This window comes from Streptomyces sp. NPDC016459 (assembly GCF_040632845.1).
GTDB lineage: Bacteria > Actinomycetota > Actinomycetes > Streptomycetales > Streptomycetaceae > Streptomyces.
Genome location: NZ_JBEYCR010000003.1, coordinates 110,751 through 224,176, shown reverse-complemented (window position 1 = coordinate 224,176; position 113,426 = coordinate 110,751). Strand labels below are relative to the sequence as shown.

The following is a 113,426-nucleotide window of genomic DNA, read 5'->3' as shown; positions in this document are numbered from 1 at the left end:
TCGCGGTCGCGTGCCGTGATGTCCAACGGCAGTGCGAGCAGAAGGAGTCGGTACGGTGAGTGGTTCTCCGGGGCCCGTCGAGGAGGGGCTGTACCGGGTGCGGAACGTCGGCAGCGGGCTGCTCCTCGAGGTGTACGAGGGGTCGGGCCGCAGCGGGGCGAACGTGCAGCAGGGCACGGGGAACGGAACTCCGGGGCAGCACTGGCACATCACGCCCGTGCCGAACGGCGGCGGGCTCTACCACCTGGTCAACGCGGCCAGCGGGAAGCGGCTCGACGTCGCCAACGCGTCCACGGAGAACGGCGCCAACGTCCAGCAGTGGAAGGCGAACAACTTCGGGGCGCAGGAGTGGATCGTCGAGCAGGACCTCCAGTCGCCCGGGACGGTCGCGCTCGTGAGCTTCATCAGCGGGCTGTGCCTGGAGGTCGCGGACGGCTCGACGGCCGACGGGGGGAACGTACGGCAGTGGGAGGACACCGACTCCCCGTTCCAGTGGTGGCGGCTGGAGCCGGTGTCCTGACCCGGGCGGCCCTCCGCGCCGTCAGCCCTTGCGGGCGGTGTGGACCGTACGGGCCGTGAGGTGGAACAGGTCCGGGCGGTGGTGCAGGGACAGTTCGTCGGACGGGTCGAGGAGCCGGTCGAGCGTCGTCCGGTCGTCCGCGTCGAGCCGGGCGCCGAAGCCGTCCCTGAGCCGTGTGTAGTGGGCGAGCGCCAACTCCCGCACGACCGGGGAGACCGGCGCGGGCACGTCGGTGAGGAACGTGCGGGTGCCGGCGGGGGTGAGGCCGGCAGCCGCGAGGAGCGCCCGCCAGTCCTCCGGCTCGTCCTCGGCCCCGGGGAGTTCGGCGCGCATCTCGCTGAACCCGTCCGCGTGGGCGGCGTCGAGACGCTCCTCGAGGCCCGGCCGGCCGATCCCGATGTGCCGGGGCAGGTGCCGGGTGGGCAGGCCGCCCTCGACGAGGACCATCAGGCCGCCGGGGTTGAGCAGCCCGGCGAACTCCACCAGCGCGGCCCGCTGGTCCCCGATGTGGTGCAGGGAGTTGCCGGCCCAGATCAGGTCCGCCTGCCCGAGGCCGGCGATGCCGTCGGGGAGTTCGGCGTGGATGGTGGAGACCCGGGCGCCGAGGCCGCGCGCTTCGGCGCGGGCGAGGGCGCGGGCGAGGAGTTCGGGAGTGCCGTCGACGGCGACCGCCTCGGCGGCCGGGAAGGCGTCGGCCAGCACGGCGGTGACGACGCCGGGGCCACTGCCCACGTCGAGGATCCGGCGGACGCCCTGCGCCGGGGCGAGCGTGCCGAGCCACGCGGCGGCGTCCGCGTAGGCGGGGCTCGCGATCTCGGCCTGCCGCTCCAGGAGGGGGGCGATCTCGTTCCAGTCCGGGTGGCCGCCGTCGTGACGGTGGCCCTGCGCGGGACCATGGGCGTGGGTCGGCCCGTGACCCTGCCCGTGATCGTGATCGTGATCGTTTTTGTGTCCCTGACCGCCGTGCGTGTGCGGGGATTCGCTGTGCTGACTCATGGGCCCAGCCTCCGCGAAGTCGGCGCGAGGCGCGAGAAATATTGCCGGTCCGGCAAAGAGCCCGGGGGGGGTGATGGAGGCGCCGCCCGGCCAGGCACCGACCGGGTCAGGCACCCGCCCGGCCAGGCACCGACCCGGTCAGGCACCCGCCCGGCCGGGCACCGGCCCCGTCAAGCACCGGCCCGGTGTTCCTGCGGGCTCACCCCTCGGACCCGTTTGAACGCGGCGCTCAGTGCGAACGCTCCGCTGTAGCCCACCTGCCGGGCCACCGTCTCGACCGTGGCGTCCGTCTCGCGCAGCAGGTCGGCCGCGTGCGCGAGCCGCCAGCCCGCGAGGTACGCCATGGGGGGCTCACCGACGAGTGCGGTGAAACGGCGGGCGAGGGCGGCTCGGGACACGCCCGTCTTCGCCGCGAGTGAGGCGACGGTCCAGGGGTGGGCGGGGTCGTTCTGGAGCAGCCGCAGCGCCCTGCCGACCACGGGGTCGCCCATGGCCCGGTACCAGGCGGGCGCCTCGGCGCCGGGCCGGGCGAACCAGGCACGGACGCCGGCGATCAGCATCAGGTCGAGGACCCGGTCGAGGACGACGGACTGGCCGGGTTCGTCGCGGGCGATCTCCTCGCCGAGGAAGGGCATGAGGGGGCAGTTCCACGCGTCGGCGGGCAGGTGGAGCAGCCTGGGGAGGGCGTCGAGCAGTCGCCGGCCGACCTCGCCGTCCATCCGGTAGGTGCCGACGAGGAGCGTGGTGCCGCCGTCGGGCGCGTTGCCCCAGGTACGGACGCCGAGCCGCATGGCCTCGGCGAGCGGCTCCCCACTGAGGGTGGTGCAGACGCCGCCGGGGCCGACGAGAGCGCGCGGCGGGGCGTCGGGGGCGTCGCCGACGGTGTACGGCTCGGGACCGCGGGCGATGGCGATGTCCCCGGGCCGCAGGAGGACGGGCTCGCCGGTGTCGGGGACGAGCCAGGCCTCGCCCTCGGTGACGCACATCAGGCAGATCGGCGCCCCGTCCTCGATGCGCACGGACCATGGCGGGTCCATGATCATGCGGAGGAGGAAGGCGCCCCGGGCGCGGGGCCCGTCGAGCAGTCCGGCGAGTGCGTCCATGGAGGGAGAGCCTAGGGCCTTTCGTTTGGATCAGGCCGGGCCTGGACCGGACGGAAGACCCTGGGGAGTGAGACGCAGGCGTAGGGGCTTGAGACTGCGGAGCATGGGCAACGGCGTCCGTGGGCGGGAGTCTTGAGCCATGACGACGCACACGAACCAGACGAGCACGACGAACGACACGACCGACGCGAACGACACCCCGCGGACGTTCCTCGTCACGAGCGCCACCGGCAAGACCGGGCGGCGCGTGGCCGAGCGGCTCGCGGCCCGCGGGGCGACGGTCCGCGCCGGTTCCCGTACCGGGTCGACCCCCTTCGACTGGGAGGACTCCGCGACCTGGGCGCCGGCGCTGTGGGGCGCGGACGCCGCGTACGTGGCCTACTACCCGGACCTCGCCGCGCCCGGCGCGGTGGAGGCGATGAGCACCTTCGGCCGCCTCGCCGCCGAGAGCGGTGTGCGCCGACTGACGGTGCTGTCCGGGCGCGGGGAGCCCGAGGCGCTGGTGGCGGAGGAGGCGCTGAGGGTGGCCGCCGACGGCGTCGAACTAGCCGTCGTCCGGGCCTCGTTCTTCGCGCAGAACTTCACCGAGGGGATGCTCGCGGAGGGCGTCACGGAGGGGGAGCTGGTCTTCCCGGCGGGTGACACGGCCGAGCCGTTCATCGACGTGGACGATCTGGCGGACGTCATCGTGGAGACCCTGACGGCGGACGGGCACGCGGGGCGGGTGCACGAGGTGACGGGGCCGCGACCGATGGGCTTCGCGGAGGTGGCGGCGGAGATCTCGCGTGCCTCGGGGCGCCCGGTGGTCTATCGGGCGATGTCGGAGGCCGAGTACGCGGGGCTCCTGGCCGGGTTCGGACTGCCGGAGGCCGAGGCGGGATGGCTCGCGGCCCTGTTCGCGACGCTCCTCGACGGCCACAACGCCTCGGCGACGGACGGGGTGAAGCGGGTCCTGGGCCGCGAGCCTCGCTCGTTCGCCGCGTTCGCCGCGGAGGCCTGGGGCGGTCAGGGCGCCTGAGACCGGTTCAGGCGTAGCGCCGGGCCAGGGTCCGTACGGTCGCGGCGACGCGGGTGCGGAGCTCCTCGGGGGCCAGTACCTCCACCTCCGTGCCGAGGGCGAGGAAGGTGTCGTGGGCGTGGTCGGCCGATTCGACGGGGAGGGTGGCGCGGGTCCAGCCGTCGGGTTCCGGGGTGCCGGTCGCGGCGAGCGCCCGGGCCGCGGCGCCGGTCAGCCGGGCCGCGCCGGACGCGGAGACGCGCACGACGGCCTCGTCCGCGTGGAGCCGGGCGTGGAAGTCGGCCTGGCTCTCGCGCCAGTGGCCGGCGAGGTCGAAGCCCTCCGGGATGGTGACCTCGTCGTCGGTGACGGTGAGGTCGAGGATCTGGTCGACGCGGTAGGTGCGCGGTCCGGGTCCTGCGATCAGGTACCAGCGGCCGGCCTTGAGCACGAGTCCGTACGGTTCGAGGCGGCGGTCGACGTCGGTCGGTGTCCGCCAGCGCCGGTAGCGGAGTTCGAGGGCGCGGCCGGTGCGGACGGCGTCGGCGACCTGGGGCAGGAACGGGGCTTCGGTGCCCTCGTCGTACCAGCCGGGGGCGTCGATGTGGAAGCGGGCCCGCAGCCGGTCGACGTGCTCGCGCAGCGGTACGGGGAGGCCGGCGCGCAGTTTCAGCTGCGCTTCGGCGAAGTGCGGCCCGAGGCCGAGTTCTTCGGCGGCGCCGGGCAGGCCGGCGAGGACCAGTGCCTCGGCCTCGCGGGCGTACAGGTCGGTGAGGCGGTTGCGGTGTCCGGCGAGGAGCCGGTAGCCGCCGCGGTGTCCGGCGTCGCCGTAGAGCGGTACCCCCGCGGCGTGCAGGGAGTCGACGTCGCGGTAGACGGTGCGGACGGAGACCTCCAGCTCCTCCGCGAGCTCGGCGGCCGTCATCCGGCCCCGGGTCTGGAGCAGCAGGAGGATCGAGATGAGCCGGCTGGACTTCACTGACACAAGGTGTCAGTGAAGCGGTCCTACAGTCCAGCCATGGCTTTCGCAGAGAAGTTCCTCCTCGCGCTGCCGCCGGTCGAGATCGGCGGGCGGCAGCTCAAGCGCTATCACGTCACCGCCGATCGCGCGGGCATCGAACCGGAGGTGGAGAAGGCGGCGTACGCGCTGCTGCCGGAGTTGCTGCCGCCGGCGGACGGCACGCCGGCGGCGGGTTTCGTGGTGCTGCACCGGGGCGGCGACACCGGCGCGTACCTCAACGCGTACAGCTGGGTGTGGGACAACGTGCTCCACTTCGGCGGCGGGGCGGCGGGACAGCCCGTCCTCGGCTGTCCCGACACCGATCCGACGCGCTTCGTGCGGGTGGACCGCTCGTGGATTGGCTGTGTGTGGGAGCTGGCGCCGCTGGGGCACGAGCGGAGCGCCTGGGTCCGTCACGTCCTGGCGCCCGACGCGCCGGATCTGGCCGGCTATCTCGGGGACGCGCTGCCCTCGGGCACGACGGAGGTGACGGGGTGAGGCTCCCGGCCCCCTCGACGGCAGGCGAGGCGGCCGTCGCCCGGGCGAACCGGCTCAGCGGCGCCTGACGAAGCGGGCCAGCCGGTAGCGAGGATCGTCACGGGGGCGGTCCTGGTCCGGGAGGGCCGTGAGGGCGGCGGCGATCGTGGTGGAGGCCGCGGTGTCGCCGTCGAACCAGGAGGCGAAGTGGCCGGCGCGCAGCTTGCGTACGGTGTCGCGCGGGGTGGCGCCCTGGCCGTGGCCCGTGAACCGGGTGCCGGAGGCGGGTTCGAGACCGTGGGCGACGGCGTGACGAGCGATCAGCTCGGCCCGGTCGGACGCCGCCGCAGCGGACCGGTGCGGGCGGAGGATCTCGTCGATGTCGCTGCCGACGTCGTGGGCCGCGTCCTTGTCGACGGTGGCGATCAGGACTCCGCCGGGGCGCAGGACGCGGGCCGCCTCGGCGACGATCTCCGCGGTGAACGGCACGAGGTGCAGCAGCCAGACGGCGCAGACCGCGTCGAGGGAGGCGTCGGGCAGCGGCAGCCGCCGGGCGTCGGCGCGTACGACGCGGTCGGGTACGCGTGCGGCGGCGACCCGCAGCATGGCGTGGGCGGCGTCGGCGCCGTGGACGCGCAGTCCTGGCCGGGTGAGCCGTTCGGTGACGAGGCCGGTGCCGCAGGCGAGGTCGAGCAGTGTCCGGGCGCCGGGCGGCACGAGCCGCAGGACGGCTTCGGCCGCCGCCGCGGCCCGGGGCACTCCGCCCCGGGTCCGGTCGTAGTGCGCCGCCTCGGCCTCGTAGTCGAGCAGGGTCTCCGTCATGCCGGGGATCCTACGAGCGGTGGCCGGCACCCGACGGGAACGGTCAGTCGGCCCCGTGGCCGGGGGCGATCCCCTGGACGCGCTCGGCGAGTTCGAAGTCCTTCTCGGTGACGGCGCCACCGGCGGAGTGGGTGTGCACGGACACGGAGACGGTGTCGTAGCCGAGGGTCAGGTCCGAGTGGTGGTCCAGCTCCTGCTGGATCCGCGCCACGTGGACGACGAGCGCGGTCGCCGCGAAGTGGTCACCGAGCCGGTAGCGGCGGGTGAGGCGGTCGTCCTCGACGGACCACCCGGGGAGCTCCCGCAGACGGTCCTCGATCTCCTTCTGCGACAGCGGCTGTGTGGGCACGGCGGTGCTCCCTCCGGTCGGGTGGCGCGGGTGACGGACAGGGGTCCCGGAAGGAACGTACCCGGGTCCACCTCTGGGATACCGTCTGGCCATGACAACTGTCGTGAGCGACACGGGCGTGGGACCGCTGCTGCGCGGCTGGCGTGAGCAACGGCGGTTGAGCCAACTGGAGCTCGCGCTGCGCGCCGACTCCTCGGCGCGGCACATCTCGTTCGTGGAGACGGGCCGGTCCCGGCCGAGCGAGGAGATGATCCTGAAGCTGGCCGAGCACCTGGAGGTGCCGGTACGCGAGCGGAACGTGCTGCTGCTCGCCGCCGGATACGCACCCCGGTACACGGAGTCGCCGCTCGACGCCCCGCGCCTGGAGACGCTCCGGGACGGCATCGAGCGCCTGTTGCAGGGGTACGAGCCGTATCCGGCGCTGGTGGTGGACGGTTCGTACACGGTGGTGGCGGCCAACCGGGGCATCGGGCTGCTGCTCGACGGGCTGCCGGAGCATCTGCTGACCCCGCCGCTGAACGCGATGCGGATCACCCTGCACCCGGAGGGACTCGCGCCCCGGATCCGGAACCTGTCGGAGTGGCGGGGGCATCTGCTGCACCAGATGGAACGTCAGATCGCCCTGGCCCGCTCGGAGTCGCTGCGGGCTCTCTACGCGGAGGTGGCGGCGTATCCGCTGCCGCCGGGCACGGACGAGGAGCGTGCCCCGGACGCGCCGGACGCCCCGGACCCGGAGGCGTACCCGTACTTCGCGCTGCCGCTCCGTGTCGAGCACGACGGGCGGGTGCTGTCGTTCGTGTCGTCGATCTCGACGTTCAACACGCCGCTGGACGTGACGGTCGCCGAGCTGGCCATCGAGACGTTCCTCCCGGCCGACCCGGCGACGGTCACGTACCTGCGGTCGCTGCCGCCGTTCAGCGATCAGGGCTGATCCGAGAAGCGGGCCTCATGTCGTGGAGGCCCGGAGGGCGGTCCACTGGAGCGCGCCGAAGCCGGCGACGGTGGCCGCCTGGAGCGGCGTCCAGACGAGACCCGCGGTGGTCGGCTCCAGCCAGGCGACGAGGGCGACGACGCTGAGGACGGCCCAGAGCGCGTTGACGTCGACGACCAGCTTCACGGCGGTCGCCGGGGGCTGCGGGCGGGAGGCGAGCCAGGCGACGCCGGCGGCGTACACGGTGAGGAGGACGCCGAGTTCGAGCAGGAGGCCCGCGTCGATCCCGAGGAACTCCCCCAGCGGCCCGGAGGCGACGGCGTAGGCGATGCCGTTGGCCCCGGTGACGACGGCGTCGAGGGCGAGGAACCGGCGGAGCGCGGCCTGGGGCCGGGTGGTGCGGGCGAGACCGGTGAGCAGGGCCTGGGACATGGCGGATCACCCTCCAGAGGGACGTTGGCGCAGGTGGGAGCCCGGAGCCCGAGCGGAGTGCGCCGCCCGGGTCCCGGTGTCCACGAGCATGCCGCTCGACCGGCGGGGGGTCGATTACCCGGGAGGTAATGCGCGGGCCCGGCGACGGGGAGGCGCGCCGCGCATACCGGCCGCCGGTCGCAGCGGGCCACCCGGGGGGTGCCTCGGGACACCACGGTTCACCTCGGGCCCGGCGTCAGCGGACGCGGTCCTCCCGGCGTGCGGGCGTCTCGGGCGCGGGGAGCGGATCGGAGGCCGGGGCGGCGGCCCGGGTCTCGGGCGCCCGACGCGGGGAGCCGTAGGGCTCCGTACGCGGGGAGCGCGAAGCCCCGGTACGCGGGGAGCCGGAACCCTCCGTACTCACGGAGCGCGAGGCCTCCGTACGCCGGAAGCCGGAGGTCTCCATACTCACGGAGCGCGAAGCCCCGGTACGCGGGGAGCCGGAGACCTCCGTACTCACGGAACGCGAAGCCTCCGTGCGCGGGGAGCCCGAGGCATCCGTGCGCAGGGAGCGGGAGGCCTCGGCGCGCAGCAGGGCCTGGAGGACGGCGAAGGGGTCGACGGGCATGACGGAACTCCTCGTTGGTGCGGGGGGATGTCGGGGGCTGCGGGGAGGCGGGCCTCCTCAGCAGCGCATCACCACGCACCGGAGCACGTCGCCGCGCGGGGCGGGTACGGGGGCGGGAACCGGAATCCGACGGTGCCTGCGGGCGCCGAAGGCCGGGTGTCGGGGCCGGACGGGCCGGAGGCCGGTCCGGTGGCGTCGGGAGCGGCCGGCGAGCCCGGCCTCGGTGGAGGCAGGATCGTGGGTCTCCCCGCTCGGGTCGGGGGCCGGGGCGGCGGAGGCGGGCCGGAGTTCGGCGCCGCCGGTGAGCGTGGCCCCGGCCCCGGCGCCGAGCAGGGCGGCGAGGATCAGGAGCAGCGTGACCCAGGGGCGGCGGCGCCGGTCCGGGCGTGCCGGGCGGCCCGCCGGGGCGGCGGGCTCGACGGTCGGCTCGGGCGCGGGGCTCATGGAGATCCGTACTGCCCCGCCGGGGTCCCGGCGCGGCGCCCCGGGCCCGAGATCCGCCCGAGCGGCCTACGGGTGGGGCCCCTGTTTCACCGCCACGGCGGTCACCTCCGGGGGTCGCCAGGCCTGGCGACCGCGCGTCGCCGGCGGGCCGGGCGCGTGAGCGTCAAGTCGGCGTCAGGGGGGCGGCTACTCGCCGTGCCAGAAGCCCTGGGACGCGGTCCGTCGTATGCGTCCGGACCATCGACCGCTCGCGACGAACAGGCGCCCGCATCAGTGGTTCTCGTCCTGCGCGACCGGGTCGTCCACCGGAAGGAGCGGTCCCGATCCGCCGTCGGACGAGTCCAGGGACGCGAGCGGGGACACCGGCACCTGCGGGCCCGAGCACTCGCGCAGCCACCGCCGCAGCACCCGGTGCACCTGCTCCGCGCCGACCAGCTCCTCCCCTTCGGCCACCGGCGGCGACAGCTCCGGCGGCGAGAGGAGGAAGGGACACGACTGCTCGCCGCCCATACCGCCGTGCGAACCGATCTGCTCCTCGAAGGCGTGCACGGTGCCGGTCACCGGGTCGTACATGGAGTTGACCATGATGTCCGCGACGTGCGGGAAACCGTCCGTACGTCGCACCGCCCGTGCCGCGCCCCGCCCGAAGACGGCCAGCGGCCCCCCGTCGTCGAGCTGGGCGACCGGCACCTCCGCCCCGTCACGGGCGAGCACCACCGAGCCGTGCTCGGCGCTCGCCACGAGCACGAAGCCGACGCCCGGATGGTTCGCGAGCGTGCGGAGCAGGGCGGGGTGGCGCCGGTCGATCTCCTCCCGGGTCATCCGGTGCGGCACGTCGGGGAAGGAGACGAGGCCGAGGTTGCCCGAGGCGAGGACGACCGGTTCGGAGGGCCGGGCGGGCAGCTCACGCGCCGTCTCGTCGGTCTCGTCCACCGGCCGGTGGAGCGCGAGGCGCAGCGCGTCCCTGGCCGCGTCCCGCGCCTCCGAACCGCTGCGGGTCCTGCCCACCCGACGTGGCACGGGAAGCCCGCACCCCGCCCTGACGAGGTCCTTCAGCGTCAGTCCGTACGCCCCCTCGAAGGTCTCGCCGGGGCTCTGCCCGTGGTCGGAGAGCAGCACGATCCGGTACGGGCGCGGGGCGTGCTCGGAGACGGTGGCGATGAGCGCGACGGAGCGGTCGAGGCGCCGCAGGACCCGGTCGGTGTCCCGGCCGTGCGGACCCGAGTGGTGGGCGACCTCGTCGTAGGCGACGAGGTCGGCGTAGACGGCGGTCCGCCCCGCCAGCATGTCGCCCATCACGGCGGAGACCACGACGTCCCGTTCCAGGACCGTCGCGAAGGCGCGGACGAAGGGGTACGTGCCGCCGCGCGAGACCCTCGGCGTCTCGCGGCGCAACAGCGCCCGGACCGACTCCCCCACCTCGCGGACGCATTCGGCGACGAACGATCCGGCGGTACGGACGGCGTTGGCCGGGTCGGAGAAGTACGCGAAGTAACCGGCCCGTGAGCGGTTGCGACGGCCACGGCGGGCGGCCACCGACAGGACGAGGGCGACCTGGTCGGCGCCGCCGCTGAAGAGGTTGCCCCGGGAGGCCCCGTCGAAGGTGAGCAGCCCGCCGTCCCCGGTACGGCGCACGGCCCGGCGCTGGAGCTCGACGGCACTGGCCGGACGGTTCGCCACCATGATCCGGCCGGTGTCCTTCTCGTACCAGCGGAAGGCGGGCACGTCCTCGTTGGAGCCGTGCAGGATGCCGAGCTGGCTCGCGCCGGTCTGGCTGGACCAGTCGGTACGCCAGGGAACGAGCCGGTGGCCGGCGTCGATCAGGCCCGCGACGGTCGGCATGAGCCCGGCGGCGACGGCGCCGCGCAGCACGTGGTGGCCGACGCCGTCGAGCTGGAGGAAGACCGTGCCGGGGACCTGCTCGGGGGCATCGCCCGGCGCGCGGGGCCGGGTGCGGCCGGTGAGCCGGTAGAGGCGGCGCCGGTAGGCGTCGTCGTCGCGGACGGCGAGGGCGGTGGAGGTGGCTGAGGCGACGGCGGATATGACGGCGGCGACCACGACGGCCGTCTCGGGGTCGGCGGCCCCTCGCCCGTCGGGCACCAGCCAGAGCGCGACGAGCAGCAGCGAGCCGTTGAGGAAGAAGCCGAGCAGGCCGAGGACGAGGGCCGGGACGAGCAGCAGCGCCCGCACGAGCAGCGGCCACACGAGCGCGCCGAGCAGACCGAAGGCGCCGGCCGCCGCAGCGGCGGTGAGCGCCGTCCTCGTGAAGGTGTCGCCGTCGGGGGACTGGAGGTGGAAGTCGGGGAGCAGCCCGGCGAGGATCAGCAGGGTGAGCGTGGACACCGCCCAGACCACCGCGACCTGCCCCAGCGCACGGCCCGCGGACCGCCAGCGGTCGGCGCCACCCCATCGCCCGTCACCCACGCCCGCCTCACCTTTCGCCCGTTTCCTGGTGCAAGCGTGGCACAACGCCCTCGGCCGACGGGGACAAGGGGCGACGGCGATCGGCCCTGGTGTGTCAGGTCATGTGTCAGGTCATGTGTCAGGTCCGTGTCAGGTCACCGGAGGGTCATGCGTCGGTGAGGCGTCAGTCACCTGACAGATCCTGCGTCCGTAAGGCGACAGGTCACCTGACAGATCCTGCGTCCGTGAGGCGACAGGTCACCTGACAGATCCTGCGTCCGTGAGGCGACAGGTCACGTGTCAGGCCACGTGTCGGGCCGTGAGCCCGGCCGCGTGCGGAGCACCGTGGGCGGGAGGACCGCCGTTCAGCAGCCGTCGTACCCGGCCGTCGGCATGGAGAGCCGGCGGTGGACCCCCGCCTTGGCCGCCGCGTCGTACGCCGGTTCGTCGGGACAGACGGTCTCCACGCGCACCCCGCGCCGCGCGCACTCGGCGCGGAAGCCGGGCACGGAGGTCAACGCGCGGGCGAGGACCCGCTCGTTGGCTGCGACGAACAGGTCGACCGCCCCCGCCTCCACGTCCGCCCACAGGGCCGCGTGGTCGGGCCTGATGCCGTAGAACAGCAACTGGCGGGCGACCACGTACCCCTTGCCGTCGGCCCAGCGGGCACACACCGCGTGCTGGCGGCGCGTGTCGACAAGGAAGGGCTCGCTGTCCAGCTCTTCGAGCGGGGTGAGGCTGGCGATCGCCGCCACCCGAACGTCGTCCATGGGCCGACCCTACTGCGGTCCGGCACGGCCGAACATCCTCCGGCGCCCGCCCCGGGCATTTACCCTCGTTACGGAGGTACGGGACGGCCGTGGACATCGTGAACGGCGGCCGGAGCCCACGAGAGCGGAAGGCGGCATGCCGGTGGAGGTCACCTGGTGGGGTCATGCGACCTGCACGGTCGAGGACTCCGGGGTCCGCTTCCTCACCGATCCGCTGTTCGCCCGGCGGCTCGCCCATCTGCGGCGACGGCGAGGGGCCCTGCCCCCGCCCGAGGCGGCGGTCGCCGAGGCCGTCCTCGTCTCGCACCTGCACTCCGACCACCTGCATCTGCCCTCGCTCGCCCGGCTCGCGCCCGGGACCCTGCTCGTCGTGCCGCGCGGCGCCCCCGCCGCCGTACCGGGACTGCGCAGGCTCGACGGGAACGGGGTGCGGCTGACCGAGGTCGAGCCGGGTGACACCGTGACGGTGGAGGGAGTGACGGTACGGGCCGTGCCGGCGCTCCACGACGGGCGACGGCTGCCGGTCGGACCGCACCGCGCGCCCGCCCTCGGGTACGTCGTCGAGGGCGAGGCGCGGACGTACTTCGCCGGGGACACGGGCCTGTTCGACGGGATGGCGGAGGCGGTGGGGCCGGTGGACGTGGCACTGCTGCCGGTCGGCGGCTGGGGCCCGTACCTCGGACACGGCCACCTGGACGCGGGCCGGGCCGCCGAGGCGCTCGCCGCGCTGTCACCCGCGGCGGCGGTCCCGGTGCACTACGGCACGTACTGGCCGATCGGTCTCGACGGGGTCCGGCCGCACGAGTTCCACGCGCCGGGCGACGAGTTCGTACGGCACGCGGCCCGGCTCGCCCCGAAGGTCGCGGTCCATCGGCTCGACCACGGCGAACGGGTGCGGCCGGAGGTCGCGCGGTGAGGCCGGGGGCGACGGGGCGGGTTAGTACGGCGCGGCGGGCAGGGGCGCTCGGGCGGTCGGGGTCGACGCGTCGGCCGGGGGCGCCCGGGCGGTCGGAGGTCGCGCGGTGAGCGACGGGTTCACCCGGATCGTCGACGTGGTGCGGGAGCTCCCGCCGGAGTCGACCCAGCAGGCGGTCGGCTATCCCTCGCTGTTCCTGCTCGTGGCGCTCGGCGCGCTCGTGCCGATCGTGCCGACGGGCGCGATCGTCAGCTCCGCGGCGGTGGTCGCCTTCCACCAAACCTCGCCGCTCGCGCTGCTCTTCGTCTTCCTGGTGGCGGCGTCCGCCGCGTGTCTCGGCGACACCGCCCTCTACTGGCTCGGGCAGCGCGGGAGCCGCTCCCGCAACGGCTCGCGGTGGCTCGCCGCGCTGCGGCGGCGGGCGACCCCGGACCGGCTCGCCCACGCGCAGGAGCAACTCGACACCCATCAGGTGTCGGTGCTCGTGCTGTCCCGGCTCGTGCCGGCGGGGCGGATCCCGGTGATGCTGGCGTGTCTGCTCTCCGAGATGCCGCTGCGGCGCTTCGTCCGGGGGGACGTCGCGGCCTGCCTGGCGTGGGCGGCCACGTACCAGCTGATCGGGATCCTGGGCGGCTTCCTCTTCCCGGAACCGTGGCAGGGGGTCCTCGCGGCGGTGCTCCTGACGGTGCTGGTCAGCGCGGTCCCCGGCCTGTGGCGGCGGGTCCGGGGGGCGCCCCGCGCGGCCGCTCCGTCAGGGAGCGAGCACCCGTGAGCCGCCGACCGGCAGGTCCCAGAGGTCCTCGCGGGGCAGCCCGGCCTTCTCCCAGGCGGTCCTGACCCGGACGAGGGGTTCGAGGACCGGCTCGGAGGAGAGGACGAAGGTGGCCCAGTGCATGGGCGCCATCCGCCGTGCCCCCAGGTCCTGGTGGGCGCGGACCGCCTCCTCCGGGTCGGTGTGGACGTCACTGAGCCACCAGCGGGGGTCGTAGGCGCCGATCGGGAGCAGCGCCAGGTCGATGCCGGGGTACCGGCGGCCGATCTCGGCGAACCAGTGGCCGTACCCGGTGTCCCCCGCGAAGTAGACCCGTTGCCCGGCCCGGTCGGTCATCACCCAGCCTCCCCACAGGGAGCGGCAGGTGTCCAGGAGGGTGCGCTTGGACCAGTGGTGGGCGGGGACGAAGTCGAAGCGCACGCCGTCGACTTCGGCCGCCTCCCACCAGTCGAGTTCGGTGACCCGGCTGAACCCGCGGCGGGTGAACCAGCGGCCCAGGCCCGCCGGGACGAAGACGGGGGTGTGCCGGGGCAGCCGTTTCAGGGTGGGGGCGTCGAGGTGATCGAAGTGGTTGTGGCTGATGACGACGGCGTCGACGGGCGGGAGGTCCGCCCAGGGGACGCCGACCGGGGTGAGACGGGCCGGGGTGCCGAAGATGCGGCGGGACCAGACCGGGTCGGTGAGCACGGTGAGCCCGCCGAGCCGCAGCACCCAACTGGCGTGCCCCGCCCAGGTGACGGCGAAGGTGTCCGGCCCGGCGGGCGGGAGCGGGCTCGGCTCGAAGGGCAGCAGGGGGACGTCACGGAGGCCCTCGGGACGGGGGCGTACGGATCCCTCGCGGGCGAACCTGGCCAGGGCTCGGATGCCGGGAAGGGGCGCCGTGAGCCGGTCGGCGAAGGTGCGCGGCCAGTCCGACCGCAGTCGCCCGACGGGCTGGAGGACGGACGCGGGGGCGGGCTCGGCGCCGGGCACGGTGACGGGAACCGTGGCCGGGGGCTGTACGGCGTGCGCGGGCGGTGCCGTCCGTTCGGTCATCTGCGGACTCCGATCTGCGCGGGTCGTGCGGCTCGTAGGGGCTCTGCGGGCTCTGTCATCGGAGTTCCTCCAGGGCTCCCCCGAACTCCGTGAGGCCGCGGGTCACATGGGGGAGGTCCAGGGGGTTCCGGAACCGCAGCGTCTCGGCCCTCTCCTCCCCCGTGGTCCCCAGGAACATGCCCGTGTCGATCCGGACGCGCAGCGCGCCGAGTTCGTCACCGAAGCGGTGACCACCGCTCACCGGGACTCCGAGCCGCTCGGTGAGGTGGCTCTCCAACTCCAGGGAGTCGGTGACGCCCCGCGCGGCGAGGCCGGCCCGGAGCGGCCCGAGGTCGGCGTAGAGGTGGCGGCCGGCCGCAGGTGGCCGGGCGAGGGCGCCGGCGGCGAGGACGGCGTGGTGCGCGGCCCCGGCGAGGCGGCCGTGGACGGTGGCGGCGAGGCGGGCCCGTACGGTCACGTCCTCGGGTTCGTCGAGGGCGTGGGCGGCGGCGGGGGCGACGGGTCCGGGGACGACGGCGCCGAGGGCGGTGAGGACGTCGAGGACGCGGGCCCTGCGGTCGGTCCAGCGGTCGGCGCGGGACGGGTCGGTGGGCGGGAAGCGGGCGACGGCGCAGGGCCAGGCGGCCGGGGTGAGCGCGCCGCCGAGGTCGCTGACGACGGTCACGTCGTCCGGGCACATCTCGGCCGGGCTGAGGAAGACGGTGTCGTGGGGCTGGTGGAGGGTGTCGCGCCAGGTCTCGTCGCTGATGACGTGGAGGTCCTCGGCGACGGCGGCCTCGCAGGCCTCGCGGACGAGTTCGGGCGGGGCGACGGTGCCGGTGGGATCGTCGGCGACGGAGAGCAGCAGGAGGCGGGGGGTGCCGCCCTCGGCGCGGACCCGCCGGACCGTCTCCAGGAGGGCGTACGGGTCGGGGACGCCGCCGCACTCGGCGGGGGTCGGCACGTGGTAGGCCGGGTGGCCGAGGAGCCGGGCCTGCGGGGTCCAGCGGGCGGGGCAGGGCCGGGGCATCAGGAGGTCGCCGCCGTGGGCGGCGATCAGGGCGAGGAGGAGGGCGGGGGCGCCGGGGCCCGCCACGACGTCCTCGGGATGGGTGCGCAGCCCCCGGCGCCACCAGTAGCCGGAGGCCGCCTCCCGCAGGACGGGGCCGCCCCCTGGCGGCTCGGGGGCGGTTCGCTCTGCGGCCGCGGCGAGGAGTGCGGCGAGTCCCGGCAGGACGGGCAGGCCGGTGTCGGGGACGGAGGGGCCGTAGCGCACCGGGCCACGGCCGTCCGGAGCGGTCTGCCGCATGTCCCGTACCTCCTGAGCGGACGGGGGCGCCGATACGGCACCCCGTGCCCTTTATACGAAGTTTCGGGCGTTCCCGCCGCCCCAGACGTCACTTCATGCGACGGCGTGGGGGGTGCCGGTGCGGCGACGGCGAGGGACGGGGCCGAGCGGACCGGATGGGGTCGGGCGGGGCGGGGCGGGGTCGGGCGGGCTCAGACGACGGTCACGGGGTGCCGTACGACCGCGTCGAAGAGATAGCCCTGGGTGTTGTGGACGGCCCGTTCGGGCTGGGTGTTTCCGGCGGTGTCGGTGGTGCGGGAGAGGAGGGTGACCGGCCCGGTGCGGTGCGGGTTCCACGGCGCGGTCCAGCGGACCCAGCCGTTGCGCCGGGGGGCGTCGAGGAGCCGGGCGGGGCGCCAGCGGGCGCCGCCGTCGGTGGACACCTCCACCGTGCGGACGGGCGCGAGGGCGGACCAGGCGCGGCCGGTGAGCCGATGGACGCGGCCCGCCTCCAGGGTGGCGCCGAAGGGCAGTTGGTAGCCGGACTTGAGGGTCTGGCTGCTGATCGGGGTGCTGCCTCCTTCCGGGTGGGCGGTGCCGAAGAGCCGGTACCAGTCGGTGGACCAGGGCGATGCCAGCGGGCGGGTGGACACCTCGATGTCACCGAGCCACTTGATCGAGGCGATGCCGACCCAGGACGGGACGACGAGCCGGACGGGGAAGCCGTGGTCGTACGGGAGGGGCTCGCCGTTCATCTCGTACGCGAGGATCACGTCGTCGAAGGCCTTCGCGACCGGCAGCGGGCGGCGGACCCGGCCGTGGTCGACGCCGCCGGAGACGTACGGGTCGTCGAGGCCGCGCGGCAGGAGGTCGACGGCGTCGCGGGCGATCCCGGCGCGCCGGAGCACGTCGGAGAGGCGGGCGCCGCGCCAGCGGGCGGCTCCGACGGCGCCGAGGGTCCAGGCGGTGCCGGTGACCGGCTCACCCTGCTGGCTCGTGTAGAGGCTCCGGCCGTTTCCGGCGCACTCGATCAGGGCCGTACGGGTGACGCAGGGCAGGTCACGGAGCTGCCCGTAGGTGAGGTGGACCGGGGTGCGGCCGTGGAGTCCGTCGCCCCAGAGCGTCAGGTGCCAGTCGGCGGCGTCGAGGACGGGGGTGGACGTGTGGTTGCGGACGAAGAAGCGGTCGGCGGGCGTGAGGAGCCCGGTGTCGGCGAAGCCGTCGAACCGCGCCTCCGCGTTGGTGCCCCGGACGGTGAAGTGCTCGGGCGGCAGGGCCTTGACGATCCCGGGCACGGCGAGGGCGCCGGTGGCGGCGTACGCGGGGGCGGCGGTGGCGAGCCCGGCGACGGCGGAGGCGGCGGGCCCCGCCGCGAGCAGCTTCAGGAGGGAGCGGCGGGCGGGCGCGGGTGAGTTCGGCACGGGACTCCTCGGCACGTGGCAGCGGCGAACCACCGGGCGGCGGCGCGCCGATAGTAGGTGCGCGGGGGCGGTTCGGGCGGTCTGTTCACGGTGCTGTCACAGAGGGTTCGTCAGGTCTGGCCTGAGGACCGGACGACGGTCGCGGTACGGGCTGCCCCGCAGCAGAGTCGTACGGTCGCGGTACGGGTCGCCCGAGGAGGAGAAGTCCACATCACAAGACGCGGGTCTCATCATTCGGCACGCGTGCGTACGGTGGGAGCACGCACCCGCCACCGAGGGAGTCGCTTCCATGACGCACGCCTCCGCACCGTCCACCCCCGACGGGGCCCACGAGACCGCCGTCTACACCCACGGTCACCACGAGTCGGTCCTGCGCTCGCACAGCTGGCGGACCGCCGCCAACTCGGCGGCCTATCTGCTGCCGGAGCTGCGCGCCGGCCTGGACATCCTGGACGTGGGCTGCGGGCCCGGCACCATCACCGCCGACCTGGCCGCCCTGGTCGCACCCGGCCGGGTGACCGGGGTCGACTCGGCCGAGGACGTCCTGGCGAAGGCCCGCGCCGTGGCCGCCGAACGCGCTCTGGACAATCTCGAGTTCGCCGTCGCCGACGTGCACGCCCTGGACTTCCCCGACGACTCCTTCGACGTCGTCCACGCCCATCAGGTGCTCCAGCACGTCGGCGACCCCGTACGGGCGCTGCGCGAGATGCGCCGGGTGTGCCGCCCCGGCGGTGTCGTCGCGGCCCGCGACAGCGACTACGGGGCCTTCGCCTGGTTCCCCGAACGGCCCGCGCTCGACGGCTGGCTGGATCTGTACCACCGCGTCGCCCGCGCCAACGGGGGCGAACCCGACGCGGGACGGCGCCTGTTCTCCTGGGCCCGGGAAGCCGGCTTCACCGAGATCGCCACGACGGCCGCCACCTGGTGCTTCGCCACCCCCGACGAGCGGGCCTGGTGGAGCGGCCTGTGGGCGGACCGTACGACCGACTCCGGTTACGCGGACCTGGCCGTGTCCGGCGGCCACGCGACCACCGCCGAGCTGGCGTCGATCGCGGAGGCCTGGCGGGAGTGGGGCACGCGGGACGACGCCTGGTTCATGGTCCCGCACGGCGAGATCCTGTGCCGGGTGTCGTGACGGTTGCCCCGCGTGGAGCGGCCGGAGTGTCCTGACGGGTGCCCCGCGTGGGGCGGGGTGTCCTGAGTCCCTGCCAGGGGCTCAGCCGCCGTCGCGGGCCTGCTCAGTAGAAGTGGTGTACGCCCAGGCAGTCCGGGTTCTGATCGGGGCAGCTCGGGTGGGGCGTCGGATCCGGGTCGGGTGTCGAGGGCGGCTCGTGGACGACCGGCGCGGGCGGCATCGCGAAGGCGCCGCAGAGGCAGGCTCCGCAGACGCCCGAGAACCGGGGCTCGCCATGACGGAAGCGCGGATGTCCGCACCGGCACTCCTGTGTCGCCCACGCCGCCATCTCCGGACCCCCCGTCCCGTCGCCGTCTCCCCGCCAAAGTAGCGACCGGTCCCCCGCCCCGCCCCTCCCCCAGCTCGGTCGCGTCCGGAACTCGTAGGCGTACGGCAGGGGTTCGTCGGCCAGGCGGCCAGACCTCGCCCAGGATCTCGGCGCGGGGCCCGCAGCGCGGGGAGAGGGTTGTCCGGGCCCAACGGGGACGCGGGCAGCGTCAGTACGGCACGCCGTACGGTCGTCATCGCCGCATGGAACACGCGCCGGGGCGCCCTGACGTTCCCCGGGGCGGGCTCCGCCCGCACCGCCGGATATTCCCGGCGGCGCCGCGGCCCCCGCCGTAGGGTGGACGGTCGGCGGGCTGATCGGCGGCCGGGGGACCACGGTGCGGGGAGTACGAGGAATGGGCACGCAGCACACCTACCGGGTGATCGTGCGCGGCACGTTCGACGGCCTGTCGGAGGAGAGCCGGTCCCGGCTGCTCGCCGAGGTGGACGCGCACGGGCTGACGGCGATGCAGTTCACGGAGCAGGGCTCGCTGTCCTACGACCGGACGCTGAAGCACTTCTCGTACCGCCTTGCCGTCGTCTCCGACGCCGAGGACGGCGACGAGATGGCGGGCGCGCTCGCCGAGGACCGGGTGGAGACGGCGCTCAGGGAACTCGGCCACGGGCACGGGGCGCTGCGCTCGACGGTGACCGACGTCGACACGATGAAGATCAACTACAAGCGCCGAGCCTGACGTCTGCCTCGTACGTCGGTGTGGGGACGTCCCGCTCCGTTCACGGTACTCAGCGGCGGGCCGTCCGAACCCGGAGCGGGCAGGTCTCACCCTTCCGTACGACTCCGATCATGACGATGGCCCGGCGGTCGTCGAGGCCCGCGCCCGCGGCCGGGTACTGCGCGCAGACCTGCCACCTCGGCGGCCGGAGGACGCGCCGGTCGCGGCCGCTCACGTCGTGGACGTCGAGCCGCGCTCGACGGTCCAGCCGGGTGAGGACACGTCGGAGCCCCTGACCGAGGAAGTCCGGCATCGGACGGCCCCGGGGGTCGGCGTCCGCCCTCGCCGTCGCCGTCTCCTGGGTCGAGGTCACCGCGAGTGCGGCGAACGCGAGGACCGCCCCCGCGCCCACGACGGCGGCCGCCTCACGTCCGTCTCCGGGCCGCGAAGGAGAAGCCGCAGGCGACGCCGATGAGGGTGGTCGCGAGGAGCGCCAGGTAGAACGGCATGGTCACCACGGGGGTCAGGAGCCTGATCCTGACCTGGCCGGTGTTCCGGAAGATGAGGACCAGGGTGATGACCGCGAGCGCGAGCATCGCGATCCGGCCCGGCGTGAGGGCTTCGTTGAGTCGGGACCCGCCCCCGCCCCGTGCTCCCGTGACGTCTTCTTCGGACTCATGCCCGGCCCTCTCCTCCGTCGTGTGCCGTCGGTCGTACGCGGCCACCGCCGTGGGACCAGAATGGGGTGAGCGCGGCGTCACCGTGGCGGTGTGGAGCGCCGTACGGATGACTTGTCAGACAACGCGGGCCGACTACGGTGGTGCCGGACACCGGCGGGAACGAGACGAGGAGCGGCCGTGGCGGTCAGCGGACAGCGACGGCGACCGGTCGTCGCGCTCTACGAGCGGATCGCGGACGCCGTGCACGACGGCACCTATCCGCCGGGGTCGACGCTCCCCTCCGAACCCAAGCTCGCCACCGAGCTGGGAGTGAGCCGGCCCGCCCTGCGCGAGGCCCTGCTGCTGCTCCAGGAGGACGGTCTGCTGACCGTGCGTCGCGGGGTGGGGCGTACGGTCAACGACCGCCCGCCCCGGCGCGGCTTCGAGCACGTCCAGCCGCTGGAGGAGCTGATCGGTGCGGGAACGCCGCTGCGGGTGCGGGCGCTGCTGCGGACGGTCGAGGAGCCGACCGACTTCACGACCCAGCACCTGCTGGCTCCTGCCCGCGCCGAACTGCGGTTCTGGGAGTCCGTGCTGACCGGAGAGGGTACGGCGGCGGCGCTGAGCCACGAGTGGGCGACGGCCGACGGCCTGCTCGACCGGGTGCACCCGGAGTTCGCGCGGGCGCTGCGGGCGACGGACCCGCGAGGCGCCGGGCGCGGACCGGCCGTCTCCATGCTGTCGGTGCTCATCGGGGCCTCGCGCGACACGGCCCTGAGCGCGCACAGCGGGATCACGGCGACGCTGCTCGGGCGGCGGCGGGGGGAGCAGCTGGGCCGCCCCGCGGACACCCCCGCCGTCCTTGTCACCCAGGTGGTCCGGGTGGGCGAGGTCCCGGTCCTCGCGGCCAAGCACATGCTGCCGACGGGCGTTCCGGCCCTGCCGGTACTCCAGTCCCACTAGGGCGCCTCGTCAGGCCCGTCGGCACCGTTGGTCAGGCCACGACGGCACCCCGCGCCGGGCCGTCACAGCGCCACCGGCCGGGCCCCGGCGGCACCCCTGCCCCGGGCCGTCACAGCACCGCCGGCCGCGTCGGCTGGGCCCCCGTCAGGCCCGTCACTGCGCGCGCCTCCCCCGTCGCGTACACTTCCCCGCCATGCACTTGTCTGACAACCTCGCCACGCCTGCCGCCGCCACCGTCTCCGAGTGGATCCGCCGGGCCCCCAAGGCCGTCCTCCACGACCATCTCGACGGTGGGCTGCGCCCCGCGACCATCGTCGAGCTGGCGCGGGAGTGCGGCTACACCGCGCTGCCGACCGAGGACCCGGCCGCGCTCGCGGTCTGGTTCCGGGACGCCGCCGACTCCGGTTCGCTGGAGCGCTACCTGGAGACCTTCGCCCACACCTGCGCGGTGATGCAGACCCGTGAGGCGCTCACGCGCATCGCGGCCGAGTGCGCCGAGGACCTTGCGGCGGACGGTGTCGTCTACGCGGAGGTCCGCTACGCCCCCGAGCAGCACCTGGAGGGCGGGCTGACCCTCGACGAGGTCGTCGAGGCGGTCAACGACGGCTTCCGCGAGGGCGAGCGCAGGACCGGCGGCCGGATCACCGTCCGTACGCTGCTCACCGGCATGCGCCACACCGACCGTTCGCTGGAGATCGCGCGTCTCACCGTCGCGCACCGGGACAACGGCGTCGCCGGCTTCGACATCGCCGGCGGCGAGATCGGCAACCCGCCGGCCCGCCACCTCCCCGCCTTCCAGCACCTGAAGCGGGAGAACTGCCACTTCACGATCCACGCGGGCGAGGCCGTCGGCGCCGAGTCGATCCACGAGGCCGTGCAGGTCTGCGGCAGTGAGCGGATCGGCCACGGCGTGCGGATCACGGACGACATCGCGGAGGACGGCACCCTGGGCCGGCTGGCCTCGTACGTCCGGGACAACCGCATCGCCCTGGAGGTCTGCCCGACCTCCAACCTCCAGACGGGCGCGGCGAAGGACTACGCCTCGCACCCGATCGACGAGCTGCGTCGCCTCGGCTTCCGGATCACGCTCAACACGGACAACCGGCTGGTCTCCGGCACCACCATGAGCGAGGAGTTCCAGCACATGGTGGACGCCTTCGGGTACGGCCCCGAGGTCTTCGAGGAGTTCACGGTCGCCGCCCTGGAGGCCGCGTTCCTGCCGCTGCCGGAACGGCAGCGGCTGATCGACGAGGTGGTCCGCCCGGGGTACGCGACGCTCTGACCGTCGCCCGTGGGGGGGGTGGGGCCCGGCTTCCCCCACCTCCGGACCAGGCGCCGTACGAGCGTCCCGGGCGCGATCCGGTACGGCGCCGCGCGGCTCAGCGCAGCGCCGGTACGTCGAGGGTGAGCGTGCCCCGCTCCGCGTCGAGCGTCCCGGGCACCCCCAGCGGCATGGTCAGCGCCGTCGCGCTGTGCCCGAACCCCATCTCCTCCACGACCGGCACCCCCAGCACGCCGAGCCGGTCGGCGAGCACCGCCCGCACCTCCTCGTAGGGGCCGCACTCGACCCAGGAGCCGAGGCAGACGCCCGCGACCCCGTCGAGCCATCCGGAGCGCAGCAGCTGGGTGAGGACACGGTCGAGCCGGTACGACTCCTCCCCCACGTCCTCCAGGAGCAGCAGCCCGCCACGTGCCGAGGGCCGGTGGTGCGGAGTGCCCAGATCGGCGGCGATGAGGCTGACGCAGCCGCCGAGCGTCACCCCCCGGGCCCGGCCCGGCACCAGGGCCTTCGCCGTCCCGAGGCCCAGCGTCCGCACCGATTCGGGCTCGAACAGGGTCGCCCGCAGCGACTCCTGGGTACGCGGGTCCGAGAGGAAGGTGCCGGCGGCGACCATCGGGCCGTGCAGGGTGGCGTACCCGGCCCGGACGGCGAAGGCCTCGTGCAGGGCGGTGACGTCGCTGTAGCCGACGAACACCTTGGGCCCGGCCTCCCTGATCGCCCCCCAGTCGACGAGGTCCACCATCCGCTGCACCCCGTATCCACCGCGCGCGCAGATGACGGCGGAGACCGACGGGTCGCACCAGGCCTCCGTCAGGTCCCGGGCCCGCGCCCGGTCGGCGCCCGCGAGGTACCCGAGCTCGGGATGGGTGTCCAGGACGTGCGGGGCGACCACGGGGTCCAGGCCCCATCCGCGCAGGATGTCGAGCCCCGCCCCGAGCCGGTCCTCGGGGACGGGACCACTGGTCGCGACGACGGCGACCCGCGCCCCGGGCCGGAGCCGGTCGGGCCGGGTGAGCGGGCTGACACGCGGTCGGCCCGCGGCCGCAGCACCGGCCGCAACCCCGGCCGCGCGCCCGGTGACGGGCCCCGCGGTGGCCTCGGCGGCGGGTTCGGTCATGTGCGGTACTCCAGACCCGGGACGTCCGGCCGATCAAAGCCGAACACTCGCGCGTACAGCGAGAGTTCGGCCTCCAGCGCGCGCACCAGCGTGTCGGCCCCGCGGAAGCCGTGGCCCTCGCCCTCGAAGGCGAGGTAGGCGTGCGGGACGCCCCGGCCGGCCATGGCCGCGAGGAAGCGTTCGGCCTGCGCGGGCGGGCAGATGACGTCGTCGAGGCCCTGGAGGAGCAGGAAGGGGGCCGTGACGCGGTCGACGTGCTCGATCGGCGAGCGCTCCTTGTACCGGCCGGGCACCTCGTCGAGGGCGCCGATGAGGCCGTACAGGTACTGCGACTCGAAGTCGTGGGTCTCGTCGGTCGCCCAGCCCCGCAGATCGAGGATGGGGAAGAGGATCGTGCCGCAGGCGTACACCTCGGTGGCGACGAGGGAGGCGGCCGTCGTCCACCCGCCCGCGCTGCCGCCGCGCACGGCGAGGCGGGCAGGGTCGGCGGTCCCCTCGGCCGCGAGGGCCTCGGCGACGGCGGCGCAGTCCTCGACGTCGACGACGCCCCACTGCTCGCGCAGCCGCTCGCGGTACTCCCGGCCGTAGCCGGTCGAGCCGCCGTAGTTGACCTCGGCGACCCCGATGCCCCGCGAGGTGAAGTAGGTGATCTCCAGGTCGAGGACGAGCGGTGCGTGTCCGGTGGGCCCGCCGTGCGCCCAGATGACATAGGGCGGCCGCTCGCCCTCCGGTCCGGTGAGGCCCGGGTGGTGGGGCGGATGGATCTGCGCGTGGATCTCCCGGCCGCCGGGGCCGGTGAAGGTGCGGACGCGCGGCTCGGGATGGTACGCCGGATCGACCACGTCCGTGTGGGCGGCGCCGACGACGCGGGTGCGCCCGGTGCGGGTGTCGAGTTCGACGAGCTCGTACGAGGTGCGCGGTCCGGCGGCGACGCCGACCACCCGGGTGCCGTGCGCGGTGAGCGTCGAGGCCCACTCGGTCCAGGGTCCCGCCGCGTCGACGAGGGTGCCGCGCCCGGGGTCGAGGATGCCGAGGGCGGTGCTCCCCCTGCCGTGGACGACGGCGATCAGCCCGTCCTCCAGGGGGGTGAACCAGTTCAGTCCGATCTTCCAGAGCGGTCCGCCGAACTCCTCGGCTCGGGGGCAGAGCGCGACGGGGTCGGTCAGGTCGCCGACGGGGTCGAGGTCGGCCCGGTAGAGGTTCCACCAGCCGGTGCGGTCACTGACGAGGAGCAGGCGTCCCTCCGTGTCCCAGTCGACCTGCGGGATGGACTCCGCGGGGCCGCCGACGACGGTCCTGGCGCCCCGGAAGGTGCCGTCGGGGGCGACGTCGGCGAGCTGGACCTCGGTGCCGTCCCAGGGCATCCGGGGGTGGTCCCAGGCGATCCAGGCCACCCGTCGCCCGTCCGGGGAGAGCCGGGGCCCGGTCACGAACCGGTGCCGTCCGTCGGAGAGTTCGCGGACCGCAGCGCGGTCGTCGGCGGCCGATCCGTCCAGGGGGACGGCGGCGAGCACCCGGCGTACGTCGGTCGGCGCGGGCCCGGTGAACTCCTCAAGGACGCACCACACCTCACTCCGGTCCAGATGGATCACCGGGTCCACCCAGCGCAGTCCGCCGCCGGTCCCGGAGACGGGGGTGAGGGGCCGGGGCGCGGCGTCGGCGTCGGGCTCGTACGCGTACAGCCGCTGGTCCGGGAAGTGGCAGAACACGGTGAGCGGGCCGTCCTCCGGGCGTACGGCCGCCGCCCAGGGACGGCCGCCGTACTCGATGACCCGGCTTCGGACGTTCCACGGAGCGGGCAGCACGCTCTCCTCGGCGCCGTCGGCGCGCCGCCGGACGAGGGCGCGCCTGCCGCCCTCGGCGGGGCGCGGCGCGGTCCACCACAGTTCGTCGCCGACGGCTCCCAGATACTCGGGCCGCCCGTCGTGGGCGGCGGCGAGCGCCGCGTCGACGGGTGACGGCCAGCTGCCGTAGGCCGCCGTGGTCGTGGTCATCGGAACTCCCCCGGTCGCGGTGTCACGCGGACCCGTCACGGTCCTACGCCGACTTCAGATAGTGGTCGAGCACCCGGACACCGAAGTGCAGGGCGTCCACGGGGACCCGCTCGTCGACGCCGTGGAAGAGGGCACCGTAGTCGAGGTCCGGAGGCAGCCGGAGCGGCGAGAAGCCGTAGCCGGTGATGCCGAGCCGGGAGAACTGTTTGGCGTCGGTGCCGCCCGACATGGTGAACGGCACGACGTGCCCGGTCGGGTCGAAGCGCTCCACGGCGGCCCGCAGCTTCGCGAAGGTCGGCGAGTCCACCGGTGCCTCCAGGGCGACCTCGCGGTGGTGGTACTCCCACGCGACGTCCGGGCCGGTGAGCCGGTCCATGGTCGCGGCGAACTCCTCCTCGGTGCCCGGCAGCGTCCGCCCGTCGATGTACGCGACGGCCTGGCCCGGGATGACGTTGACCTTGTAGCCGGCGTCGAGCATCGTCGGGTTGGTGCTGTTGCGGACGGTCGGCTGGACGAGGGCGGCGGCCGGTCCGAGCTTGTCGAGGAGCAGGTCCACGTCGACGTCGGGCGCACGGGTGTCGATGTCGATGGCGTACAGCGCGGCGAGTTCGGTGAGGGCGGCGCGGACGGTCGAGGTGAGGCGGACCGGCCAGGTGTGCGAGCCGATCCGGGCGACGGCGTCCGCGAGGCGGGTCACGGCGTTCGCCGTGTTCACCTTGGAGCCGTGGCCCGCGCGGCCGTGGGCGGTCAGCTTGAGCCAGGCGGTGCCCCGCTCCCCCGCGGCGATCGGGTAGAGGGTGGTGCCGGGCTGCGGGTGGAAGCTGAACGCCCCGGACTCGCTGATCCCCTCCGTACAGCCGTCGAAGAGCGCGGCGTGCCGGTCGGCGAGGAAGCCGGAGCCGTCGTCGGCGCTGGCCTCCTCGTCCGCGGTGTAGGCGAGGACGATGTCGCGGCGGGGCCGGACGCCCCGGCGGGCCCAGGAGCGGACGACGGCCAGGACCATCGCGTCCATGTTCTTCATGTCGACGGCGCCGCGCCCCCACACGATCCCGTCGCGGACCTCCCCCGAGAAGGGGTGGACGCTCCACTCGGCGGGGTCGGCGGGCACCACGTCCAGATGGCCGTGGACGAGGAGGGCATCGGCGGAGGGGTCGGTGCCGGGGATGCGGGCCACCACGTTGGTCCGGCCGGGGGTCCGCTCCAGGAGGGTGGGCTCGATCCCGGCGGCGGCGAGCCGCTCGGCGACGTACTCGGCGGCGGGCCGCTCACGGCAGTCGCCGCCGCCCCGGTTGGTGGTGTCGATGCGGATGAGCTCGGAGGTGAAGGTGACCACCTCGTCGAGCGCCGTCGCGTCCGGGCCCCGGGCCTCGTCAGCCATACTGCTCCTCCACCGCGGCCGAGACGATGGTCGTGACCGCCTTGAACGTACGAATCGCCTCGTACATCGTCTCGCTGGTGTACACGACGCGCCGCTCGCCGCTCCGCGCCACGCCGGGAACCACCGTGGCGGCGGCGCCGAGGTGGTCGGCGTCGAACTCCAGCTCCACGGTGTGAGGGCCGCCCCGGACGGGTTCGTGGCGGACGGCGAGCGCGGCACCGGCCTTCGCCGCCGACCGGATGTCGGCGGCGGTCCTGGCCGGGGTCCGGCACACCGCCGCGTACCGCGAGACGTGGTCCTTGACGGCGACCTTCGGGGCCTCCGGCGCATAGCCGAGGGCGTCCTCGCAGGTGAGGTCGTCGCCGGTGACGAGGACGACGGGGACTCCGTACTCCGCGACCACCCGGGCGTTGAGCAGGCCCTCGCTCGCCCGCTCGCCGTCGAGCCAGACGCCCGTGATGGAGTTCGCGAGATAGGTGTGGGCGAGGACGCCCTCGGCGCCGGCGCCCGTGTGGTAGCCGACGAACGCGATGCCGTCGACGTCGCCGTGCTGCACGCCCTCGACCATCGAGAGCGACTTGTGCCGGCCGGTCAGCATCTCGGCCCGCTCGTCGAGCCGCTCCAGGAGCAGGTTCCGCATGGACCAGTGCGCCTCGTTGATGAGCACCTCGTCCGCGCCTCCGTCGAGGAAGCCGAGCACCGCGGCGTTCACGTCGGAGGTGAACATCGCCCGGCACCTCTCCCACTGGGGCGTGCCGGGGAGCACGTCGGCGGGCCAGGTCACACCGGTCGCGCCCTCCATGTCGGCGCTGATGAGGATCTTCATGTCTGGCACCGTACGCGCCGCCCGGCGACCCCACCACCCCTGTGGATAACCGCCGTTGGAGTGGACCACTGGAGTCACCGGGACGGCGGTACGGGACGCCCGCACGGTTCCGGACGCCCCCGGGGAGCCGACCCCTGGAAACGGGCGAAACACGTCAAGGGGTGCGTATAGGCTGTCGGCCGCAGTTCTCCTACCCGACCTTCCGGAGTGCACTCGGTGAGCATCGTCCTCGACCCGTCCGACACCTCCTCGACCGTCCCCGCCCCCGCCGGTCCCGAGCCCTCCGCGGCGGCGCGGCCGGACGCCTCGGAGGAGTTCTGGGTACAGCAGCCGGAGCCCCCGGCTGAGCCCGCGCCCGCGCCGGAGGAGCCCTCCGGCGCGGAGGACGGGCCCCGGCCCGAGGAGCCCTCCGCCGTCGACCTCGACCCCGTCGTCGTCCGTGACGCCCAGGACTTCGGGGTGTACGCGCGCACGGGTGGCTGGGCCTTCGCGCTCAAGGTGGCCCGCAGCGTCCGGCCCGGCGGCCAGCCCGCCGAGGGGACGGCCCGGAGGAAGGTTTCCGCGAAGGCCTTCGCGGAGCTCGCGGGGTGCTCGCCCGACCGGGTCATGCGCCACTACAAGGCCTGGGACATGGCGGCCGACGACGGTCTGGTCCCGCAGTTCGAGGTGCTCGTCCCGGGGGAGGACATCGAACTGCCCGACGCGGACGTCTGGCACGCGTACTACGCCTCCCGCAACGGCGCCTCCTCCGTGCGCGGGCAGGCGATCAGCGCGGCGGCCGAGGCGGAGGGCATCCGGCCGACGAAGGCCCTGGAGGTCGCCGAGAACCCGACGGCGCTGCGGGCCGCGATCCTCGCCGACCCGGGGACGGCCCAGGCCGCGCGCGGCGCGCTGCTCGACCGGATGAAGGAGGACCCGGCCCTGCAGACCGAGCTGGCCCGCGCCATCGCGCGCACCGACGATCTGAAGAAGGCGGTGGCGAGCGAGGCGAAGGCGGCCGACCGCATCGGATACGTGCGGCAGATCGTGGAGAACGGCCGGATCAAGACCCCCGCCGGGCAGCTGGTGGAGGCGCCGGCCGGGCTGCGGGCCGAGGCGGAGCGGCACCTGTCCCTCCTCGACGAGCTCGACGACTCGGAGGAGGCGGGCGAGTGGGCCGGCGAGGCCTACGACACGGTCAAGGGCCTGGTCGCCAAGGCGGTCGAGGAGGACCCGGCACTGCGTGTGCAGGAGCGGCGGACGAAGTTCTACAACAGCCTGCAGAAGGCGACGAAGGTCTTCGAGGAGCTGACCCTGGACGAGGTGATGGAGGAGGACATCTACGAGGCCGACATGCTCCAGCGCCTGGAAGCCCTCCAGGAGGCGATCGGCACCTGCATCAGCGCGCTGCGCAAGGCGACGACCGCCTCCTGACCGGCCCCGGAGGGGGTCAGTCCTGGTGGCCGAGCTGGAGGTCGCGCTCGGTGCGGCCTCCGCCGGCCATCTGGAGGACGGTCGCGACGGGCGGGTAGCCGGCGGCGATGACCGTGTACTCGCCCGAGGACAGGTCCACGAAGCGGAAGGTGCCGTCGGCGCCGGTGGTGAGGGTGTCGACGACGTTGCCCGCCGCGTCGAGCAGGGTGACCCGGGCGTCCTCGACGGGTCGCCCGCCGCCGCCCCGTACCGTGCCGCGCAGTACGGCGCCGCCGGCCAGTTCGATGTCCTGGCGGGTCTCGCGGGAGGCCTGGACGCTCACCGGGAGCGCGGCGGGCCGGAAGGCGGGGGCGCTGGCGGCGAGCGTGTACTCGCCCGCGACCAGTTCGGTGATGACGTATCCGCCCTCCCGTCCGCTGCGGGTGGAGGCGACGACCTCGCCGCGTACGTCGGTGAGGGTGACGGCCGCGTCCCGTACGGGTGTCCCGTCGGCGGTGACGACGCTGCCCGCGAGCCGCCCGGCGCCGCCGAGGACGACATCGAGCTCGATCGGCCGGTCGCCGACGGTGACGGCCACGGCCTGCGGCTGGTGTCCGCCGGCCGCCGCGATGAGGACGTACGCGCCGCTGCCGGGGACACTCAGCGCGTACCGGCCGTCCTCGCCACTGGCACCGCGGCCGACCTGCCGGCCCTGGACGTCGATGAGGGTGAGGGCGGCCCGGGGGACCCGGCTGCCGTCGTGGTGCTGGACGGCGCCGCAGACGGGGAGCCCGGAGTGCGGCGGGGCGACGGGGGCGGGTGCGGGGGTGACGTGCCGGGCGTGCGGGACGGCCTGGACGCTGAGGTGATCGGCCCCGGCGGCCTCGGTGGTGGGGCTGTGGTGGGACACCAGCGGTTTCTCCTTGAGGAAGAAGGCGAGGACGAGGCCGAGCAGGAGGACCGGCACGAGGTAGAGGAAGATCCGCGGCATCGCGTCCGCGTACGCCTGGATGTAGGCGTCGCGGACGGCGGGCGGCAGGGAGTGCACCGTCTGCGGCGTGATCGACTCGGCCGAGGGCAGGGACGTCGGGCCGCCGGAGAGGACGCCGGCGAGCCGGTCGCCGAGGGCGTCGTCGAGCCGGGAGGCGAAGAGGGTGCCGAAGACGGCGGCGCCGACGCTGCCGCCGATCTGGCGGAAGTAGTTGTGGGCGCTGGTGGCGGTGCCGAGGTCGGCGGGGCGCACGGAGTTCTGCACGGCGAGGATGAGGACCGGCATGACGAGGCCGATCCCGATGCCGAGCACGGCCTGCCAGAGGCTGTGCTGGAGACGGGGGGTGTCGGCGTCCATCCCGGAGAGCAGCCACATGCCGAGGACGGAGACGGCGCCGCCTGCCACCGGGTAGATCTTGTAGTGGCCGGTGCGGCTGATGAGCTGGCCGGAGGCGATGGAGGCGATGACGATGCCGCCCATGAGGGGCAGCATCAGGAGCCCGGACTCGGTGGCGCTGGCGCCCTCGACCATCTGCAGGAAACTGGGGAGGTAGCTGGCGGCGCCGAAGAGCGCGACGCCGACGACGGCGCCGATGAGGGCGGTGACGGTGAAGACGGAGTCGCGGAAGAGCCGGAGCGGGATGAGGGGTTCGGGCGCGAGGTGCTCGACGACCAGGAAGAGCAGGGTGGTTCCGGCGGCGCCGCAGGCGAGGGCGAGGACGACCCGGGAGTCCCAGGCGTACTCGGTGCCGCCCCAACTGGTCAGCAGCACCAGACAGGTGGAGGCGGCGGCGAGGAGCAGGGCGCCGAGGACGTCGAAGCGCCCGCGCGGTGTGGGTTTGGGGAGCTTGAGGACGACGGCGACGACGGCGAGGGTGAGGAGCCCGAACGGCACGTTGAAGTAGAAGCACCAGCGCCAGGAGACGTGGTCGGTGAAGAAGCCGCCGAGGAGGGGCCCGGCGACGGAGGCGAGGCCGAAGGCGGCGCCGATCATGCCCATGTACCGGCCGCGTTCCCGGGCGGGGACGATGTCGGCGATGATCGCCTGGACACCGATCATGAGGCCGCCGGCGCCGATGCCCTGGATCGCGCGGAAGGCGATGAGCTCGTCCATGCTGCGGGACCATCCCGCGAGGCCGGAGCCGACGACGAAGACGACGATGGCGAAGAGGAAGACACTCTTGCGGCCGAGGAGGTCGCCGAGCTTTCCGTAGATCGGCAGGCCGATGGTGGAGGTCAGCAGGTACGCGGTGATCGCCCAGGACATCCGGTCGAGACCCTGGAGCTCGCCGACGATCTTCGGCAGGGCGGTGGCCACGATCATCTGCTCGAGGGCGGCGAGAAGCAGCGCGAGCATCAGGCCGCAGAAGACGAGCCGGACGCGGCGGGGGTCGAGGGGGGCGGGCGCGGGTTCGGGCGGCGGCGCGAGGCCCCCGGGCGGACCGCTCGCGGGGAGGTGGTCGGCGCTCTCCGCGGTTACCGTGCCCGCCGCACCCTCGGTGGTCTCGGCCATCGTGATCGCACCCACGTACCTGCTCCCCTCGTCACGGCGTCTGCGCCGCGCCATTCTTCGCATTGGGCGCGAAGGGGGAGCAAGTCGGGCGGTACGGGCCGCCCGTGGCGTCCGGGGCGGTGAACGTCCCGGCGCTACGGCGCACTTGGGGCGCTCATCAGCACGTTTGACAGGAAGGCCCGCGCCCCCGTCGCGCGCGGACGCGGGTGACGGGGGCGCGGGCGATCCACTCGAACCGGTGAACGCTCCGGGCGTTACTTCTCGGCGTCGTCGGACTTCTTGGCGAGAGACTCGACCTCGTCCGCCAGCTTGGCGAGAAGGGCGTCGTAGATGCGGCCGAGGCCCTTGGGCGCGAAGGTCCGCTCGAAGAACCCGCCGACGCCGCCGGCGCCGTCCCAGACGCTGGTGACGACGGCGCGGGACCTGCCCTCGCCGGCGGGGGTCACGGTCCAGGTGGTGACCATGGAGGAGTTGCGGTCCTTCTCGACGAGCTGTCCGTCGGTGGGCTCGGTGACCTCCAGGAGGCAGTCGCGGACGCGCTTGCTGGTGGCCTGGAGCTTCCAGTGGACGAGGGTGCCCTCGCCGTCGCCGCCCTCGCGCACCTCGTACTCGCTGAAGTGCTCCGGGAGCACCTTCGCGCGCGTGCCGCTGTAGTCGGCCAGCGCGTCGAACACCGTCTCCGCGTCCGCGGCGATGATCCGTTCCGTCGTGGCCTCGACCTGCGCCATTGACTTCCTCCAGCTCGTGGTTCCTCGGGGGTGTGGGCCTAGGGAACCACGTGGGCTCCGGGGCGCGAAATCGGGGTTGCGACGATCAAGGGAACAGTTGTTCTATTCTGGTCGAACGGCCGACGCGGAGTCGAAGCGGGGCCGAGCCAGAGCCATCGAGGAGGCGTCCATGCGCTGGGACAATCTGGGCGACACCCCCGCCGCTCCCGCCGACATCGCCCTGTTCGGCACGGACGCGGTCACCACCCGCACCTTCGACGCCCCCAAGTTGTCCCCATAAGCATGTCTGCGCCACCATGGGCGCAGGACAGGAGGGGAGAACGATGCTACGTAACCGCGCGTCGCTGTATGTCCGGCTATCGCAAAGGGCAGATGAGACGAACGCCAGCCTGGAAGGAATGATCGCCGAACTCCGAGAGCTCTGCGTGAGGCTCGGACTCCGCGAGGTGGCGCTTCACGTCGATGACGGCTTGTCCGGCGGCTACCGCGACCGGGCAGAGTTCCAAGCGTGGATCTCCGACGCCCGTCAGGAACGGACGGACGTTCTGCTCACGCCCCACGTGGACCGCCTCACCCGCGAGGGTCTCAACGTGGCAGCGTCACTCCTGGACGTCGTGGAGGGAAAGGACCCTCTGACAGGCCGCGTGGTCCATCGCCCGGTACGCCTTGTGGACGCCCGGGGAATCGATAGCAATGACGGGGATGGTTTCCGGTTCCGGTTCGTGCTTCAAGCAGAGGTGGCTAGGAGCGAGCGGGAACGGATGCGTGACCGGACACGCTCTTCGGTTCGTCGCCTGCGACGCAAGGGGCGGTGGCCTGGCGGCGCTCCACCCTTCGGGTACCGGGTCGTCGACAACCCCGAAGGCGCCGGTAAGACGCTCGACGTGGAACCCGAGGAGGCGAAGGCCATTCAGGAAGCGGCAAACCGTGTACTGAGCGGGGACCCCCTCACCCTTGTGTGTCGCGTGTTGAACCACGAAGGCACGAAGCCGCGACGCGCTCGTGAATGGAGCCGGGTCACGCTGGCTAAGGTGCTCTGCGGAGACGCCGCGCTAGGACGCATCACGGTTAACGGTGACCTCCTGCGGACCGACGAAGGCGAGATCGCTACGCCGTACCCGGCGATCCTCACGCCCGAGCAGTCGCAAGCACTTCGCTTGGCACTGAAGCCGGACCCCACCCGCCCCAAGACAACTGGCCGGCATCCGGCTCGGCTGCTCTCGACGTTCCTGAGTTGCCCGGGGTGTCCCAGCTTCCTCACGGTGGCACGCAGGCAGGCGAATCCGGTCTACCGGTGCCAGACCCGGGCGCAAGGGGGAGTCTGCACGCAGCCGGTGAGCATCTCCGCGCCGCAGATCGAGGACTATGTGTCGGGGGTGTACCTGCGGGCGGCTGGTCCACTGCCCTACTTCCGGGAAGAGGTACGCGTGTCCAACGCGGGGGAGCTCGCTCTCGTGGAGTCGGACATCGCAGAGGCAGCCAGGGAGCTGGCGTCGACGGCTACCGCGGAAGGGTTCGCTCGACTCCAAGAGCTCCAGGCACGTCGTGACGAGCTTATGGCGGAGGTCCCGGAACAACTTGTGACGCTCGTCGACACTGGGCTGACGTGCGGAGAGGTCTTTCAGGCGGCCATCGTCGACGATCAACGGTCCATGCTTCAGGCGGCATTCGACGAGATCGTCATCCTTCCCGGCAAGCGCGGGTCCAAGAAGCTTGACCCGGGCCGAGTGCTCCTGAGGTGGATGCCAGACGATCCCGCCGATCAGGTGGATTAGCAGGCAGCAAAGCGGCCCCCGTCAGTAACGACGGGGGCCGCTTTGCTGTACGCGCTCACTCCGGTGGGACGCTCCACGGCCCCGCCGGCGGTCGCTCCGGCAACTTGGCGCCGGGACGCCGCATGTACCAGCGGACGAACTCGCGCAGCACCTTCCCGCGAGGGCTCCGGCCGTCGGGGTTCATGGCCTTCGTAGCCGCGAGGAAGGGTTCCCACTCGTCGTCAGGCATGCGGACGCGACGAGGGGTGTCGTACTCGGTGTCAGGCTGCTCAGTCATAGCGCCACCGTAGCCAACTCGTGGCCACAGGGCGACTGTGCACAGCTCCTCAGCCTGTAGCTACAAAACTTCTTCACACGGAGCTTGCTTTGTGGCTACAAACGGGTCTAGCTTTGTGGCTACAAGGAACGGCACGGCGAAGGGCCCGCAGGTCTTGGCGGAACGACGGGCCCTTTGACTCCGAAGGAGCTGCAACATGTTCGCACACACCCTTTCCCCTCGCATCGACGTCGCCACCCTCACCCCCGCGCAGCGTGACGGCGTGGCCTGCGCCGTGTGTGCTGGCGAGCGGGGCTACATGGTCCCGGTCGACATGCTTGACGGCATCCAGTTGTTCGCGCATGCCTCGTGCGTCTCCGACGCCGTCCGCCAGGACGCGGCGGGTGTGGTCCTCGTCGTAGGGGACGCCTCCACCCCGGACGCGCTCGACGACCTGACGATGGCCGCCAGCGACGTCGCGGACCGCATGGGGATGTTCGCCCGGGTGGCCGTGGGACGTCAGTACAACGTCGCGGACTACGAGTCCGTCGTCCTCGTCGACGGATGGATGAACACGGTCGACAGCGTCGTCCTGGGCTTTGAGGCCATGAACACCGACATGCAGTGCCTCACCCTGAACGACGTGATGGAGGAGCCCATCACCGACACCTGTGGGCACTGCGGCGAGAAAGGTGCGGGACCGCTCCTTGGGCCCGGCCTGACGTGGACCCCCAGCGTCTGCCAGGGATGCGCGGACGCGGCTTCCGGCCGCCCCGTGCGTCTCATGTCGCTCGCCGCGTAACTCTCCGTAACCCCTCACCTGTCAACCGACCGGCTTCCGCGCTCCGTGGAGGCCGGTCGTTGGCGTTTCCGGGGACGTCGAGCCGCGTCCTCGTCCGCCGACGAGGTCGGACCGGGTCGAACCGCGTGGAGTTTGGCACCGACCCCGCCACGCTGTCCGTGATCGCCTGCGAGCGCCTGACCTGGCCTTTTGGCGTCGAGTGGCGTCCTCGTCGTCCGCGCGCGGGGTCGAAAGTGTCGTTTCTTGCCCTTACTTCACCTTTCTCTCTAACGCGTTAAGGAGAAAGTGAGAAAGGTAGTTAGTTTGCCTTTTTGGACCCTGCTCTGACCCGGACGCCCATCCGACGCAGCGGGACGCGGAAGGGCGAGGCGCAAGAGGCGTGAGACGGCCCGTAAAGCGGTCTCAGAGGCCCGAACCGGCGGTCAAGCTATCCGGGGATGCGTGAACAGGGTTAAGGGCCCCAGGGGTGCACACGAGCCCGCCGCCGCCAACTGGCCTGCGCTCGACGTTTTGCAGGCCTCGTTACGGAGAGTGGCCTTTGGGATGCGGCGGACAGGATGACCGACCTCACACCAAACATTTCCAAGCTACCCCTACATAACTCATGTAGCGGGGCCCGCGTCACAAACTCGCGCCACCGCCCCATAACTACCCCATGAGCGGCGCACCGCGCGCCGCTCCGCGACGAAGCGAGGATCACTGTGCACGACGACTCCGGAGCTCCTTCACTCCGCAGGGCACGCCGTGGGCACGAGGCTGAAGAGCTGGCTCACCTGGCGCTGGAGATGGAGACGGACGGCGCCTATGTGTCTCCCGGACGCATGCCGTGGAGAGGTCTCAGCGGGCGAGACCCGCTCGACGACCTGCCCGACGAGGAGTTCGGCGCCCGGCACTTCGAGGAGTGGGAGGACGCGGGGCTCGACGAGGAGGACCGCCCGAAGCGGCACCGGCCGTCGGGTCGCAGAAACGACATCGTCCCTCCCGTCGTGGGTGAGGTGGTGGTTCGCGTAGATCCGTCGATCGCGGAGGCGTTCGCAGCACGTCAGGTACAGGCGCCCGAAGGAGCCTCCTGGGGCACGGACGGCGGGCACGTCACAGTGGAAGGGTCCTTCAAGGTCTGGCGGGGTGAATGCCTGCGGTGCTCTGAGGAGTTCGTGCAGCGTCGCCCGGCGAGTCAGCGCCGGCGATGGCGACGGCTGTGTGGGGACGAGTGCGCTACTGAGTGGCGCAGGGCGGCCGCTCGGGAGCGGATGCGGACGCTTAGGGACGCCGCCTGACGTTCGCGTTACATAGAGAAGGGGAGGGCGCCGCACAGTCGCCCTCCCTGTTGCGCTGCGTCGCCGGCCGCCTTTCCCGGCTGACGCTCCGTCCCTGCGGCGTTGAGCCGCCATTCGCGCCACGCTCTCTCCTCCGTGAGCGGTGGTGCGCTCCGTCGCAGGGGCGATGACTTCAGGCGTCATCCGTAGTCGGGTGGCGCCTGTCCTTTTGGCCCATAAAACGGCAGGAAGCCTATAAGCCAGGACAGGAGTTCATATGCAGTACCGCGACGTGGAGGGCCCGCCTCCCTGCACCGGGCCGTGCGGTCGCCGACTGCCCCGCACTGACGAGTTTTACGCGCACGACTCGATGAGTCCTCAGGGACTCCGTCGACGCTGCAAGGCTTGTCGCGCCGCAGAGGAGCGAGTGCGGTACGCAGAGAACGCCCCGACCATCCTGGAGCGCAAGAGAGAGCAGCGCGTAGAGCGCGCTTCCTACTTCGCCACTACAGACCACTGGACGCCTGCCTGAGGCGAACAGCCCCGCCAGCCCCTTGCCGACGATCGGCAGGGGGCTTTGTCGTACCCCGAATCAACCGAGAGGCCATCACATGCGAGACCACAACAACCCCGAGTATCGGGCGGCATGGAGCGCCGTCCCGGACGTCGTCCACGCAGAGACGCAGCTCCGCAAGCTGGAGGAGCGCCGCAGTGCGTTGGGCGACGTCCTGAGCCCCGATCTTGCCCGTCGCAAGGTGTTCGACGACGCAGTGACGGCGATGCGCGCCGGCGCGGAGTTCCCTGACGACATCGGGAAGCGCGCAGCCGACGCCTACAGAGGCGCGCTGGAGGCCGAGTCGGAGGTTCTGGGGCTCAATGAGGGCGTCTGGAGTCTTCGGGCTCACCTGGACTACCTGCGGAGCACTGACGGCGCGGAGACGGCCCTCGAAGCACTCGGCAAGCGCCTGGCGGAGCTCCTGGCAGAGGTGAAGAAGCCAGCCGCCGACCTGAACGGCGCCCGGTCCGCGGAAGAGGCTATCCAGCGCGGTGGTAAGGCTCCTGCGGCGTGGAAGACGCTCACGGACATGCTGGGAGCGCTGCGCAACATCCGTCAGGCCCAGTTCGACATCCTGAGGCCCCTGGGCGACGGCCACCGCCTCCAGGAGCTCCGCGAGAAGGGCTACTTCGAAGCGGCGGGCATCGCACCCGACGGCGTCCCCGACGACGTCATGCGCGCCATGACGTCGGGCTACTACGACGTCAACTATCTCGTGTACATCTCCACCCTCCCCAACGTGTGGGTGCCGACGAGCTTTGACGCGTTGGAGGCCGAGGACATCACCGACTGCGGCGTCCCCGACGACTCCGTCATCGACTACACCCCGCGCGAGCGGATCACCCCTGCGCATCCGGAGCCGGTACGCCACGGCCACGAGCGCAACCCCGACCTCACCCTGAAGTAGAGAGGCAGCACCCATGAACGACCCCACTCCCGAACAGCTCGCGGCCGGCGAAGCGCACGGGCTGACTCCGCCCATGTGCGCGTTCCTGCGCGGCGAGACTCCTGAGGAACTGAGCGCGGACGCTGTGGCGTTCCTCGAAGCCTTCGGTACCCCTGAGCCGCCCGCACCGGTCTACCGTTCCGGCGGTCCCCGTGGAGTCGACGTTGGCAGCGGAGGACGAGGCGTCAGCGCTGGCGCCGCGCTCTACCGAGATCGGCACGGGCTCGACGAGGACGGCAAGCGGCCAGAGAAGAAGAGGCATCTGCCGACGCCCACCCGCAACCCCTTCACGGAGAGCCGCACAACGTGGGAGAACCGGTGAACGCCAACAGCTAGCCGCCTAGCGTCGACGCCAGAACCGCAGGGCGTCTGCCCATGCACGTACGACGTGAGCTCCTGCCCGCAGGATGGGTGGACGCTCGGCAGGGGCCGATCCGCGGAGGATGACGAGTGTTAGGGCGATGGCCGTCAGACATACGACCGTCAGGCAGTAGGCGAGTGTGGCGAGAGGGGTGAGCGTGGCCCACATGGGCTGGCCTCCACGAGGCGTCAACCGTCGCGGGGACTTCCACACGAGGCGTGATCCCTTTGACGGACATCCAATGTCTGTCAGGCGGCGTCTCCGTGGTGGCTGACGCGTCCCAGTGGGATCACCCTGGGTGGTGTCTCGAATTACGCTCCGAGTGGCTCTGAGAGCAGCCTAGCAGAGGCAGTTGACGCCTGCCGCGAGCCGGCTTCGCAGCCAAGATCGACTAGCCCGGACCAGGGGGGGGTGACCCCCTGCCGGAAAACCTCAAGACCGTACAGGTGCTGGTCCTCTCTGTCTGTACGGGTCTGGGGGATGCCGCCATGGCGCCCGCAGGAGCCTCGTAAAGGCCGAATACGGGCCCGTCAGGGGGCCAGCGAGGCATGGACGTGATGGATCACGCTCGCTCGACGATCAAGGATCCTGCGTCGACGGTCTGAGGAGATTTGCTCGACCAGCACATAAGCCCAGGTCGCAGGCCTAAAAACGTGACACGACTGCCAACTCCCCGGAGGGCCCACAGCCACTGTGCTGCGGGCCCTCCGGCATTTCCGAGAGGTATCAGCATGACCGACCCAGACGACCCGACTGTCTGCCTGCGGCCGAACTGCGCGTTCGCACCGATGCCGACGATGACGACCACGGGTGACATCGTCATCGACCCGTACTGCTCCGCTCTCTGCCGGATGTGGGCGGAGTACGCCCTCGCGCTCGCACAGGCCCCGTGGTCGCCCCGGGTTGAGTGGGAGGCGAAGCAGATGTTCACCCTGGACGCCGTGCTGAACGGGCGCGCACAGCCAACGGAGATCGTCTGATGGCCGTCGACCACGACATCGTGGGCAGTGTCGGTGTCGACGTCGTACCCATCGCGCCAACCTTCCACCGTCACATGGAGCGGGTCGTCATCCCCGCTGCGGAACGGGTCGGCCAACAGGCTGGCCGCATCCTCGGTGACCGTATGGCCGACGCGATCGTCCGGCAGGTTGGTCCAGCACTTCCGCAAGCAGTTCAGGCAGGCGGCCAGGCTGCGCAGCGTCAGGCGAGCCGGCAGGGCTCAGATACAGGTGGTGCATTCGCGCGGAGCCTGCGGACGAAGCTGGAAGCGGCCTTCCGCGCTATGCCCCGTCTCGATGTCCGTGTCTCCGACACGGGCGTAGATGCCGAACTTGCACGCCTCCGGGCGCGCATGGAACAGCTCTCCAATAAGCGCATTGGTATCGACATCGACGTGTCGGCCGCAGAGGCGCAGGTCCGGGCGATCGACGCCGAACTCCAGCGGCTCGGAGCGTCGCACCCGAACATCGCAGTACGCGCCGACACCGCCACGGCACGCGCAGCCCTGGCGGAGCTACGAGCCGAGATCGCAGCCGTGGATGCCGCTGACATCGACCTTGACGTCGACGTCGACACGAGCGGCGCTCGCTCGTCTTTGATCGCCCTCGGCATCCAAATGGCTGTCCTCCTCGCCATCCCCCTCGGTCCCGTGATTGCTGCGGGTCTCGGATCCGTGGTCACTATGGCGACGGCTGCCGGCGCCGGTTTCGGTGCATTCGCCCTCGCGGCTATCCCTGCCGTCAAGGGTGTGGGGGAGGCGCTCAAGGCGCAGACAGCCGCGCAGGACGACGCCGCTAACGCGGCTCTCCGTGGCTCCGCTGCGACGGCCCGAGCCGCGCAGCAGGCAGCGTCGCAGGCGCTTCAACTGGCGGGCGCACAGGCCTCCCTGGCGACTGCTCATCGTAATGCGGAGCGCACGATCGTCCAGTCCAATCGGGCGATCGAAGATGCGGAACGAGCCCTCGCGCAGGTCGGCATTCGGGCCGCAGACCAGCGACGCCAGGCGGCTGAATCCGTCGAACGCGCTGAGCGATCCCTCACTGACGCCAAGCGCGACGCGCTGAAAGCGGAGGAGGATCTCGCCAAGGCTCACCGTGAGGTGTCGGAGGAACTGGCCAAGCAGCGCGAGGAGCTGGAGAAGCAGCGCCGCGAGCTGTCCGTCCGCCTGGAGGATGCCTCTCTCGATGAGCGGGATTCGGTCCTGCGCGTCAAGGAAGCTCAGGAGGAACTGGCCCGGGTAATGCGGGACCCGAAGGCTTCGGCCCTCCAGCGTGAGCGTGCGCAGCTCGCGGCCGACGAGGCGGAGCACACTCTCAAGCGGCAGCGCGAGGAGATCAAGGAACTCCGCGCCGAGAGCTTGAAGCAGTCAAGGGCGTCTGTCAAAGGTTCCGACGAGGTCGTCCGTGCACAGGAGCGCGTCACTACCGCTACGGAGCGGGTCGCCGAAGCCAACCGGAAGGTTGCGGACGAGGCGAAGGACGTAGCCGACGCGCAGCAAGCAGCGGCGCGCGTGCAGCTCCAGATACAGGCTGACCTGGCCGACGCACAGCGCAAGGTAGCGGACTCCGTGGAGAACGCCGCCAACGCTCAGGTAGCTGCGTCGGAGGCCATCGCATCCGCGGAACGCGGCGTAGCGTCCGCCCGCATGTCGGGTGCCTCCGCGACGGCGACGGCGATCACCAAGCAGCAGGAATACGAACGAGCCCTCGCGAAGCTGACGCCGGCACAGCGGGATCTGTACGACTCCATCGCAGGCCCGAAGGGCATCAAGACGGCCTTCAAGGAGTGGTCGACGGCGCTTCAGCCGCACGTCCTACCCATCTTCACACGGGGCGTCGACGGAGCGAAGAACTCCCTGCCAGGCCTGACGCCGCTGGTTCTTGGTGCGTCGAGTGCGATTCAGACGCTCATGGACAAGGCGTCTGCGCAGTTGAAGGCGCCGTTCTGGCAGGAGTTCAAGAAGGATCTTGCCGACAACGTGGAGCCTGCGATCGTCGGCTTCGGTGTGGCGTTCGGGAACGTGATCAAGGGCATTGCCGGAGTCATCGACGCATTCCTTCCGAGAATGGATGGGATTGCGGCACGTTCTGACTCGATCACGGAGAGATTTGCCAAGTGGGGCACGAGCTTGAAGGGCAGCCCGGCGTTTGAGAAGTTCCTAGACTACGTCAAGGAAAATGCACCAAGCGTTGGGGCGCTCGTCGGGAGTGTTCTGACGGCACTTATCTCGGTGTCGCAAACAATGGCACCCGTTTCAGCCGCGTTGATCGCCGTTGTTAAGCCCCTGTTCGACGCCGTTTCGTGGTTGGCAACGAACATGCCGGGATTCGTCCAGACGTTGTGGGGGCTGTGGGCGGCCAGTAAGGCAATCAGCGTCGGAATGGCTGCATTCGGCCTAGCCATGGGCATCTACAACACAGCCGTGGCGCTCGCAGCGATGGAAACATGGAGCTGGTCAGCGGCCCTCGCGGCGACGGGGATCGTCCCGCTAATCATGGCAATCGCTGTGGCCGTGGCCGCGCTTGTTGCAGGCGTGATCTACGCGTACAAGAACTGGACGTGGTTCAGGGAAACCGTTGACTTCGTCGTTGAGGCCGTAAGCGTCGCCGTTTCATGGCTGTGGACGACCGTCCTGAAGCCTGTCTTCGACGGCATTTGGTGGGTGATGAAGCGAGTCGGCGACATCGCCGTCTGGCTGTGGGACGTCGTACTCCAGCCCGTCTTCAGGTTCATCTGGGAAGCGGCGAAGCTCCTCTTCACGATCGTAGTCGTAGCCGTCCTGACCCCGATCTACCTGGCCTTCAAGGCCGTGGGCGTCATCGCGGGGTGGCTGTGGAAGACCGTTCTTCAGCCTGTCTTCCGCTGGATCGGAGAAGCAGCGATCTGGCTGTGGGAGCATGGGATCAAGCCCGCCTTCAGGCAGTTCACGCAGGTTCTCAAGGATGTCGCCACCGTCGCAACGTGGGCGTGGGAGAAGATCCTCCGTCCGGTGTTCACATGGATTGCAGATAAGGCGGAGTGGCTTTACGACGTCGGCATCAAGCCCGCTTTCGACAAGGTTAAGTCGGCTATGAAGTCCGTGGCGGACTCCTTCGGATTCGGCAAGGATTCCATCAAGAAGGCATGGGATCAGGTCGCGGAAATCGCGAAGAAGCCCGTTCGCTTCATCATCGACAAGGTATACAACAACGGCATCGTGCCGGTATGGAACCGAGTCGCTGATATCACAGGCGTCGACCCCCTGAAGGCAATGGACCTCAAGGGCTTCGCACGAGGCGGCATCCTCCCCGGGCAGTCGACGTGGAGGCAGGGAGACGACCAGCTCGTCCCCATGCGACGCGGCGAAGGCGTGTACGTCTCCGAAGCGATGCGTGACCCCTACGAGCGGGCCCGACTCCACGCGGTCAACCAGGCTGCGATGAACGGTCACTCCCTCTCCGCATTCCAGGGCGGCTACGCCGAAGGCGGCATCGTCGGATGGCTGAAGGACCGTGCTGGCGACGTCGGTGAATTCTTCAGTAACCCGCTCGAAGTCTTCGGCGACGCCAAGCGGATCATCACGGATCAAATGGCGTCGATCCTGACGAACCCGTGGGCCCGTGAGGTCGCGAAGCTGCCCGTCAAGATGCTCGACGGCCTGAAGACCAAGGCGCTCGACTTCCTCGGCTTCGGCGGGGGACCGGGCGGAGGCGGCTCGACGTGGCTGAGGCCCGTTGACGCACCGTTCGGCACCCCGTTCGGTCAGCGCGGCTCGATGTGGTCGTCGGGCCGACACACCGGTCTCGACTTCCCCGCCGCAATCGGTACCGCTATCCGGTCCGTAGCCGGCGGTCGTGTCGCCATGGCACAGGGTGGTGGCCCTTACGGCAACCACGTCATGGTCAACCACGGTGGAGGCATGTCCTCCCTGTACGCCCACATGTCCGAGATGCTGACGGGGGTCGGCGATGAGGTCAGGGCGGGCCAGACGATCGGCCGTGTCGGTGCGACCGGCAACGTCACTGGCCCTCACCTCCACCTGGAGGCGCGCCGGAACGGTGTCAGCGTCGACCCCATGCCGTTCCTGACGGGCGGTGGCGGAGGCGGTTCCGGCGTCGAGCGCTGGCGGAGCGTCGTGCTCCAGGCGCTCCGGATGACCGGCAACCCCGCCGCTCACGCGGACGTGACGCTCCGACGTCTTCGGCAGGAGTCCGGCGGTAACCCCAACGCGGTGAATGACTGGGACATCAACGCGAAGAACGGCACACCGTCGGTAGGCCTCATGCAACTGATCAGGCCCACCTTCGAAGCCTTCGCCGGCCAGATGCGCAACGTCGGACCGAAGCTCCACGGCGTCTCGACGAACCCTCTGGCGAACATCTACTCGTCGATGCGCTACGCCACGGACCGTTACGGCTCGCTCCCGGCGGCCTACGGGCGTCCGGGTGGCTACGCCGCCGGTGGGTTCCCTGGCGTCGGCGAGCTGGCATGGGTCGGCGAGCGTGGGCCCGAGTTGGTCCGCTTCCTCCACCCGACGCAGGTCTACAGCCACAACGACTCGACGGCCATGGTCCGCCAGGCTGCGTCGCTCCAGGGCGGGGGAGGACGGCCGACTCAGCTCCAGGCCGACGTTCACGTCTACGTCGGTGACCGCGAAATCACGGACATCGTCGACACCCGGATTGAACTCCGGGATGAGGCGACGGCGTCCGCACTCAACTACGGGCGCACTGGCTAGCGCACAACACCACACGCCCCGCGGATCCGACATGGAGCCGCGGGGCCCCTACTTCGAGAGGCAACACGATGAACACCCTGATCTCCGTCAAGGAGCGACCAGCCACCTGCCTGCACTGCGGGTCCGATGTGCCGCAGACGACGGGAGCGGGCCGCCTGAAGCGGTATTGCACCCCGGAGCACGGGAGGCTCTGGCGGCGTCACATGCGGGCGCTGGGCTTTCCCATCTAGGCACCCTTGACGGTCTCGTCCGTAGGCAGGATGGTCGTAGAACATTGCGCAATCCACGTGACGACGGAGGACACCATGGCTCTACGCTCGTTCGGCAAGGACCCCAACACCAACGGCGACCACTGCCCCACGGTGTGGCTCGACGAGGACAAGGGAGAGTTCGTGTTCCAGGGATGGAAGGCGGACGAGGTACTCCAGGCACAATGCCTTGCGACGGGATCGATTCCCGACACTGAGGCAGTCGTCCGGCTGCCCGTCCGCATGGTGCAGCAGATCAGGGAGGCGTGCGATGTCGCCGAAGGTGCCGCCGTTCGCTGAGCTACTCGCCGGCTGTAGCCGCTCGGCGGTTCACCTGGAGACGCGCGACGTCTACGGGGTCGTGGAAGAGGACGCCGAGTTTGCAGCGTGGCGTGACGGGTGGAGGTACGACCACCGCGACCGATCGTCGTGGTGGAACGGGTTCCATCAGTCGGTTGCCGACGCTGTAAGCCGTGGTGTCCTCGTGCGTCGCGCTCGCGTCGTTTCGGAACCGCTGAGTGAGTACGTGCAGTTCGAGCACGCCTGCACGCCGCAGAACCTCGCGGCCAGCGAAGAGGTGCGGTGGCTGCCTCGTCGCCTGGCGTCGGACTTGCTCCTCCCGGGCAACGACCTGTGGATCTTCGATGACCGACTCATCCGCTTCAGCCTCTTCGGAGGCGACGGACGGTTCGTCGCTGATGTCATGGAGGACGGGGCCGACGTCGTGAAGCGCCACGCTGAGGCGTTCGAAGCCATCTGGGAACGCGCCATCCCACACCAGGAATACCGGATCTGAGCGACTCACACTGATGAACAGCCCCTACCCGTCAACGGCTCTCGACGCCGCGCGCCGTGCCATAGCGGATCAACTCCGCGAGATTCGCCGCGACGCCGGTTTGACGGGTAGGGACGTCGCTGCACGCGCGGGCTGGCAACCGTCGAAGGTGTCCCGGCTTCAGAGCGCCACGACGCCCCCGTCCGACGACGACATCCGTGAGTGGTGCGCCGCGTGCGGCGCAGAGGACAGGATCCCGGATCTCCTGGCAGCCAACCGGACAGCCGACTCCATGTATATGGAGTGGCGCCGGGTGCAGCGCTCGGGCCTGCGACGGCTCCAGGAGTCCCGCATCCCGCTGTACGAGCGAACGCGTCAGTTTCGCGTCTACAGCTCTACCGTTATCCCCGGGTTCCTCCAGACCCACGGATACGCGGCGGCCCTCCTGGGGAGCATCGCGCGGTTCCACGGCACGCCTGACGACGTCAACGACGCAGCGACCGCCCGAGTCGAGCGGTCAAAGATCATTAAGCAAGCCGGCCGAACGTACTCCTTCGTGGTGGAGGAGGCGGCCCTACGTCGAAGCGTCGGTAGCGCCGACGTCATGACCGAACAACTTCTCCATCTCTTGGACGCAGCACGGTATCCCGCCGTCTCGCTCGGTGTCATCCCGGCCTCCGCGGGCGCTATGTGGCCGGTAGAGACCTTCAGCGTGTATGACGACGAGACGGTTTTCGTGGAGTTGCTGACAGCGTCGCTGACGATCACGGCGCCGACCGAAGTCGCTCAGTACGTCACTGCACACGCCGAGATGACGCGTGCTGCGGTGTTCGGGCCCGACGCCTACCGGATCATCGCGGGATCGATTCCCGCCCCCTCCTAGGTTGCGTAGAACTCTGTAGAACTTCGTGGAACCCGCCTCCCCGTGCCTCTTACCGTCAGAGACGAAGAGGGGACGGTGTGCAATGTCCGAAGAGCAGTGGCGGCCGGCCAGGAGCCGGTACGCGGTCGATGCAGACGGGCGGATCGGCCGTGTGGTCGACCGGTACGAGGGAAGTGTCTATCTCCGTCCGCCCGGTGGTGGGCGAGAGTGGTCGGTCCCACCGGAGGAGCTGCGCCCGCCGACACAGGCGGAGATGCGGGCAATCCAGGTCTACACCACGCCCGTAACGTCGGTGAAGCCGTGAGCGCCGTCGGGACGGTTATGCGGTTCGTGACGCACCGCATCACCAGGCACCCCGACTCCGAAGTCACCGCCACGGCCCGGTGCCTGAATCCCGACTGCACGTGGGAAGTCGCGCCAACGGCCGACGTCAAACAGGCCGACGTCGAGTGCATGGCGCACACGGGCGCCACCGGGCACGGCATCTTCGCCCGGAAGTTCGAGGACGTAGCCGTGGTGGTGCGCACCGAATGAGGCACGCCGTGGTGGTGACTGTCAGCGCGGTGGTCTGGATCTGCACCGTTGCGCTGATAGTCGCTCAGCTCTAGATTTCCGCTCCTCCGGCCGGCCTTTACTGCGGGGACGATCCCATGCCGGGGGAGCGGAGCCAGGCCCGCGCGGTGCGTCTCGCGAGCGCCCGTGCCGGGAGCGGGCGGGGTGTGGTTGCGGATGTGAGGTCGGCGCCGCTCCCCGTCCGTGCAACGTCGAGCGGCGTCCTCGTCCCGCGCAGGGTCAGAATCGCAGGCGGACGGGTCAATTTTGACCCTGAGTCCATCGCCACGTTTCCCCAGCTCAGAGGCGGTTTTCCCTCATATTTCTCTTTTCTAGGGTCAAACTGAAGAGAAATATAAGAAACCCTATAGACCTCCTTAGGGCTTCCTGAAAAGTCCATCTGGTTTGACGGTTTGGCGCCAGTCCGACCCCGGTAGGGGAGGAGGCGGCCGACGTCGAACCAGCCCCACCCCTGACCGCCCCGGTCGTCCTCTCCCCCCGTGGAGGATGGCCGGGGCTTCCTCGTGTCCGGACGGTCTGTGACATGCTTATGGGGACAACTCGGGGGCCCCCGAGTTCCGGGGCATCACCTTCCACGAGGTGCGGGCCCGCTCGATCCTCAACCGGGTGCCGGGCGCCTCCCGGATGCCGTTCGAATGGACGGTCAACCCCTACCGGGGCTGCACGCACGCGTGTGTGTACTGCTTCGCCCGCAAGACCCACAGCCATCTGGACCTCGACACCGGACTCGGCTTCGACTCCCAGATCGTCGTCAAGATCAACGCCCCGGAGCTGCTGACCCGCCAGCTCGCCTCCGCCCGCTGGCAGGGTGCGCACGTCGCCATGGGCACCAACGTGGACTGCTACCAGCGGGCGGAAGGCCGCTACCGCCTGATGCCGGGCATCCTGACGGCCCTGCGGGACCGCGCGAACCCGTTCTCGATCCTCACCAAGGGCACGCTGATCCTGCGCGACCTGGACCTCCTGACCCAGGCGGCCCGGGTCACCGAGGTCGGCATCTCCGTCTCCGTCGGTTTCATCGACCAGGAGCTGTGGCGCACGGTCGAGCCGGGCACCCCCTCGCCGCAGCGCCGCCTCGACGTGGTCCGCACCCTGGGCGAGCACGGCATCGACTGCGGGGTCCTGATGGCTCCCGTGGTCCCCTTCCTCGGCGACCGGCCCGAGCAGCTGCGCGACACGGTCCGGGCGATAGCGGAGGCGGGGGCGAGCTCGGTCACCCCGCTCGTGCTGCATCTGCGACCGGGGGCCCGCGAGTGGTTCATGCAGTGGCTGCGGCGCCACCACCCCGGCCTGGTGGGCCGGTACGAGCGGATGTACGCGGACGGGGCCTACGCGCCGACCTGGTACCAGCGCCGGATTACCCGTCAGGTGCACGAACTCGCGGCCGAGTTCGGGATCGGACCCGCGCACCGGGGGGCGGCACGCCGGATACCCGTACCGGAGGACGCGGACACGGCGGCCGCCCCGGAACAGCTCACCCTCCTCTGACCCCCAGTCACCCTCCCGCCACCTCCTCCGATCATCCGACCGTTCACCTGACACGCCGTCGGATCTCCCTCCGTTCGGGTCAACTCTCGGCGAAACAGGTCCCAACGCGGCCCGTTCGGGACACAAACGCCCTATGACCCCACGCGCAGGAATGCTGATCGCCGCGGGAGCGCTGGTCGCCGGGACGGTCACCGTCCTGCCCGCCGCCGCCGCGGGCGCCGGTGAACCGGCCCCCCGCCCGCTCCCCCCGCTCGCCTGGACCGGCTGCGCCACGCAGGCGTACCCGAAGCTCCAGTGCGCCACCCTGAAGGTGCCCCTCAACCACGACGACCCGGCCGGCCGGACCATCACCCTCGCCCTCACCCGGGTCCCGCACACCGCGAAGACCTTCCAGGGGCCGCTGCTCGTGAACCCCGGCGGGCCCGGCGGCAGCGGCCGGACCATGGCCGGGTACGTGGCGGCGGCGCTGCCCCCGAAGGTGGCCGCCGAGTACGACGTCATCGGCTTCGACCCGCGCGGGGTCGGAAAGAGCGAGCCCGCGCTGAACTGCAGGCCCGGCCACTTCGCCCCGGTGCGCCCGGACTCGGTGCCGCGCGGCGCCGACAGCGAGCGGGCCGCGGTCGAGCGGGCGCAGGACTTCGCCGACGCCTGCGGCGAGAAGTACGCGGACGTGCTGCCGTACATCGACACCGTCAGCACCGCACGGGACCTGGACGTCATCCGGCGCGCGCTCGACGCCCCGAAGATCAACTACCTCGGCTACTCGTACGGGACGTACCTCGGCGCCGTGTACGCGCGGCTCCACCCGGACCGGGTGCGGCGCATGGCGCTCGACTCCGTCGTCAACCCGCACGGCGTCTGGTACGAGGACAACATCGCGCAGGACTACGCCTTCGACACCCGTCACAAGGACTTCATGGCCTGGGTGGCCCGGCAGGACGCCGTGTACAAGCTGGGTACCGACCCGGCGGCGGTCGAGGCGGCCTGGTACCGGATGCGCGACGCGCTGCGCGAGGCTCCGGCCGGCGGCAAGGTCGGCCCCGGCGAGCTGGAGGACACCTTCCTGCCCGGCGGGTACTACAACGGCTACTGGCCGCGCCTCGCGACCGCCTTCTCCGCCTACGTCAACGACGCGGACGCGGCGCCGCTGACGGAGGCGTACGAGCGGTACGGGGAGGCCGACGCCGCCGCCGACAACGGCTACTCGGTCTATACGAGCGTGCAGTGCCGGGACGCGGCCTGGCCCCGCGACTGGAGCGTCTGGCGCAAGGACAACTGGGACGTGCACGCCAAGGCACCCTTCTCCACCTGGAACAACGCCTGGTACAACGCCCCGTGCGCGTTCTGGCCGGTGGAGTCCCTCAGCCCGCCGGACGTGACCAACGACCAGGTGCCGCCGGTCCTGATCCTCCAGGCGACGGACGACGCAGCCACGCCGTACGAGGGCGGGGTCGCCCTGCACCGGCTGATCCGCGGCTCCAGCCTGGTCGTCGAGGAGGGCGGCGGGAACCACGGGGTGACGCTCGGCGGCAACGACTGCATGGACGAGCACCTGGCCGCCTACCTCGCCACGGGCAAGGTCCCGCGCGCCGAGGGAGACGCCGAGGTGGACGCGGTCTGCGCGACGCTCCCGGAGCCGGAACCGGCCCTGGTCGCCCCGGCCGGGACGAAGACCGGGACGAAGAAGGAGACCGGGCCCGCGGCGAAGACCGGCACGGAGATCGGGGCGGAGGCCGGGACGAAGACCGGGCAGAGGTCGGGCAGCCGGGCCGGTGCCCCGCGCGCCGAGTCGACCGGCGCCACCCTGCACGGGCTCCTCGGACACGTCCGCTGACGTAGTCCGTGCACCCGCTGACCGTGCCCGCGCCCCTGAGGGGGTGGCGGGCACTGTCAGTGGCGTGCGCGAGGATGTCCGACATGACGAGCCACCTCACCCACGTCCCCGCACCCGCCGGGGTCGCCGCCAGCCCGCAGTACAGCCATGTCGTCTGGGGGACGGGCCGTTTCGTCGCGATATCCGGCCAGTGCGCCCTGGACGCCTCGGGCGCGGTGGTCGGGGAGGGGGACGCGGTGGCGCAGGCCCGCCAGGTCTTCGCGAACCTGGACCGTTGCCTCGCCGCGGCGGGCGCCGGGTTCGAGGACGTCGTGAAGCTCACGTACTTCGTCACGGACGTCGCCCACCTGCCCGCGGTGCGGGAGGCGCGGACGTGTACTTCGCGGGGGCGCCGCTGCCGGCGAGCTCGGCGGTGCAGGTGTCGGCGCTGGTCCGGCCGGAACTGCTCCTGGAGATCGAGGCGTTCGCCCTGGTGCCGGAGAAGCGGCCGGAGCGGACGCGGGAGCGGGCACCTGAGCTCGACGCGCTCGGCGACGCCGGGGCGGGACTCCGGCTGCTCCGCTGACGCGCGCCTACCCGCCCGCCTGCCTCCTTGTCCGTCTGCCCGTCGGCTACTCGGCCGCCGGGGCGAGCCGGGTCAGGGACCGCTCGGCCGCCGCGCCGAGGCGGGGGTGCGGGAGCGCGGCCTCCAGGGCGGGGCGGGCCCGGGGGTCACCGAGGGCTCCGAGGGCCTCGACACAGGCGAGGCCGACCCGCCAGTGGGGGTCGTCGGCGGGAAGGCGCCGTTCGAGGACGGTGATCAGGGCCGGGACGGACTCGGGGGCCCGGAGTTCGGCGAGCAGCCGGACCGGCAGCAGCGCGTAGGCGACCCGGAGTTCGTTGGTGGCGAGGGCGGCGGCGGCGCGGGCGGTGCGCGGGTCGCCGAGCCGGACCAGGGCGTGGGCCGCGGTGACGCAGCGCTCGGGGTCGCGGTGGTTGAGGAGGAGCACCAGCGCCTCGAAGGCGCGGGGGTCCCCGGCGACGCCGAGGACGTAGGCGGCGATCTCGTGGGCCCAGAGCGGCTGCGCGGGTGCGGTGAGGACGCCGTGCAGTTCCTCGGGGTCGGCCGTTCGCAGAAGGTGTTCGAATGCCGTCGGGATCTCTCCGGAGTCATTCTCGATCTCTTCCCGCAATCGATCGATCATCGAGCAGAATTCCGGATCGTCCGCGTATTCCATGAATCCGAGCCTATCCGCGATCCAGATCACATTTTCCCCGACTTCGCGGGACTGGCGCGCTCGTTACCCGCCGGTTAGTCTCAGGTGAGCGGGACACCACCCGCGCTTCTCACTTCGGCCTGGTGACGCAGCCGTTGTGAGCGTTTCGTCGGTTCGGCAGTTTCGACGTGGCTCCGGGACAGAGTCCGTCGGCCCCCTTTCACCGGGCACCGCCCTTTTCTTCGGGCCTTCTCCCGCACGACTTCTCCTCGTGCAATTCAGCGGCACCTTCCGCGCGTATCGCCCTCGTACGTACTGCCCTCAGTCGTCACTCTTCCTCTCAGGAGTCCCCTGATGGACACCCCTCTCTCCACCATCGCCGTCGTCGGTCTCGGCACCATGGGCACCGGTATCGCCGATGTCCTGGCGCGCGCCGGCCGCGAGGTCATCGGCATCGACATCAGCGACACCGCCGCCGCCCAGGCCGTCGCCGCCCTGGAGGCCTCCACCGCCCGTGCGGTGGCCCGCGAGCGGATCACCGAGGAGGAGCGGCAGGACGTCCTGGCCCGCTTCCGTACCTTCTCCGACCTCCACGCGGCCGCCGACGCGGACCTGGTGATCGAGGTCGTGCCCGAGTCGTACGAGGCGAAGCAGGAGGTCTTCCGGGCCCTGGACGGCATCGTGCGGCCCGACGCCGTCCTGGCCACCGGCACCAACGCGCTCTCCGTCACCCGGCTCGCCGCCGACTCGGCGCACCCCGAGCGGGTCCTCGGCCTGCACTTCTTCACCCCGGTCCAGGCCATGAAGCTGGTCGAGGTGGTCTCCTCCGTGCTGACCGACCCGCGGGCCGTCGACGCCGTCACCCGACTGGCCCATGACCTCGGCAAGGAACCGGTTGCGGTCGGCGACCGGGCCGGTTTCATCGCGGACGGGCTGCTCTTCGGCTACCTGAACCAGGCCGCGGCGATGTACGAGGCCAAGTACGCCTCCCGCGAGGACATCGACGCGGCCATGCGGCTCGGCTGCGGTCTGCCGATGGGCCCGCTGGCGCTGCTCGACCTGATCGGCGTCGACACCGCCCGTACGGTCCTCGAGGCCATGTACGCGGACTCGCACGACCGGCTGCACGCCCCCGCCCCGATCCTCAAGCAGCTCAGCGAGGCCGGCCTGACGGGTCGCAAGTCGGGCCGCGGTTTCTACACGTACGAGGCTCCGGGCTCCGGGGAGGTGGTGCGGGACGCGCTGACCCCGCTCGGCTCCGCGGAGGCCGCCGCCGGACGTGAGGTCCGCTCGGTGGGCGTCGCCGGCTCGGGCACCATGGCCTCCGGCATCGCCGAGGTCTTCGCCAAGGCCGGGTACGGGGTCGTGCTCGCCGCCCGTTCCCAGGAGAAGGCCGACACGGCCAAGGCCCGGATCGCCAAGTCGCTGGCCCGCTCCGTCGACAAGGGCAGGATGACGGCCGAGGCCCGTGACACGACGCTGGCCCTGATCACTGCGGCGGGCACCCTGGACGCCTTCGCCGAGGTCGACCTGGCCGTCGAGGCGGTCGCCGAGGACCTGGCGATCAAGCAGGAGCTGTTCGCGCGGCTCGACAAGATCTGCAAGCCGGGCGCCGTGCTGGCCACCACGACCTCCTCGCTGCCGGTCGTGGCCTGCGCCCGCGCGACCTCGCGCCCGCAGGACGTCATCGGGATGCACTTCTTCAACCCGGCGCCCGCGATGAAGCTGGTCGAGATCGTCCGTACGGTCCTGACCGGCGACGACGTCCACGCGACGGTGCGCGAGGTCACGACGAGGATCCGCAAGCACCCGGTGGACTGCGGCGACCGGGCCGGTTTCATCGTGAACGCGCTGCTCTTCCCGTACCTGAACAACGCGATCAAGATGGTCCAGGACCACTACGCGACCCTGGACGACATCGACGCGGCGATGAAGCTGGGCGGCGGCTACCCGATGGGGCCGTTCGAGCTCCTCGACGTGGTCGGCCTGGACGTCTCGCTGGCGATCGAGCAGGTGCTGCACCGCGAGTTCCGCGACCCGGGTCTCGCCCCGGCTCCGCTCCTGGAGCACCTGGTGGCGGCGGGCTGCCTGGGCCGCAAGACGGGGCGCGGCTTCCGCGAATATGCCCGACGCTGATCCCGGAACGGCCGGATGGGGCGGTCTGCTGAGCCCACCGGGCACCGTCGGTGCCCCGGGTGGCTCCCCGCCCCCACCTGGGCACACTCTCCCTCCGATGCAGTACGTTCGGACCATGCCCAAGGCCGCGAAGACACCCCGTGCCACCTCCCTGTCCGACGCTCCGGAGAGCGCGGCCGGCACGCGTGCCGCCGCGCAGCGGCTCAAGATGCGCCGGGAACTGGCCGCCGCCGCGATGGAGCTGTTCGCGACCAAGGGGTACGAGGCCACGACGGTCGACGAGATCGCGGCCACGGCCGGGGTCGCGCGGCGGACCTTCTTCCGCCACTTCCGCTCCAAGGAAGAGGCGATCTTCCCCGACCACGACGACACGCTGGTGCGGGCGGAGGCGGTGCTGAACGCGGCGCCGCCGCACGAGCACCCGCTCGACACGGTGTGCCGGGGCATCAAGGAAGTCATGAAGATGTACGCGGGGTCCCCCGCGGTCTCCGTGGAGCGGTACCGCCTCACCCGTGAGGTGCCGACACTGCGGGAGCGGGAGATCGCCTCGGTGGCCCGCTACGAGCGCCTGTTCACCCGTTATCTCCTCGGGCACTTCGACGAGCGTGACCACCACGACGGCAACGACGACCCGCTGCTCGCGGAGGTGGCCGCGTCGGCGGTCGTCACCGCCCACAACCACGTCCTGCGCCGCTGGCTGCGGGCGGGCGGCCAGGGCGACGTGGAGTCCCAGCTGGACCACGCCTTCGCCATCGTCCGGGAGACCTTCGGCTCGGGCATAGGCGCGCGGCCCACCACCTCCGCGCAGCCGGCTCCCCCGGCCCCCGTCGCCATGGCCTCCACGGAGGGCGACGTGGTGGTCGCCGTGGCCCGTACGGACGCACCCCTGGACGAGGTCATGCGCACGATCCAGCAGGCTCTGCGCACCCGCTGACCTCCCGCCCCACCTCCACGCCGAAGGCCGCCCCCACCCGGGGCGGCCTTCGTCCGTTTTCATCCCCCGTTCGATCGATCATCGCTCACATGTGACCGGCGGATTGCATATGAGTGAAATTGTTGGCACGCAGTGCCTTGTCACGTGACACGGCGTGCCATACGTTGATGGTGTCCGGGCGGCCGGCGCGCCGAGGTCTCCTCGTGCGCCGGCTGTCCCCACAAGCGATCGTGATTGTGCGCCCGGACGCCTGCGTCACAGGCACCCCTCGCGCCCACAGGCGCCGCCACCGCTCCACCCGCCGAACCGACGGCACACCTCCACAGCAGCAACCAAGACGTAACCCTCAGCGCGTCCCCCTCGGACGCCGCACCGCCGGAGGCACCCCCGTGAAGGACATCCTGGACGCGATCCAGTCCCCGGACTCCACGTCCGCCGACTTCGCGAACATCTCGCTCCCCGAGTCGTACCGGGCGGTCACCGTCCACAAGGACGAGACGGAGATGTTCGCCGGGCTCGCCAGCCGCGACAAGGACCCGCGCAAGTCGCTGCACCTCGACGACGTGCCGCTGCCGGAGCTCGGCCCGGGTGAGGCCCTCGTCGCCGTCATGGCCAGCTCGGTGAACTACAACTCGGTCTGGACCTCGATCTTCGAGCCGGTGTCGACCTTCGGCTTCCTGGAGCGCTACGGCCGGCTCAGCGACCTCAGCAAGCGCCACGATCTGCCGTACCACATCATCGGCTCCGACCTCGCGGGCGTCGTGCTGCGCACCGGCCCCGGCGTGAACTCGTGGAAGCCCGGCGACGAGGTCGTCGCCCACTGCCTCTCGGTCGAGCTGGAGTCCTCGGACGGCCACAACGACACGATGCTCGACCCCGAGCAGCGCATCTGGGGCTTCGAGACCAACTTCGGCGGCCTGGCGGAGATCGCCCTGGTCAAGTCGAACCAGCTGATGCCGAAGCCCGACCACCTGAGCTGGGAGGAGGCGGCCTCCCCCGGCCTCGTCAACTCCACCGCGTACCGCCAGCTGGTCTCCCGCAACGGCGCCGGCATGAAGCAGGGCGACAACGTCCTGATCTGGGGCGCGAGCGGCGGTCTCGGCTCGTACGCCACCCAGTTCGCCCTGGCCGGCGGCGCCAACCCGATCTGTGTCGTCTCCTCCCCCGAGAAGGCCGACATCTGCCGCTCGATGGGCGCCGAGGCGGTCATCGACCGCAACGCCGAGGGCTACAAGTTCTGGAAGGACGAGCACACCCAGGACCCGAAGGAGTGGAAGCGCTTCGGCAAGCGCATCCGCGAGCTCACCGGCGGCGAGGACATCGACATCGTCTTCGAGCACCCCGGCCGCGAGACCTTCGGCGCGAGTGTGTACGTCACCCGCAAGGGCGGCACCATCACCACCTGCGCCTCGACCTCGGGCTACATGCACGAGTACGACAACCGCTACCTGTGGATGTCGCTCAAGCGCATCATCGGCTCGCACTTCGCCAACTACCGCGAGGCCTGGGAGGCCAACCGGCTGATCGCGAAGGGCAAGATCCACCCGACCCTGTCGAAGGTCTACTCCCTGGAGGACACCGGCCAGGCCGCCTACGACGTCCACCGCAACCTGCACCAGGGCAAGGTCGGCGTCCTCGCGCTCGCCCCGCAGGAGGGCCTCGGCGTGCGGAACCCGGAGATGCGCGAGAAGCACATCGACGCCATCAACCGCTTCCGCAACATCTGAGCCCGGGAGCATAGATGACTGAGCGCCAGAAGGACCGGCCGTGGCTCATGCGGACGTACGCCGGTCACTCGACCGCCGAGGCGTCCAACGAGCTGTACCGGCGCAACCTCGCCAAGGGTCAGACCGGCCTCTCGGTCGCGTTCGACCTGCCGACGCAGACCGGGTACGACCCCGACCACATCCTCGCCCGCGGCGAGGTCGGCCGGGTCGGAGTCCCCGTCTCGCACCTCGGTGACATGCGCCGGCTGTTCCAGGACATCCCCCTGGACCAGATGAACACCTCGATGACCATCAACGCCACGGCGATGTGGCTCCTGGCGCTCTACCAGGTGGTCGCGGAGGAGCAGGGCGCGGACGTCACCCGGCTCCAGGGCACCACCCAGAACGACATCGTGAAGGAGTACCTGTCGCGCGGGACGCACGTCTTCCCGCCCGGCCCCTCCCTCCGCCTCACGACGGACATGATCACCTACACGGTGAACAACATCCCGAAGTGGAACCCGATCAACATCTGCAGCTACCACCTGCAGGAGGCGGGAGCCACTCCGGTCCAGGAGATCTCGTACGCGATGTCCACCGCGATCGCGGTGCTCGACGCGGTACGGGACTCCGGGCAGGTCCCGGCGGACCGCTTCGGCGAGGTGGTCGCCCGCATCTCGTTCTTCGTGAACGCGGGCGTCCGCTTCATCGAGGAGATGTGCAAGATGCGCGCCTTCGGCCGCATCTGGGACAAGGTCACCCGCGAGCGGTACGGCATCGAGAACGAGAAGCAGCGCCGGTTCCGCTACGGCGTGCAGGTCAACTCGCTCGGTCTGACCGAGGCCCAGCCGGAGAACAACGTCCAGCGGATCGTCCTGGAGATGCTGGCCGTCACCCTCTCCAAGGACGCCCGCGCGCGTGCCGTGCAGCTGCCCGCCTGGAACGAGGCCCTCGGCCTGCCCCGGCCCTGGGACCAGCAGTGGTCGCTCCGCATCCAGCAGGTCCTCGCCCACGAGTCCGACCTCCTGGAGTACGAGGACATCTTCGCGGGCTCGCACGTCATCGAGGCCAAGGTCGACTCGCTCACCGAGGAGTGCCTGGCCGAGATCGAGCGGATCCAGGAGATGGGCGGCGCGATGGCCGCCGTCGAGTCCGGCTACCTCAAGTCGCAGCTGGTCTCCTCGCACGCCGAGCGGCGGGCGCGGATCGAGGCCGGCGACGAGAAGATCATCGGCGTCAACATCTTCCAGTCGACCGAGGAGAACCCCCTCACCGCCGACCTGGACACCGCCATCATGACGGTGGACCCGGCGAACGAGGCGCGGGTCGTCGCGGCCCTCCACGAGTGGCGCGACAACCGCGACGAGACCCGCGCCCAGGAATCCCTGGCGCAGCTGAAGGCGACGGCTGCCGGCGACGGCAACCTCTTCGCCGCCACCCTGGAGTGCGCGCGTGCGGGCGTCACGACCGGGGAGTGGTCCTGGGCGTTGCGGGACGTCTTCGGCGAGTTCCGCGCCCCGACGGGCGTGTCCTCCGCCCCGGTCGCGGTGACGGCCGAGGCGGGCACACCCCTGGCTCTCGTACGGGAGAAGGTGGCGCGGACCGCCGAGGAGCTCGGCTGCGGGCGGCTGCGGCTGCTCGTCGGCAAGCCGGGCCTGGACGGTCACTCCAACGGGGCCGAGCAGATCGCCGTACGCGCGCGTGACGCCGGTTTCGAGGTGGTCTACCAGGGCATCCGGCTGACCCCCGAGCAAATCGTGAACGCGGCCCTCGCCGAGGATGTGCACTGTGTCGGTCTGTCGATCCTCTCCGGCTCGCACGCCGAACTGGTCCCGGACGTCCTGGACCGCCTCCGCGAGGCGGGCGCGACCGATGTCCCGGTCATCGTCGGCGGGATCATCCCGAACGCCGACGCCGCAGAACTGAAGCGGGCGGGTGTGGCCGCCGTCTTCACACCGAAGGACTTCGGTATCACGGAGATCATCGGCCGTATCGTCGACGAGATCCGCACAGCCAACAAGCTCAGCCCCCTTGAAAGTACGGAGGTCCCCGCATGACCAGCAGCCTCTCCCCGGTGAACCGGCTCCGCCCCCGCCGCTCCTGCCTGGCGGTCCCCGGCTCCAACCCCCGCTTCCTGGAGAAGGCCCAGGGCCTCGCCGCCGACCAGGTCTTCCTGGACCTGGAGGACGCGTGCGCCCCGCTGGCCAAGCCCGAGGCCCGGCACACCATCGTGAAGTTCCTCAACGAGGGCGACTGGACCGGCAAGACCCGGGTCGTACGGGTCAACGACTGGACGACCCACTGGACGTACCGTGACGTCGTCACGGTCGTCGAGGGCGCCGGCCAGAACCTCGACTGCATCATGCTGCCGAAGGTCCAGGACGCCCAGCAGGTCGTCGCGCTCGACCTGCTGCTGACGCAGATCGAGAAGACGATGGGCTTCGAGGTCGGCAAGATCGGCATCGAGGCGCAGATCGAGAACGCCCAGGGCCTGAACAACGTCAACGCGATCGCGCAGGCCTCCCAGCGCGTCGAGACGATCATCTTCGGCCCGGCCGACTTCATGGCTTCCATCAACATGAAGTCGCTGGTCGTGGGCGAGCAGCCGCCCGGCTACCCGGCGGACGCGTACCACCACATCCTGATGAGCATCCTGATGGCCGCCCGCGCCAACAACCTCCAGGCGATCGACGGCCCCTACCTCCAGATCCGGAACCAGGAGGGCTACAAGGCGGTCGCCCGGCGTGCCGCGGCCCTCGGTTTCGACGGCAAGTGGGTGCTGCACCCGGACCAGGTCGCCGCCGCGAACGAGATCTTCTCGCCCTCGCAGGAGGACTACGACCACGCCGAGCTGATCCTCGACGCGTACGACTACTACACGTCCGAGGCCGGCGGGAAGAAGGGCTCCGCGATGCTCGGCGACGAGATGATCGACGAGGCCTCCCGCAAGATGGCCCTGGTCATCTCCGGCAAGGGCCGCGCCGCCGGCATGCAGCGCACGTCGAAGTTCGAGATCCCGGAGGCCTGAGACCCATGCAGTTCGGCCGCACCTACGAAGAGTTCGAGATCGGCGCCGTCTACAAGCACTGGCCCGGGAAGACGGTCACCGAGTACGACGACCACCTCTTCTGCCTGCTGACGATGAACCACCATCCGCTGCACATGGACGTGAACTTCGCGGAGAACACGACCGACTTCAAGCGGAACGTGGTCGTCGGCAACTACATCTACTCGCTGCTGCTCGGCATGTCCGTCCCGGACGTCTCCGGGAAGGCCATCGCCAACCTGGAGATCGAGTCGCTGCGGCACGTGGCGCCGACCTTCCACGGCGACACCCTCTACGGCGAGACCACGGTCCTCGACAAGACCCCGTCGAAGTCGAAGACCGACCGCGGCATCGTCTACGTCGAGACCAAGGGCTACAAGCAGGACGGCACCCTCGTCTGCGTCTTCCGCCGCAAGGTGATGGTCCCGACCGCCGAGTACATCGAAGCGCGCGGCGGCGAGCAGCCCGGCCGCCCGGAGCTGAAGGAACAGGGGAAGTAGCCATGGCGCGCCTCGCCCAGACCCCCGGTCTGACCGACGTCCAGCAGGAGATCCTCGCCACCGTCCGGGACTTCGTCGACAAGGAGATCATCCCGGTCGCGACGGAGCTGGAGCACCGCGACGAGTACCCGCAGCAGATCGTCGACGGGCTCAAGGAGCTCGGTGTCTTCGGTCTGATGATTCCCGAGGAGTACGGGGGTCTGGGTGAGTCGCTGCTCACCTACACGCTGTGCGTGGAGGAGATCGCCCGCGGCTGGATGTCGGTCTCCGGCATCATCAACACCCACTTCATCGTGGCGTACATGCTGAAGCAGCACGGCACCCAGGAGCAGAAGGACCACTTCCTTCCGCGGATGGCCGCCGGCGAGACGCGTGGCGCGTTCTCGATGTCGGAGCCCGCCCTCGGCTCGGACGTGTCGGCCATCACGTCCAAGGCGGTCAAGGACGGTGACGAGTACGTCCTCAACGGTCAGAAGATGTGGCTGACGAACGGCGGAACGTCCACGCTGGTCGCCGTCCTCGTCCGAAGTGACGAAGGACACCCGGAGGGCACCGCCCCCCACAAGTCGATGACGACCTTCCTCGTGGAGAAGGAGCCGGGCTTCGGAGAGGTCCGGCCCGGCCTCACCATCCCCGGGAAGATCGACAAGATGGGTTACAAGGGTGTCGACACCACCGAACTCATCATGGACGGACTACGCATTCCGGCCAATCGGGTACTCGGCGGGACCACCGGCCGAGGGTTTTACCAAATGATGGACGGTGTCGAGGTCGGGCGCGTGAATGTGGCGGCGCGTGGCTGTGGCGTCGCTCAGCGTGCCTTCGAGCTGGGCGTCTCGTACGCCCAGCAGCGTCACACCTTCGGAAAGCCGATCGCCCAGCACCAGGCGATCCAGTTCAAGCTGGCCGAAATGGCTACCAAGGTCGAGGCCGCCCATGCCATGATGGTGAACGCAGCACGCAAAAAGGACTCCGGGGAACGAAACGACCTTGAAGCAGGGATGGCGAAGTACCTCGCCTCCGAGTACTGCAAGGAGGTCGTGGAAGACGCCTTCCGCATCCACGGCGGGTACGGGTTCTCCAAGGAGTACGAGATCGAGCGCCTCTACCGCGAGGCGCCGATGCTGCTCATCGGTGAAGGTACCGCCGAGATCCAGAAAATGATCATTGGTCGCCGACTCCTCGAGGAGTACCGCATCCAGGGGTGAATGTCGGCTTTGAGTCGATTCGGCCGCGAAGAAGATCACACCCCGTGTTCGTCTTCCGGCCGTCGACTCGGTTCCTGGCTTACCCAGTTGCGCCCCGCAACCGCTAGCATCGCGGGAAAGCCGCCGTCCCCGTTGCCAGTGCGGCATCATCCGCTACGAAGGTCATCCATGCCCCACAGCCAAACCTCTGCACACCGCGACAGCCTCTCGGGCGTACGCCTCGCGCGCGGAGCATCGCCGTGGCTTCTGCCGACCGTCGCCACCGCGGCGCTCAGCCTCGTGCGCGCGCGCAAGTCGAGGCGGGCCGCGGCCATCGCCGTGCCGACAACCGCTCTCGCGGCCGGCATGCTGTGGTTCTTCCGCGACCCCGAGCGTGAGATCGCTCAGGGCCGGGTCATCTCCCCCGCCGACGGTGTGGTGCAGAGCATCATGCCGTGGAAGGACGGGCGGACCCGGGTCGCCATCTTCATGAGCCCGCTGAACGTCCACGTCAACCGGGCGCCGCTGGCCGGCACCGTGACGTCCGTGGAGCACGTTCCCGGTGGGTTCGTCCCGGCGTTCAACAAGGAGAGCGAGAACAACGAGCGCGTTGTCTGGCACTTCGACACCGAGCTCGGCGACATCGAGATGGTGCAGATCGCGGGTGCCGTCGCCCGGCGCATCGTGCCGTACATCCCGCAGGGGACGAAGGTCGAGCAGGGTGACCGCATCGGTCTGATCCGCTTCGGCTCGCGCGTCGACATCTACCTCCCCGAGGGTGTCGAGGTCGCCGTCGAGGTCGGCCAGGCCACCACGGCGGGGGTGACTCGCATTGACCGTGATTGATCCCGACACACACGCCGGCGACTGGGGCTCGGGCACCGACGCGGAGGCCGAGGACGCCGAGGAGATGCCGCTGTCGATGAGGCTGTCCATAGCGGACGCCCTCACGCTCGGTAACGCCACCTGTGGATTCATGGCGGTGTACTTCACCACCACGGGCATCCTCATCCCGCACCTCACGGGAAGCACCGAGTCCGGCATGGCGCGCAACAGCGCCGCCACCGCCGTGATCCTGATGCTGTGCGCGGCGATCTTCGACCTCTTCGACGGCATCGTGGCCCGCAAGCTGCGCTCGTCCCCGATGGGCGCCGAGCTCGACAACCTGTCGGACCTGATCAGCTTCGGTCTCGCCCCGGCCTATTTCGTACTCGTGTACGGGATGGTCGCGGACGACGCGCAGCAGAAGGTCTCGGCGGTGGCCGCGATCGTGGTGTTGCTCGCAGTGGTCCTGCGGCTGGCGAGATTCTCCTGCGTGACCATGAAGGACGGCATGTTCCAGGGCATGCCGAGCCCCTTCGGCGCGCTGACGGTGGTCTCGATCGTGCTCCTGGAGCTGCCGTTCATCCCGACGCTGCTCGCGATCATCGGTGTGGCCTGGCTGATGGTGAGCCGGGTCGAGTACCCCAAGCCGCGGGGTGTCCTCGCGGTGGCGATGCTCAGCTGGATCGTCGGCGCGATGGGCATGCTGGCGGCCTGGGCGTTCGACGCGCCGGGCGGGGCGTTCCTGCTCCAGACCGGCTGCGCGCTGCAGGTCGTGATGGGCGCCGTGATCCCCCTCTTCGCGACGGCCCGTCGGGTGAACACCTTCCGCGGCAACCGGCGTGAGAGCCGGGAGGCGCGGGCGGCCCAGCTGCCGTAACGACGATGTGGGGAAGGGCCCCGGAGCCGACGTCGCCTCCGGGGCCCTTCCGCGTACCCGGGGTCATCCGAGCCGCTTGTAGAAGAGCGTCGTGGCGCGCGGGACGCCGGTCGGGTCGGCCGCGAAGTCGGGGATCGTGCCGGCGGCCGTCCAGCCCGCTCCCCGGTAGAGGCGCTCGGCCGGGCTGCCGGTCCGGGTGTCCAGGACGAGCAGGGTGAGGCCCGTGGCGGCGGCGTGGTCCTCGGCCGTGGCGAGCAGCCGGTAGCCGAGGCCGCGGCCCCGGGCGGAGCGGTGCACCAGGAGCCGGGCGATCTCGCCGCGGTGCCGGCCGTTGGCGGCGCCCGCGCGGACGAGGGTGACGACACCGGTCAGCCGGCCGTCGGGGCCGTGGGCCGCCCAGACGTCCCGTACGCCCTCCTCCGTCTCGTCGGCCACCCCCATCCACCACGCGGCTGCCTCGGCGGTCTCCAGAGGCGCCAGGAAGCCGACGGAGGCCCCGCCGTCCACGGCGTCGACGAGGAGCGCGGCGAGACCGCCGGAGGCGTGGGCCCGTACCGCGTCGGGGGTGAGGCGCTCGACGACGTCGAGCGGCTTCTCCAGGCAGAGCAGGTCCGGGCGCTCGTCCCAGGAGGCGACGGTCTCGAAGCCGAGGCGCCGGTAGAGGGCCAGCGGCTCCTCCCGCCAGTTCCAGACGGTGAGGCGTACGGCAGGGGCCCCCGCGGCCGCCGCCCGGCGCAGGGCCTCGGTCATCAGGGCCCGCGCGATTCCCTTGCGGCGGGCCTCGGGCGCGACCCAGAGCCGCTTGATCTCGGGTGCCGGACCGTCGAACGGGGCCTTGAGGACGACGCAGCCGGCCGGGAGGTCCCCGCCGGGCGGGGTGGCGAGCAGGACCGTGTCGGCGGCGAAGGCGACGGCGGGGTCCTCCGCCTCCGTCCGGTACGCGGCCGGGAGCCCGGCGACCGTCGTCACCGGCGTGCCCTTCTCGGCCTCGTTGAGCAGGTGGTAGGCGGCCAGCAGGTCAGGGAGGCGCGGGTGGGAGCGGTTCTCCTCGATCGTCACGTGCATGGGCCGAGCTTCACATCGCGTTGTTTCCCGCGTGTGAAACCCGGCCCACGGGTCGAGCGGGTCGGTCAGGGGGTGTAGGCCTTCGCCGCGTCCGAGACGAAGGGCGGTCGGACCGTGCGCATGCCGCCGGGGACGCTCTTGTCGGGCTGGATGATGACGGACTCGCGGGCCGACGGGGCCTTCGGGTCGCCGAGGTTGTGGCTCAGTCCGAAGCCGGCGTCGTGGGACGTCATGGTGAGGAGCGCCTTGCCGACTCCGTCGCGGGTGAGGTCCTTGTTGGCGCAGGCCTTCTTCAGGGCCTCACCGAAGACGCTCGCCGCGGTCCAGCCGGCCACGATGCCGTTGTCGAGGGAGTCGCCCGGGTAGGCGGCCTTGTAGTCGGTGACCAGCTTCTTCGCGGTCGGGGTGTCCGCGCCGATGGGGAGGCTCGGGGAGGCGAACCAGTACATCTTCTCCAGGGCGGGTCCCGCCTGGGTGCCGAGGAGCTGCGGGGCGAAGGCCGAGTTGTTGCCGACGACCGGGACCCGCAGGCCGGTGGCGGCGGCGACGCCGACGAGGGAGGCGGCCTGGCGCGGGCCCGCGCTGATGACGATGGCCTTGACCCCGGCCTGCTTCAACGCGGCGACCTGCGCCGACATGTCGTTGTCGGTGGGCTTGATCTTCTGCTCGACGACGGTGAGGCCCGCCTTCCCGGCCGCGTACTTCGAGCCCTTGAGGGCGTTCTCGCCGTAGTCGCCCTCGAAGTAGACGTGCCCGAGCTTGTCGCCCGACTTGAGTCCCTTCTCCTTCGTCAGGAAGTCGACGGCGTTGATGGTCTCGACGTCGTACGTCGAGCCCAGGACGCGGATGTACGGAGAGCCGAGCAGCGAGGCCGACCAGGCCTGCGGGAGGACGAGGCCCTTGTCCTGGCCGTCGACCCGGGACTTGACGGCGGCGACGAACGGGGAGCCGATGAACTGGGGGTAGCCGACGACCTTCGGCTCCAGCTCGGTGTAGGCGGCGAGCGCCTTCTGCGGGTCGTAGCCGTGGTCGCGGACCGTGAGCTCCAGCTGCCGGCCGCAGATCCCGCCGGCGGCGTTGATCTGCTTCACGTACAGCTGCTGGGCCTGGGTGACGCTCTTGCCGAGGGTGGCGTACACGCCGGTCATGTCGGTGAGCGCACCGAGCGAGATCGTCTTGTCGGTGACGCCCTCGCCGGTCTTCACCCCGCCCGCGTCGGTCTGCTTGGCGTCGTCGGTCTTGGCCTTCGAGCTGCAGCCGGCGGCGGTGAGGGCGACCAGTGCGGCGAGCGCGGCGGCCAGGCCCCGCACGGCCTGTCGTCGGTGGGTCATCGTGCCTCCCCTGAGGGTTCGGTGGAAGAGGTGTCGGGTGGAGTGGGGTGTGTGGGGTTCGTGGGGTTCATGGGGTGGCTGGGTTTCCTGGCCCTGCCGGGCCTCCGGGCCGCGAGCCGGGCCAGACCTCCGGGCAGGAACAGCACCACCGCGACGACGGCGGCGCCGTAGAGGTAGCGGGAGGCCTCCCCCGGGGCGATGCCGCCCGTCCCGGGGGCGGAGACGAGCGGGAGGGCGTCGCTGTACCGGTTGAGGAGCTGCGGCAGGAGGGAGACGAAGACGCCTCCGGCCACCGCGCCGGCGACCGAGCCGAGACCGCCGATGACGATCATGGCCAGGTACTCGAGCGAGAGCGCCATGCCGAAGTACTCCGGCACCGTGCGCTGGAAGACCAGGGCGAGCAGGACGCCCGCAAGGCCCGCGTACATGGAGGACAGGACGAAGACGGAGGACCGGTAGCGGGCCACCGGGATGCCCATCACACCGGCCGCGATCCGGTGGTCCCGGATGGCGTTCATCGCGCGGCCCGGCCGGCCCCGCAGCACACCGCGGGCGAAGACCACCCCGGCGAGGAGCAGGACGAGACCGAGGTACCAGAGCTTCTCCACCGCCCCGAACGGCACCTGGGCGACGAGGAGTTCGCTGTCGTCGAAGGTGAGCCCGAAGAGGGAGAGCGGCGGGACCGCGCGGCCGTTGTAGCCGCCGGTGAGGTCATGCGCGTTGAACAGGACGTGCTGTCCGATGAAGATCAGCGCGAGGGTGGCGATGCCGAGGTACGCGCCCCGCAGCCGGCCCGCGATGGGGCTGAACACGCCGCCCGCCACACCCGAGAGGGCGACCGCGAGGACGGCGGCGAGCCAGCCGGGCAGTCCGAGCCCGGCGAGTCCGTCGGTGCCGTCCCCGGCGAAGGCGCAGTATCCGTAGGCGCCGACGGCGAGGAAGAAGGCGTGGCCCATGGAGAGCTGTCCGGTGGCGCCGGTCAGCAGGTTGATGCCGATCGCGCCGAGGGCGGCGGCCATCGCGAACAGGCCCGCCTGGAGCCAGAAGCGGTCCAGGTAGAACGGGAGGACGGCGAGGACGAGGCCGGCGGCGGCCCACCCGTACACCGCGGTGGTACGGACCCGGAGGCCGCTCCGGGCGAGGGTCTCAGACACGGGCCAGCTCCTTCGTACCGAAGAGTCCGGCCGGGCGGATCAGGAGCACCGCGACCATGACGAGATAGGGGGCCAGGTCGCCGATCCCCCGGCCGAGGAACGCCAGGTCGCTCTGGTAACCAGTGGCGAGGGACTCGGTGACGCCGACGAGGAGACCGCCGACGAGAGCGCCCGTGGTGGAGTCGAGGCCGCCGAGGATGGCGGCGGGGAAGGCCTTGAGCGCGGCGAACGACGTGGCCCGCTCCAGGCCCGGTGTCGGGAAGACGGTGAGGAAGAGCGCGGCGACGGCGGCCAGACCTCCGGCGACGGCCCAGGCGCCGAGCGACACCCGGCCGAGCCGGATGCCCATGAGGGCGGCGGTCTCCTGGTTCTCGGCGGCGGCCCGCATCGCGACGCCCCACGAGGTGTACCGGAAGGCGAGCAGGAACGCGGTGATGAGGAGGGCCGCGGCGAGCAGGGCGGCGATCCGGGTCTCGGCGATCGTGACCGGACCGACGGTGACGACGGCGTCGCCCCAGGGGTCGCCGAGGGACAGGATGTCGGTGCCGATCCTGCGGGTCAGCTCGGTGGCGAGCAGGATGTCGACGCCGATGGTGACGATGGCGAGGACGCTGTGGTCGCCACCCCGGTGCCGGCGCATGACGAAGAACTCGACGGCCGCTCCGACCACCGCCGCGCCCGCTATGCCCGCGAGCAGGGCGGGCCAGAAGCCGATCTCCTCATGGAGCACGGCGGTGACGTAGCCGCCGGCCAGGAGGAGGGAGGCGTGGGCGAAGTTGACGACCTCGGTGGCGCGGAAGATGACCACGAAGCCGAGGGCGATGAGGGCGTAGATCGAGCCCAGGGAGATGCCGTTGATCAGGAACTCGGCGAAGGTGCTCACGCGGCGGACTCCTCTCCGAGGTAGGCGCGGACGACCGCCGGGTCGTTCTGGACGGCGGCGGGTGCCCCGTCCGCGATGCGGCGGCCGAAGTCGAGGACGGTGACGGAGTCGGCGAGCCGCATCACCAGACCCATGTCGTGCTCGACGAGGAGGACCGAGATGCCGAGGCTGTCGCGGACGCCCGCGATGACCGAGGCGGTACGGACCCGCTCGTCGGCGGTCATGCCGGCGACGGGCTCGTCGAGCAGGAGCAGCTTCGGCTCCATGCAGAGGGCACGGGCGAGTTCGGCGAGCTTCTGCTGCCCGTACGGGAGGGAGCCCGCGGGCTGGGCGAGCTGCTTCTCCAGACCGACGAAGGCGGCGATCTCCCGGACCCTGGCCCGGTGGCGCGCCTCCTCCCGGGCGGCGGAGGGGAGCCGGAGCCCCGCGGCGACGAAGCCGGTGCGGGTCAGGCGGTGGCGGCCGAGCATCAGGCTGTCCTCGACGGTGGCGCGGGGCGGCAGGGCCAGGTTCTGGAAGATCCGGCCGACGCCGAGGTCCGCGATGCGGTGCGGGGGCAGCTCGGTCAGCTCGTGCGCGCCGAGGCGGACGGAGCCCTCGGTGGCCCGGTAGACGCCGGAGAGCACGTTGAAGCAGGTGGACTTTCCGGCGCCGTTCGGCCCGATGAGGGCGTGCACGGTGCCGGGCCTGACGGTGAACCCGACGCCGTCGAGGGCGGTCAGCCCGGCGAAGCGGACGGTGAGGCCCTCGACGACGAGGGCGGGGACGCCCGGAGCGGCCTCGGGAGGCGCTGGTGCGTCGGTCATCTGGTTTCCTCCCAGCGGGACAGGACCGGGTGCGTGGCGCGGGCGCGGGCCGCGTCGGCCGCCGCGTCCTCGTCGACCACGCCCAGATAGCGGCGGCGGACCTCGTCGGAGGCGGCGAGTTCGGCGGCGGGACCGGACAGGGTGACCTCACCGACCTCCAGGACGTACGCGCGGGAGGCGAGCCGCAGCGCGAGCGCCGCGTTCTGCTCGACGAGGAGCACCGCAGTGCCCTGGGCGTTGATCTCGCGGATCGCGTCCGCGATGCGGGCGGCCATCAGCGGGGCGAGGCCGAGGGACGGCTCGTCCAGGAGGAGCAGGTCGGGCCCGGCCATCAGGGCGCGGCCGACGGCCAGCATCTGCTGCTCGCCGCCGGAGAGCAGCCCGGCCTGCTGGCGGGCGCGCTCGGCGAGGACGGGGAACAGCTCGTGGACCCGGCGCAGGGCGGCGGCCTTCGCCGCCCGGTCGCCGCGCCCGCCGAGTGCGCCGGCCTTCAGGTTGTCCTCGACGGTCATCCGGGCGAAGACCTGACGGCCCTCGGGCACCTGGGAGACGCCGGCCGCGACGACCCGGTCCGGCGGCAGGCCGTCGAGCGGCCTGCCCTCGCGGCTCACCGTGCCGGAGACCACGGCGCCGCCGTGGAACCGCAGGGTGCGCGAGACCGCCCGCAGCAGCGTGGACTTGCCGGCTCCGTTGCCTCCCAGGACGGTGACGACCTCGCCCGCCGGCACGGTCAGCGACACCCGCCGCAACGCACGTACCGGTCCGTATCCCGCCGTCAGGTCCGTCACCTCGAGAGCGGGTGCGGTACCTCCCATGGTTCCTCTTTCCCCGGCCGCCTTTGTTACTCGGCCGTTCAGTGGCGCTCACCCCAACACCGCGCCCGGCCGCGCGTCCACGTTCCGCGGCCGAAACGCTGCCGGTGACCAGCAGGGACGGCGGGCCACTGTGCATGCGCACAACAGTGCGCGTCAGGGGTGTGCGGAGGGGCCCGGGCGGTGGATCCTCCCGGCATGGGACGGCGCAGACGGCGGACCGGTGACGACTGGAAGGTGCTCGCTCAGGCGTGCACGGCGCTTCTGGAGCGGGTGCCGGAGCTGGTGGACGAGCATCTGAGGGAACTTCACGCCTACGAGCCCGCCTACGGGCGGATCATTCCGTACGACCAGCACTGGCAGGAGGCCCAGGAGGCGATGCGGATCGGGATCGAGATGATCTCGGCGCCGCGGAACTCGCCCCGGCGGGACCTGGAGCACGCGGAGGAGATGGGCCGTCGGCGGGCCGCGCAGGGCATGCCGCTGGAACTGGTCGTGCACGCCTACCGGCACGCCGGGCACCTGGTGTGGGACGCGCTGATCGAGGGGGCGGGAACGGACACCGCGCAGCTGGCCGCGCTCATGCAGTCGGCGACCACGGTGTGGTCGGCGGTAGACGCGCAGGCGGACACGGCGTCGGAGGCGTACCGGTCGCGGGAGCTGGAGCTGCGGCGCCGGACGGACGAGCAGCTCCAGGCGCTCCTGGACGCGCTGCTCCAGGGCCAGCGGTCGCCCGAGCTGGTGGCGCGCGCGGCGGCGGGGCTCGACCTGCCGGAGCAGGGGCGGTACGCGGTGGTGGTGCTGCGCTACGACCGGCGGGAGGAGCGGGAGCCGTTCCACCGGCAGGTGCAGGGCGAGGGCGTGCGGTTCCTGTGGCGGATGGGCGCGGACTGCGAGCTAGGGGTGGTGGCGCTGGCCGGGGACACCGGTCTGGACGCGCTGTCGGAGCTTCTCGACGGGCGGTGCCCGGGGCCGGGGGGGATCAGTCCGGTGGTGGTGGGCCTCACCGAGCTGGGCCGGGCGCGGCGGCTCGCGGAACTGGCGCTGCGGACCTGCCCGCCGGGCAGCCGGCAGATCGTGCGGCTCGACCGGCGGATGGCGGGCGCGCTGGTGGTGGGCCAGCCGGAGATGGCGAGCCTGCTGGTCACGGACGTCCTCGGCGGGCTGCTCGAACTGGACCCGGCGGACCGGGCGGTGCTCCTCGAGACACTGGACGCGTGGCTGGACTGCGAGGGGTCGGCGGGACGGGCGGCGGGACGGCTGTACTGCCACCGGAACACGGTCTTCAACCGCTTGCGGCGGCTGGAACAACTGACGTCACGGTCGCTGTCGCGGCCGCGGGACCTGACGGAGATGACGCTGGCGCTGGACGCGTTCCGCTTGACGGCGTCGGGGTGAGGGGGGCCCGTTGCGCCCCTCGTGTGGGCAATTGTCCCGCTGGGCGTGCGGGTCCCCCGGACGGAGTCTGAGGGACCCCCACGCCCAGCGGAACAATCGCCCACAACGGGGGTGGGGGTTCCGCATCTCTGGGGCGTCGGCAGGGACGCCCGGTGTGGCCCTACGTCAGGAAGTCGCGGGCGATCGACGCGGCCACGTCTTCCAGAAGCGGCCCCGCGTTCGCCATGGACGTGGCCGGGTCCGGTTCCAGCGCCGTGAGCGGGTACGCACGGCGGATGCCCGCCTTGCCCAGGGCCTCGGGGGGCAGGGCCAGGCGGCCGCAGACCGCGACGACCTCCTTGCCGGCGGCGCGGGCCGCCGCGGCGACCCCCGCAGGGGCCTTGCCGTGGAGGGTCTGCTCGTCGAGGGAGCCCTCGCCGGTGATGACGAGGGTGGCGCGCTCCAGGGCGGGGGCGAAGCCGAGGACCTCCAGCATCAGCTCGATGCCGGGGCGGAAGCTCGCGCCGAGGATGAGCGCGCCGTAGCCGATGCCGCCCGCGCCGCCCGCGCCGGGGGCGAGGGCCGCCTCGGCGGCCCTGGGGCCGACGGCCTTCTCCAGGACGGTGGCGAAGTGGGCGAGGGCCGCGTCCAGGGTGCGGACGTCGTCCGGGGTGGCGCCCTTCTGCGGTCCGTAGACGGCGGGGGCGCCCTTGGGCCCGGTGAGCGGGTTGTCGACGTCGCTCGCGAGGACCAGGTCGACCGAGGCGAAGCGGGCGTCGAGCCCGGTGAGGTCGGCCGTGGCCAGGTCGGCGAGGGCCGCGCCGCCGGGGCCCACGGAGGCGCCTGACGCGTCGAGGAAGCGGGCGCCGAGCGCGGCGAGCATGCCGGCGCCGCCGTCGGTGGTGGCGCTGCCGCCGACGCCGAAGACGATGGTGGTCGCGCCGGCGTCGAGGGCGGCGCGGAGCAGCTCCCCGGAGCCGTAGGTGGTCGCGGTGAGGGGGGCGAACACGCCGGACGGGAGGAGCTGGAGGCCGGAGGCCTCGGCCATCTCGACGACCGCGGTGGTGTCGCGCAGGGCGAAGGCAGCGGTGACCGGCTCGCCGAGCGGCCCCGTCACCTGGACCTCGTGGCGCTCGAATCCGGCCGCGACGGCTGCCGCGACGGTGCCGTCGCCGCCGTCCGCGACGGGCAGCGTCTCCACCTTGAGCTCCGGGACGACCCGTCGCAGTCCTGCCGTGACCCGCTCCGCGACCTGTACGGCCGTGAGCGAACCCTTGAACTTGTCAGCCGCCACGAGTACGTGAGCGACCTGAGTTGCTGCCCCGTCCGTCACCTTGCATCCCTTGCTTTCGAACGTGCAGTCGCGCCGAGGCCGACCCTATCCGGACCGCCCGACAGGAGGCCACCCCCGGATAAAGGGATATGTCGCACGATGCCGGTCCCCCGAGCCCGGAATCGATCGATCAAACGCGGCTCGATCACCTGCGGTGCTCAGCCCTGCGGGGGCTCCGGCGGCACCATCTCGCCGGTGCGCCCGGCCTCGTCCCGGCTGACGGCTCGCGCCTCGGTGCGGTGTCCGCGGGCGATGTAGTCGCGCACCACCGCCTCGACGGCGTCCTGGGGGTTGCCGATACCGGCCAGGACCATGACTTCCACGACGAGTTCCGCGTCGAGCGCGATGTTCACCTTGGCCATGGCGGGAACCTAACACCTCGGTCAGAAGAGGGTCTCCGGTTCCGCGATGCCCGATTCGAAGGCCAGCAGCCGCTGTTTGCGGTCGAGCCCGCCGCCGTATCCGGTGAGGCCGCCGCCGGTGCCGATCACCCGGTGGCAGGGGACGATGATGCTGACGGGGTTCTTGCCGTTGGCGAGGCCCACGGCGCGGGAGGCGCCGGTGTTGCCCAGCTCCTCGGCGAGTGCACCGTACGTCCGGGTCTCCCCGTACGGGATGAGGAGCAGCCGCTGCCAGACCCGCACCTGGAACGGCGTGCCGATCAGGTTCAGCAGCAGGTCGAAGCGGGTGAGTTCACCGGCGAAGTAGGCGTCGAGCTGGCGGATCGCCTCGCCGAACGGGCGGGGGTCGGGCTCGCCGAAGGTCTCCTCGGCCGGACGGTGGCGCTGGCCGGTCATATGGACGCGGCTGAGGACGCCGTCGACGGCGACGAGGGTCAGCGGTTCGTACGGGCTGTCCACGACGGTGTGCCGGACGGTGGGGGCCATGGCGGTTCAGTGTCCTTCGCTGGGCAGGTGGTTGATCGGGTGGTCGTCGGTCGCCCAGAGGTACTGGACGGCGTAGGCGCGCCACGGGCGCCAGTGGGCGGCGCGGCCGGTGAGCGCGGCCGGGGTGCCCGGCAGGCCGAGTCCTACGGCGGCGCGGCGGACGCCGAGGTCTCCGGGGAGGAAGGCGTCGGGGTCGCCGAGGGCCCGCATGGCGATGATCTCGGTGGTCCAGGGGCCGAATCCGGGCAGGGCGAGCAACCGGGCGCGGGTCTCCTCGCGGTCGTCGGCGGGTCCGAGGGTGAGCGAGCCGTCCGCGAGGGCGCGGGTCAGGGTGAGGAGAGTGGCGCGGCGGCTGCGGGGCAGGGCGAGGGTCTGGGGGTCGAGCGCGGCGAGCGCCTCGGGCCCGGGGAAGAGGTGGGTGAGGCCGCCCTCGGGGTCGTCGACGGGTGTGCCGTACGCCGTGACGAGCCGGGCGGCGTGGGTGCGGGCGGCGGCGGTGGACACCTGCTGGCCGAGGACGGCCCGTACGGCGAACTCGGCGGGGTCGACGGTGCCGGGCACCCGGCGACCGGGCGCCGCGTCGACGAGCGGCGCGAGCAGCGGGTCGGCGCGCAGCCGGTCGTCGACGGCGACGGGGTCGGCGTCGAGGTCGAGGAGGCGCCGGCAGCGGCTGATGGCGTGGGTGAGGTCGCGGGGGTCGGTGAGGGAGAGGCGGCAGGCGATGTGGTCGGCGCGCGGGGCGAGGGCGATGATGCCGTGCCCGTACGGGAGGGTCAGCGTCCGCCGGTAGGCGCCGTCGCGCCACTCCTCCACCCCGGGGACGGCGGTCGCGGCGAGGTGGCCGAAGAGGTTGGAGGGTTCCAGGGGGGCGCGGAACGGGAGCCGGAGGCTGATCACCCCGGGGGTGGGGGTCCGGTCGGCCGCCGGACGGGCCGTGCGGGCGCGGAGTTCGCCGGGAGTGAGGGCGAAGACCTCGCGGACGGTGTCGTTGAAGGTGCGGATGGAGGAGAAGCCGGCGGCGAAGGCGATCTCGCCGAGGGGCATCGGGGTCGTCTCGATCAGGACCCGGGCGGTCTGGGCGCGCTGGGCGCGGGCGAGGGCGAGGGGGCCGGCGCCCAGTTCGGCGAGGAGCTGGCGCTCGATCTGGCGGGTGGACCAGCCGAGTCGGCGGGCGAGGCCGGGAACGCCCTCCCGGTCGACGACACCGTCCTGGATGAGCCGCACGGCGCGGGCGACGGCGTCGGCGCGGACGTTCCACTCGGGCGAGCCGGGGCTGGTGTCGGGGCGGCACCTCTTGCACGCCCGGAAGCCGGCGCGCTGGCAGGAGGCGGCGCTGGCGTGGAACTCCATGTTCTCGGGTTTGGGCGGGACGACCGGGCAGCTGGGGCGGCAGTAGATCCGGGTGGTGCGGACGGCGGTGAAGAACACGCCGTCGAAGCGGGCGTCCTTCGACTGGACGGCCCGTACGCAGCGCTCGGTGTCGGTGTGCATGGTTACAGGATCGGGGACGGGCGGGTCCCGGGCTAGCGAGAAAACGACATGGCCGTCCGGGGCCGCCTCAGACGGTGATCGTCCGGTAGTGGGTGGTCAGCCTGCCGTCGTCGCCGAGGACGTGGAAGGCGAGGGCGGGCGGCAGGTCGAGGTGGACGTGCGGGCTGTCCGGGCCGGGATTCTCCCAGGGCAGCCGGAGGGTGGAGACGACCCCGGGGGCGACGAGCAGCGGGCGGCCGGCGAAGGTCGTGGCGGCGGCGGTGTGCGCGTGCCCCGCGAGGAAGGCCGTGAGGTGGGGGTGGCGGTCGGCGAGCGCGGCGAGCCGCTCCTCGCCGAACTGCCGGATCTCGTCCACGTACGGGGTGTGCAGCGGTACGGGCGGGTGGTGGAAGGCCACCAGGACGGGCACCTCGTGCGGGGTGTCGGTGAGGACGCCGTCGAGCCACTCCAGCGTCTCGTCCTCCAGGAGACCCCGGTGCTCGCCGGGGACGGACGAGTCGCAGAGGGCGACGGCGAAACCCTCGCCCCGGAGCACCTGGTTGACCGGGGCGCCCGGACGCGTTCCCGCCTGCTCGTGGAGGAGGGCCTTCCGGAAGGCGGCGCGGTCGTCGTGGTTGCCGGGGCAGATGAGCAGCGGGTGACGGGAGTTCAGCAGCAGTCGCGCCTCGGCGTACTCGTCCGGGGTGCCGTGGTCGGCGACGTCCCCGGTGACGAGCACGGCCGCCAGGTCGTACGGCAGCTCCTCCAGGTACCGCAGGACGGCGCGGGTTCGGTCCGTGCCGCGCGGCTCGCCGTCGATGTGGAGGTCGCTGACGTGGGCGATGACGATCATGCGGCCGGATCCTCCGTGGGTGATCGCGAACGGGCGTCACCCGACCGTACGACGCCGCCGCCCGGCCCGGAAAGGGCCGCCCGGGACCGGGTGGACCGCGTCGCCCCCCCTACTCGAACCGGGACGTGTCCCCCGCCCCGCGGCGCACGATCTCGGGCTCGCCGCTGGAGAAGTCGACGACCGTGGTGGGTTCGGTCCCGCACTCGCCGGAGTCGAGCACGGCGTCCACCTGGTGGTCGAGCCGCTCCTTGATCTCCCAGCCCTGCGTGAGCGGCTCCGCCTCGTCGGGCAGCAGCAGGGTGCTGGACAGCAGCGGCTCGCCGAGCTCGGCGAGGAGGGCCTGGGTGACGACATGGTCGGGGATGCGGACGCCGACGGTCTTCTTCTTGGGGTGGAGCAGCTGCCGCGGCACCTCCTTCGTCGCCGGCAGGATGAAGGTGTACGCGCCGGGCGTGGCCGCCTTCACCGCGCGGAAGACGTCGTTGTCGATGTGCACGAGCTGGCCCAGCTGGGCGAAGTTCTGGCACATGAGTGTGAAGTGGTGCCGGTCGTCGAGGTCGCGGATGGTCCGGATGCGGCTGATGCCGTCGCGGCTGCCGAGGCGGCTTCCGAGCGCGTAGCAGGAGTCGGTCGGGTACGCGACGAGCGCCCCGTTCCGGATGGAGTCGGCCACCGCGTTGATGGTGCGGGGCTGAGGGTTGTCGGGGTGGACGTCGTAGTACTTGGCCATGGGGGTCAGTCTATTTTCGCAGTCGTCGCCATACGGCCTTCGCCGCGTTGTGGCCGGACATGCCGTGCACGCCGGGGCCGGGCGGGGTGGCGGAGGAGCAGAGGAAGACCGCCGGATGCGGGGTGGCGTAGGGGCGGAGCGAGAGGGTGGGGCGCAGCAGGAGCTGGAGGCCGCGGGCGGCTCCGCAGGCGATGTCGCCGCCGACGTAGTTGGCGTTCTGGGCGGCGAGTTGAGGCGGTCCGGCGGTGGCACGGGCGAGGACGCGGTCGCGGAAGCCGGGGGCGAAACGCTCGATCTGACGCTCGACGGCCTCGGTGAGGTCGCCCCGCCAGCCGTTCGGCACGTGCCCGTACGCCCAGAACACGTGCTTGCCCTGGGGGGCGCGGGACGGGTCGACGAGGCTGGGCTGGGCGGTGATGAGGAAGGGGGTGTCGGGGGCGGTGCCGGACGAGGCCTGGCGCAGGGCGGTGCCGATCTCTCCGGCGGTGGGGCCGATCTGGACGGTGCCGGCGCGCCGGGGCTCCTCCGCGGTCCAGGGCACGGGCCCGTCCAGGGCGTAGTCGATCTTGAAGGCTGCGGCGCCGTACCGGTAGTGGTCGTAGTGGCCGCCGAAGCCGGCGATCCTGGCGAGCGCGGTCGGCGAGGTGTCGAAGACGTAGGCGCGGGCGGGCGGCAGGTCGTCGAGGCGCTTGACCTCGAAGTCGGTGTGGACGGCGCCGCCGAGGTCCTTCAGGTAGGCGGTGAGGGCGTCGGAGATGGCCTGGGAGCCGCCCCGGGGCAGGGGCCAGCCGCCGGCGTGTGCGGCCAGCGCGAAGACCAGGCCGACGGCGCCGGTGGCGAAGCCGCCGAGCGGGGCCATGACATGGCCGACGAGCCCGGCGAAGAGACCGCGGGCCTTCTCGTCCTGGAAGCGGCGCATCAGCCAGGTGGACGGCGGAAGTCCGGCGAGACCGAACCGGGCGAGGGTGACCGGGTCGCGGGGCAGCGCGGTCAGCGGCAGCTGCATGAAGTCCCGGGCGAGGGTGTCCCACCTGCCGTGGAAGGGTGCGACGAGCCTGCGGTACGCCCCCGCGTCGCGCGGGCCGAAGGAGGCGGCGGTCTCCGCGACGGAGCGGGCGAGGACGGCCGCGGTGCCGTCGTCCCAGGGGTGGGCCATGGGCAGTTCGGGATGAAGCCAGTCGAGCCCGTACCGCGCCAGTGGCATGGAGTTGAAGACCGGCGAGCCCGCCCCCAGGGGGTGCACGGCGGAGCAGGGGTCGTGCCGGAAGCCGGGGAGGGTGAGCTCCTCGGTCCTCGCGCCGCCGCCGACGGTGGATCTGGCCTCGAAGACGGCCACGGAGAGGCCGCGGCGGGCCAGTTCGACGGCGGCGGTCAGTCCGTTGGGACCCGCGCCCACGACGACGGCATCGAGCATCGACGTCACCTTCGACACCTTGGACTCCTTCGTCAGCCGATGGCCAGGGACCTCAGGATATTCCTGTGACCCGGGGACTCTTAACGACCCCTCAGGAGGGCCCGGACGCGGTCGGCGGTGGCCGTGTCCCTGGCCGCCGTGAAGGGCAGCGCGTTCCCTCCGGTGATGTGGAACGGCTCCCCGGCGACGGTCGTGTGGGTGCCGCCGGCCTCGGTCACCAGGAGCAGTCCGGCCGCGTGGTCCCAGGCGTACTCCCAGGAGAAGGCGGTGGCTTCGAGCGTGCCGCGCGCCACGGCCAGGTACTCGAGACCGGCGGAGCCGCAGGGACGGGGAGCGACGCCCTCGGTGTCCAGGCCGAGCAGGGCGTGCTTCTGCTCCGGGGTGGTGTAGTCGGGGTGCGAGGCGGCGACCCGGAGCACCGCGCCGGGCTCGGGTGAACCGGAGTGCAGGGGGCGGCCGTTGAGGGTGGCTCCGCGGCCGCGTACGGCGACGGCGAGCTCGTCGAGGGCGGGCGCGAAGGTCCAGGAGGCGAGCAGCTCCCCGTGCCGGGCGAGGGCGACGAGGGTGCAGAAGGCGGGGTCGCCGTGGACGAACTGGCGGGTGCCGTCGACGGGGTCGACGATCCAGACGGGTGCGTCGCCGCGCAGCGCCTCGTAGACCGTGGGGTCGGCGTGGACGGCCTCCTCGCCGACGACCACCGAGCCGGGCAGCAGGGCCGTCAGAGAGGCGGTGAGATGGGTCTCGGCGGCCCGGTCGGCGACGGTGACCAGGTCGTGCGGCCCGTTCTTCTCGACGATGTCGTGGGCGGCGAGCTGCCGGAAGCGCGGCATGATCTCGACGGCGGCCGCCTTGCGGACCGCCTCCTCCACCTCGGTCGTACGGCCGCCGAGGACGTGTTCGATGAAGTCTTCCGTCATGCCTCCAGCTAAGCACGCGGCGCTGACAACGGGATCGCCGCAGGTGCCACCCGCCGTTCTCCCGGCGAGCACCTTTCGGCCGTGTTCCCCCCTTACGTGCCGGGAGGGTCCCCGGGCCTCTCGTGCCACCCCGCGCCACGGCCCCTGAGCGGTTCGTGGGCGTCTGCGCAGGGTTACCGCATGCGCGTGGACGCGCGGTGAGGCCCGGCCTGCGGGTGGAGAGCGCCGACGGGCGCCCACTGGTGCTGATGCGGGGGGGGTCCCGGTGCCCTTCGCGCGGCAGGCCACTCCCCGGGGCCTGCACTACGCGCGCACGGGCCGGTACGCGCCCCCGCTGCCCCCGCTACGGGCGGAACGGGCGCGCGCGGTCACGGAGCCCGCCCCGTCCGGCTCGGACGACTGGTCGCGGCGCAGCCTCCGCGTACGCGACCCTTCCCAGGCGGCGCCCCCGCCTGGGACGCGGCCGCCGCCGCGCACGTGCCCGGCCGAGCTCCGGACGCCGACAGCGGATCCCTGTGTCGGACACCTGTCCGGCCCCGCGATCGGGTGACCGTGTCCGGCCTGTGTCGTTGATGCCCACGCGCGGGCCGTGACGACGTGCGGAAACGTCTCCGCACCACGGGCGGTCCGGAGACACGGCGTCGGCAGTGCGGAGATCAGGTGGGACGGGCGAGGCAGCTCATGGCGGCGGTCGCGGGCACGGTGCTGGCGGTGTGCCCGCTCGGCGTCGCGCCGCCCGCGCGGGCGGTCGTCGGCGGCCAGGAGGCGCGGCCCCACCAGTACCCCTTCATGGCGGGGCTCGTGGACGTGGTGGAGCGCCGGGTCATGTGCGGCGGGGCGCTGATCGGCGACCGGTACGTCCTCACGGCCGCGCACTGCCTGACGGGCTCGTACGGCAGCCCGTCACGCGTGGGCGTGCTCCTCGGCGACCACGACCTCACGACCGGGGCCGACAGCCCGCACGCGGTCCTGGCGACTCCCGACCGGTTCCTGCCGCACCCGGAGTACGACCCGGACACCCAGCGGAACGACATCGCCCTCGTCCGGCTCGCCGAGCCGGTCGCCCTCAACCGTGACGTCCGGCCGATCGCCCTGCCCGCCGCGTACGCCCAGGGTTCCTTCGACCGCGCCCAGGTCGAGGTGCCCGGCTGGGGCACCACCTCGTTCGGCGGGCGCACCTCCGACGTCCTGCGGACCGTTACCCTCGGCACCATGAGCAACCCGGCCTGCGCCAGCCGGGGCATGGCACACCTCGCCCCCACCCAGATCTGCACCTACGCCCCCGGCCGCGACACCTGCCAGTACGACTCCGGCGGCCCCCTGGTCCGCGCCGTCGCGGGGCGGCCGTACGTCGTCGGTCTCGTGTCGTACGGCAGGGAGTGCGCCACCGACACCCCCGCCGTGAACACCCGCGTCGGGTCCTACCTCCCCTGGATCGAGCGGACGACCGGCCGGCTGCCCCGCGCGTCCTGAGGACGGCGCCACCGTCCCGAGCCGGCCGGCTGACACCCCTCCCGGCCGAGTCGCGGCAGCCCCCGGGGGGGCGACGCGCTACGAGGCCGACGTCGTCACGCTCGACGAGGCGGCGCGAGTCGGTCTCCGCCACGGCCGGACGGGCGCGGGGCCGCCGACGGGCGGTCGGCCGTCAGGCCGGGGAGAAGAGGTGGTCGCTGATCATGCAGGAGGCGCCCACGACGCCCGCCGTCTGGCCCAACTCCCCCAGGACGATCGGCAGGTTGCCCGTGGCCAGCGGCAGCGACCTGCGGTACACCTCCGAGCGGATGCTGGCGAGAAGGGAGTGTCCGAGCCCCGTCACGCCCCCGCCGATCACGACCATGCCCGGGTTGAAGAAGCTCACGAGACCGGCGACGACCTGGCCGACGCGTGCGCCGCCGACCCGGACGAGTTCGAGGGAGGTGGCGTCGCCCGTCGCGGCGGCGGCGGACACGTCGGCCGCGGTCAGGCGCCCGGCCTCCTCCAGCCGTCGGGCCAGCTCCGCGGAGCGGCCCGAGCGCGCCGCCTCCTCCGCGTCCGCCGCGAGGGCGGAGCCGCTGAAGTGGGCTTCGAGGCAGCCCCGGTTGCCGCAGGCGCAGAACCGGCCCAGCGGGTCGATCTGGATGTGTCCGATGTCGCCCGCGCAGCCCGACGCGCCGTGGTGGAGGCGGCCGTCGACGACGATGCCGCAGCCGATTCCGGTGCCCAGCTTCACGTAGAGGAAGTCGCGGGCGCTACGGGCGACGCCGGCGTACCGCTCCCCCAGCGCCATGAGGTTCACGTCGTTGTCGACCATGACTGGGCAGCCGAGATCCTGGCTCAGCGCCTCCCTGACCGGGAACCCGTCCCAGCCGGGCATGATCGGCGGGGAGACCGGCACGCCGTCGGGGAACCTGACGGGACCGGGCAGGCCGACGCCCGCGCCGTCGAAGGCCTCCGCGACCCCGGAGTCCCGGAGCTTCCCCGCCATCGCCAGGACCTGTTCGAAGACGGCGACGGGCCCCCGGCGCACGTCGGTCTCCTCGGTGAGGTGGGCCAGCACCTCCAGCTCCGCGTCGGTGACGGCGACATCGACGGAGGTCGCGCCGATGTCGACGCCGAGGAAGCGGAGTGTCGGGGACAGCCGGATCCCGTGGGAACGGCGGCCGCCCCGGGAGGCCGCGAAGCCGTCGCCGACCACCAGGCCGGTCTCCAGGAGGCGGTCGAGCTCGACCGCGAGCCGGGAGCGCGACAGCTCCATACGGTCGCCCAGCTGGGCCCGGGAGCTCCTGCCCTCGTCCCGCAGCAGGCGCAGCAAGCGCGCCTGGTGTGCGTTGGCAGGCCGAGCGGTCATCCTTCTCACGCCTTCCCCCCTCGGGTCCGTCCGGCGTCGGCAAGGACGCCGCGATGGCGCGGATGGCACGGATGCCGACTCTCGCCACCGAAGTTACCACTCGTTCACAAGGCCCCCCGACGACGCCCGGATCAGGCCGGTCCGGTCCCTCGCGACGTGCAACCCGAGGGCGGCTGGTGGCATCTGAGGCCGGTGGAGCCGGGCGGCACGTAAGGATTCGCGGCGAGGCGGGCGGCGACAGGGTCGACGGGCGGCCGCACGGCAAATTACATCGTCACAATCCGTTTCCCCGCCGGGCGCCCCCGGCGGCACGGCGTGTGATCAACAACTGGCGTCCCATGTCAACCTGGTGGGCACGTAGTGGTTTGGAGCCGGAGGTACACCGCCCGTGGCGGCGAACAACAACCCCACCGTCACAGGACGGCGACTGGGAACGGAGCTGCGCCGGCTCCGCAAGGAGAGCGGCCTGACCGGCACCCAGGTGGCGTCACGACTGCTGATCTCCCAGGCCAAGGTCAGCCACATGGAGACCGGCCGCCGCGCCGTGAGCCCCCGCGATCTCCGCGACCTGTGCACGCTCTACGGCATCACCGACGAGCATGTCGTGGACTCCCTCAGGGAGCTGGCCCTGCGCTCCAGCCGGCAGGGCTGGTGGCACACCTACGGCGACATCCCCCACAGCGTCTACATCGACCTGGAGACGCACGCCGACTCCGTCCACACCTACGACTCCATGGTGATCCCCGCCCTTCTGCAGACCCCCGCCTACGCGGCCGCGGTCATCGAGGAAACGATCCCCCTGGTCACGGTCGGCCAGGCCGCCGCGCGCCTGAAGGTACGCCTCCGTCGTCAGCACCGGATCTACGACCCCACCCCCCGCCTTCGCGTGGAAGCAGTCCTGGACGAGTCAGCTCTGCGCCGTGTCGTCGGCAGCCGGGAGATCATGCGCGAGCAACTCGAGCACCTGCACGCACTGAGCACCGAGCCGCACATCCTCGTGCAGGTCCTCCCCCACACCGCGGGCGCTCACCCGGGCATGACGGGCCCGTTCTCCCTCCTGCGGTTCCCCGGCGGCCGCGAGCCCGTGGTGTACCTGCAGAAGTTCACCAGCGACCTCTGCCTGGAGAGAGCGTCCGACGTGCAGCAGTACGGCGCGGTCCACGCACACCTGCGGGCACGGGCCCTCGCACCGGACCACAGCCGGCACCTCATCGCCGACGCCGTCAAGGTCTACACGTCCTGAGCGCCGAGGGCGACAGGCAGGAACTCGCCGACGGAACGCGCGCCACGCCCGTCCCGCGGTGTTCCTGACGTGACCCGATCGGCCGTACATCCGTGTTCACATCGGAGTCGGATTCATGGACACGTGTGCGGCGCTCTTTCGTCTGAGCTAACCGAGATCCACCCATCCGGCGGCGCATCGGATCATCGGCGACTTGACGCTGCATATTGTCATACCACCGGACGTCGTTGAATGTGTTTGTATTAATCCCCCCTCCCCGTTCTGACCTTTTCCGAATGGGCGGAATTTCCTGCGTAATATGCGGCATCAGCGAGAAGGCTTCCCGGGCGCTCGACAGGGCCCGGTGTGCCACGGCCTCCACAGAAATGGCCCCTTTGATGAAGCTGCACATCTCCCCATCGGCTCAGCGCCGCTTTTTGTCCGGCGGGCTGACTTCGACCCTCGCCGCGGCGATTGCCGCGGCGATGGTCGCCGTCACACCCACGCAGGCACTGGCCATCGCCACACCCGTGCCTCTGGGCACCACCGCCAGCTATTCCGTCCTGGCGGGTCAGGGAGTCACCAACACCGGCAACTCGGTGCTCGACCATGACCTCGGGACGCACCCGAACCCGTCCATCACCGGATTCCCGCCCGGCCTGGTGCTCGGCGCGGTGCACCCCGCGGACGCCGCCGCCTCCCTGGCGAAGAGCGATCTGATCGTGGCGTTCAACCAGGCCGCCGACCAACTGACCGGCCAGGCACCGGACTTCGCGCTCCCCGCGGGAATCGGCGGCGGCCAGGAGCTGCTTCCCGGCGTCCACAGGGCCACCTCCGGTGTCGGCCTCACCGGCGACCTGGTCCTGAACGCCGGGGGAAATCCCAACGCGGTGTGGGTCTTCCAGATCCCCGAGGCCCTGACGACGGCCTCCAGCAGCCGGATCCTCCTCACGAACGGCGCTTCGCCGTGCAACGTCTACTGGCAGATCGGGAGTTCGGCGACTCTCGGTACCACCTCCACCTTCGTGGGCACGATCATGGCTCTGACCTCGATCTTCGTACAGCAGGGGGCGAGCGTCGAGGGCCGGGCACTGGCCCGTAACGGGGCGGTGACGCTCGACAACAACAGGATCTTCCTCGGCGGATGCTCCACCGGCGGTACGACGAGCGGTACGACGAGCGGAACGACCACCGGTACGACGACCGGACCGACCGCCGGCACGACCACCGGTACGACGACCGGACCGACCGCCGGCACGACGACCGGTACGACGACCGGCACGACGACCGGCACCACGACCGGACCGACCGGAGGCACGACCACCGGCACGACTCTGGGCCTGATCGGCGGCAGCCTCATCGGCGGTCCGAGCGTCAGCCTGGTGGGCGGCGGCACCTCGGGGAACGTCGCCGGCAACACAGCCGGGAACACCGTGGGCAACACCGCAGGAAACACCTCCGGCGGGAACGGCGGGAACGGCGGGAAGCCCGACCGACCCGGGCACGGCGGCAAGCCGGACCACGGCGGCCCGGGGCACGGCCACGGCGAGGGGCCCGGCAAGCCGGGCAACGGCCATGGCGAAGGACCGGGTAAGCCGGAGCACGGTCACGACGAAGGACCCGGTAAGCCGGGCCACGGCCACGACGAAGGACCGGGTAAGCCGGAGCACGGCGACCACGCCGGCAAGCCGGTCGAGCACTACGGCTACGCCGAGAAGCCCGCGGACCACGAGGGCTAGTCAGCAGCCTGCACGAGGCACGCCGATCGGATAACGGCGCGCGGCGGAATCCTCACCGGATCCGCCGTGCGCCGCACTCCGTGCGCGCCGTCGACGAAAGGCGCCAAGAGCTTGGGCGTCAGCAGCACATACGAGAAAGACAGGGTGGGCGGTGTCGAGCGGAATTGCGTCAGCGGCCGTTGAGGAAATCCAGAATTCCGATCCCGTTTCCCAAGCAGGTCCGGTTCCCCGGCCACGCCGTGACGGACCTGCCGTGCCGGACGGGCGCCGTGCGGGTCCCCGCGCGCTGAGAGCAGCTCTGTACACCGCCGTACTCCTGTGTGTGGTGACGACTCTGGTCCATGTCGCCATGGTGTTCCTTCACGTGGCGCCCTCCAATCCGGTGTCGAAGCGGTACGGCCCCCAGGTCAACGGATGGGTGTACCCCTTCTTCGAACAGAATTGGCGGCTCTTCGCCCCGGACCCCGACTCCTTCAACCGGCAGGTCATGGCGAGAACGGCGCACACGGGACCCGACGGATCGGTACGGGTGAGCCCGTGGTTCGACCTGAGCGCCGTGGACAACGAGGCCGTCGAGCACCACGCGTTTCCGAGTCACACGGCTCAGAACCTCTTGCGTCGCGCCTGGAGCTCCTACGTCGAGACCCACGGAGGCGACGACACCGCACGCTCGGAACGGGCCGTGATGCTGCAGGCGTATCTGAGGAACATCGCAGCGGACCGCCTCGCCGCCCGCAACGACGGCGGCACCTTCGAGTTCGTTCAGCTCCGGGTCGTCACCCTGCCCGTCGCCGCACCCGGCACCTCCGCCGGAAAACGCCCGCCGGTGCCCACCGAGAACCGGCTCCTGCCCTGGTGGAAGGTGACCCCCGATGGGAAATGAGCAGACCCCCCAGCTCCCCACGACAGCGGCCGCACCGCACCGCACGGCGGACCGGGAGACGCCACTCGCCGCCACCGCCCACCGATGGCTCCTCGGCCGGGCAGGTGCTCTGTGGACACTTCTCACCGCCCAGCCGGTGTCCCTGTACGCCGCCTCGGTTCTGCGCATCGGCTACGGGTTGCTCTACCTGGTCTTCCTCCTCCGCGAGTTCCCGCACCGCGACGAGATCTGGGGGCCCGGCTCCCCCTGGACGCCCGCGCTGGCCCGACAGCTCTTCGACCAGACGGGCTGGAACAGCATCCTGACCCTGTCCGGCGGCCGGGCCTATTTCGAGCTCTGTTACGTGCTGGCCCTGGTGACGTCCGCGCTGTTCGTGCTGGGCTGGCGGACCCGCGTCATGTCCGTCCTCTTCGCCGTCGTCGTGGTCTCGTTCCACTCCCGAGCGATCTTCATGACGGACGGCGGCGACAACCTGGTCCTGCTGATGTCCCTCTACCTCGTCCTCACCGCCTCCGGTCGGCGCTGGTCCCTGGACGCTCGCCGTGGCCGGCTCAGGACAGCTCGTACGGGTGTCTTGCCCAAGCCCACGAGGGGCTTCTACGCGCACCAACTCCGCTCCGCCCGACATACCTTGACCACGGTGGTGCACAACTGCGGCATGTTCGTCATCGCCGCACAAGTCTGCTTCCTCTACGGCTCAGCCGGGCTCTACAAGGTCCAGGGGTCCACCTGGGGCGGCGGCACCGCTCTCCACTACGCGCTGAACCTCGAACTGTTCCAGCCCTGGCCCGCGCTCTCCCGGTTCGTGGCCGACTTCCCGATGGCGATCGCGATGGCCGGCTATGTGACGGTGCTCCTGCAGGTCGCCTTCCCGTTCGTGCTCTTCGGCAGGCTCAAGTACCCCGTCCTGACAGCGCTGCTCGGCATGCACCTCGGTATCGCCGTACTCATGGGGCTGCCCCTCTTCTCCGGCGCGATGATCATCGCGGACGCCGTGTTCCTCCCCGACCGCTTCTTCACCTCCGTGGCGCGCCTGTGGCGGCGCGCCGCCCAGCTCACAGGGGTCTCTGTCCTGCAACGGCGGACAACGTGAACAACGGGCGGCAACGAGTTGTCGCGCGACGGGAGTTGTCGGACGCTGCGATACCTTGACGGCGTGAGCGACATCGAATCCCGCATCGACACCTCCAGGCCGCACACCGCCCGGATATGGAACTACTGGACCGGCGGCAAGGACAACTATCCGGTCGACCGGGAGGCCGGCGACCGGATCCGCGAGCTGCACCCCGGGATCGGGGACTACGCGAAGGCCGACCGGCTGTTCCTGGGGCGGGCGGTGCGGTACCTGGCCGAGCAGGAGGGCATCCGGCAGTTCCTGGACGTCGGGACGGGCCTGCCGAGCGCCGACAACACCCATGAGGTCGCCCAGCGCATCGCCCCCGACACGCGTGTCGTGTACGTGGACAACGACCCGCTCGTCCTCGCGCACGCCCGTGCCCTGCTGGTCGGTACGCCCGAGGGGCGCACCGACTACCTGGACGCCGATCTGCGGGACGTCGACACGATCCTGGCCGCCGCCTCGAAGACGCTCGACCTCTCGCAGCCGGTCGCGCTGATGCTGCTCGGGGTCGTCATCTTCGTCGAGGACGACGAGGAGTCGTACACGATCGTCCGCCGGCTCATGGACGCGCTCGCCCCCGGCAGCCACCTCGTCCTGTCCCACACGGTCACGCACCCCGACATGCCGGATGTCGACGCGGCGGTGGCGTTCTGGAACGAGCACGGCACCCCGAAGCTCACCCAGCGCACCCCTGCCGCCGTCGCGCGCTACTTCGACGGCCTGGAGCTCCTGGAGCCCGGGGTGGTGTCGTGCTCCGCCTGGCGCCCGCGGACGCCGACGCCGGACGTCGCGATGTACGCGGGCGTCGGCCGCAAGTGACGGCGGGAGAGCCGGCAGCCGTCCGTCGCTGATCCGGAGCCGGCACGCGGCCTGCCCGTCCGGGGGGTTGCGGGACACCCTGGACGGGGCGCGGCCGCTTCACGTTTTCAGCCCTTGTCCGTGTCGGCCGGTTGGCGCCCGGCTGCGGCAGGGACGGGTCCGGCCGCCGGTCCCCCGCATCGGAGGCCGGGTGCGAGGGCGAGGGTGACCGCGGCGGAGGCGGCGGCCGTCACGGTCATGGCGGCGGGCCGTCAGTTCCGGGTGCTCGCCGTCAGCGGAGCGCGGGGATGACGTCGGTGCCGTAGGCGTCGATGGTCGCCTCCCTGGCGTCGTGCATGTTGTAGACGGCGAACTGGTCGACGCCCAGGTCACGCAGCACCCTGAGCTTCTCCACGTGGGCCTCGGCGGGGCCGAGGAGACAGAAGCGGTCGACGATGTCGTCGGGGACGAAGTCGGTGGACCGGTTCCCGGCGCGGCCGTGGTGGCTGTAGTCGTAGCCGTGGCGGTCCTTGATGTACGCCGTCAGCTCGTCCGGGACCAAGGCCGAGTGCTCGCCGTACTTGGCGACCAGGTCCGCCACGTGGTTGCCGACCATGCCGCCGAACCAGCGGCACTGGTCCCGGGCGTGAGCCAGGTCGTCCCCCACGTACGCGGGAGCGGCGACACACACGGTGATCGATGCCGGGTCGCGGCCCGCGTCGACGGCGGCCTGCCGGACGGCCTTGACCATCTGCTCGGTGAGGAAGGGGTCGGCGAGCTGGAGGATGAACCCGTCGGCCTTCTCCCCGGCGAGGGCCAGCGCCCTGGGGCCGTACGCCGCCATCCAGACGGGCAGCTTCCCGTTCCTGATCCAGGGGATGCGGATCGGGTTGCCGTCCACCGTCGCCTCCCGGCCCTCCGCCAGGTCGCGGATGACGTCGATGGCCTCGCCAAGGCGGGCCAGGGTGTTCGGCTTGCGGCCGGCGACGCGCATCGCGGAGTCGCCTCGGCCGATGCCGCAGACGGTGCGGTTGCCGTACATGTCGTTGAGGGTGGCGAAGGTGGAGGCCGTGACCTCCCAGGTGCGGGTGCCCGGGTTGGTGACCATGGGGCCCACGTGGAGCTTCGTCGTGTGTTCCAGGATCTGGCTGTAGATGACGAAGGGTTCCTGCCAGAGCACGGCGGAGTCGAAGGTCCAGCCGTAGCGGAAGCCGTTGCGCTCCGCCCGGCGCATCAGGCCGACGACCTGCGAGGCCGGCGGGTCGGTCTGCAGGACGAGTCCGAAGTCCACGCGGGACCTCCTGGTTCGTTCGGTACGGTCAGCTGGTTCAGTCGAGGTACTGGCAGGTGGAGCGCGGGACGAACGTGCCGTGGCCGCCGTGACCCACGTACTCCCGCCGGTCGATGACGAGTTCGCCGCGCGAGAGGACCGTCTCGACCCGGCCGGTGACCGTCCTTCCCTCGTACGCGGAGTAGTCCACGTTCATGTGGTGGGTCGACGCCGAGAGGGTCTGGCGGGCGTGCGGGTCGTAGATGACGATGTCGGCGTCCGCGCCGGGGGCGATCGTGCCCTTCTTCGGGTACAGCCCGAACATGCGGGCCGGGGTCGCGCAGGCGATCTCGATCCAGCGGCGTCGGGAGATGTGTCCGTCGACGACCGCCTGGTGGAGGAGGTCCATGCGATTCTCGACGCCCGGGAGCCCGTTGGGGATCTTGGAGAAGTCGCCGCGGCCGAGGTCCTTCTGGCCCGTGAAGCAGAACGGGCAGTGGTCGGTGGAGACCACCTGGAGGTCGTTGCCGCGCAGCCCGCGCCAGAGCGCCGCCTGGTGCTCCCTGGGCCGCAGGGGGGTGCTGCACACGTACTTCGCGCCCTCGAAGCCGGGCTCCGCGAGGTTGTCGGTGGAGAGGAAGAGGTACTGGGGGCAGGTCTCGCCGAAGACGGGCAGCCCCTTGTCACGAGCGGTCGTGATCTCGGCGACGGCCTCCTCCGCCGACACGTGCACGACGTACAGCGGCGCCCCGGCGACCCGGGCGAGCTGGATCGCCCGGTGGGTGGCCTCGGCCTCCAGGAGCGCCTTGCGGACCTCCCCGTGGTAGCGGGGGTCGGTCTCACCGCGCGCCAGGGCCTGTTCGACGAGGACGTCGATGGCAATGCCGTTCTCGGCGTGCATCATGATCAGCCCGCCGTTCTCGGCGGAGCGCTGCATGGCGCGCAGGATCCGGCCGTCGTCGCTGTAGAAGACGCCCGGGTAGGCCATGAAGAGCTTGAAGGAGGTGATGCCCTCCTGGACGAGCCGGTCCATCTCCTTGAGCGTGTGCTCGTTGACGTCGGAGAGGATCATGTGGAAGGCGTAGTCGATCGCGCAGACGCCGTCGGCCTTGGCGTACCAGGCGTCGAGTCCTTCCCGCAGGGCCTGGCCCACGGTCTGGACGGCGAAGTCGACGATGGTGGTGGTGCCGCCCCAGGCGGCGGCGCGGGTGCCGGTCTCGAAGGTGTCGGAGGCGGAGGTGCCGCCGAAGGGCAGTTCCATGTGGGTGTGGGCGTCGACGCCGCCTGGCAGCACGTAGCGGTCGGTGGCGTCGAGGGTCCGGTCGGCGGTCCAGCCGGCCGCCGCGTCCGAGCCGTGCGCCGCGAGGGCGACCACACGGCCGTCCTCGATGAGCACATCGGCGTGAAGTTCGTCGGCGGCCGTGACGACGAGGCCGCCCCGGACGAGGGTACGGGTGCTCACGGGACTCTCCCTGCTCGAGGTGCGGGAACTAGCAGGCCGTGACGGACTGTTCGAGGATCGCCGCGCCTTCCTCGGCTTCCGCCACGGTGAGCGAGAGCGGTGGGGCGATGCGCAGGGTGCTGGTGTTGTGGCCGCCCCCCTTGCCGATCAGCAGGCCGTTCTCGCGGGCGGACTCCAGGACGGCGGCGGCCGCGTCCGGAGCGGCCCGGTCGGTGCCCGGTTCGGTGAGCTCGATGCCGATCATGAGACCTCGGCCGCGGACCTCCCGTACCGCCGGGACTCCGGCGCAGGCGGCCCTGACGCGCTCGATGAGCAGACCGCCGACCCGGCGCGCGTTGCCCTGGAGGTCGTGTTCCAGGAGGTAGGAGAGGTTGGCGAGTCCGGCGGCCATGGTGACGGGGGAACCGCCGAAGGTGGAGATGGAGTTGGCGTCGAGACAGTTCATGATCTCGGCGCGGGCGACGACCCCTCCGACGGACATGCCGTTGCCGATGCCCTTGGCGAAGGTGAGGATGTCGGGCGGTCCGGCCTGCCCGTGGGCCTGCCAGCCCCAGAAGTGGTCGCCGGTACGGCCCCAGCCGGTCTGCACCTCGTCGGAGATCCACAGGATGCCGTGCCGGTCGAGGACACGGCGGAAGGCGGCGTACAGACCGTCGGGCGGCGAGGTGAAGCCGCCGACTCCCTGGACGGGTTCGGCGATGAGGGCGGCGACGTCCCGGGTATGGCCGAGGAGGTCTTCGAGGTCGGCGACGCAGGCCTCGGTGAACCGCTCGTCGGTGTACTGGGCGTACGGGCCGCGGGTACGGACGCCACCGTGCACGTACAGGGTCTGCAGCGGCGAGAGGCCGCTCGGCGACCAGGCGCGGTTGCCGGTGATGCCGACGGTGGAGAAGGAGCGGCCGTGGTAGCTGTTCCGCATGGCCAGGATCTGGTTCGAGCGGCGGTACGCGGTGGCGAGGAGGAGCGCCGTGTCGTTGGCCTCGGTGCCGGAGGTGGTGAAGAAGACGCGGGCGTCGGGGATGCCGGAGAGGGCGGCGACGCGCTCGGCGAGTTCCACCATCGGGCGGTTGAGGTAGAGCGTCGAGGAGTGGATGATCCGTCCGGCCTGTTCGGAGACGGCCTTGGTGACCTCAGGCAGGGCGTGGGCAGTCATCGTGGTGAGGATGCCGCCGAAGAAGTCCAGGTACCGGCGTCCGTCGGCGTCCCAGACGTGGCGGCCTTCGCCGTGGGTGATCTCGATGGGGTCCCGGTAGTAGAGGGCGAGCCACTCGGGGGCGACGGCACGGTGGCGGTCGTGCAGGCTGCTCACGGCTGCACCAGCCCGTCGTACGCGTCGGGCCGGCGGTCCCGGTAGAACGCCCACTGCTGGCGCACCTGCTCGATGAGCCCGAAGTCCAGGTCGCGGACGACGAGTTCCTCGGTCTTGTCGGAGGCCACGTCACCGACGAAGCGGCCGCGCGGGTCGACGAAGTAGCTGGTGCCGTAGAAGTCGTTGTCGCCGTACTCCTCGACGCCGACGCGGTTGATGGCCGCGACGAAGTACTCGTTGGCGACGGCCGCGGCGGGCTGCTCCAGCTGCCAGAGGTGGGAGGAGAGGCCGCGGTGGGTGGCGGAGGGGTTGTAGACCAGCTGGGCTCCGTTGAGGCCGAGTTGGCGCCAGCCCTCGGGGAAGTGCCGGTCGTAGCAGATGTAGACGCCGACCCTGCCGACGGCGGTGTCGAAGACCGGCCAGCCGGCGTTGCCCGGGCGGAAGTAGTACTTCTCCCAGAAACCCTTGACCTGGGGGATGTGGTGCTTGCGGTACTTGCCGAGGTACGTGCCGTCGGCGTCGATCACCGCGGCGGTGTTGTAGTAGAAGCCCTCGCCCTCGATCTCGAAGACGGGCACCACGATCACCATGCCGGTCTCCCGGGCGAGGTCCCGCATCCGGCGCACGGTCGGGCCGTCGGGGACGGGCTCGGCCCAGCGGTAGTGCTCGGGCTCCTGCACCTGGCAGAAGTAGGGGGCGTTGAAAACCTCCTGGAAGCCGATCACCTTGGCGCCCTGCCGGGCCGCCTCCCGGGCGTGCTCCTCGTGTTTGGCGATCATGGATTCGGTGTCGCCGGTCCAGGTCGCCTGGACGAGCGCGGCGCGTACGACGTCGGTCATGAGCTGCTCCTTCGGCACGGCGTCAGAGAGCCTCTACGCACGTAGACGCGGTGCGTAGGAGGAGAACGTAAGCCCCGTCACACCGCGGAGCAAGACCGCCGCCGCGAAGCGGCCGGGTCGATCATGTTTCATACCCGAGTGGTCCACGTCGGACACGTACTGACACATAGGGGCAAGGACTGACACGTGCGGGTCCCCCTTCCACCGCCCCTCGCCGCCTCTCCGCGTCAGGTGCCGATGAGACCCGCCACACGCAGCGCGTGCAACAGGTCCCGCTCGCGGGCCGCCGACACCGCGCGGGCGGCTTCGAGCAGCAGGGGGACGAGCGCGCGCGGGTCCTCGCCCGCCAGCCGGGCCGCGTCCTCCGGCGCGCGGACCCGGACGAAGGCGGTGAGCAGCGCGTGGGCCTCGCGGTGGTGCCCCTCGGCCCGCAGGGCGTCGCACGCGCCCGCCAGCTCCTCGACCGGCCTCGCCACGCCCTGGCGCAGGAGCTCTTCGCAGTCGGCCGCCCTGCCCGCGTCGGCGAGCACTCCGGCGACGGCCGCGAGCCGGTCCGGCGGCAGCGAGGCGGCCTCCCAGAGCAGGATCGACCAGTCGGCGCCGAGTCCCGCCCGGTGCAGCTCTCCGGCCAGGGCCGGAAGCAGGGCGGGCGGGCCGTCGACCGCCTCGCAGAGCAGGGCGTGCGCCTCGCCGCTACGGCCCTGGGCGCGGAGCCGCCGCAGGGCGTAGCCCGCGTTGACCGCGGCGCGGACGGCCTCGGCGGGTTGGGCTGCCGGGGCCCGCACCACGTCGGTCTCCCGGTCGGACGAGGCACCACCGCCGAAGCGCGCCCCCCGGGGCGCCGCTCCCCCGGCCGGCGGCACGGACTCGGGTACGGGCGCGGTCACCGGCCCCTGCTCCTCGGCCTCGCTCTCCAGCCACGCGTACCGCGCACCCCGCGGCCGCCGCTTGGCTTTCGCGGGACGGGACGGGGGGCCGGGAGCGGGGGCAGGGGCAGGGGCCCACGTCGCGGGGGCAGGGGCCGGGGCCCCGGCCGCCGGGGCGGGTGCCGGGGCAGGGGTCCAGGCCGCCGGGGCGGGTGCCGAGGCTGAGGCAGGCCCGGGGGACGGGACAGGCGCCGAGGCCGGGGCCCAGGCCGCCGGGGCGGGCGCGACAGCTGAACCAGGTGCCGGTGCGGGTGTGGGGGCGGGGGTCGGCTCCGGGCCCCGGGGCCCATCCCCCCCGGCCCGCGCGGGGGCCAGGCCGGCCGGTGCCGGTGCGGGTGTGGGGGCAGGGGCCGGCTCCGGGCCCCGGGGCCCAACCGCCCCGGCCCGCGCGGGTGTGGAGGCCGAGGCCGGCTCCGGGCCCAGGGGTTCCGCCGCTCCAGCGGCCCCGGCCCGCGTGGAGGGTAGGAAGCGGGCCGGCGGCGGGGCCCATGGCGTCTGTCCCGTCGGTCCGCGCTCCCCCAGGCGTTCCAGGCGGGTCGTCAGGTCCTCGAAGCGGGCCGTCGCCCGCGCGTGGTCGTCCCGGGTCCAGGCGAGGTCGTGTTCCAGGCGGGCGGCTTCCTCCCGGGGCGGGGCCGGGGTCGCCCGGAGCCGCTCGTCCAGTTCGCGGGCGCGGGACTCGGCGTGCCGGCGTTCGCGGTCCATGAGTTCCCGGCGCTCGGCGAGGGCCGCCGCCGCGCCGGGGCGCCGGTCATGGGCGCCGGTGGCCGCGACGTACAGGGTCCGGCCCCGGACGGCGAGCGGCCCGTCGGCCGGTTCCCCCGCGTCGTGGAGCAGGGACTCGACGACGTCCCAGGGCAGGATCTCCGTCCCGTCGAAGCAGGCGCGCAGGCCCTCGGGGTCGCGTTCGGCGAAGACCGCGTACCAGCCTCCGCCGGGCGGGATGCGGTCGGAGAGCTCCGCCAGCCAGCACGCGAACGCTTCCTGTTCCGTGGGAAGTTGATACACCGTCATGCCACACGCACCTGCCCCGCGGTCGACTGGAACCTTCCGGTCCGCGGGTATTGGACCGCAGTCGTGTTACGGGACGACTACGGACCGTTTTCCTCCGGGTTCTTCGGCGCGCACATCACCCGAAGCGCACGACGATCCCGGTGTGCGGGCGCTTCCCGAACCGGGCGAGCATGGCCGGCACGTCGATCAGCCAGAACCGCCAGGTGTACTTGCGCGAGAGCAGCCCCCGGATCCGGCGCAGCTCCTCGCCGTCCACCAGCCGACCCTCCCCCTCGACGCGCTCGGCGCCCTCGGCGATGTTGCCGCGCACGTCGCAGACGGCGGCCACGACGCGCGCGTCGTTGCGCAGGCGCTTGACCTTCCAGGAGTCGGAGCGGGTCCACACGTACAACTCGGCGCCGTCCACCGCATACCAGACGGGCGTGGCGACCCCCGTGCCGTCCTTCCGGTAGGTGGTCAGGCTGACGTAACGGCCGCGCCGCAGCTCTTCGGGCATCATGCCCGGGAGCCTATGCCGGGGTCGATCGGCGCGCTCACGCGGGCGCGAGGGCACACCGTGCGACCAGTTCGTCCATGGAGAGGCCGAGGACCCTCGCGAGGGCCGCGACGGTGAAGAACGCCGGGGTCGGGGCCCGGCCGGTCTCGATCTTGCGGAGGGTCTCGGCGGACAGGCCGGCCGCGGCGGCGATCTCGACCATGGACCGGTCGCCGCGCGCCTCGCGCAGGAACCGGCCGAGGCGTTCGCCGCGCTCGCGCTCTTCTGGGGTCAGGGGTGTGCGCACCATGCCCGCATTCTAATACCGGTATAATAATTGGCATGGTGGAGATCAAGACGAACGAGAACCTGGCGGCCATGCGCGAGTCGGGGCGGGTGGTGGCGCGCGCCCTCGCGGCTGTACGGGAGAAGGCGGCGCCCGGCGTCGCGCTGACCGAACTGGACCGGGCCGCCCGGGAGGTCCTGGCCGCGGCCGGCGCGGGCTCGCCCTTCCTCGGCTACCGCCCGGAGTGGGCGCCGGTGCCGTTCCCCGCCGTCGTCTGCGTCTCCGTGAACGACGCCATCGTCCACGGCATCCCGGACGACACCCGGCTCGCCCCGGGTGATCTGGTCTCCGCGGACTGCGGGGCGCTCCTCGGCGGCTGGGCGGGCGACTCGGCGATCAGTTTCACGGTGGGGCCGGCCCGGCCGGAGGACACTCGGCTGATCTCCGCGGCGGAGGAGGCACTGGCGGCGGGCATCGCGGCGGCCGTCGTCGGCAACCGCGTCGGCGACATCGCGCACGCGATCGGCCGGGTCTGCCGCGCCGCCGGATACGGCGTCCCGGACGGCTTCGGCGGCCACGGGATCGGCCGCACGATGCACGAGGACCCGGGCGTCCCCAACGAGGGACGCCCGGGCCGGGGCATGAAACTGCGCCACGGGATGGTGCTCGCGATCGAGCCGATGCTCATCGGGGGCGGTACGGACGACCACTACACGGCGGGCGACGGCTGGACGATCCGCACCCTCGACGGCTCGCGCGCCGCGCACGCGGAGCACACGGTGGCGATCACGGACGAGGGCCCGCGCATCCTGACGGCACTCTAGGACCCGTCGCCGATCATCCGACTGCCGCCGATCAGCGGACTGCTCGCCGATCGGCGGACTGCGCCAGGAGGCCGGGGCCCCTCGGGGCTACCTCCCCGCCGGGCGGACCACCATCGCCGATCCGCCGCCCCTGCGGACCTTCTCCGCGGCGGCCACCCAGCGGCCGTCCGGCAAGCGCTGGACGCCGGTCGCCGCACCGATCTCCGGGTTCTGCCGGAAGCCGTGCCCGATCGCCTCGAGTTCGGCCCTGACCGGGCTGTTCCACAGGCCGGGTTCGAGTTCGGTGGTCGTCTGGTTGCGCTGGCTGGCACGCGGCGCGGCGATCGCCTCGACGAGCGGCATGCCCCGGTCGACGACCCCGGTGAGGGTCTGCAGGACCGTCGTGATGATCGTCGCGCCGCCGGGTGAGCCGAGGGCGAGGACGGGCCGGTCGTGCCGGTCGAGGACGATCGTCGGGGACATCGAGGAGCGCGGCCGCTTGCCGGGGCCGGGCAGGTTCGGGTCGTGCACGGCCGCGTTCGCCGGGGCGAAGGAGAAGTCGGTCAGTTCGTTGTTGAGCAGGAATCCCCGGCCCGGCACGGTGATGCCGCTGCCGCCGGTGGACTCGATGGTGAGCGTGTACGCGACGACGTTGCCCCACTTGTCGGCCACCGTGAGGTGCGTGGTGTTCTCGCCCTCGTACGTGGTGGGGGCCGCCGTACCGCCGCTCGCGCACGGCGCCGGGTCGTGGGGGTCGCCGGGCGCCAGGGGGCTGGTCAGGACGGCGTCGTCGCGGATCAGGCAGGCGCGCGAGTCGGCGTACCGCTGGGAGAGCAGCCCGCGCGTCGGCACCCGCTCGAAGGCCGGGTCGCCGACCCAGCGGCCCCGGTCGGCGAAGGCGATGCGGCTGGCCTCGATGAACCGGTGGAGGTAGCGGGCCTGCGGGGCGCGCGCGAGGTCGGTGCCCTCCAGGATGTTGAGCGCCTCGCCGACGCTCGTACCGCCGGAGGAGGAGGGGGCCATGCCGTAGACGTCGAGCCCCCGGTACGAGACCTTCGTGGGGCGGCGGGACTCCGTACGGTACGAGCCGAGGTCACGGGTCGTCAGGTCTCCGGCGCGGACGTTCCGGGTGGCGCCTTCGCGGACCGGGGGCGTACGGACGGTGTTCACGATGTCCCGGGCGATCGGGCCCCGGTAGAGGGCGCCGACCCCCTGACGGCCGAGCGTGTCGTACGTACGGGCCAGGTCGGGGTTCTTGAAGACGGAGCCGACCACCGGGAGCTGCCCGCCGGGCAGGAAGAGGGCGGAGGTGGCGGGGAAGTCGCGGAACCGTGCCTCGTTCGCGGCGGTCTGCGCACGGAAGGTCGGGTCGACGGTGAAGCCCTCGCGGGCGAGGCGCTCGGCGGGTTCGAGCAGGGTGCCGAGCCCCTTGCTGCCCCAGGCGTCGAGGGCGGTCTTCCAGGTCGCCGGGGTGCCGGGGGTGCCGACGCCGAGGCCGCTGGTCATGCCCTCGTCGAAGGGGATGGGCCTGCCGTCCTCCAGGAAGAGGTCGGCCCCGGCGGAGCGGGGCGCGGTCTCGCGCCCGTCGACGATGTGCACGGTGCGCTTCTTCGCGTCGTAGTAGACGAAGTAGCCGCCGCCTCCGATGCCCGCGGAGTAGGGCTCGGTGACGCCGAGGGCGGCCGCGACGGCGACGGCGGCGTCCACGGCGTTGCCGCCCTCGCGGAGCACCTCGATCCCGGCGGCGGACGCGTCGGGGTCGACACTGGCTACGGCGCCGCCGTAGCCGACGGCGACGGGCTCCTTGACGGGTGGCGGCGGGGTGGCCGGCGGGGCCGTGGGCGGGGCGGCGCCGATCGAGAGCACCGTCGCCGCGACGGCGAGAACGGAGACCTTCCCAGCGGCGGAGCGACGCATTCCCTACCTCCAGTCGATGACCGTCCGCGCAGCGTAACGTCCCCCGCCACGATCCGTCAGGACCGCCTCGAACAAGATGCCGCGGCCCCGCTACCATGCGCGCCCATGGACGAAGACCTGCGCAACATCGTGCTCGGGGTGCTCGCGACGGGTGTCAGCGCCTCCCTCGGCTGGCTGACCCGCACGTACCTCTGGCGGCGCGGGCTCCACCGGAAGCAGGCGTTCTTCGGTCTCCCCGGGAACGCCGAGTGCCTGCTCGTCGTGAACCGGGAGTCGGGCGGCGACAGGTCGGTGCACCGCTTCGACGTGTTCGCGCTGCTCGAACTGTCCGCGCTGATAAAGGACTGCGGAGCGCAGGCACGGATCCTCTCGCACGACCAGGCGCACCAGGGCTTCGGCGACCGTACGGAGTTCTGCGTCGGCGGGCCGTACAGCAATCGGCGGATGGCGGCCCATCTGGCGACCCTTCTGCCGGGCGTCACGGTGAACGTCGAGGTGGAACCGAGCCCGGAACGGGGTGCGTTCACCATCGGCACGGACTCCTACCGTTCGGAGGCGGGCGTGTGCGAGTACGTGATCCTCGCCCGGCTCACCGCCGGGGAGGGCGGGCGGCCGGTGTTCCTCTTCTGCGGGCAGCGGGCCATCACCAACCAGGCGGCCACCCGCTACCTCGCCCGCCATCACGTCGAGTTGGCGCGCCGCCACCGTTCGGGCTCGTTCGTACTGCTCCTGAAGGTGGTCAACTCGCAGGCGTACGGCCCCGATGTGGTGGAGCTGGTGGCCGATGTCACGCGGGAGGCCCGGACGGTTCCCGCAGTCGCACCGGCAGCGACGTGACGCCGTTGATGAAGTTGGAGACGAGGCGGCGGGGCGGTCCGGTGAGCTCCATACCGGCGCAGGAGGCGCGTACCTCCTCGTAGAGCACGTGGAGTTGGAGCCGGGCGAAATGGGCTCCCAGGCAGACGTGCGGGCCGTCACCGAAGGAGACGTGCGGGTTCGGGGCGCGACCCAGGTCGAGACGCCGGGGGTCGGGGAAGACGCGCTCGTCGTGGTTGGCGGAGGCGTGGAAGACGACGACCTTGTCGCCGCGCCGGATCGCCCGGCCCGCGAGCGCGGTGTCACGGGTCGCGGTGCGCCGGAAGGAGAGCACGGGCGGGTGCACGCGGAGGAGTTCGTCCACCGTCGTGGCCGCGGAGACCTGCCCGTCCCACCATCGCCGCTGCTCGTCGGGGTGCCGGGTGAGGGCGAGGAGCCCGCCGGGGGCGGCGGCGCGGACCGTGTCGTTGCCGGCGACGGTCAGCAGGAAGAAGAACATCTCCAGTTCGGCGTCGGCGAGTTCCGTGGTGGCGAGCGAGGTCATGATGTCGTCGGCGGGATGCGCCCGCTTGTGCGCGGCGAGTTCCTGGGCGTAGGCGAACATCTCGGCGAGCATGGCGGGCGAGCGGGGATTGACCGGTCGGCCCCGGGCGTCGAGGACCGGAGGCTGGTCGGGATCCTGGTAGGCGATGACCCGCTCCGTCCAGGCGTGGAGCAGTCCGCGGTCGCTCGCGGGCACGCCGAGCAGGTCGGTCAGGTTGAGCAGCGCGTAGTCGTCGGTGACCGTCCGGACGAGGTCAGTCCGGTCGCCGTCCGCGCGGGCCGCGTCGAGCAGGCTCCTGGCCCGCCCGCGCGCGGTGACCGCGAAGCGTTCGATCCGCCCCGGGGTGAAGGCCCCGCTGACGAGCCGCCGCAGGCGTCCGTGGTCGGGAGGGTCCTGGTTGAGCATCATGCGCCGGATGAAGGGCAGGTCGGCGGGGTCGGGGTCGCGGATCTGGGTGGCGCCGAGGCACGAGGAGTACGTCCCCGCGTCCTTGAGCACCCGGGTGACGTCGGCGTGCCGTGTGACGGCCCAGAATCCGGGCCCGGCGGGCCAGCCGAGGATCTCCGGCTCCTCCTGCCACGCGACGGGCGCCAGGTCGCGCAGGGCGCGGAAGCGGTCGTGCGGGATGCCTTCCGCGTAGATCCGCGGGTCGAACACGTCGGGTACGTCGCTCGCGTCCCCCACCGTGCCTCCCGCCCATGCCGTCCAGGGGTGCAGCCGGCTCCATCATGACAGGGCGGCGGCGGCGCCGTGGAGCTCTTGGACCCCGTCACCCCGCCAAGCCCCTCCGCAATCGTTACCCGCACGTAACTTACTGACTGGTTACCACGGGTAAGCCGTTCCGGTTACCGTCGGGTCACTTTCACTGCCCCCCATCACCCCCGCCCCGGCGGTGCACCCCACCGCCCGGGCTCGCACAGCCCCCGCACTGTCCCCGCAGTGCCCCAGTGAGGAGTGACCCGTGCGCACATCCCTGGCCCTCGCCGCCTCGGCCGCCCTCGTGGCGGGAACGGCCCTCGGGCTCGCGCCCGCCGCCCAGGCCGGAGAGTCCGGAGCGAGCACCGACACCGGTATCCGCTTCGTCGACATCGCCGGAGAGGGCGGCACCGTCCTCAAGGCGAACGTCGTCGCCCCCGTCGGCTCCGGCCGTCATCCCCTGATCGTGCTTCCCACCAGCTGGGCCATGCCCCAGATCGAATACCTCGCCCAGGCCAAGAAGCTCGCCGACTCCGGTTACGTCGTGGTGAGTTACAACTCACGCGGCTTCTGGCAGTCCGGCGGCGAGATCGAGACGGCGGGCCCCAAGGACGTCGCCGACGCCTCGAAGGTCGTCGACTGGGCCCTCGCTAACACCCCCGCCGACCCCGAGCACGTGGGCATGGCGGGTGTCTCGTACGGCGCCGGGATCAGCCTCCTCGCCGCCGCCCACGACCCCCGGATCAAGGCCGTCGCCGCGCTCAGCGGCTGGGCCGACCTCATCGAGTCCATCTACAGCGGCCGCACCCAGCACCTCCAGGCCGCCGCCCTACTCGGCGGCGCCGGGTACCTCACGGGCCGCCCGGGACCCGAACTCCAGGAGGTCCTGGGCGACTTCCTCTCGTCGAACCTCGACAAGGAGGACGAGATGATCGCCTGGGGCCGCACCCGGTCCCCCGCCACCCACCTGGACCGGATCAACGCCAACGGCGCCGCGATCATGCTGGGCAACGCCTGGGGCGACACCATCTTCCCGCCCAACCAGTACGCGAGCTTCTTCGAGAAGCTCACCGGCCCCAAGCGGCTCGAGTTCCGCCCCGGTGACCACGCGACCGCCGAGGCCACCGGCCTGTTCGGACTCCCCAACGACACCTGGACCAGCGCCCACCGCTGGTTCGACCACCACCTCAAGGGCGTCGACAACGGCATCGACCGAGAACAGCCCGTCCAGCTCACGTCCCGCTCCACGGGCGGCTACGAGGGCTACGCCGACTGGAAGTCCGTCCACGCGAACCAGCGGAAGTTCGACCTCGGCGGTACGCAGCGGGTATGGGCGAACGTCGACTCCGGCGCCAACGGCGGCATCACCCTGCTGACCAACGCCCTCGACCAGTTCCTCCGCACCCCGCCCGTCGTCTCCGTCCCCCTGCTCCCCCGCGCCTTCGCCGGGGTCTGGCAGTCGGAGCGGTACGACACCCCGCAGCGGGTGCGCGGCACGGTGAAGGTGCACACCACGGTCGCCTCCACCGAGGAGAGCGGCACCCTCGTCGCCTACCTCTACGACGTGGGCCCGCTCGGCGTCGGCAAGCTGGTCAGCAACGCCCCGTACACCTTCCACGGCCGGACGCCGGGGAAGCCGTTCGCCGTCGACCTGGAGCTGTTCTCCACGGCGTACGACGTGCCGGCCGGGCACCGGCTCGCCCTGGTCGTCGACACCGTCGACCCGCTCTACATCGAGCACAACCCGACCGGCGCGCAGCTGACCTTCTCCTCCCCTCCGGCCGACCCGTCGTACGTGTCGGTACCGCTGCGGAAGGAGTGATCACCGGCTGCTGCCGGGCGGGTGCGGCTCCTCGCCCGCTACTGCGGTCCCGGCAGCAGCGTCTGGGGGTCGGCCGGGGCGACGTCCACGGCCTTCGTCTTCGGGTTGCGGCGCTCCCTGCGGGCCACCCAGGTGGCGAACCAGGAGAGCAGCATGCACATCCCGATGTAGATCGGTGAGATGACCAGGACGACCGGGATGAACGGCAGGTCGTAGTCCAGGTTCGAGGCGATCAGCTTGCCCGCGTGCAGGAACTCCTCGTAAGTGATGAGGAATCCGAGCGAGGTGTCCTTGAGCGCCACCACCAGCTGGCTGATGATGGCCGGGAGCATGGCGCGTACGGCCTGGGGCACCAGGACGTACGTCATGACCTGTGTCTTGCGCATGCCGAGCGCGTACGCGGCCTCGCCCTGCCCGCGTGCGACGGCGTGGATGCCGGTGCGGAAGACCTCCGCGAGCACCGAGCCGTTGTAGAGGGTCAGTCCCGCGACCAGCGCGGGCAGCGCCTGTACCTTGAGCGCCACGAAGATGAAGAAGATCATCACGAGGACGGGCATGGCGCGGAAGAACTCGACGAGAAGGGTCGAGATCCAGCGCAGGACCCGGTGCTCGGAGAGCCGGCCGGTGGCGAGGACCGCGCCGAGGACCAGCGAGAGCACCGAGGCGTACGCGAAGGCCTTGAGGGTGTTGGCGAGTCCTTCGAGCAGCAGCTCCTGGATGCCCTCGTAGAGGAAGGGCGACCACTTGGTGGAGGTGAACTGGTCGTTGGCGAACAGCAGGTACAGCATCCAGCCGGCCAGGGCGAGGATCGCCACCGTGGACGCGAGGCCGTAGAGCAGATGGCGCCGTCCGGCCTGCGGTCCCGGGATGTCGTAGAGGGCGGTGGACTCGGTCATCGGGCGACTCCCCAGCGCTTCTCCAGGACGTGGAAGAGGGCGCTGATGGTGAGGGTGATGATCAGGTATCCGGCGGCGATCCAGACGAAGGTCCAGATGATGTTGTAACCGAGTTCGCTCAACGTCTTGTAGGTGCCCAGGAGTTCGGTGACGCTGAACGCTCCGGCGATGGCCGAGTTCTTGGCGAGGGCGATCAGCGTGGAACCGATCGGCGGGATGACCGTGCGGAAGGCCTGGGGCAGGACGACGGTGCCGAGGGTCTGCGCGAAGGACATGCCGAGGCTTCGGGCGGCCTCGCCCTGGCCGCGCGGCACGGTGTTGATGCCGGAGCGGAGGACCTCGCAGACGAAGGCCGATGTGTAGCAGCCGAGCGCGAGGACCGCGAACAGCTGGAAGGGCAGCACGAGTCCGAAGCGGGGCAGGCCCAGCATGACGGCGAAGAAGAGCAGGGTCAGCGGGGTGTTGCGCAGGACGGCGACCCAGACCGTGCCGAAGGCCCGGAAGGAGCCGACGGGCGCGACGCGGAACGAGGCCATGAGGAAGCCCAGGACGAGGGCGAGCGCCGAGGCGTAGACGGTGAGTTCGACGGTGCCGAGGAATCCCTTGGCGTAGAGCGAGAAGTTGTCGGTCAGGACGTCCATGTCGGAGGCTCCTCCGGTCAGCTCGCCGGGTAGCGGTCGATGGCGGGCGGCTTCGGGGCGGGCACTCCGGAGAGGCCGAGGGTGGCGTCGTACGCCTTCTTCCAGTCGCCGTTCTTCTCGTGGACGGCGAGCGCGTCGTCGAGGGCGAACCGCAGCGCGTTGTCACCGCGCGGGACGCCGATGCCGTACGGCTCCTTCGAGAACGGCCGCCCGACGACCTTGAGTTCGTCGGGGACCTTGGCGGCGTAGCCCATGAGGATCGTGTCGTCGGTGGTGACGGCGTCGACCTGGTAGGTCAGCAGGTTGTCCACGCAGGCGGAGTAGGTGTCGTAGGCGACGAGTTCGGCCTTCGGGTAGTCCTTCTCGATCCGCTGGTACGGGGTGGACCCTGCGGCCGAGCAGACCCGTTCGCCCGCGAGGTCCTGCGGGCCGGTGATGTCGTTCTCGTCGGTGCGGACCAGGAGGGACTGACCTGCCTGGTAGTAGGGCCCGGCGAAGCCGACGAGCTTCTTGCGGTTGTCGTTGATGGTGTAGGTGCCGACGTAGTAGTCGATCTGGCCGTTCTGCAGGGCGGTCTCGCGGTTGGCGGAGGCGATCGTACGGAAGTCGATGCCGGCCGGGTCGAAGCCCAGGGAGGCGGCCATCATCCTGGCGATCTCGATGTCGAAGCCCGAGTAGCGGCCGGTGGCCGGGTCCTTCTCGCCCATGTAGGGCTGGTCCTCCTTGGCGCCGACGACGAGCCGGCCGCGCTTCTTCGCCCGGTCCCAGGTGCTGGAGTCGGGCAGGGTGAATTCCGACCGCACCTGGTAGACGGGGAGCCGGTCGGGCTGAGGGCCCTTGACGGGCGGGCTGCCGTCCCGGCCGCAGCCGGTGAGCGCCGCCGTCACGGCGAGCAGAAGGGCGAGCACGGCCGGGGTCCGGTGCGTACGCTGCATGGTTCCCACCCCGCTCAGTGCTTGAGGATCTTGGAGAGGAAGTCCCTGGCGCGCTCGCTGCGCGGGTCGGTGAAGAAGTCCTCGGGCGCGCGGTCCTCGACGATCCGCCCGTCGGCCATGAAGACGACCCGGTTGGCGGCGGAGCGGGCGAAGCCCATCTCGTGGGTGACGACCACCATCGTCATTCCCTCCTGGGCGAGTTGCTGCATGACCTCCAGGACCTCGTTGATCATCTCGGGGTCGAGGGCCGAGGTCGGCTCGTCGAAGAGGAGCGCCTTGGGGTCCATGGCGAGGGCGCGGGCGATGGCCACGCGCTGCTGCTGGCCGCCGGAGAGCTGCGCCGGATACTTGTCGGCGTGCGAAGCGAGTCCGACCCGGTCGAGGAGTTCGCGCGAACGCCGGTCGGCCTCGTCCTTCCTGCGCTTGCGGACCTTGGTCTGGGCGAGGGAGACGTTCGCGAGGACGGTCTTGTGCGCGAAGAGGTTGAACGACTGGAAGACCATGCCGACTTCGGCGCGCAGCCGGGCGAGCGCCTTGCCCTCCTCGGGGAGGGGCTGTCCGTCGATGACGATCTCGCCCGACTCGACGCGCTCCAGGCGGTTCATCGCCCGGCAGAGGGTGGACTTGCCGGATCCGGACGGGCCGATGACGACGACCACCTCCCCGCGGCCGACGGTGAGATCGATGGACTGGAGGACGTGCAACGTGCCGTAGTGCTTGTTGACGCCACGCAGTTCGATCAGCGGATCGACGACGGCCATACGCTGCCCTGCCCCATTTCTCAGCGGTCGAGTCAGCGCAAACTATCCACCGGAAAAGGGACTTCACGCCCGACACGCATGAAACGGGAAAAGCAGTATTTACTGCGGAAGGGTGGTGCTCCACCGCTGCTTCCGGCCGGCGGGCGGACCGCGGAGTCAGTACTCGGCGGCCTCGGCGTACACCTGGGAGAGCTCCGGCGAGCCCGTCACCGCCCAGTCAAGACCGGCCTCGACGACCTGGATCTCCCGGCCGGAGGCCAGCTGCACCACCGGCCCGCCGCTCGGCCACACCTGCCAGCGGGCACCCGGCACGTTCCGGACGATCACGGTGCCGAGGTAGAGCCCCGCGTCGTTCCCGATCCAGGGCAGCTCCTCCGGATCGTCACGCCAGCTCGGGGGGAGCTGGTCGAGCTCCTCCAGGGAGCGCGGGGTGTCGTCGAGCGCCACCCCCGCGGCCGCGACCCGGGTCCGCAGCAGCTCGCACTCGGCGAGCAGCTCACCCGCTCCCCCGGGGTCGCGGTCGAAGGCCGCGACCAGCGGGGAGTCGGCCGGCTCGGGCTCGGACCGCTTGCGCCAGAGGTCGAGAAACGGGATGTTCATCACAACAGCGTCGCACCGGCACCTCCAGGTCGACCACCCGGCGCGCGGAGATCATCACCGCCGCAGGGCCGTGGCGGGCCGGCCGGACCCGTCCTAGACGTCGAGGTCGACGACGACGGGCGCGTGGTCCGACGCGCCCTTGCCCTTGCGCTCCTCCCGGTCCACGTAGCTGTCCGTGACCGCCTCGGCGAAGGACTTGTTGCCGTAGACCAGGTCGATGCGCATGCCCTTGTTCTTGGGGAAGCGGAGCTGGCGGTAGTCCCAGTACGTGAAGGGGTGGTCGTACTTGAGGGGGCGCGGGACCACGTCGGTCAGACCGGCCTCGCGCAGACCGGCGAGCGCGGCCCGCTCCGGCTCCGTCACGTGCGTGGAGCCGTCGAAGACGGCGATGTCCCAGACGTCGTCGTCGGTCGGGGCGATGTTGTAGTCGCCGAGGACGGCGAAGGGGCGCTCCGCCGCCGCGTCGTCCGCTACGGCCGCCTTCAGCGCCTCCAGCCAGCGCAGCTTGTACGCGTAGTGCTCGTGGGCCACCTCCCGGCCGTTCGGCACGTACACCGACCAGACGCGGACCGGCCCGCAGGTCGCGGAGATCGCCCGGGGCTCCTCGACCGCGTCGTACTCGGGGCCGCCGGGCAGGCCCATGACCACGTCCGCGAGGCCGACGCGGGAGACCAGTGCCACGCCGTTCCACCGTCCCGTGGCGTTGACCACGGACTCGTAGCCGAGGGCGCGCAGCTCCTCGGTGGGGAACTGCTCGGCCGTGCACTTGGTCTCCTGGATGCACAGCACGTCCGTGCCGCTGCTCTCCAGCCAGGCCAGGAGCCGGGGCAGCCGGGCGGTGATCGAATTGACGTTCCAGGTGGCGATGCGCATGGGCGCAAGCCTACGTGCGGGGTCTGACAACCGGCGGTCCGCCGGGCTCAGAGCTCGGTGGACGCGCCGGGGGCGAGACGGTCGTGGGCGGTGCCGCCGAGGGCGCCGATCTGGCGGTCGTAGATGGGCCGGGCGAGATCCGTGAGCAGGGCGTCGTGGATGTCGTAGGCCCGGCGCGGCTTGACCTCGCGGACGTAGTCGATGACCTCGGAGATCTTGCTCCACGGGGCCATGACGGGGAGCAGCAGGGTGTCCACGGGCCGGTCGGGCACGGTGAGCGCGTCGCCGGGGTGGAAGACGGCGCCGTCGACGAGGTACCCGACGTTGGTGACGCGCGGGATGTCCGGGTGGATCACCGCGTGCAGCTCGCCGTGGACCTCGACGTCGAATCCGGCCGCCGTGAACGTGTCGCCGTGCCCGACGGTGTGCACCCGCCCGGGGAAGGCCGCCGAGAGCTGTTCGGCGACGCTCCGCAGCGTCCAGATCTCGGCGGCCCGATTGATCTCCAGGGCGGCGCGGAGGCGGCCCGTGTCGAAGTGGTCGGGGTGTTCGTGCGTGACGAGGAGGGCGTCCGCTCCGAGAGCCGCGTCCTCCTCGGTGAACATGCCGGGATCGAGGACGAGCGTCCGCCCGTCCTTCTCGAGCCGCACGCAGGCGTGGGACTTCTTCGTCAGCTTCACGCGGTCAGGTTACGCCGGGGGCGTGGTCTCCTCCTCGACGACGCGGGCCACCACGCGGAGCGCGGTGTCGGCGGCGGGAAGGCCGCAGTACACGCCCGCGTGGAGCACGATCTCCCGCAGTTCCTCGGCCGACAGACCGTTGCGGAGGGCGGCGCGGGTGTGGTCGGCGAGAGCCTCCCGGTGGCCCCCGGCGATGAGGGCGGTCAGGGTGACGACGCTACGGGTACGCCGGTCGAGGCCCTCGCGGCTCCAGACCTCGCCCCAGGCGTAGCGCGTGACCAGGTCCTGGAAGGCCCCGTCGGGGTCGTCCGCGAGGGCCCGGTCCACATGGGCGTCGCCGAGGACCTGGCGGCGCAGCCCGAGTCCCCGGTCGTACGGGTCGGGTCGCCCGGCCGCCTCGGCCTCGGCGACCGGGGCGGGCTCGGCCACGGACACGGGGGTCGCGGGCAGGGGCGGCACGATCAGGGCGCCGCTGGTGTCGGGGGAAGTGCCGGCGAAGTGGTCGATGAGCAGGTCGGTGACGGCGGCCGGCTGCTCGACGGGCGCGAGGTGGGAGGCGCCGGGGACGACGGCGAGCCGGGCGTCGGCGATGCCGGCGACCAGGGTCCGGGCCTCGGCGGGGCCGGTGACCTGGTCCTCGGAACCGACGAGGACGAGGGCGGGGACGCCGATCCGGTCCAGGGCCTCCCGGACGTCGAACACGGCGAGGGCCTCGCAGGCTGCGGTGTAGCAGGCCGGGTCGGTCGTCCGGACCATCTGGACGGCCCAGTCCACGATCGCGGGCTGCGCACCAGCGAACACGGAGGTGAACCACTGCTCGGGGGCGGCGCGGGCCATCGGCTCCAGACCGTTGGCGCGGACGATGACGCCGCGCTGGCGGAACTCGTCGGCCGTGCCGAACCGGGGCGAGGCGGCGACCAAGGCGAGGGAGGCGACCCGGTGGGGTGCGCGCAGGGCCAGGTCGAGTCCGACGGCGCCGCCGAGGGAGCAGCCGGCGTACCCGAAGCGCTGGACGCCGAGGGCGTCGAGGGTGGCGAGGAGCCGGTCGCCGAGCTCGGCGACGGAGGTGAAGGGCTGGGCGGGCGCGCCGCCGTGCCCGGGCAGGTCGAAACGGACGACCCGCCAGTCCCGGGTGAGCTCGGGTATCTGCCGGTCCCACATGTGGAATGTGGTGCCCAGCGAGGGCCCGAGAACCAGGACCGGAGCGTCTTCTCGCCCGTCGGAGCGATATTGCAGGGTGTTCGTCGGTGTCTCACTCACCCGCCAGACCCTTTCATCTCTCGCCGAAGCCCCTGTGGCTGGGGTCGGAACAGCCTAGGTCACGTCCTGGCAGGGGACGGCGCGGTCGCCGGAACTCCGGGAGCGGATCACCGCTGCGCGGCGGAGGAGGAGGCGGGGCGGTCGGCGCCTGTGCGGGGCGGGGCTGCGTCGGGGGCGGTCGGCGGAGGCGGAGGCGGGGCGGGGGGGCGGGCGGGGGCGGTCAGCGCTTCGGCAGCCGGTGCAGGGTGACCTCCGCGAGCACACCGTCGGCCACCACGGCCGTCATGTACGTGCAGTACGGCTGGCGCCTGCGGTCCGTCGGCGACCCCGGGTTCAGCAGGCGCGGTCCGCCCGGCGCCTCGGTGTCCCAGGGGATGTGGCTGTGGCCGAAGACCAGGACGTCGAGGTCGGGGTAGAGCGCGGCGCAGCGCGCCTCCCGGCCGCGGGCCGCCCCCGTCTCGTGGACGACGCCGAACCGCAGGCCGCCCAACCGGACCCGGGCCACCTCCGGCAGCCGCGCGCGCAGTTCGGCTCCGTCGTTGTTGCCGAACACACCGACCAGGCGCCGTGCGCGTTCCTCCAGGAGGTCCAGGGTGGCCACGTCGACCCAGTCCCCGGCGTGGAGGACGACGTCGGCCCGGTCCGTCTCGCGCAGCAGCTCGTCGGGCAGCCGCCTCGCGCGCAGGGGCACATGGGTGTCCGAGACGAGCAGCAGCCGTACGGGGCGGGCCGTCGCCCCGGTCGTGTCGTCGTCCATCGCCCGCCTCCTCCGCGCTGCGCTCGCGGCGCCGTCATGTTCGGTCGACACCTACCCCGCCGGCTCGGCGGAGCGGGGTGGCCCGCTGTGACACCTGCCACGCACCGACCCCGCGTACGTCGGCCTCACACGGCTTCGTGGGAGGAGGCGGCGGAGTGCTGCGACGCCGGGCCGCGCAACCGGGCCTCGACCCGGCCGCCGGTGATGCGGGTCTCGAAGGCGGGCTGGGGGGCGGTCGCGGGGCCGCGCACGTTCCAGCCGTCCTCCAGGCGGAAGACGCTTCCGTGCCAGGGGCAGGTGACGCAGCCGTCCTCGACCGCGCCATCGGAGAGGGGGCCGCCCATGTGGCTGCACTCGGCCGCGAGGACGTGCACGCGGTTTCCGGTCTCGCGCACGACCAGGACCGCGACGTCGGCCACGTGCCGCCGGACGGGCCGTCCCACCGGAAGGTCGGCGACCTCCCCGACCTCGTGCCACCCCGGCCCGACCAGGTCCGGCACCGCCTCCGCGTGGTTGGCGCCGGAGGCCTGCCGGTAGGCCAGGTGACCTCCGATCGCGCCGCCGACGCCCACAGCGGCCAGGCCGGCGAAACCGAGGGCCTTGCCCAGGGCGGTGCGACCGCGGTACCGCGCCACGAGAGAGCCCGTGTAGAGCCCCACCCCGGTCAGGTTGGCGGCCGCGTGCACCAGCCCCACCCGCATCTGGCGGCGCTGCAGCTCGGCCCAGTCGGTCCAGCCGGCCAGGGCCGCCGGGGCCGCGGCCGCGAGTCCCGCGCCGATCAGCGCGCTCGCCGCCCGCCGCTGCCCCGGCATCAGGTCGAGGAGTGCGGCCGAGAACCAGGTGCCGACCGGCACCTGCACCATCACGGGGTGGACGGGGTGGCCCAGCCAGCGGCCGTGCAGGATGTCCCTGCCGGAGCCGAGGGGAAGCGCCCGGACCGCGTCGCGCAGTCGTCCGACGACGCCGTCCAGGCTTTTCGCCTGCTCCAGCCGGTCCATGCCCCGGAGGATCCTGCCGGGGCCCTGGGCCGAGGGGAGGATGCTTCTCATCGCCCGCGGTAGGGCGCTCGTAGGGATTGCACCGTCTTGGTCCGGTTTCCGAGTCATGGACGATAGGTAACCGTTCAGGCCCGGGGGAAACTGCCGGGAGCGGACGCGGTCCGCCCGACCGGCTCAGGCTCACGCACAGGTCGACGGTGGTCGGTCCACGCCGCCGCTCGGACGGCGCGCCCCGGCGGGTGCGGTGGACTCGGCGGACTCGGGCGGTACGCCGGCCAGGGCCGCGGCCTCGTCGCTGCCGCCCGCGGAGGGGCCGAGCCATTCGCAGAACAGCACGGTGGCGTCGTCCTGCAGCCGTCCGTCGTGGTACTCCAGCAGGGCGTGCATCAGTCGGCGCAGGGTCTCGGGGACGGGCAGACCGTCCGCGTGCCGGCGGATGAGGAAGTCGGTGAAGCGCTCGAGCCCGAACTCCTCCGCGCCCCTGCGGGCCTCGGTGATGCCGTCGGTGTAGAGGACGAGGCGGTCGCCGGGCTCCATCTGGTCGCGGCACACGGTGATGGGCAGGCCGAGACCGGTGCCCATGGGGTGCGCGGGCGGGCACTTCAGATAGGTGCGCCAGCGGCCGCCGCGGATGATCACCGGCGGGTGGTGGCCCCGGTTGACCCAGGTGAGTACGCCGGTGCGGGTGTCCAGGTCGGCGACGATGCCCGTGGCGTAGCGTCCGTGGCTGAACTGCTCGATCAGCTCCTCCTCGATCCGCTCGGTGAGCTCGGCGAGACCGGCCCCCTGACGGCGCGAGTTGCGGCTGGTCCCCATGGCCAGGTGGGCGGTCACACCGGCGGCGGTGTCGTGGCCCATCGCGTCGAAGAGCGACAGGTGCACCACGTCGTCGGCGGTGGCGTAGTCGTACGCGTCGCCGCTGATGCGGTAGGCGGGCTCCATCGCCGCGGCGATCACCACCCGGCCGTCGGCGTAGGTGCGCGGCGGCATGAGGTGCCACTGCATCTCGGCCGCGATGTTCAGCGGCCGGGTCCGTGTCAGCCGCGCGTGGGAGTCGCTGGTGCGCCGCTTGCTGTCGACGAGCAGGGCGACGAGTGCCGCCAGGGAGTTCATGTCCTCCAGGGCCCGCGCGTCGTCGGCGGTGCTGGTGACCCTCAGGAGGCCGAGGCGTTCGGTGCCGTCGATCAGGGGGACCCAGAACTGTCCCCCCTCCGTGCCGGCGGCCGGCGCTCCGGCGATGACCTGCCCGTACTGGAAGGCCCGCCCCGCCACACTGCCCTCGATCAGCAGTTCCTCGTCCTCGCCGTGCGCGCCCTGCCCGGCGTCCCGGCCCTCTCCGGTCAGCAGCCGCAGTACGTCCCACTGGAGGTCCGCCAGGTAGATCAGCACCTGCGGGAAGCCCGCGAGGGCGGCGTACTGCGCCGTCCTCGCGGGCAGCTGTTCGAGCGGCATCAGATGGCTCGCCTCCAGCAGACCCACCAGCATTTGGCGTCCCAGGGCGTCTCGGCACTCGTCGCTCACGGGCAGCGTCCCGTCGTCGAAGTCGACACCCCGCACGCACCGGAGTGCCCTCGCTCCCAGTCTCCGCCATCGCGCGCCACGAGACGAAACAGGCTGAAGGGCTCCAGAAAGGATTGTTTCCAGCGAGCCGGGTACGCGCCGGGGAGTACACCAGGCAGACAGACCGCCGCAGTGGACGAGGAGGAGCCTTGAGTAACTTCCAGGACTCGGACCGCCGGCAGGAACCCAGGCCGACGGCAGTGGCACACACAGCCCAGGACAAGGCGGGCGAGAGCGCCGCCCTGATCGGGGACAAGGCTTCGGGCGTGGCCCGGACCGCGAAGGAACAGGCCGGACAGGTCGTCGGCGAGACCCAGGCGAAGGCGAAGGACCTCGTCGGTGAGCTTCGGGAGCAGTTGCAGGACCAGGCCGGCACACAGACGCAGCGCCTGGCGGAGAACGTCCGCAAGCTCGCTACCGAGATACGCGACATGAGCGAGAACGGGAAGCCGGACTCGACGGCGGGCGGTCTCGCGCGTCAGATGGCCGACCGTGGGCACCAGGTGGCCGACCACCTCGAGAGTCGTGGCCCCGACGGGCTGCTCAGTGATCTGCAGGGATTCGCCCGTCGCAGGCCCGGCCTCTTCCTGGCCGGTGCCGCGCTCGCGGGATTCGCCGTCGCACGCGCCGGCAAGGGTGTGGGCGCCGCGTCCTCCTCCGGCTCCGACGACTCGCGCGCCGCGGATCCGGCGGGTTACGAAGCCGGCCCGGCGGCCACCCCGCCGAAGGGACCCCTGCCGACGACGCAGGGCGCCGGCGACACGTACGCCGATCCGCTCGACACGTACGGGCAGTCGCAGCCGCCGCACGTGACGCACGCGCCGCCGACCCCGCCGGCGCCGCCCGTCTATCCGCCGACGCCCGCGGCCCCCTACCGTCCAGGGGCCGACGAGGGCCCGCGGGGAGAGGTGATCTGACCGTGGCCATCTCCTCCCACGAGCGGTTCACGCCCATGGCGCCCGACGCGCCTCCCCGCGCCGCGCCGGCCCCTCCTCCCACCCGGAGCGAGCGGGAGGCGTCGATCGGGGACCTGATCGGGGACATCGGCACCGATCTGTCCCAGCTGGTGCGGGACGAGATCGAGCTGGCGAAGGCCGAGATCAAGGAGGAGTCGACGAAGGCCGGGAAGGCGGCGGGCATGCTCGCCGGCGCCGGATACGCGGGACACCTGGTCCTGCTGTTCGGCAGCCTGACGGTCGTCGCCGCACTCAGCCACGTCATGGACGTCGTATGGGCCGCTCTCATCGTCACCGCCGTATGGGCGGTGGTCGGAGCCGTCCTGTACACCACGGGACGCAAGCGGCTCCGCACCGTGAACCTCTCCACCGAGCACACCGTCGAGGCATTGAAGGAGGACACCCGATGGGCACGACACCCGAGGAGCTGAGGCGTGACCGGGAGCACCGCCGCGCGCACCTGGCCCGCAACGTCGACCTCCTCGCGGACCGCCTGACGCCGCGCCGGATGGCGCAGCGCAAGGCCGACTCCGTACGGCATGGACTCACCGATGTGAAGGAGCGCGTGATGGGCACGGCTCACGACAGGGGACAGCAGGTCGCCGACGGCGCGGGACACGCGACCGACAGCATCGCGGAGACCGCGCGTGGGGCCGTCGGCAGTGTGAGCGAGACGGTGCAGAGCGCGCCCGCCCGCGCCCGTCGCGGGACCGAGGGCAGCCCTCTCGCCGCTGGCATCATGGCGTTCGGCGCGGGCATGCTCGCGGCTGCTCTCCTGCCGACGACCAAGGCCGAGGAGCGCGCCGGCCAGCACCTGAAGGAGCACTCCGACGAACTCCTCGGGCCTGTCAAGGAGACGGCTGTCGAGGCGGCTCAGGAGATCAAGGAGCAGATGCGCGAGCCGGTCACGGAGGCGGTGGAGTCCGTGAGGTCCACGGCGCAGGACGCGGCCGCCACCACCAAGGACGACGCCCGCACCGCGGGACAGGAGACCGCGCAGGACATGCGCCGGATCGGGCAGGACACCGCCGGGGAGGTGCGCTCGATCTCCACGAACGACAGGTGACAGGTCTGGGCCGTCACTTCTGACGGCCGCTGCCACGTCGTCGGCCGCTTCCCGGTCACGGGGCCGCGACCGAGGTCGCCCGGTACCGCGAGAGCGGGCCGGGCGCCTCCGCGTCGGGACCGGTGAGGCCTCAACCGCCGTTCGGGTGCATTATCTCCGACGCCGGTTCAACATCGCAGGTCATTCCCTGTGTGATGAAGCGATTTGCCCCACTCCCCCCACATAAGGACGGATTTCTGCATTTTCTGACCTAGGGTCTCCTTGCCCACCCACGGCCTTCAGGAGTTCCCATGGTCACTTCCACGGAAGCGCCCGCCCTCGTACCCGGGAAGAGGAGAAGCCGGGGACGAGTCGTCATCGACTGGTTGACAACGACGGACCACAAGAAGATCGGGCATCTCTACCTGATCACGTCGTTCGTGTTCTTCATTCTCGGCGGTCTGCTCGCGCTCGTGATCCGGGCCGAACTCGCGCGGCCCGGACTGCAGCTCGTGTCGCCCGAGCAGTACAACCAGGCGTTCACCCTGCACGGGACGGTGATGCTGCTGCTCTTCGCGACACCGACCTTCGCCGGATTCGCCAACGCGATCATGCCCCTGCAGATCGGCTCGCCCGACGTGGCCTTCCCCCGCCTCAACATGCTGTCGTACTGGCTTTTCCTCACGGGCGGTCTGATCGCGTTCGGAGGGGTGTTCACCACCCAGGGCACGGCCGACTTCGGATGGACCGCGTACACCCCGCTCAGCGGTGGCGAGCGCACCCCCTATGTCGGTGCCGACATGTGGGTCATGGGACTGGCCCTCGGTGGCTTCGGCACGATCCTCGGCGCCGTCAACTTCATCACGACGATCATCTGCATGCGGGCGCCCGGCATGACGATGTTCCGGATGCCGATCTTCACCTGGAACGTGCTGCTCACGTCCGTCCTTGTGCTGTTCGCGTTCCCCGTGCTGGCCGCGGCCCTGCTGGTTCTGGAGTCCGACCGGCAGTTCGGCTCGCACGTCTTCGACCCGGCCAACGGCGGCACCCTGCTCTGGCAGCACCTGTTCTGGTTCTTCGGGCACCCCGAGGTGTACATCATCGCCCTGCCGTTCTTCGGGATCGTCACGGAGATCCTGCCCGTCTTCTCCCGCAAGCCGATCTTCGGTTACGTCGGTCTCATCGGCGCCACGATCGCCATCGCCGGCCTTTCGGTCACCGTCTGGGCGCATCACATGTTCGCCACCGGGGCGGTGCTGCTGCCGTTCTTCTCGTTCATGACCTTCCTCATCGCCGTACCGACGGGCGTGAAGTTCTTCAACTGGATCGGCACCATGTGGAAGGGGTCGATCTCCTTCGAGACCCCGATGCTGTGGTCGGTCGGCTTCCTGGTGACGTTCCTCTTCGGCGGTCTCACCGGAATCATCCTCGCCTCGCCGCCCATGGACTTCCACGTCACCGACTCGTACTTCGTCGTCGCCCATTTCCACTACGTCGTCTTCGGCACGGTCG

104 protein-coding genes and 3 pseudogenes (1 of these 107 only partly in view) are annotated in these 113,426 nt (G+C 71.8%); 48 read left to right on the top strand and 59 right to left on the bottom strand.

Features of this window, described 5'->3' with window-relative positions; all coding sequences use genetic code 11:
- Window positions 1–55 precede the first annotated feature (55 nt).
- Complete coding sequence (locus ABZ567_RS11195; RefSeq protein WP_360786961.1) at window positions 56–520, top strand: RICIN domain-containing protein; 465 nt, start codon at window positions 56–58, stop codon at window positions 518–520.
- 21 nt (window positions 521–541) lie between these two features.
- Here the strand turns inward: ABZ567_RS11195 and ABZ567_RS11190 are convergent, their stop codons facing one another.
- The gene (locus ABZ567_RS11190) at window positions 542–1,516 is read right to left on the bottom strand and encodes a class I SAM-dependent methyltransferase (protein WP_360786958.1); all 975 of its coding nucleotides are present in this window, start codon (window positions 1,514–1,516) and stop codon (window positions 542–544) included.
- 170 nt (window positions 1,517–1,686) lie between these two features.
- Window positions 1,687–2,619, bottom strand: coding sequence for an AraC family transcriptional regulator (locus ABZ567_RS11185; protein ID WP_360786955.1), 933 nt, complete (start codon window positions 2,617–2,619; stop codon window positions 1,687–1,689).
- Between the two features lie 139 nt (window positions 2,620–2,758).
- Between ABZ567_RS11185 and ABZ567_RS11180 the strand changes: the two genes are divergently transcribed.
- Window positions 2,759–3,637 carry an NmrA family transcriptional regulator gene (locus tag ABZ567_RS11180; protein ID WP_360786952.1) on the top strand — a complete coding sequence of 293 codons (879 nt, stop codon included), beginning with the start codon at window positions 2,759–2,761 and terminating at the stop codon, window positions 3,635–3,637.
- Window positions 3,638–3,644: 7 nt separating this feature from the next.
- Here ABZ567_RS11180 and ABZ567_RS11175 read toward each other — a convergent pair whose 3' ends face one another.
- Window positions 3,645–4,595 (bottom strand): WYL domain-containing protein, encoded by a 951-nt coding sequence (locus tag ABZ567_RS11175; RefSeq protein ID WP_360786949.1) that lies wholly within the window; start codon window positions 4,593–4,595, stop codon window positions 3,645–3,647.
- Between the two features lie 39 nt (window positions 4,596–4,634).
- On the opposite strand from ABZ567_RS11175, the gene ABZ567_RS11170 reads away from it, so the two are divergent.
- Entirely contained in the window at window positions 4,635–5,114 is a 480-nt protein-coding gene (locus ABZ567_RS11170; protein WP_360786947.1) for a hypothetical protein, read from the top strand.
- Between the two features lie 54 nt (window positions 5,115–5,168).
- Here ABZ567_RS11170 and ABZ567_RS11165 read toward each other — a convergent pair whose 3' ends face one another.
- Both ABZ567_RS11165 and ABZ567_RS11160 read right to left on the bottom strand, forming a co-directional pair.
- The gene (locus ABZ567_RS11165; protein ID WP_360786944.1) at window positions 5,169–5,915 is read right to left on the bottom strand and encodes a class I SAM-dependent methyltransferase; all 747 of its coding nucleotides are present in this window, start codon (window positions 5,913–5,915) and stop codon (window positions 5,169–5,171) included.
- A gap of 43 nt (window positions 5,916–5,958) precedes the next feature.
- Window positions 5,959–6,264 carry a 4a-hydroxytetrahydrobiopterin dehydratase gene (locus ABZ567_RS11160; RefSeq protein ID WP_360786941.1) on the bottom strand — a complete coding sequence of 102 codons (306 nt, stop codon included), beginning with the start codon at window positions 6,262–6,264 and terminating at the stop codon, window positions 5,959–5,961.
- Window positions 6,265–6,355: 91 nt separating this feature from the next.
- Between ABZ567_RS11160 and ABZ567_RS11155 the strand changes: the two genes are divergently transcribed.
- Window positions 6,356–7,195: a helix-turn-helix transcriptional regulator gene (locus ABZ567_RS11155; RefSeq protein WP_360786939.1), complete on the top strand. Its 840-nt coding sequence runs from the start codon at window positions 6,356–6,358 to the stop codon at window positions 7,193–7,195.
- Between the two features lie 15 nt (window positions 7,196–7,210).
- Here ABZ567_RS11155 and ABZ567_RS11150 read toward each other — a convergent pair whose 3' ends face one another.
- The 5 genes from ABZ567_RS11150 to ABZ567_RS11130 all read right to left on the bottom strand — a co-directional run bounded on the left by ABZ567_RS11150 (window position 7,211) and on the right by ABZ567_RS11130 (window position 11,851).
- On the bottom strand, window positions 7,211–7,627 hold the full coding sequence (locus ABZ567_RS11150; protein WP_360786937.1) for a hypothetical protein: 417 nt from the start codon (window positions 7,625–7,627) through the stop codon (window positions 7,211–7,213).
- A 235-nt stretch (window positions 7,628–7,862) separates the two neighbouring features.
- Window positions 7,863–8,234: a hypothetical protein gene (locus tag ABZ567_RS11145; protein ID WP_360786935.1), complete on the bottom strand. Its 372-nt coding sequence runs from the start codon at window positions 8,232–8,234 to the stop codon at window positions 7,863–7,865.
- A 57-nt stretch (window positions 8,235–8,291) separates the two neighbouring features.
- A complete protein-coding gene (locus ABZ567_RS11140; protein WP_360786932.1) occupies window positions 8,292–8,678 on the bottom strand; it encodes a hypothetical protein in 387 nt (128 codons plus the stop codon).
- Window positions 8,679–8,948: 270 nt separating this feature from the next.
- Complete coding sequence (locus tag ABZ567_RS11135) at window positions 8,949–11,102, bottom strand: phage holin family protein (RefSeq protein WP_360786930.1); 2,154 nt, start codon at window positions 11,100–11,102, stop codon at window positions 8,949–8,951.
- 344 nt (window positions 11,103–11,446) lie between these two features.
- A complete protein-coding gene (locus tag ABZ567_RS11130) occupies window positions 11,447–11,851 on the bottom strand; it encodes a hypothetical protein (RefSeq protein ID WP_360786927.1) in 405 nt (134 codons plus the stop codon).
- 136 nt (window positions 11,852–11,987) lie between these two features.
- Between ABZ567_RS11130 and ABZ567_RS11125 the strand changes: the two genes are divergently transcribed.
- Together ABZ567_RS11125 and ABZ567_RS11120 are read left to right on the top strand one after the other, a co-directional pair.
- A complete protein-coding gene (locus ABZ567_RS11125) occupies window positions 11,988–12,767 on the top strand; it encodes an MBL fold metallo-hydrolase (protein ID WP_360786924.1) in 780 nt (259 codons plus the stop codon).
- A 106-nt stretch (window positions 12,768–12,873) separates the two neighbouring features.
- The gene (locus ABZ567_RS11120) at window positions 12,874–13,539 is read left to right on the top strand and encodes a VTT domain-containing protein (protein WP_360786921.1); all 666 of its coding nucleotides are present in this window, start codon (window positions 12,874–12,876) and stop codon (window positions 13,537–13,539) included.
- On the opposite strand, the gene ABZ567_RS11115 is transcribed toward ABZ567_RS11120, so the two are convergent.
- The 3 genes from ABZ567_RS11115 to ABZ567_RS11105 form a co-directional block, all read right to left on the bottom strand.
- The gene (locus ABZ567_RS11115; RefSeq protein WP_360786918.1) at window positions 13,519–14,574 is read right to left on the bottom strand and encodes an MBL fold metallo-hydrolase; all 1,056 of its coding nucleotides are present in this window, start codon (window positions 14,572–14,574) and stop codon (window positions 13,519–13,521) included. The two genes, ABZ567_RS11120 and ABZ567_RS11115, sit on opposite strands and share 21 nt — an antisense overlap.
- A gap of 55 nt (window positions 14,575–14,629) precedes the next feature.
- Complete coding sequence (locus ABZ567_RS11110; RefSeq protein ID WP_360786916.1) at window positions 14,630–15,862, bottom strand: aminotransferase class I/II-fold pyridoxal phosphate-dependent enzyme; 1,233 nt, start codon at window positions 15,860–15,862, stop codon at window positions 14,630–14,632.
- 191 nt (window positions 15,863–16,053) lie between these two features.
- Entirely contained in the window at window positions 16,054–17,262 is a 1,209-nt protein-coding gene (locus ABZ567_RS11105; protein WP_360786913.1) for a sulfite oxidase, read from the bottom strand.
- 289 nt (window positions 17,263–17,551) lie between these two features.
- Between ABZ567_RS11105 and ABZ567_RS11100 the strand changes: the two genes are divergently transcribed.
- On the top strand, window positions 17,552–18,397 hold the full coding sequence (locus tag ABZ567_RS11100; RefSeq protein WP_360786910.1) for a methyltransferase domain-containing protein: 846 nt from the start codon (window positions 17,552–17,554) through the stop codon (window positions 18,395–18,397).
- Window positions 18,398–19,119: 722 nt separating this feature from the next.
- Entirely contained in the window at window positions 19,120–19,458 is a 339-nt protein-coding gene (locus ABZ567_RS11095) for a DUF6204 family protein (protein ID WP_360786908.1), read from the top strand.
- Between the two features lie 49 nt (window positions 19,459–19,507).
- Here ABZ567_RS11095 and ABZ567_RS11090 read toward each other — a convergent pair whose 3' ends face one another.
- Both ABZ567_RS11090 and ABZ567_RS11085 read right to left on the bottom strand, forming a co-directional pair.
- Window positions 19,508–19,849 (bottom strand): hypothetical protein, encoded by a 342-nt coding sequence (locus ABZ567_RS11090; RefSeq protein ID WP_360786905.1) that lies wholly within the window; start codon window positions 19,847–19,849, stop codon window positions 19,508–19,510.
- A 13-nt stretch (window positions 19,850–19,862) separates the two neighbouring features.
- Window positions 19,863–20,162, bottom strand: coding sequence for a LapA family protein (locus tag ABZ567_RS11085; RefSeq protein WP_360786903.1), 300 nt, complete (start codon window positions 20,160–20,162; stop codon window positions 19,863–19,865).
- 132 nt (window positions 20,163–20,294) lie between these two features.
- Here ABZ567_RS11085 and ABZ567_RS11080 point away from each other — a divergent pair, with 132 nt between their 5' ends.
- The gene (locus ABZ567_RS11080) at window positions 20,295–21,059 is read left to right on the top strand and encodes a GntR family transcriptional regulator (protein WP_360786900.1); all 765 of its coding nucleotides are present in this window, start codon (window positions 20,295–20,297) and stop codon (window positions 21,057–21,059) included.
- Between the two features lie 193 nt (window positions 21,060–21,252).
- Window positions 21,253–22,341, top strand: a complete 1,089-nt coding sequence (locus tag ABZ567_RS11075; protein ID WP_360786897.1) for an adenosine deaminase — start codon at window positions 21,253–21,255, stop codon at window positions 22,339–22,341.
- A gap of 97 nt (window positions 22,342–22,438) precedes the next feature.
- On the opposite strand, the gene ABZ567_RS11070 is transcribed toward ABZ567_RS11075, so the two are convergent.
- Genes ABZ567_RS11070 through ABZ567_RS11055 form a run of 4 tightly spaced genes read right to left on the bottom strand, consistent with a single transcriptional unit; the run spans window position 22,439 to window position 27,656 of the window.
- Window positions 22,439–23,458, bottom strand: coding sequence for an LD-carboxypeptidase (locus tag ABZ567_RS11070; RefSeq protein ID WP_360786894.1), 1,020 nt, complete (start codon window positions 23,456–23,458; stop codon window positions 22,439–22,441).
- Complete coding sequence (locus ABZ567_RS11065) at window positions 23,455–25,452, bottom strand: prolyl oligopeptidase family serine peptidase (protein ID WP_360786891.1); 1,998 nt, start codon at window positions 25,450–25,452, stop codon at window positions 23,455–23,457. Before ABZ567_RS11065 ends, ABZ567_RS11070 begins: the two co-directional genes overlap by 4 nt.
- Window positions 25,453–25,495: 43 nt before the next feature.
- Window positions 25,496–26,830 carry a M20/M25/M40 family metallo-hydrolase gene (locus ABZ567_RS11060; protein WP_360786888.1) on the bottom strand — a complete coding sequence of 445 codons (1,335 nt, stop codon included), beginning with the start codon at window positions 26,828–26,830 and terminating at the stop codon, window positions 25,496–25,498.
- Entirely contained in the window at window positions 26,823–27,656 is an 834-nt protein-coding gene (locus tag ABZ567_RS11055; protein ID WP_360786886.1) for a M55 family metallopeptidase, read from the bottom strand. Before ABZ567_RS11055 ends, ABZ567_RS11060 begins: the two co-directional genes overlap by 8 nt.
- Before the next feature lie 216 nt (window positions 27,657–27,872).
- Between ABZ567_RS11055 and ABZ567_RS11050 the strand changes: the two genes are divergently transcribed.
- On the top strand, window positions 27,873–29,069 hold the full coding sequence (locus ABZ567_RS11050) for a hypothetical protein (protein WP_360786883.1): 1,197 nt from the start codon (window positions 27,873–27,875) through the stop codon (window positions 29,067–29,069).
- 16 nt (window positions 29,070–29,085) lie between these two features.
- On the opposite strand, the gene ABZ567_RS11045 is transcribed toward ABZ567_RS11050, so the two are convergent.
- Together ABZ567_RS11045 and ABZ567_RS11040 are read right to left on the bottom strand one after the other, a co-directional pair.
- Window positions 29,086–31,566: a DHA2 family efflux MFS transporter permease subunit gene (locus tag ABZ567_RS11045; protein ID WP_360786880.1), complete on the bottom strand. Its 2,481-nt coding sequence runs from the start codon at window positions 31,564–31,566 to the stop codon at window positions 29,086–29,088.
- A gap of 239 nt (window positions 31,567–31,805) precedes the next feature.
- Window positions 31,806–32,279 (bottom strand): SRPBCC family protein, encoded by a 474-nt coding sequence (locus tag ABZ567_RS11040; protein ID WP_360786878.1) that lies wholly within the window; start codon window positions 32,277–32,279, stop codon window positions 31,806–31,808.
- A 296-nt stretch (window positions 32,280–32,575) separates the two neighbouring features.
- On the opposite strand from ABZ567_RS11040, the gene ABZ567_RS11035 reads away from it, so the two are divergent.
- A complete protein-coding gene (locus ABZ567_RS11035) occupies window positions 32,576–34,054 on the top strand; it encodes a recombinase family protein (RefSeq protein ID WP_360786875.1) in 1,479 nt (492 codons plus the stop codon).
- A gap of 55 nt (window positions 34,055–34,109) precedes the next feature.
- Here ABZ567_RS11035 and ABZ567_RS11030 read toward each other — a convergent pair whose 3' ends face one another.
- Window positions 34,110–34,331: a hypothetical protein gene (locus ABZ567_RS11030; RefSeq protein ID WP_360786872.1), complete on the bottom strand. Its 222-nt coding sequence runs from the start codon at window positions 34,329–34,331 to the stop codon at window positions 34,110–34,112.
- 196 nt (window positions 34,332–34,527) lie between these two features.
- Here ABZ567_RS11030 and ABZ567_RS11025 point away from each other — a divergent pair, with 196 nt between their 5' ends.
- The 13 genes and pseudogenes from ABZ567_RS11025 (at window position 34,528) to ABZ567_RS10965 (ending at window position 50,313) form a co-directional block, all read left to right on the top strand.
- A complete protein-coding gene (locus tag ABZ567_RS11025; RefSeq protein WP_360786869.1) occupies window positions 34,528–35,112 on the top strand; it encodes a hypothetical protein in 585 nt (194 codons plus the stop codon).
- A 701-nt stretch (window positions 35,113–35,813) separates the two neighbouring features.
- Window positions 35,814–36,389, top strand: a complete 576-nt coding sequence (locus ABZ567_RS11020; RefSeq protein WP_360786866.1) for a hypothetical protein — start codon at window positions 35,814–35,816, stop codon at window positions 36,387–36,389.
- 590 nt (window positions 36,390–36,979) lie between these two features.
- Window positions 36,980–37,831, top strand: coding sequence for a hypothetical protein (locus ABZ567_RS11015; protein ID WP_360786863.1), 852 nt, complete (start codon window positions 36,980–36,982; stop codon window positions 37,829–37,831).
- A gap of 13 nt (window positions 37,832–37,844) precedes the next feature.
- A complete protein-coding gene (locus ABZ567_RS11010) occupies window positions 37,845–38,192 on the top strand; it encodes a hypothetical protein (RefSeq protein WP_360786860.1) in 348 nt (115 codons plus the stop codon).
- A 770-nt stretch (window positions 38,193–38,962) separates the two neighbouring features.
- The gene (locus ABZ567_RS11005; protein WP_360786857.1) at window positions 38,963–39,211 is read left to right on the top strand and encodes a hypothetical protein; all 249 of its coding nucleotides are present in this window, start codon (window positions 38,963–38,965) and stop codon (window positions 39,209–39,211) included.
- Window positions 39,211–43,947: a peptidoglycan DD-metalloendopeptidase family protein gene (locus tag ABZ567_RS11000; RefSeq protein WP_360786855.1), complete on the top strand. Its 4,737-nt coding sequence runs from the start codon at window positions 39,211–39,213 to the stop codon at window positions 43,945–43,947. The genes ABZ567_RS11005 and ABZ567_RS11000 overlap by 1 nt, the downstream gene beginning before the upstream one ends.
- A gap of 305 nt (window positions 43,948–44,252) precedes the next feature.
- The gene (locus ABZ567_RS10995; RefSeq protein WP_360786852.1) at window positions 44,253–44,495 is read left to right on the top strand and encodes a hypothetical protein; all 243 of its coding nucleotides are present in this window, start codon (window positions 44,253–44,255) and stop codon (window positions 44,493–44,495) included.
- On the top strand, window positions 44,467–44,991 hold the full coding sequence (locus tag ABZ567_RS10990) for a DUF6879 family protein (protein ID WP_360786849.1): 525 nt from the start codon (window positions 44,467–44,469) through the stop codon (window positions 44,989–44,991). Before ABZ567_RS10995 ends, ABZ567_RS10990 begins: the two co-directional genes overlap by 29 nt.
- Window positions 44,992–45,004: 13 nt before the next feature.
- Window positions 45,005–45,853: a helix-turn-helix transcriptional regulator gene (locus ABZ567_RS10985; RefSeq protein ID WP_360786846.1), complete on the top strand. Its 849-nt coding sequence runs from the start codon at window positions 45,005–45,007 to the stop codon at window positions 45,851–45,853.
- A 300-nt stretch (window positions 45,854–46,153) separates the two neighbouring features.
- On the top strand, window positions 46,154–46,387 hold the full coding sequence (locus tag ABZ567_RS10980; protein WP_360786844.1) for a hypothetical protein: 234 nt from the start codon (window positions 46,154–46,156) through the stop codon (window positions 46,385–46,387).
- Between the two features lie 588 nt (window positions 46,388–46,975).
- Window positions 46,976–47,914, top strand: a pseudogene (locus ABZ567_RS10975) (Rv2578c family radical SAM protein); the annotation flags it as partial.
- A 133-nt stretch (window positions 47,915–48,047) separates the two neighbouring features.
- On the top strand, window positions 48,048–49,748 hold the full coding sequence (locus ABZ567_RS10970; RefSeq protein WP_360786841.1) for an alpha/beta hydrolase: 1,701 nt from the start codon (window positions 48,048–48,050) through the stop codon (window positions 49,746–49,748).
- A gap of 83 nt (window positions 49,749–49,831) precedes the next feature.
- A pseudogene (locus tag ABZ567_RS10965) lies at window positions 49,832–50,313 on the top strand (RidA family protein).
- Between the two features lie 46 nt (window positions 50,314–50,359).
- Here the strand turns inward: ABZ567_RS10965 and ABZ567_RS10960 are convergent.
- Entirely contained in the window at window positions 50,360–50,965 is a 606-nt protein-coding gene (locus ABZ567_RS10960; protein ID WP_360786838.1) for a HEAT repeat domain-containing protein, read from the bottom strand.
- Window positions 50,966–51,298: 333 nt separating this feature from the next.
- On the opposite strand from ABZ567_RS10960, the gene ABZ567_RS10955 reads away from it, so the two are divergent.
- The 9 genes from ABZ567_RS10955 (at window position 51,299) to pssA (ending at window position 62,155) form a co-directional block, all read left to right on the top strand.
- Window positions 51,299–53,080 carry a 3-hydroxybutyryl-CoA dehydrogenase gene (locus tag ABZ567_RS10955; RefSeq protein ID WP_360786835.1) on the top strand — a complete coding sequence of 594 codons (1,782 nt, stop codon included), beginning with the start codon at window positions 51,299–51,301 and terminating at the stop codon, window positions 53,078–53,080.
- A 115-nt stretch (window positions 53,081–53,195) separates the two neighbouring features.
- Window positions 53,196–54,014: a TetR family transcriptional regulator gene (locus ABZ567_RS10950; protein ID WP_360786833.1), complete on the top strand. Its 819-nt coding sequence runs from the start codon at window positions 53,196–53,198 to the stop codon at window positions 54,012–54,014.
- A gap of 389 nt (window positions 54,015–54,403) precedes the next feature.
- Window positions 54,404–55,741 (top strand): crotonyl-CoA carboxylase/reductase, encoded by a 1,338-nt coding sequence (gene ccrA, locus ABZ567_RS10945; RefSeq protein WP_360786830.1) that lies wholly within the window; start codon window positions 54,404–54,406, stop codon window positions 55,739–55,741.
- Between the two features lie 14 nt (window positions 55,742–55,755).
- Window positions 55,756–57,777: a protein meaA gene (locus ABZ567_RS10940; RefSeq protein WP_360786827.1), complete on the top strand. Its 2,022-nt coding sequence runs from the start codon at window positions 55,756–55,758 to the stop codon at window positions 57,775–57,777.
- Window positions 57,774–58,748: a CoA ester lyase gene (locus ABZ567_RS10935; protein WP_360786825.1), complete on the top strand. Its 975-nt coding sequence runs from the start codon at window positions 57,774–57,776 to the stop codon at window positions 58,746–58,748. The genes ABZ567_RS10940 and ABZ567_RS10935 overlap by 4 nt, the downstream gene beginning before the upstream one ends.
- Before the next feature lie 5 nt (window positions 58,749–58,753).
- On the top strand, window positions 58,754–59,266 hold the full coding sequence (locus ABZ567_RS10930) for a MaoC family dehydratase (RefSeq protein ID WP_360786822.1): 513 nt from the start codon (window positions 58,754–58,756) through the stop codon (window positions 59,264–59,266).
- Window positions 59,267–59,268: 2 nt separating this feature from the next.
- The gene (locus ABZ567_RS10925) at window positions 59,269–60,474 is read left to right on the top strand and encodes an acyl-CoA dehydrogenase family protein (RefSeq protein WP_360786819.1); all 1,206 of its coding nucleotides are present in this window, start codon (window positions 59,269–59,271) and stop codon (window positions 60,472–60,474) included.
- 168 nt (window positions 60,475–60,642) lie between these two features.
- Window positions 60,643–61,299 (top strand): phosphatidylserine decarboxylase, encoded by a 657-nt coding sequence (locus ABZ567_RS10920; RefSeq protein ID WP_351906250.1) that lies wholly within the window; start codon window positions 60,643–60,645, stop codon window positions 61,297–61,299.
- Complete coding sequence (gene pssA, locus ABZ567_RS10915) at window positions 61,292–62,155, top strand: CDP-diacylglycerol--serine O-phosphatidyltransferase (RefSeq protein WP_360787606.1); 864 nt, start codon at window positions 61,292–61,294, stop codon at window positions 62,153–62,155. Before ABZ567_RS10920 ends, pssA begins: the two co-directional genes overlap by 8 nt.
- Window positions 62,156–62,218: 63 nt before the next feature.
- Here the strand turns inward: pssA and ABZ567_RS10910 are convergent, their stop codons facing one another.
- From ABZ567_RS10910 to ABZ567_RS10880, 7 genes and pseudogenes are all read right to left on the bottom strand, one after another.
- Window positions 62,219–62,755 (bottom strand): GNAT family N-acetyltransferase, encoded by a 537-nt coding sequence (locus tag ABZ567_RS10910; RefSeq protein WP_360787603.1) that lies wholly within the window; start codon window positions 62,753–62,755, stop codon window positions 62,219–62,221.
- A gap of 42 nt (window positions 62,756–62,797) precedes the next feature.
- A pseudogene (locus ABZ567_RS10905) lies at window positions 62,798–63,220 on the bottom strand (GNAT family N-acetyltransferase); the annotation flags it as partial.
- Between the two features lie 65 nt (window positions 63,221–63,285).
- Window positions 63,286–64,551, bottom strand: a complete 1,266-nt coding sequence (locus ABZ567_RS10900; RefSeq protein WP_360786817.1) for an ABC transporter substrate-binding protein — start codon at window positions 64,549–64,551, stop codon at window positions 63,286–63,288.
- Window positions 64,548–65,657 carry a branched-chain amino acid ABC transporter permease gene (locus ABZ567_RS10895; RefSeq protein WP_360787600.1) on the bottom strand — a complete coding sequence of 370 codons (1,110 nt, stop codon included), beginning with the start codon at window positions 65,655–65,657 and terminating at the stop codon, window positions 64,548–64,550. The genes ABZ567_RS10900 and ABZ567_RS10895 overlap by 4 nt, the downstream gene beginning before the upstream one ends.
- Before the next feature lie 40 nt (window positions 65,658–65,697).
- A complete protein-coding gene (locus tag ABZ567_RS10890) occupies window positions 65,698–66,588 on the bottom strand; it encodes a branched-chain amino acid ABC transporter permease (protein ID WP_360786815.1) in 891 nt (296 codons plus the stop codon).
- Window positions 66,585–67,394 carry an ABC transporter ATP-binding protein gene (locus tag ABZ567_RS10885; RefSeq protein WP_360786812.1) on the bottom strand — a complete coding sequence of 270 codons (810 nt, stop codon included), beginning with the start codon at window positions 67,392–67,394 and terminating at the stop codon, window positions 66,585–66,587. Before ABZ567_RS10885 ends, ABZ567_RS10890 begins: the two co-directional genes overlap by 4 nt.
- Window positions 67,391–68,209: an ABC transporter ATP-binding protein gene (locus ABZ567_RS10880; RefSeq protein WP_360786809.1), complete on the bottom strand. Its 819-nt coding sequence runs from the start codon at window positions 68,207–68,209 to the stop codon at window positions 67,391–67,393. The genes ABZ567_RS10885 and ABZ567_RS10880 overlap by 4 nt, the downstream gene beginning before the upstream one ends.
- A 195-nt stretch (window positions 68,210–68,404) precedes the next feature.
- Between ABZ567_RS10880 and ABZ567_RS10875 the strand changes: the two genes are divergently transcribed.
- On the top strand, window positions 68,405–69,604 hold the full coding sequence (locus ABZ567_RS10875; RefSeq protein ID WP_360786806.1) for a helix-turn-helix domain-containing protein: 1,200 nt from the start codon (window positions 68,405–68,407) through the stop codon (window positions 69,602–69,604).
- 160 nt (window positions 69,605–69,764) lie between these two features.
- On the opposite strand, the gene ABZ567_RS10870 is transcribed toward ABZ567_RS10875, so the two are convergent.
- The 8 genes from ABZ567_RS10870 to ABZ567_RS10835 form a co-directional block, all read right to left on the bottom strand.
- Window positions 69,765–70,916, bottom strand: coding sequence for a glycerate kinase (locus ABZ567_RS10870; RefSeq protein ID WP_360786803.1), 1,152 nt, complete (start codon window positions 70,914–70,916; stop codon window positions 69,765–69,767).
- Window positions 70,917–71,074: 158 nt separating this feature from the next.
- Window positions 71,075–71,278: a type II toxin-antitoxin system VapB family antitoxin gene (locus ABZ567_RS10865; protein ID WP_360786800.1), complete on the bottom strand. Its 204-nt coding sequence runs from the start codon at window positions 71,276–71,278 to the stop codon at window positions 71,075–71,077.
- Between the two features lie 21 nt (window positions 71,279–71,299).
- Window positions 71,300–71,803: a methylated-DNA--[protein]-cysteine S-methyltransferase gene (locus ABZ567_RS10860; protein ID WP_360786797.1), complete on the bottom strand. Its 504-nt coding sequence runs from the start codon at window positions 71,801–71,803 to the stop codon at window positions 71,300–71,302.
- 6 nt (window positions 71,804–71,809) lie between these two features.
- The gene (locus ABZ567_RS10855; protein ID WP_360786795.1) at window positions 71,810–73,294 is read right to left on the bottom strand and encodes an AlkA N-terminal domain-containing protein; all 1,485 of its coding nucleotides are present in this window, start codon (window positions 73,292–73,294) and stop codon (window positions 71,810–71,812) included.
- A 67-nt stretch (window positions 73,295–73,361) separates the two neighbouring features.
- A complete protein-coding gene (locus tag ABZ567_RS10850; protein WP_360786793.1) occupies window positions 73,362–74,126 on the bottom strand; it encodes a metallophosphoesterase in 765 nt (254 codons plus the stop codon).
- 109 nt (window positions 74,127–74,235) lie between these two features.
- Window positions 74,236–74,856: an L-threonylcarbamoyladenylate synthase gene (locus tag ABZ567_RS10845; protein ID WP_360786791.1), complete on the bottom strand. Its 621-nt coding sequence runs from the start codon at window positions 74,854–74,856 to the stop codon at window positions 74,236–74,238.
- Between the two features lie 10 nt (window positions 74,857–74,866).
- Window positions 74,867–76,279 carry an NAD(P)/FAD-dependent oxidoreductase gene (locus tag ABZ567_RS10840; RefSeq protein ID WP_360787598.1) on the bottom strand — a complete coding sequence of 471 codons (1,413 nt, stop codon included), beginning with the start codon at window positions 76,277–76,279 and terminating at the stop codon, window positions 74,867–74,869.
- Window positions 76,280–76,350: 71 nt separating this feature from the next.
- On the bottom strand, window positions 76,351–77,187 hold the full coding sequence (locus tag ABZ567_RS10835) for an inositol monophosphatase family protein (RefSeq protein ID WP_360786789.1): 837 nt from the start codon (window positions 77,185–77,187) through the stop codon (window positions 76,351–76,353).
- Window positions 77,188–77,847: 660 nt separating this feature from the next.
- Here ABZ567_RS10835 and ABZ567_RS10830 point away from each other — a divergent pair.
- Window positions 77,848–78,660, top strand: coding sequence for a serine protease (locus ABZ567_RS10830; RefSeq protein WP_360786787.1), 813 nt, complete (start codon window positions 77,848–77,850; stop codon window positions 78,658–78,660).
- Window positions 78,661–78,832: 172 nt separating this feature from the next.
- Here the strand turns inward: ABZ567_RS10830 and ABZ567_RS10825 are convergent, their stop codons facing one another.
- Window positions 78,833–80,014 (bottom strand): ROK family transcriptional regulator, encoded by a 1,182-nt coding sequence (locus ABZ567_RS10825; protein WP_360786785.1) that lies wholly within the window; start codon window positions 80,012–80,014, stop codon window positions 78,833–78,835.
- A gap of 388 nt (window positions 80,015–80,402) precedes the next feature.
- Here ABZ567_RS10825 and ABZ567_RS10820 point away from each other — a divergent pair, with 388 nt between their 5' ends.
- The 5 genes from ABZ567_RS10820 (at window position 80,403) to ABZ567_RS10800 (ending at window position 85,797) form a co-directional block, all read left to right on the top strand.
- Window positions 80,403–81,257, top strand: a complete 855-nt coding sequence (locus tag ABZ567_RS10820) for a helix-turn-helix transcriptional regulator (protein ID WP_360786783.1) — start codon at window positions 80,403–80,405, stop codon at window positions 81,255–81,257.
- A gap of 377 nt (window positions 81,258–81,634) precedes the next feature.
- On the top strand, window positions 81,635–82,975 hold the full coding sequence (locus ABZ567_RS10815) for an ice-binding family protein (protein ID WP_360786781.1): 1,341 nt from the start codon (window positions 81,635–81,637) through the stop codon (window positions 82,973–82,975).
- Between the two features lie 253 nt (window positions 82,976–83,228).
- The gene (locus ABZ567_RS10810) at window positions 83,229–83,858 is read left to right on the top strand and encodes a DUF5819 family protein (RefSeq protein WP_360786780.1); all 630 of its coding nucleotides are present in this window, start codon (window positions 83,229–83,231) and stop codon (window positions 83,856–83,858) included.
- Window positions 83,848–84,951, top strand: a complete 1,104-nt coding sequence (locus ABZ567_RS10805) for an HTTM domain-containing protein (RefSeq protein ID WP_360786778.1) — start codon at window positions 83,848–83,850, stop codon at window positions 84,949–84,951. The genes ABZ567_RS10810 and ABZ567_RS10805 overlap by 11 nt, the downstream gene beginning before the upstream one ends.
- A gap of 63 nt (window positions 84,952–85,014) precedes the next feature.
- On the top strand, window positions 85,015–85,797 hold the full coding sequence (locus ABZ567_RS10800) for an SAM-dependent methyltransferase (RefSeq protein ID WP_360786776.1): 783 nt from the start codon (window positions 85,015–85,017) through the stop codon (window positions 85,795–85,797).
- Window positions 85,798–86,068: 271 nt separating this feature from the next.
- On the opposite strand, the gene ABZ567_RS10795 is transcribed toward ABZ567_RS10800, so the two are convergent.
- The 7 genes from ABZ567_RS10795 to ABZ567_RS10765 form a co-directional block, all read right to left on the bottom strand.
- Window positions 86,069–87,067 carry a TIGR03842 family LLM class F420-dependent oxidoreductase gene (locus ABZ567_RS10795; protein WP_360786774.1) on the bottom strand — a complete coding sequence of 333 codons (999 nt, stop codon included), beginning with the start codon at window positions 87,065–87,067 and terminating at the stop codon, window positions 86,069–86,071.
- 37 nt (window positions 87,068–87,104) lie between these two features.
- Window positions 87,105–88,508 (bottom strand): dihydropyrimidinase, encoded by a 1,404-nt coding sequence (gene hydA / locus ABZ567_RS10790; RefSeq protein WP_360786772.1) that lies wholly within the window; start codon window positions 88,506–88,508, stop codon window positions 87,105–87,107.
- Window positions 88,509–88,536: 28 nt separating this feature from the next.
- On the bottom strand, window positions 88,537–89,817 hold the full coding sequence (locus ABZ567_RS10785) for an aspartate aminotransferase family protein (RefSeq protein ID WP_360786770.1): 1,281 nt from the start codon (window positions 89,815–89,817) through the stop codon (window positions 88,537–88,539).
- Window positions 89,814–90,656: a nitrilase-related carbon-nitrogen hydrolase gene (locus tag ABZ567_RS10780; protein WP_360786768.1), complete on the bottom strand. Its 843-nt coding sequence runs from the start codon at window positions 90,654–90,656 to the stop codon at window positions 89,814–89,816. The genes ABZ567_RS10785 and ABZ567_RS10780 overlap by 4 nt, the downstream gene beginning before the upstream one ends.
- A 227-nt stretch (window positions 90,657–90,883) precedes the next feature.
- Window positions 90,884–92,593, bottom strand: a complete 1,710-nt coding sequence (locus ABZ567_RS10775) for a UL36 very large tegument protein (protein WP_360786766.1) — start codon at window positions 92,591–92,593, stop codon at window positions 90,884–90,886.
- Window positions 92,594–92,708: 115 nt separating this feature from the next.
- Entirely contained in the window at window positions 92,709–93,092 is a 384-nt protein-coding gene (locus ABZ567_RS10770) for a PPOX class F420-dependent oxidoreductase (protein WP_360786764.1), read from the bottom strand.
- 34 nt (window positions 93,093–93,126) lie between these two features.
- Entirely contained in the window at window positions 93,127–93,378 is a 252-nt protein-coding gene (locus ABZ567_RS10765) for a helix-turn-helix transcriptional regulator (RefSeq protein WP_360786763.1), read from the bottom strand.
- 32 nt (window positions 93,379–93,410) lie between these two features.
- Between ABZ567_RS10765 and map the strand changes: the two genes are divergently transcribed.
- A complete protein-coding gene (gene map / locus ABZ567_RS10760) occupies window positions 93,411–94,178 on the top strand; it encodes a type I methionyl aminopeptidase (RefSeq protein WP_360786761.1) in 768 nt (255 codons plus the stop codon).
- 87 nt (window positions 94,179–94,265) lie between these two features.
- On the opposite strand, the gene ggt is transcribed toward map, so the two are convergent.
- Window positions 94,266–96,074, bottom strand: coding sequence for a gamma-glutamyltransferase (gene ggt, locus ABZ567_RS10755; protein ID WP_360786759.1), 1,809 nt, complete (start codon window positions 96,072–96,074; stop codon window positions 94,266–94,268).
- A 105-nt stretch (window positions 96,075–96,179) separates the two neighbouring features.
- On the opposite strand from ggt, the gene ABZ567_RS10750 reads away from it, so the two are divergent.
- Window positions 96,180–96,911, top strand: a complete 732-nt coding sequence (locus ABZ567_RS10750) for a hypothetical protein (protein WP_360786758.1) — start codon at window positions 96,180–96,182, stop codon at window positions 96,909–96,911.
- Here the strand turns inward: ABZ567_RS10750 and ABZ567_RS10745 are convergent.
- Window positions 96,862–98,118: a cytochrome P450 gene (locus ABZ567_RS10745; RefSeq protein ID WP_360786757.1), complete on the bottom strand. Its 1,257-nt coding sequence runs from the start codon at window positions 98,116–98,118 to the stop codon at window positions 96,862–96,864. The two genes, ABZ567_RS10750 and ABZ567_RS10745, sit on opposite strands and share 50 nt — an antisense overlap.
- A gap of 277 nt (window positions 98,119–98,395) precedes the next feature.
- Between ABZ567_RS10745 and ABZ567_RS10740 the strand changes: the two genes are divergently transcribed.
- A complete protein-coding gene (locus tag ABZ567_RS10740) occupies window positions 98,396–99,952 on the top strand; it encodes a CocE/NonD family hydrolase (RefSeq protein ID WP_360786755.1) in 1,557 nt (518 codons plus the stop codon).
- Between the two features lie 38 nt (window positions 99,953–99,990).
- Here ABZ567_RS10740 and ABZ567_RS10735 read toward each other — a convergent pair whose 3' ends face one another.
- From ABZ567_RS10735 to ABZ567_RS10685, 11 genes are all read right to left on the bottom strand, one after another.
- Window positions 99,991–100,848: an amino acid ABC transporter permease gene (locus ABZ567_RS10735; RefSeq protein ID WP_360786753.1), complete on the bottom strand. Its 858-nt coding sequence runs from the start codon at window positions 100,846–100,848 to the stop codon at window positions 99,991–99,993.
- Window positions 100,845–101,489 (bottom strand): amino acid ABC transporter permease, encoded by a 645-nt coding sequence (locus ABZ567_RS10730; RefSeq protein WP_360786751.1) that lies wholly within the window; start codon window positions 101,487–101,489, stop codon window positions 100,845–100,847. Before ABZ567_RS10730 ends, ABZ567_RS10735 begins: the two co-directional genes overlap by 4 nt.
- A 17-nt stretch (window positions 101,490–101,506) precedes the next feature.
- Window positions 101,507–102,424: a glutamate ABC transporter substrate-binding protein gene (locus ABZ567_RS10725; RefSeq protein WP_360786749.1), complete on the bottom strand. Its 918-nt coding sequence runs from the start codon at window positions 102,422–102,424 to the stop codon at window positions 101,507–101,509.
- Window positions 102,425–102,438: 14 nt separating this feature from the next.
- Window positions 102,439–103,185, bottom strand: coding sequence for an amino acid ABC transporter ATP-binding protein (locus tag ABZ567_RS10720; protein WP_360786748.1), 747 nt, complete (start codon window positions 103,183–103,185; stop codon window positions 102,439–102,441).
- Window positions 103,186–103,341: 156 nt separating this feature from the next.
- Window positions 103,342–103,785 (bottom strand): DUF6278 family protein, encoded by a 444-nt coding sequence (locus ABZ567_RS10715; RefSeq protein ID WP_360786746.1) that lies wholly within the window; start codon window positions 103,783–103,785, stop codon window positions 103,342–103,344.
- A gap of 93 nt (window positions 103,786–103,878) precedes the next feature.
- Window positions 103,879–104,658: an exodeoxyribonuclease III gene (locus tag ABZ567_RS10710; RefSeq protein WP_360786744.1), complete on the bottom strand. Its 780-nt coding sequence runs from the start codon at window positions 104,656–104,658 to the stop codon at window positions 103,879–103,881.
- A gap of 47 nt (window positions 104,659–104,705) precedes the next feature.
- Window positions 104,706–105,338 carry an MBL fold metallo-hydrolase gene (locus ABZ567_RS10705; RefSeq protein WP_360786742.1) on the bottom strand — a complete coding sequence of 211 codons (633 nt, stop codon included), beginning with the start codon at window positions 105,336–105,338 and terminating at the stop codon, window positions 104,706–104,708.
- Between the two features lie 9 nt (window positions 105,339–105,347).
- Window positions 105,348–106,598, bottom strand: coding sequence for an alpha/beta fold hydrolase (locus ABZ567_RS10700; RefSeq protein WP_360786740.1), 1,251 nt, complete (start codon window positions 106,596–106,598; stop codon window positions 105,348–105,350).
- 220 nt (window positions 106,599–106,818) lie between these two features.
- On the bottom strand, window positions 106,819–107,355 hold the full coding sequence (locus tag ABZ567_RS10695) for a metallophosphoesterase (RefSeq protein WP_360786738.1): 537 nt from the start codon (window positions 107,353–107,355) through the stop codon (window positions 106,819–106,821).
- Window positions 107,356–107,480: 125 nt separating this feature from the next.
- Window positions 107,481–108,404 carry a Rieske (2Fe-2S) protein gene (locus tag ABZ567_RS10690; RefSeq protein WP_360786736.1) on the bottom strand — a complete coding sequence of 308 codons (924 nt, stop codon included), beginning with the start codon at window positions 108,402–108,404 and terminating at the stop codon, window positions 107,481–107,483.
- A gap of 129 nt (window positions 108,405–108,533) precedes the next feature.
- Window positions 108,534–109,838 (bottom strand): PP2C family protein-serine/threonine phosphatase, encoded by a 1,305-nt coding sequence (locus ABZ567_RS10685; RefSeq protein ID WP_360787595.1) that lies wholly within the window; start codon window positions 109,836–109,838, stop codon window positions 108,534–108,536.
- Between the two features lie 224 nt (window positions 109,839–110,062).
- On the opposite strand from ABZ567_RS10685, the gene ABZ567_RS10680 reads away from it, so the two are divergent.
- The 4 genes from ABZ567_RS10680 to ctaD all read left to right on the top strand — a co-directional run.
- Window positions 110,063–110,830 carry a hypothetical protein gene (locus tag ABZ567_RS10680; RefSeq protein ID WP_360786734.1) on the top strand — a complete coding sequence of 256 codons (768 nt, stop codon included), beginning with the start codon at window positions 110,063–110,065 and terminating at the stop codon, window positions 110,828–110,830.
- Window positions 110,831–110,832: 2 nt separating this feature from the next.
- Window positions 110,833–111,300: a phage holin family protein gene (locus tag ABZ567_RS10675; RefSeq protein ID WP_360786732.1), complete on the top strand. Its 468-nt coding sequence runs from the start codon at window positions 110,833–110,835 to the stop codon at window positions 111,298–111,300.
- On the top strand, window positions 111,276–111,935 hold the full coding sequence (locus ABZ567_RS10670) for a DUF3618 domain-containing protein (RefSeq protein ID WP_360786730.1): 660 nt from the start codon (window positions 111,276–111,278) through the stop codon (window positions 111,933–111,935). The genes ABZ567_RS10675 and ABZ567_RS10670 overlap by 25 nt, the downstream gene beginning before the upstream one ends.
- A gap of 290 nt (window positions 111,936–112,225) precedes the next feature.
- Window positions 112,226–113,426: the 5' portion of a cytochrome c oxidase subunit I gene (gene ctaD, locus ABZ567_RS10665; protein ID WP_360786728.1), read on the top strand. Its footprint extends 527 nt past the window's final position; the window shows 1,201 of its 1,728 coding nt (coding positions 1–1,201); it begins with the start codon at window positions 112,226–112,228; its stop codon lies off the right edge, out of view.

Coding starts and splice junctions, on each gene's coding strand:
- ABZ567_RS11190 (WP_360786958.1), bottom strand. CDS start 1,516: ATGAGTCAGCACAGCGAATCCCCGCACACGCACGGCGGTCAGGGACAC.
- ABZ567_RS11185 (WP_360786955.1), bottom strand. CDS start 2,619: ATGGACGCACTCGCCGGACTGCTCGACGGGCCCCGCGCCCGGGGCGCC.
- ABZ567_RS11180 (WP_360786952.1), top strand. CDS start 2,759: ATGACGACGCACACGAACCAGACGAGCACGACGAACGACACGACCGAC.
- ABZ567_RS11170 (WP_360786947.1), top strand. CDS start 4,635: ATGGCTTTCGCAGAGAAGTTCCTCCTCGCGCTGCCGCCGGTCGAGATC.
- ABZ567_RS11165 (WP_360786944.1), bottom strand. CDS start 5,915: ATGACGGAGACCCTGCTCGACTACGAGGCCGAGGCGGCGCACTACGAC.
- ABZ567_RS11155 (WP_360786939.1), top strand. CDS start 6,356: ATGACAACTGTCGTGAGCGACACGGGCGTGGGACCGCTGCTGCGCGGC.
- ABZ567_RS11150 (WP_360786937.1), bottom strand. CDS start 7,627: ATGTCCCAGGCCCTGCTCACCGGTCTCGCCCGCACCACCCGGCCCCAG.
- ABZ567_RS11145 (WP_360786935.1), bottom strand. CDS start 8,234: ATGCCCGTCGACCCCTTCGCCGTCCTCCAGGCCCTGCTGCGCGCCGAG.
- ABZ567_RS11140 (WP_360786932.1), bottom strand. CDS start 8,678: ATGAGCCCCGCGCCCGAGCCGACCGTCGAGCCCGCCGCCCCGGCGGGC.
- ABZ567_RS11130 (WP_360786927.1), bottom strand. CDS start 11,851: ATGGACGACGTTCGGGTGGCGGCGATCGCCAGCCTCACCCCGCTCGAA.
- ABZ567_RS11125 (WP_360786924.1), top strand. CDS start 11,988: ATGCCGGTGGAGGTCACCTGGTGGGGTCATGCGACCTGCACGGTCGAG.
- ABZ567_RS11115 (WP_360786918.1), bottom strand. CDS start 14,574: ATGACCGAACGGACGGCACCGCCCGCGCACGCCGTACAGCCCCCGGCC.
- ABZ567_RS11110 (WP_360786916.1), bottom strand. CDS start 15,862: ATGCGGCAGACCGCTCCGGACGGCCGTGGCCCGGTGCGCTACGGCCCC.
- ABZ567_RS11100 (WP_360786910.1), top strand. CDS start 17,552: ATGACGCACGCCTCCGCACCGTCCACCCCCGACGGGGCCCACGAGACC.
- ABZ567_RS11095 (WP_360786908.1), top strand. CDS start 19,120: ATGGGCACGCAGCACACCTACCGGGTGATCGTGCGCGGCACGTTCGAC.
- ABZ567_RS11075 (WP_360786897.1), top strand. CDS start 21,253: ATGCACTTGTCTGACAACCTCGCCACGCCTGCCGCCGCCACCGTCTCC.
- ABZ567_RS11070 (WP_360786894.1), bottom strand. CDS start 23,458: ATGACCGAACCCGCCGCCGAGGCCACCGCGGGGCCCGTCACCGGGCGC.
- ABZ567_RS11065 (WP_360786891.1), bottom strand. CDS start 25,452: ATGACCACGACCACGGCGGCCTACGGCAGCTGGCCGTCACCCGTCGAC.
- ABZ567_RS11060 (WP_360786888.1), bottom strand. CDS start 26,830: ATGGCTGACGAGGCCCGGGGCCCGGACGCGACGGCGCTCGACGAGGTG.
- ABZ567_RS11055 (WP_360786886.1), bottom strand. CDS start 27,656: ATGAAGATCCTCATCAGCGCCGACATGGAGGGCGCGACCGGTGTGACC.
- ABZ567_RS11040 (WP_360786878.1), bottom strand. CDS start 32,279: ATGGCGCAGGTCGAGGCCACGACGGAACGGATCATCGCCGCGGACGCG.
- ABZ567_RS11035 (WP_360786875.1), top strand. CDS start 32,576: ATGGGCGCAGGACAGGAGGGGAGAACGATGCTACGTAACCGCGCGTCG.
- ABZ567_RS11030 (WP_360786872.1), bottom strand. CDS start 34,331: ATGACTGAGCAGCCTGACACCGAGTACGACACCCCTCGTCGCGTCCGC.
- ABZ567_RS11025 (WP_360786869.1), top strand. CDS start 34,528: ATGTTCGCACACACCCTTTCCCCTCGCATCGACGTCGCCACCCTCACC.
- ABZ567_RS11015 (WP_360786863.1), top strand. CDS start 36,980: ATGCGAGACCACAACAACCCCGAGTATCGGGCGGCATGGAGCGCCGTC.
- ABZ567_RS11010 (WP_360786860.1), top strand. CDS start 37,845: ATGAACGACCCCACTCCCGAACAGCTCGCGGCCGGCGAAGCGCACGGG.
- ABZ567_RS11005 (WP_360786857.1), top strand. CDS start 38,963: ATGACCGACCCAGACGACCCGACTGTCTGCCTGCGGCCGAACTGCGCG.
- ABZ567_RS11000 (WP_360786855.1), top strand. CDS start 39,211: ATGGCCGTCGACCACGACATCGTGGGCAGTGTCGGTGTCGACGTCGTA.
- ABZ567_RS10995 (WP_360786852.1), top strand. CDS start 44,253: ATGGCTCTACGCTCGTTCGGCAAGGACCCCAACACCAACGGCGACCAC.
- ABZ567_RS10990 (WP_360786849.1), top strand. CDS start 44,467: ATGTCGCCGAAGGTGCCGCCGTTCGCTGAGCTACTCGCCGGCTGTAGC.
- ABZ567_RS10985 (WP_360786846.1), top strand. CDS start 45,005: ATGAACAGCCCCTACCCGTCAACGGCTCTCGACGCCGCGCGCCGTGCC.
- ABZ567_RS10970 (WP_360786841.1), top strand. CDS start 48,048: ATGACCCCACGCGCAGGAATGCTGATCGCCGCGGGAGCGCTGGTCGCC.
- ABZ567_RS10960 (WP_360786838.1), bottom strand. CDS start 50,965: ATGGAATACGCGGACGATCCGGAATTCTGCTCGATGATCGATCGATTG.
- ABZ567_RS10955 (WP_360786835.1), top strand. CDS start 51,299: ATGGACACCCCTCTCTCCACCATCGCCGTCGTCGGTCTCGGCACCATG.
- ABZ567_RS10950 (WP_360786833.1), top strand. CDS start 53,196: ATGCCCAAGGCCGCGAAGACACCCCGTGCCACCTCCCTGTCCGACGCT.
- ABZ567_RS10940 (WP_360786827.1), top strand. CDS start 55,756: ATGACTGAGCGCCAGAAGGACCGGCCGTGGCTCATGCGGACGTACGCC.
- ABZ567_RS10935 (WP_360786825.1), top strand. CDS start 57,774: ATGACCAGCAGCCTCTCCCCGGTGAACCGGCTCCGCCCCCGCCGCTCC.
- ABZ567_RS10930 (WP_360786822.1), top strand. CDS start 58,754: ATGCAGTTCGGCCGCACCTACGAAGAGTTCGAGATCGGCGCCGTCTAC.
- ABZ567_RS10925 (WP_360786819.1), top strand. CDS start 59,269: ATGGCGCGCCTCGCCCAGACCCCCGGTCTGACCGACGTCCAGCAGGAG.
- ABZ567_RS10920 (WP_351906250.1), top strand. CDS start 60,643: ATGCCCCACAGCCAAACCTCTGCACACCGCGACAGCCTCTCGGGCGTA.
- ABZ567_RS10900 (WP_360786817.1), bottom strand. CDS start 64,551: ATGACCCACCGACGACAGGCCGTGCGGGGCCTGGCCGCCGCGCTCGCC.
- ABZ567_RS10885 (WP_360786812.1), bottom strand. CDS start 67,394: ATGACCGACGCACCAGCGCCTCCCGAGGCCGCTCCGGGCGTCCCCGCC.
- ABZ567_RS10880 (WP_360786809.1), bottom strand. CDS start 68,209: ATGGGAGGTACCGCACCCGCTCTCGAGGTGACGGACCTGACGGCGGGA.
- ABZ567_RS10875 (WP_360786806.1), top strand. CDS start 68,405: ATGGGACGGCGCAGACGGCGGACCGGTGACGACTGGAAGGTGCTCGCT.
- ABZ567_RS10865 (WP_360786800.1), bottom strand. CDS start 71,278: ATGGCCAAGGTGAACATCGCGCTCGACGCGGAACTCGTCGTGGAAGTC.
- ABZ567_RS10860 (WP_360786797.1), bottom strand. CDS start 71,803: ATGGCCCCCACCGTCCGGCACACCGTCGTGGACAGCCCGTACGAACCG.
- ABZ567_RS10855 (WP_360786795.1), bottom strand. CDS start 73,294: ATGCACACCGACACCGAGCGCTGCGTACGGGCCGTCCAGTCGAAGGAC.
- ABZ567_RS10850 (WP_360786793.1), bottom strand. CDS start 74,126: ATGATCGTCATCGCCCACGTCAGCGACCTCCACATCGACGGCGAGCCG.
- ABZ567_RS10845 (WP_360786791.1), bottom strand. CDS start 74,856: ATGGCCAAGTACTACGACGTCCACCCCGACAACCCTCAGCCCCGCACC.
- ABZ567_RS10835 (WP_360786789.1), bottom strand. CDS start 77,187: ATGACGGAAGACTTCATCGAACACGTCCTCGGCGGCCGTACGACCGAG.
- ABZ567_RS10825 (WP_360786785.1), bottom strand. CDS start 80,014: ATGACCGCTCGGCCTGCCAACGCACACCAGGCGCGCTTGCTGCGCCTG.
- ABZ567_RS10815 (WP_360786781.1), top strand. CDS start 81,635: ATGAAGCTGCACATCTCCCCATCGGCTCAGCGCCGCTTTTTGTCCGGC.
- ABZ567_RS10805 (WP_360786778.1), top strand. CDS start 83,848: ATGGGAAATGAGCAGACCCCCCAGCTCCCCACGACAGCGGCCGCACCG.
- ABZ567_RS10780 (WP_360786768.1), bottom strand. CDS start 90,656: ATGACCGACGTCGTACGCGCCGCGCTCGTCCAGGCGACCTGGACCGGC.
- ABZ567_RS10775 (WP_360786766.1), bottom strand. CDS start 92,593: ATGACGGTGTATCAACTTCCCACGGAACAGGAAGCGTTCGCGTGCTGG.
- ABZ567_RS10770 (WP_360786764.1), bottom strand. CDS start 93,092: ATGATGCCCGAAGAGCTGCGGCGCGGCCGTTACGTCAGCCTGACCACC.
- ABZ567_RS10765 (WP_360786763.1), bottom strand. CDS start 93,378: ATGGTGCGCACACCCCTGACCCCAGAAGAGCGCGAGCGCGGCGAACGC.
- map (WP_360786761.1), top strand. CDS start 93,411: ATGGTGGAGATCAAGACGAACGAGAACCTGGCGGCCATGCGCGAGTCG.
- ggt (WP_360786759.1), bottom strand. CDS start 96,074: ATGCGTCGCTCCGCCGCTGGGAAGGTCTCCGTTCTCGCCGTCGCGGCG.
- ABZ567_RS10750 (WP_360786758.1), top strand. CDS start 96,180: ATGGACGAAGACCTGCGCAACATCGTGCTCGGGGTGCTCGCGACGGGT.
- ABZ567_RS10735 (WP_360786753.1), bottom strand. CDS start 100,848: ATGACCGAGTCCACCGCCCTCTACGACATCCCGGGACCGCAGGCCGGA.
- ABZ567_RS10730 (WP_360786751.1), bottom strand. CDS start 101,489: ATGGACGTCCTGACCGACAACTTCTCGCTCTACGCCAAGGGATTCCTC.
- ABZ567_RS10725 (WP_360786749.1), bottom strand. CDS start 102,424: ATGCAGCGTACGCACCGGACCCCGGCCGTGCTCGCCCTTCTGCTCGCC.
- ABZ567_RS10720 (WP_360786748.1), bottom strand. CDS start 103,185: ATGGCCGTCGTCGATCCGCTGATCGAACTGCGTGGCGTCAACAAGCAC.
- ABZ567_RS10715 (WP_360786746.1), bottom strand. CDS start 103,785: ATGAACATCCCGTTTCTCGACCTCTGGCGCAAGCGGTCCGAGCCCGAG.
- ABZ567_RS10710 (WP_360786744.1), bottom strand. CDS start 104,658: ATGCGCATCGCCACCTGGAACGTCAATTCGATCACCGCCCGGCTGCCC.
- ABZ567_RS10695 (WP_360786738.1), bottom strand. CDS start 107,355: ATGGACGACGACACGACCGGGGCGACGGCCCGCCCCGTACGGCTGCTG.
- ABZ567_RS10690 (WP_360786736.1), bottom strand. CDS start 108,404: ATGAGAAGCATCCTCCCCTCGGCCCAGGGCCCCGGCAGGATCCTCCGG.
- ABZ567_RS10685 (WP_360787595.1), bottom strand. CDS start 109,838: ATGCTGGTGGGTCTGCTGGAGGCGAGCCATCTGATGCCGCTCGAACAG.
- ABZ567_RS10670 (WP_360786730.1), top strand. CDS start 111,276: ATGGGCACGACACCCGAGGAGCTGAGGCGTGACCGGGAGCACCGCCGC.